At 44.5% G+C, this 100,255-nt stretch carries 79 protein-coding genes; 26 read left to right on the forward strand and 53 right to left on the reverse strand.

Annotated features, from left to right (window positions below):
- Positions 1-151: 151 nt before the first annotated feature.
- The 3 genes from QUB70_RS00520 to QUB70_RS00530 form a co-directional block, all read right to left on the reverse strand.
- Positions 152-1,156, reverse strand: a complete 1,005-nt coding sequence (locus QUB70_RS00520; RefSeq protein ID WP_332977778.1) for an ABC transporter permease subunit — start codon at positions 1,154-1,156, stop codon at positions 152-154.
- The gene (locus QUB70_RS00525) at positions 1,153-2,775 is read right to left on the reverse strand and encodes a sugar ABC transporter ATP-binding protein (protein ID WP_332977779.1); all 1,623 of its coding nucleotides are present in this window, start codon (positions 2,773-2,775) and stop codon (positions 1,153-1,155) included. The genes QUB70_RS00520 and QUB70_RS00525 overlap by 4 nt, the downstream gene beginning before the upstream one ends.
- Before the next feature lie 182 nt (positions 2,776-2,957).
- Positions 2,958-4,004, reverse strand: a complete 1,047-nt coding sequence (locus QUB70_RS00530) for an ABC transporter substrate-binding protein (protein WP_332977780.1) — start codon at positions 4,002-4,004, stop codon at positions 2,958-2,960.
- Between the two features lie 617 nt (positions 4,005-4,621).
- Between QUB70_RS00530 and QUB70_RS00535 the strand changes: the two genes are divergently transcribed.
- Positions 4,622-5,797 (forward strand): glycosyltransferase family 4 protein, encoded by a 1,176-nt coding sequence (locus QUB70_RS00535; protein ID WP_332977781.1) that lies wholly within the window; start codon positions 4,622-4,624, stop codon positions 5,795-5,797.
- Between the two features lie 241 nt (positions 5,798-6,038).
- Positions 6,039-6,419 carry a hypothetical protein gene (locus tag QUB70_RS00540; protein WP_332977782.1) on the forward strand — a complete coding sequence of 127 codons (381 nt, stop codon included), beginning with the start codon at positions 6,039-6,041 and terminating at the stop codon, positions 6,417-6,419.
- Positions 6,420-6,520: 101 nt separating this feature from the next.
- Here QUB70_RS00540 and QUB70_RS00545 read toward each other — a convergent pair whose 3' ends face one another.
- Entirely contained in the window at positions 6,521-6,769 is a 249-nt protein-coding gene (locus tag QUB70_RS00545) for a chlororespiratory reduction protein 7 (protein ID WP_332977783.1), read from the reverse strand.
- A 249-nt stretch (positions 6,770-7,018) separates the two neighbouring features.
- Here QUB70_RS00545 and sir point away from each other — a divergent pair, with 249 nt between their 5' ends.
- Positions 7,019-9,007 carry a sulfite reductase, ferredoxin dependent gene (gene sir, locus QUB70_RS00550; RefSeq protein ID WP_332977784.1) on the forward strand — a complete coding sequence of 663 codons (1,989 nt, stop codon included), beginning with the start codon at positions 7,019-7,021 and terminating at the stop codon, positions 9,005-9,007.
- Positions 9,008-9,247: 240 nt separating this feature from the next.
- Positions 9,248-10,015 carry a 16S rRNA (uracil(1498)-N(3))-methyltransferase gene (locus QUB70_RS00555; protein WP_332977785.1) on the forward strand — a complete coding sequence of 256 codons (768 nt, stop codon included), beginning with the start codon at positions 9,248-9,250 and terminating at the stop codon, positions 10,013-10,015.
- A 327-nt stretch (positions 10,016-10,342) separates the two neighbouring features.
- Here QUB70_RS00555 and smpB read toward each other — a convergent pair whose 3' ends face one another.
- Entirely contained in the window at positions 10,343-10,810 is a 468-nt protein-coding gene (gene smpB, locus QUB70_RS00560) for an SsrA-binding protein SmpB (protein WP_332977787.1), read from the reverse strand.
- Between the two features lie 123 nt (positions 10,811-10,933).
- On the opposite strand from smpB, the gene xrtO reads away from it, so the two are divergent.
- On the forward strand, positions 10,934-12,508 hold the full coding sequence (gene xrtO, locus QUB70_RS00565) for an exosortase O (protein ID WP_332977788.1): 1,575 nt from the start codon (positions 10,934-10,936) through the stop codon (positions 12,506-12,508).
- On the forward strand, positions 12,498-15,356 hold the full coding sequence (locus QUB70_RS00570) for a TIGR02921 family PEP-CTERM protein (protein WP_332977789.1): 2,859 nt from the start codon (positions 12,498-12,500) through the stop codon (positions 15,354-15,356). Before xrtO ends, QUB70_RS00570 begins: the two co-directional genes overlap by 11 nt.
- A gap of 258 nt (positions 15,357-15,614) precedes the next feature.
- Here QUB70_RS00570 and QUB70_RS00575 read toward each other — a convergent pair whose 3' ends face one another.
- The 6 genes from QUB70_RS00575 to QUB70_RS00600 form a co-directional block, all read right to left on the reverse strand.
- The gene (locus tag QUB70_RS00575; RefSeq protein WP_332977790.1) at positions 15,615-15,917 is read right to left on the reverse strand and encodes a Rieske (2Fe-2S) protein; all 303 of its coding nucleotides are present in this window, start codon (positions 15,915-15,917) and stop codon (positions 15,615-15,617) included.
- Positions 15,918-16,042: 125 nt separating this feature from the next.
- Positions 16,043-16,690, reverse strand: a complete 648-nt coding sequence (locus tag QUB70_RS00580; protein ID WP_332977791.1) for a Uma2 family endonuclease — start codon at positions 16,688-16,690, stop codon at positions 16,043-16,045.
- A gap of 80 nt (positions 16,691-16,770) precedes the next feature.
- Positions 16,771-17,439, reverse strand: coding sequence for an HAS-barrel domain-containing protein (locus tag QUB70_RS00585; protein ID WP_332977792.1), 669 nt, complete (start codon positions 17,437-17,439; stop codon positions 16,771-16,773).
- Between the two features lie 324 nt (positions 17,440-17,763).
- A complete protein-coding gene (locus QUB70_RS00590) occupies positions 17,764-17,955 on the reverse strand; it encodes an NAD(P)H dehydrogenase subunit NdhS (RefSeq protein ID WP_332977793.1) in 192 nt (63 codons plus the stop codon).
- 13 nt (positions 17,956-17,968) lie between these two features.
- Positions 17,969-18,115, reverse strand: a complete 147-nt coding sequence (locus QUB70_RS00595; protein WP_332977794.1) for a hypothetical protein — start codon at positions 18,113-18,115, stop codon at positions 17,969-17,971.
- 74 nt (positions 18,116-18,189) lie between these two features.
- Positions 18,190-19,260, reverse strand: a complete 1,071-nt coding sequence (locus tag QUB70_RS00600) for an Mrp/NBP35 family ATP-binding protein (protein WP_332977795.1) — start codon at positions 19,258-19,260, stop codon at positions 18,190-18,192.
- A gap of 191 nt (positions 19,261-19,451) precedes the next feature.
- On the opposite strand from QUB70_RS00600, the gene hemF reads away from it, so the two are divergent.
- Positions 19,452-20,495 carry an oxygen-dependent coproporphyrinogen oxidase gene (hemF, locus tag QUB70_RS00605; protein ID WP_332977796.1) on the forward strand — a complete coding sequence of 348 codons (1,044 nt, stop codon included), beginning with the start codon at positions 19,452-19,454 and terminating at the stop codon, positions 20,493-20,495.
- A 60-nt stretch (positions 20,496-20,555) separates the two neighbouring features.
- Positions 20,556-20,918 (forward strand): STAS domain-containing protein, encoded by a 363-nt coding sequence (locus tag QUB70_RS00610; protein ID WP_006631392.1) that lies wholly within the window; start codon positions 20,556-20,558, stop codon positions 20,916-20,918.
- A gap of 227 nt (positions 20,919-21,145) precedes the next feature.
- Here the strand turns inward: QUB70_RS00610 and QUB70_RS00615 are convergent, their stop codons facing one another.
- Positions 21,146-21,796 carry a chromophore lyase CpcT/CpeT gene (locus tag QUB70_RS00615; RefSeq protein WP_332977797.1) on the reverse strand — a complete coding sequence of 217 codons (651 nt, stop codon included), beginning with the start codon at positions 21,794-21,796 and terminating at the stop codon, positions 21,146-21,148.
- A 164-nt stretch (positions 21,797-21,960) separates the two neighbouring features.
- On the opposite strand from QUB70_RS00615, the gene psb29 reads away from it, so the two are divergent.
- Positions 21,961-22,851, forward strand: a complete 891-nt coding sequence (gene psb29 / locus QUB70_RS00620; RefSeq protein ID WP_442927662.1) for a photosystem II biogenesis protein Psp29 — start codon at positions 21,961-21,963, stop codon at positions 22,849-22,851.
- A gap of 4 nt (positions 22,852-22,855) precedes the next feature.
- Positions 22,856-23,023, forward strand: coding sequence for a hypothetical protein (locus tag QUB70_RS00625; protein ID WP_332977798.1), 168 nt, complete (start codon positions 22,856-22,858; stop codon positions 23,021-23,023).
- 152 nt (positions 23,024-23,175) lie between these two features.
- On the opposite strand, the gene QUB70_RS00630 is transcribed toward QUB70_RS00625, so the two are convergent.
- The 3 genes from QUB70_RS00630 to QUB70_RS00640 form a co-directional block, all read right to left on the reverse strand.
- Positions 23,176-23,712, reverse strand: a complete 537-nt coding sequence (locus QUB70_RS00630) for a late competence development ComFB family protein (protein ID WP_332977855.1) — start codon at positions 23,710-23,712, stop codon at positions 23,176-23,178.
- A gap of 207 nt (positions 23,713-23,919) precedes the next feature.
- A complete protein-coding gene (locus QUB70_RS00635; protein WP_332977799.1) occupies positions 23,920-24,855 on the reverse strand; it encodes a M23 family metallopeptidase in 936 nt (311 codons plus the stop codon).
- A gap of 206 nt (positions 24,856-25,061) precedes the next feature.
- Entirely contained in the window at positions 25,062-26,156 is a 1,095-nt protein-coding gene (locus tag QUB70_RS00640; protein WP_332977800.1) for an acyltransferase family protein, read from the reverse strand.
- Positions 26,157-26,274: 118 nt separating this feature from the next.
- On the opposite strand from QUB70_RS00640, the gene QUB70_RS00645 reads away from it, so the two are divergent.
- A complete protein-coding gene (locus QUB70_RS00645; protein WP_332977856.1) occupies positions 26,275-28,590 on the forward strand; it encodes a cation:proton antiporter in 2,316 nt (771 codons plus the stop codon).
- Here the strand turns inward: QUB70_RS00645 and QUB70_RS00650 are convergent, their stop codons facing one another.
- Both QUB70_RS00650 and QUB70_RS00655 read right to left on the reverse strand, forming a co-directional pair.
- Positions 28,591-28,884: a hypothetical protein gene (locus tag QUB70_RS00650; protein ID WP_332977801.1), complete on the reverse strand. Its 294-nt coding sequence runs from the start codon at positions 28,882-28,884 to the stop codon at positions 28,591-28,593. It lies immediately after the preceding gene.
- Positions 28,859-29,071: an Hfq-related RNA-binding protein gene (locus QUB70_RS00655; RefSeq protein ID WP_332977802.1), complete on the reverse strand. Its 213-nt coding sequence runs from the start codon at positions 29,069-29,071 to the stop codon at positions 28,859-28,861. Before QUB70_RS00655 ends, QUB70_RS00650 begins: the two co-directional genes overlap by 26 nt.
- A 172-nt stretch (positions 29,072-29,243) precedes the next feature.
- Here QUB70_RS00655 and dapF point away from each other — a divergent pair, with 172 nt between their 5' ends.
- Positions 29,244-30,119, forward strand: a complete 876-nt coding sequence (dapF, locus tag QUB70_RS00660; RefSeq protein WP_332977803.1) for a diaminopimelate epimerase — start codon at positions 29,244-29,246, stop codon at positions 30,117-30,119.
- Between the two features lie 405 nt (positions 30,120-30,524).
- A complete protein-coding gene (locus QUB70_RS00665) occupies positions 30,525-31,670 on the forward strand; it encodes a hypothetical protein (protein WP_332977804.1) in 1,146 nt (381 codons plus the stop codon).
- A gap of 148 nt (positions 31,671-31,818) precedes the next feature.
- On the opposite strand, the gene QUB70_RS00670 is transcribed toward QUB70_RS00665, so the two are convergent.
- The 6 genes from QUB70_RS00670 to QUB70_RS00695 form a co-directional block, all read right to left on the reverse strand.
- Positions 31,819-33,141 carry a hypothetical protein gene (locus QUB70_RS00670; protein ID WP_332977805.1) on the reverse strand — a complete coding sequence of 441 codons (1,323 nt, stop codon included), beginning with the start codon at positions 33,139-33,141 and terminating at the stop codon, positions 31,819-31,821.
- 15 nt (positions 33,142-33,156) lie between these two features.
- Positions 33,157-33,672 carry a hypothetical protein gene (locus tag QUB70_RS00675; RefSeq protein WP_332977806.1) on the reverse strand — a complete coding sequence of 172 codons (516 nt, stop codon included), beginning with the start codon at positions 33,670-33,672 and terminating at the stop codon, positions 33,157-33,159.
- Complete coding sequence (locus tag QUB70_RS00680; protein WP_332977807.1) at positions 33,662-36,295, reverse strand: dynamin family protein; 2,634 nt, start codon at positions 36,293-36,295, stop codon at positions 33,662-33,664. Before QUB70_RS00680 ends, QUB70_RS00675 begins: the two co-directional genes overlap by 11 nt.
- Positions 36,296-36,693: 398 nt before the next feature.
- Positions 36,694-37,878 (reverse strand): aspartate aminotransferase, encoded by a 1,185-nt coding sequence (locus tag QUB70_RS00685; protein WP_332977808.1) that lies wholly within the window; start codon positions 37,876-37,878, stop codon positions 36,694-36,696.
- Between the two features lie 99 nt (positions 37,879-37,977).
- Positions 37,978-39,123: an iron-containing alcohol dehydrogenase family protein gene (locus tag QUB70_RS00690; RefSeq protein WP_332977809.1), complete on the reverse strand. Its 1,146-nt coding sequence runs from the start codon at positions 39,121-39,123 to the stop codon at positions 37,978-37,980.
- Positions 39,124-39,384: 261 nt separating this feature from the next.
- Positions 39,385-39,720 carry an element excision factor XisI family protein gene (locus QUB70_RS00695; RefSeq protein WP_332977810.1) on the reverse strand — a complete coding sequence of 112 codons (336 nt, stop codon included), beginning with the start codon at positions 39,718-39,720 and terminating at the stop codon, positions 39,385-39,387.
- A gap of 285 nt (positions 39,721-40,005) precedes the next feature.
- Here QUB70_RS00695 and QUB70_RS00700 point away from each other — a divergent pair, with 285 nt between their 5' ends.
- From QUB70_RS00700 to yidD, 3 genes are all read left to right on the forward strand, one after another.
- The gene (locus QUB70_RS00700) at positions 40,006-40,497 is read left to right on the forward strand and encodes a hypothetical protein (RefSeq protein WP_332977811.1); all 492 of its coding nucleotides are present in this window, start codon (positions 40,006-40,008) and stop codon (positions 40,495-40,497) included.
- A gap of 274 nt (positions 40,498-40,771) precedes the next feature.
- Positions 40,772-43,450: a tetratricopeptide repeat protein gene (locus QUB70_RS00705; RefSeq protein ID WP_332977812.1), complete on the forward strand. Its 2,679-nt coding sequence runs from the start codon at positions 40,772-40,774 to the stop codon at positions 43,448-43,450.
- Positions 43,435-43,896: a membrane protein insertion efficiency factor YidD gene (gene yidD / locus QUB70_RS32575; RefSeq protein ID WP_442927663.1), complete on the forward strand. Its 462-nt coding sequence runs from the start codon at positions 43,435-43,437 to the stop codon at positions 43,894-43,896. Before QUB70_RS00705 ends, yidD begins: the two co-directional genes overlap by 16 nt.
- On the opposite strand, the gene QUB70_RS00710 is transcribed toward yidD, so the two are convergent.
- The 5 genes from QUB70_RS00710 to QUB70_RS00730 form a co-directional block, all read right to left on the reverse strand.
- Entirely contained in the window at positions 43,838-44,041 is a 204-nt protein-coding gene (locus QUB70_RS00710; RefSeq protein WP_332977813.1) for a hypothetical protein, read from the reverse strand. The genes yidD and QUB70_RS00710 overlap by 59 nt on opposite strands.
- 6 nt (positions 44,042-44,047) lie before the next feature.
- Complete coding sequence (locus tag QUB70_RS00715; RefSeq protein WP_332977814.1) at positions 44,048-45,733, reverse strand: DNA repair helicase XPB; 1,686 nt, start codon at positions 45,731-45,733, stop codon at positions 44,048-44,050.
- A 211-nt stretch (positions 45,734-45,944) separates the two neighbouring features.
- Positions 45,945-47,810, reverse strand: a complete 1,866-nt coding sequence (locus QUB70_RS00720) for a hypothetical protein (protein WP_332977815.1) — start codon at positions 47,808-47,810, stop codon at positions 45,945-45,947.
- Positions 47,811-48,332: 522 nt separating this feature from the next.
- A complete protein-coding gene (locus tag QUB70_RS00725; RefSeq protein ID WP_332977816.1) occupies positions 48,333-48,782 on the reverse strand; it encodes a hypothetical protein in 450 nt (149 codons plus the stop codon).
- 41 nt (positions 48,783-48,823) lie between these two features.
- Positions 48,824-49,138, reverse strand: a complete 315-nt coding sequence (locus tag QUB70_RS00730) for a hypothetical protein (protein ID WP_332977817.1) — start codon at positions 49,136-49,138, stop codon at positions 48,824-48,826.
- A 50-nt stretch (positions 49,139-49,188) separates the two neighbouring features.
- Here QUB70_RS00730 and QUB70_RS00735 point away from each other — a divergent pair, with 50 nt between their 5' ends.
- From QUB70_RS00735 to QUB70_RS00750, 4 genes are all read left to right on the forward strand, one after another.
- Positions 49,189-50,613, forward strand: coding sequence for an aspartate ammonia-lyase (locus tag QUB70_RS00735; RefSeq protein WP_332977818.1), 1,425 nt, complete (start codon positions 49,189-49,191; stop codon positions 50,611-50,613).
- Between the two features lie 50 nt (positions 50,614-50,663).
- Positions 50,664-50,987 carry a hypothetical protein gene (locus QUB70_RS00740; RefSeq protein ID WP_332977819.1) on the forward strand — a complete coding sequence of 108 codons (324 nt, stop codon included), beginning with the start codon at positions 50,664-50,666 and terminating at the stop codon, positions 50,985-50,987.
- Positions 50,988-51,131: 144 nt separating this feature from the next.
- Complete coding sequence (locus tag QUB70_RS00745) at positions 51,132-52,091, forward strand: DUF362 domain-containing protein (RefSeq protein ID WP_332977820.1); 960 nt, start codon at positions 51,132-51,134, stop codon at positions 52,089-52,091.
- A gap of 712 nt (positions 52,092-52,803) precedes the next feature.
- Entirely contained in the window at positions 52,804-54,042 is a 1,239-nt protein-coding gene (locus tag QUB70_RS00750) for a glycosyltransferase (protein WP_332977821.1), read from the forward strand.
- An 859-nt stretch (positions 54,043-54,901) separates the two neighbouring features.
- Here QUB70_RS00750 and QUB70_RS00755 read toward each other — a convergent pair.
- The 12 genes from QUB70_RS00755 to QUB70_RS00810 all read right to left on the reverse strand — a co-directional run bounded on the left by QUB70_RS00755 (position 54,902) and on the right by QUB70_RS00810 (position 68,360).
- A complete protein-coding gene (locus tag QUB70_RS00755) occupies positions 54,902-55,747 on the reverse strand; it encodes a WecB/TagA/CpsF family glycosyltransferase (RefSeq protein ID WP_332977822.1) in 846 nt (281 codons plus the stop codon).
- 76 nt (positions 55,748-55,823) lie between these two features.
- Positions 55,824-56,897 carry an NAD-dependent epimerase/dehydratase family protein gene (locus QUB70_RS00760; RefSeq protein WP_332977824.1) on the reverse strand — a complete coding sequence of 358 codons (1,074 nt, stop codon included), beginning with the start codon at positions 56,895-56,897 and terminating at the stop codon, positions 55,824-55,826.
- Positions 56,898-56,956: 59 nt separating this feature from the next.
- Positions 56,957-58,186, reverse strand: coding sequence for a glycosyltransferase family 4 protein (locus tag QUB70_RS00765; RefSeq protein WP_332977825.1), 1,230 nt, complete (start codon positions 58,184-58,186; stop codon positions 56,957-56,959).
- A gap of 120 nt (positions 58,187-58,306) precedes the next feature.
- The gene (locus tag QUB70_RS00770; protein ID WP_332977826.1) at positions 58,307-59,473 is read right to left on the reverse strand and encodes a glycosyltransferase family 4 protein; all 1,167 of its coding nucleotides are present in this window, start codon (positions 59,471-59,473) and stop codon (positions 58,307-58,309) included.
- A gap of 1 nt (position 59,474) precedes the next feature.
- Positions 59,475-60,473 carry a glycosyltransferase family 2 protein gene (locus tag QUB70_RS00775; RefSeq protein ID WP_332977827.1) on the reverse strand — a complete coding sequence of 333 codons (999 nt, stop codon included), beginning with the start codon at positions 60,471-60,473 and terminating at the stop codon, positions 59,475-59,477.
- A gap of 198 nt (positions 60,474-60,671) precedes the next feature.
- Entirely contained in the window at positions 60,672-61,922 is a 1,251-nt protein-coding gene (locus tag QUB70_RS00780; protein ID WP_332977828.1) for a glycosyltransferase family 4 protein, read from the reverse strand.
- Positions 61,923-61,947: 25 nt separating this feature from the next.
- Positions 61,948-62,874: a glycosyltransferase family 2 protein gene (locus QUB70_RS00785; protein WP_332977829.1), complete on the reverse strand. Its 927-nt coding sequence runs from the start codon at positions 62,872-62,874 to the stop codon at positions 61,948-61,950.
- 18 nt (positions 62,875-62,892) lie between these two features.
- Positions 62,893-63,954 carry a hypothetical protein gene (locus QUB70_RS00790; protein WP_332977830.1) on the reverse strand — a complete coding sequence of 354 codons (1,062 nt, stop codon included), beginning with the start codon at positions 63,952-63,954 and terminating at the stop codon, positions 62,893-62,895.
- A 60-nt stretch (positions 63,955-64,014) separates the two neighbouring features.
- Positions 64,015-65,238 (reverse strand): hypothetical protein, encoded by a 1,224-nt coding sequence (locus QUB70_RS00795; protein WP_332977831.1) that lies wholly within the window; start codon positions 65,236-65,238, stop codon positions 64,015-64,017.
- Positions 65,235-66,569 (reverse strand): flippase, encoded by a 1,335-nt coding sequence (locus QUB70_RS00800; protein WP_332977832.1) that lies wholly within the window; start codon positions 66,567-66,569, stop codon positions 65,235-65,237. The genes QUB70_RS00795 and QUB70_RS00800 overlap by 4 nt, the downstream gene beginning before the upstream one ends.
- 119 nt (positions 66,570-66,688) lie before the next feature.
- Entirely contained in the window at positions 66,689-68,107 is a 1,419-nt protein-coding gene (locus QUB70_RS00805; protein WP_332977833.1) for an O-antigen ligase family protein, read from the reverse strand.
- A 16-nt stretch (positions 68,108-68,123) separates the two neighbouring features.
- Complete coding sequence (locus QUB70_RS00810; RefSeq protein WP_332977834.1) at positions 68,124-68,360, reverse strand: hypothetical protein; 237 nt, start codon at positions 68,358-68,360, stop codon at positions 68,124-68,126.
- Between the two features lie 61 nt (positions 68,361-68,421).
- Here QUB70_RS00810 and QUB70_RS00815 point away from each other — a divergent pair, with 61 nt between their 5' ends.
- The 3 genes from QUB70_RS00815 to QUB70_RS00825 all read left to right on the forward strand — a co-directional run bounded on the left by QUB70_RS00815 (position 68,422) and on the right by QUB70_RS00825 (position 73,072).
- On the forward strand, positions 68,422-69,900 hold the full coding sequence (locus QUB70_RS00815; protein ID WP_332977835.1) for a polysaccharide biosynthesis/export family protein: 1,479 nt from the start codon (positions 68,422-68,424) through the stop codon (positions 69,898-69,900).
- 136 nt (positions 69,901-70,036) lie between these two features.
- Positions 70,037-72,367 (forward strand): GumC family protein, encoded by a 2,331-nt coding sequence (locus QUB70_RS00820; protein ID WP_332977836.1) that lies wholly within the window; start codon positions 70,037-70,039, stop codon positions 72,365-72,367.
- A gap of 339 nt (positions 72,368-72,706) precedes the next feature.
- Complete coding sequence (locus QUB70_RS00825) at positions 72,707-73,072, forward strand: response regulator transcription factor (RefSeq protein WP_039886668.1); 366 nt, start codon at positions 72,707-72,709, stop codon at positions 73,070-73,072.
- A 66-nt stretch (positions 73,073-73,138) separates the two neighbouring features.
- On the opposite strand, the gene QUB70_RS00830 is transcribed toward QUB70_RS00825, so the two are convergent.
- The 8 genes from QUB70_RS00830 to QUB70_RS00865 all read right to left on the reverse strand — a co-directional run bounded on the left by QUB70_RS00830 (position 73,139) and on the right by QUB70_RS00865 (position 89,008).
- Positions 73,139-73,636: a hypothetical protein gene (locus QUB70_RS00830; RefSeq protein WP_332977837.1), complete on the reverse strand. Its 498-nt coding sequence runs from the start codon at positions 73,634-73,636 to the stop codon at positions 73,139-73,141.
- A 718-nt stretch (positions 73,637-74,354) separates the two neighbouring features.
- Positions 74,355-76,097, reverse strand: coding sequence for a putative bifunctional diguanylate cyclase/phosphodiesterase (locus tag QUB70_RS00835; RefSeq protein ID WP_332977838.1), 1,743 nt, complete (start codon positions 76,095-76,097; stop codon positions 74,355-74,357).
- A gap of 263 nt (positions 76,098-76,360) precedes the next feature.
- Positions 76,361-77,635: a hybrid sensor histidine kinase/response regulator gene (locus QUB70_RS00840; RefSeq protein WP_332977839.1), complete on the reverse strand. Its 1,275-nt coding sequence runs from the start codon at positions 77,633-77,635 to the stop codon at positions 76,361-76,363.
- Positions 77,636-78,274: 639 nt separating this feature from the next.
- Entirely contained in the window at positions 78,275-83,725 is a 5,451-nt protein-coding gene (locus QUB70_RS00845; protein WP_332977840.1) for a trifunctional serine/threonine-protein kinase/ATP-binding protein/sensor histidine kinase, read from the reverse strand.
- Positions 83,726-83,962: 237 nt separating this feature from the next.
- Positions 83,963-85,120, reverse strand: coding sequence for a 3-oxoacyl-ACP synthase III family protein (locus QUB70_RS00850; protein ID WP_332977841.1), 1,158 nt, complete (start codon positions 85,118-85,120; stop codon positions 83,963-83,965).
- Between the two features lie 101 nt (positions 85,121-85,221).
- Positions 85,222-86,784 carry a class I adenylate-forming enzyme family protein gene (locus tag QUB70_RS00855; protein ID WP_332977842.1) on the reverse strand — a complete coding sequence of 521 codons (1,563 nt, stop codon included), beginning with the start codon at positions 86,782-86,784 and terminating at the stop codon, positions 85,222-85,224.
- A 7-nt stretch (positions 86,785-86,791) separates the two neighbouring features.
- Positions 86,792-87,124, reverse strand: a complete 333-nt coding sequence (locus tag QUB70_RS00860; RefSeq protein WP_332977843.1) for a hypothetical protein — start codon at positions 87,122-87,124, stop codon at positions 86,792-86,794.
- 246 nt (positions 87,125-87,370) lie between these two features.
- Positions 87,371-89,008, reverse strand: a complete 1,638-nt coding sequence (locus tag QUB70_RS00865; protein WP_332977844.1) for an HAL/PAL/TAL family ammonia-lyase — start codon at positions 89,006-89,008, stop codon at positions 87,371-87,373.
- Between the two features lie 494 nt (positions 89,009-89,502).
- Here QUB70_RS00865 and QUB70_RS00870 point away from each other — a divergent pair, with 494 nt between their 5' ends.
- The gene (locus QUB70_RS00870; protein ID WP_332977845.1) at positions 89,503-89,877 is read left to right on the forward strand and encodes a helix-turn-helix transcriptional regulator; all 375 of its coding nucleotides are present in this window, start codon (positions 89,503-89,505) and stop codon (positions 89,875-89,877) included.
- Between the two features lie 441 nt (positions 89,878-90,318).
- On the opposite strand, the gene QUB70_RS00875 is transcribed toward QUB70_RS00870, so the two are convergent.
- Positions 90,319-90,720, reverse strand: a complete 402-nt coding sequence (locus QUB70_RS00875) for an ExbD/TolR family protein (protein WP_332977846.1) — start codon at positions 90,718-90,720, stop codon at positions 90,319-90,321.
- Positions 90,704-91,363, reverse strand: coding sequence for a MotA/TolQ/ExbB proton channel family protein (locus QUB70_RS00880; RefSeq protein ID WP_332977847.1), 660 nt, complete (start codon positions 91,361-91,363; stop codon positions 90,704-90,706). Before QUB70_RS00880 ends, QUB70_RS00875 begins: the two co-directional genes overlap by 17 nt.
- Positions 91,364-92,110: 747 nt before the next feature.
- On the opposite strand from QUB70_RS00880, the gene QUB70_RS00885 reads away from it, so the two are divergent.
- Positions 92,111-93,709, forward strand: a complete 1,599-nt coding sequence (locus QUB70_RS00885) for a TonB family protein (RefSeq protein WP_332977848.1) — start codon at positions 92,111-92,113, stop codon at positions 93,707-93,709.
- Between the two features lie 87 nt (positions 93,710-93,796).
- Positions 93,797-94,882 (forward strand): MORN repeat-containing protein, encoded by a 1,086-nt coding sequence (locus QUB70_RS00890; protein ID WP_332977849.1) that lies wholly within the window; start codon positions 93,797-93,799, stop codon positions 94,880-94,882.
- 167 nt (positions 94,883-95,049) lie between these two features.
- Here QUB70_RS00890 and QUB70_RS00895 read toward each other — a convergent pair whose 3' ends face one another.
- From QUB70_RS00895 to QUB70_RS00905, 3 genes are all read right to left on the reverse strand, one after another.
- Positions 95,050-96,255, reverse strand: coding sequence for a 4-hydroxy-3-methylbut-2-enyl diphosphate reductase (locus tag QUB70_RS00895; protein WP_332977850.1), 1,206 nt, complete (start codon positions 96,253-96,255; stop codon positions 95,050-95,052).
- Between the two features lie 592 nt (positions 96,256-96,847).
- Positions 96,848-98,221 (reverse strand): ammonium transporter, encoded by a 1,374-nt coding sequence (locus tag QUB70_RS00900; RefSeq protein WP_332977851.1) that lies wholly within the window; start codon positions 98,219-98,221, stop codon positions 96,848-96,850.
- Between the two features lie 641 nt (positions 98,222-98,862).
- Entirely contained in the window at positions 98,863-99,795 is a 933-nt protein-coding gene (locus QUB70_RS00905; protein ID WP_442927666.1) for an SGNH/GDSL hydrolase family protein, read from the reverse strand.
- Between the last annotated feature and the right edge of the window lie 460 nt (positions 99,796-100,255).

Raw genomic sequence — 100,255 nt, forward strand, 5'->3', positions numbered from 1 at the left:
CGTTTCTAAACAAGCATCTTGCCCCTTCCACAATAAAATTCACTCTTTGTGGAACGGGCATCTTGCCCGTTCCTAAACAAGTAATTGAGAAAGGTGCAATATCTCAGTTACATCCGTTAAATCCGTTACAAAATCCGTTGCCGAACTTCCCCTACGCTGCGCTTGAACCGGTGCGAACTTTGTCGATCGTCACAGCAATAATTATCACCAAACCTTTGACAACCAACTGCCAGAAAAAAGACACATTCATCAGAGTTAGCCCATTATTGAGCAGGGCAATAATTAAAGCCCCCAGCAAAGTACCCCAAATAGTGCCAATTCCACCTGTGAAACTCGTTCCTCCCAAAATTACAGCAGCGATCGCATCTAATTCGTAGCCTTGCCCCAACATCCCCGTCGCACTGTAGAGGCGCGACGCGCTCATAATGCCGCCTAAACCAGAAAGCAACCCGCTAACACCGTAAACAAACAACAGCACCCGACTCACCTTAATACCTGTCAATCGTGCTGCCCGAATGTTGCCACCCACAGCATAAATATGCCTCCCCAGAACAGTCCGCCGCAAGACAAACCAACTTGCTAAAACTGCCAGAAAAGCGATAATAACTAACCAGGGAATTGGGCCGACATAGCTGTTACCTATCCAAGCAAAATTCAGATTTCTATTGATAACTGTAGTGCCGTTAGCTACTAAATAAGCAACTCCCCGCAAAGCAGTGTAAGAACCGAGGGTTACGATAAACGGAGGCAAACCTAAATAGGCAACTAGCGAACCGTTAATCAATCCCAAACAGATTCCCGCTATTAACGCAGCCGGTACGGCAAACCAACCCAGACCTGGGACTAAAGAAACCAGCACCCCGACAACTGCCGTCACGCCCAAAATTGACCCGACTGAAAGGTCAATGCCGCCCGTCAAAATCACAAAAGTCATGCCGGTAGCAAGGACAATATTGATCGATGCTTGCCGAATGACATTGATCAAATTTCCTAATGAAAGAAAGTTGGGCGTTACCAAGGAAAAAATTATACAGATGGCAAGCAAAATCGGCAGGATACCGGCCACTTGGATAAAATTTCTCCAAGCTTGAGCTTTACTTGCTTTTTGGCGATCGCTTGATTGATTTCTGGTGCTTTTTACTTCTGTTTGACTCATGATTTTTTTACCTCTGTTGCCCCTGTGGCATAAGCCATAATGTTCTCTTGCGTAATTGCTTCCCCAGTCGATCCGCCTACTTCACCGACGAGGCTTCCCGATCGCATCACTAAGACGCGATCGCTCATTCCCACAATTTCCGGCAACTCGCTGGAAATCATCAAAATAGCTACACCCTGTGCTGCCAAATCGCTAATAATTCGATAAATTTCGCTTTTTGCGCCAATATCCACACCCCGCGTCGGTTCATCAAGCAAAAGTACCTTTGGCTTAATGGCTAACCAACGTGCTAGTAATAACTTCTGCTGATTTCCCCCAGACAAATCCATTGCCCTGATGCTGGGACTGGCAAGACGAATGCCTAAGTCTTTAATAGCATCAGTCACAACTCTGGCCAGGTTTTTGGAATTGATTATGCCAGCTTTTGTCTCTCGATCCAAAATATTTAGCGTGATATTTTCCCCCGAACTCATGTCTAGAAATAAACCTAGATTTTTGCGGTCTTCGGGTACATAGGCAATTCCTGCTTCAATTGCATCATCTGGGCTCAAGATGTTTAATGAAGGCCGCTCTTTGATATCTTCGGGTACATAGGCAATTCCTGATTCAATTGCATTGGTGGGTTCAGAAATATTGAGATGACGACCTTCCAGTTTTATTTCACCGCTTGTCTTTCGATCTGCACCAAAAATCAGGCGGGCAAGTTCTGTTCTGCCCGCGCCAACTAAACCCGCTAAACCCACAATCTCGCCCGCATGAAGTTGAAAAGTGGCAGGCTTTACTTTGCGACCGTCGCTTAAGTTTTTTACCTCAAGAACAACTGCACCGCGTGTTGTTTGATGCTTGTGTTCGTACAAATCCTGTAAAGAACGACCCACCATCATTTCTACCAGGCGATCGGCAGAAATTTCGTGCTTTTCCAGAGAGCCAATATATCCGCCATCTCGGATGACGCTCACGCGATCGGCCAGGGCATAAATTTCTGCCATTCTGTGGCTGATATAAATAATAGCAATGCCCTCATTCCGCAAGCGGCGAACCACTTCAAAAAGCTTATCTGTTTCGCGGTCTGAAAGCGTGGCCGTCGGCTCGTCCATCACTAAAATTCGGCTATTGTGTTTGAGCGCCCTAGCTATTTCCACTTGCTGCTGTTCGGCAATGGAAAGTGTGGAAACCAGGTCTCCAGCATCAAAACTTGCGTCGAGGTTTGTTAATACCTCAGCGGCCCTACGCCGCATTCCATCTTGGTCAAGGAGAGTACCTCCTTTGGTAAGCTCGCTACCCATAAAAATGTTTTCAGCAACTGTTAGATTGGGGGCGAGATTCAGCTCTTGATAAATAATGGCTATTCCCAAATCTCTAGCTTGAGCGGGGTCTGTCATCTTAACAGCTTGACCGTCAATTCTGATTTCGCCTGCATCGGCTATGTAGGCTCCCGCCAGAATTTTCATCAGCGTACTTTTGCCCGCACCGTTTTCCCCCATCAGGGCGTGGACTTCGCCCGGGTAAACTGTGATATTTACATCGTGCAAGGCTGTAAAACCGTTAAAGGTTTTTTTAATACCTTGCATTTCGAGGACGGGCTTGGTTTGGATTGAATTTTTAGTGCTATTTACCATCGTAAATACCGTAAGGAAATCTGCTTGACTATTAAACTTAGATCCCCCCTAGCCCCCCTTCTTAAGGGGGGGGAGAAGATTCTTCTCAAAGTCCCCCTTCTTAAGGGGGATTTAGGGGGATCTAGACTCGGGGAAAAACGGGATTCCTCAAGGGTTTTAGTTTTAACTTGACACGAAGAAGGTCACTCACTTGTCCAGCCTTTATGTCGATCGACATTTTCGCGAGTAATCAGCGCAACTGGAATCAAAATGTTTGGATTGGCTGGCTTCTTTCCTTTCAGAATGTTGTTCCCGACTTCAACAGCCTTGGCTGCCATGCGAAATGGATCTTGAGCTGCCGTAGCCACAAATAGACTGTTGTTCTGCTTGAGCGCATCTAAAGCTTCTGGTGCACCATCAACTCCAACAATAAAGAATTCGCTTCTTTGTGCCTGTTTGGCGGCTAATTCTGCACCAATGGCACAGGGGTCATTAATTGCAAAAACAGCATCTATTTTTTGGAAGGAAGTAAGCAAATCGCTCATCACTCTCAGCCCGCCATCGCGGCTGCCTTCTGCGTTCTGATCTTTGGACAGAACTTTGAGATCGGGATATTTGGAGAAGACTTTCTGGCACCCCTGAACTCGCTCGACCACTGAAGCGACGGGAGGCCCGTTGATAATCACCACGGTGCCTTTTCCTTGCAAGCGATCGGCTATATATTGACAGCTTACTTCGCCAGCTTGCACGTTATTTGAAGTAACTGTGGCATCAACGCCTCCATCGGCAGCGGTATCAACTGCAATTATCGGAATTCCGGCTTGCTTGGCTTTTTCGACAGCGGGGGCAATGCCTTTTGTGTCCGCAGCATTGAGTACAATCATGCTGACCTTAGAGGCAATAAAGTTTTCAATTTGATTGAATTGCTGATTTAAATCGTCGCCGCTGGAAACGAGAGTTGTCCTCACGTTTGCACCGCCGATTTTCTTGGCTTCGGCCTCGGCGCCCTTGCCAACTTGTACGAAGAATGGATTGCCGAGGTCGCGGACTGCTACCGCAACTGATGAAAGTTGGGAGTTGCTTTGTTGCGTGCTGTTTTGAGCGTTCTGGGAAGCTGCCGTGCAACTTGCCAGAGTGCTGCTGAGTAGACTGAAAAGACTGAGTGCGATCGTTACTCGTTTCACCTCAAACTCCAATGAATGGTCGTTTGGAGAGAGTCGCTTGCAAATATGACGTTGCCAACCTAACATTAGCTTTTGTCAGGTTTCAGCTCGAATACCTAATGTTTTAGGTAACAGGATTTTCCCCGTACAGGATTGTACGATACCTTGTTTCTTTTGCGCTCGTAAAATTTTCTCGATCGGCTCGCTAGACTGCTTGTGCGAACAGAAGAAATACGAATATAAATCTCTGTCCTAGCTGCCAATAAAATCAACGATGCTTGAATGTATTAAATGCTTGAAGAGCATTCTTTTTTTCAATCTTCAAGAAAACTTTTAAGAGACAATTTTTGACAAAATATTTCACAACTTGCTTTTAAAACCCGAGCGAGTCATATTTAATTTAGCTCTCTATCTTGGTTTATCCTAACAGTTAAACAGAGGCTTAATATCTATCTTTGGATAGACAATACTTCTACCAAAAACTAAATATCCGATCCTCTATATCGGCACTGATAATAATAACCCGCATTCTGGTCTGATTCCGCTAACTCAATAATTCTTAAAGTTTGCTCGGTGTAGGAGATTGTAAAAATTCATTAAGTTTAGAGTCCATCAGGGTCGATTATAGTAAACTGTAATTGCCCTTTTTTCGCAAAGTCATATTACAGCAATAATTGTCTGCGCCCTCAAGGCGTAAATCTGAGATGCGATCGACGACAAATTACCTATTCTGCTTCTTAGAAATATTTTCCAGCGAAGGCGGGATTCAATCCTACGTTCGAGACATCCTGAAAGCTTACGTGTCATTAACCGCAGCGGCAAACTCTCCGCCGCAAGCTCAAGTTTTGCTGTTGCGAGATTCTCCAGACTGCAAGAATCCTTACCAGTCAAAAAATATTAAATTTTATTACCTCAAAACCGATCGTCCTTGGTTGGGTCGTCTTAAGTTTGCTACAATATTGCTAAGTTGCTTGGTGCAAAAACGACCGCAGCGAGTTTTTTGCGGTCACATCAACCTCGCACCGCTGATTCAAACTTTGTGCAGGCCGCTGGGAATTCCCTATACAATTTTAACTTACGGCAAGGAAGTGTGGGAACCGCTGGCTCCGAAATATCAAACAGCAATGAGACAAGCGGACAGCATTTGGACAATTAGCAGGTACACGCGCGATTCCCTACGGGATAGCTTCGCCGCGCGTACTTGCCAAATTAACAACTTAAATCCAGAAAAATTCCCCATAGTGCCTTGTACGGTAGATGGGAATATATTTACAATCGGCCCAAAATCGCAACATTTATTAAAACAATATAATCTCATTAATGCTAAAATATTGATAACAGTGGCAAGATTGCGATCGACCGATATTTACAAAGGCGTCGATGTCACAATTCAAGCTTTGCCGCAAATCGCAAAAACGTTTCCCAATGTGAAATACTTAGTTATTGGCAGAGGAGACGATCGATCGAGGTTAGCCCAACTCGCGGCAGATTTGGGAGTTGCTGAAAGAGTAATATTTGCCGGTTTTGTAGCGACTGAAAATTTAGCAGCACATTATCGGCTTGCGGATGCTTGCGTGATGCCTTCCCAGGAAGGATTTGGCATAGTTTATTTAGAAGCGCTGGCTTGCGGAGTACCAGTGCTCGCAGGAGATGCGGACGGATCGGCAGATCCGCTGCAAGATGGTAAACTGGGATGGCGAGTTCCTCACCGAGATTCGGCAGCAGTAGCGGTTGCTTGTATCGAAATGCTGAAGGGAAAGGATAAAAGGTGCGATCGCGACTTCTTGAGGGAACAAACCCTCGCCAGATTTAGTTTTGAATCCCTTTGTCAATCCTTAGAAGAAATTTTTCAAGCCTCTGACACGCCCAAAAACGGTTAAAAGCCCTCGACGCCAGAAGTGGATGTCCTAAAATTTTAGACTAAGGTTCCTGCTCCCCGATTAATCTGTGGAGTAAATCTAAAATCTAAAATCTAAAATCTAAAATTGACTGACTCAGATTAACTTATAACGTAGAGAGCGGTTTCTGCGTGTACAATGGGAAGGTTAACTCGAACAACTGCGTGAATTTCTGAGTAGGATACAGCTATGCCTGCCTGCAAAGACAACCAAGGAGAACACCGTGAACCAACGCACCCCCAAAATCTCTTTAAAGCTACCCGCTGTTAGCAATTGGCTGGTACTGCTACTCATCGCGTGCGTGTTGGTGTCAATTGGTTTGGGTTGGGTGGTAAAATCAATTTTAATTCTAGTAGGTTTTTTGCTGCTGACACCTGTGGTCGCATTTTTCGGACTTCAGTGGTGGCTGAAACGCAATTTAGTTGAGGACAAGTGTCCAGTTTGTCAATACGAATTTACAGCTTTAAATCAAACTCAGTGTCAGTGTGCCAACTGCGGCGAACCTCTGAAAATAGAACAAGGTCATTTTTACCGCTTGACTCCGCCCGGTACGATCGATGTTACCGCAGTTGAAGTATCATCGGTTCAACAGTTGGAAGATTAATCGATTTTGGATTTTGGATTTTGGATTTTGGATTGAAGAATTGTTGACGGTTGACGGTTGACTGTTAACTGTTGTCAATTCCCAATTTCCAATTCCCCAAATTACTTTTCTAGACGCACTGCGTACCACTGCAAAAACTGTCCAGGGCCGACATCTAATTCGCAATAAGTATCAATTAAATACTTAGCTTGAGCTTCCACAGAAGAGAATTTTTGCACATCCCGCGGCAAATCTTCTTGTCCAGAAGCTAAGACTGCTTTCAGCTTTTCTAATAGTTCTGCCGCCGTTACGAACTGCTCCGGCTGGTTTGTTTCTAACACTACAAAGGTATCTTCGTCATACAGTGACATAGTTTCAGATGTTGAGATTAAGTATTTGTAAAGTTTCGTGCAGTTAGCCGATCGAACTATAAAGTCTTATTTAGAGCTGCAAGGCCCCTGAGCGATCGTGTTACAATTAAACACCATCAGAATTCCTATCGGATTACCGTTATTAACTTAGTTGTTAACCAAGCCGATCCAGCACTTCTGAGGAAATTTGTCAACTCAAGAAATATTCGACCGATCCCGATCTAATTATAACGGACACTATACATTCCCATGATTACATCTTCCACTTCAACCCCTGTTGCGCGCAAGCCCTCTAAATCAGAAGGTCTCAAAGAACGGAGCAACTATTTGCGAGAACCCGTTGCGACTGAACTCTTACAAGAAACTACCCACCTCACCGAAGAGGGAATTCAGATTCTCAAATTTCACGGGTCGTACCAGCAAGACAACCGCGACAATCGAGTTAAAGGACAAGAAAAAGACTATCAGTTCATGCTCCGCACCCGCAATCCCGGCGGGTTCGTTCCGCCGCAGCTATACTTGGCCTTAGACAAGCTATCCGAAGAATACGGCAACCACACGCTGCGCGTCACGACGCGCCAAGGCTTCCAAATTCACGGCGTGTTGAAAAAAAATCTTAAAACAGTGTTTTCCTCAATTATTAAAAATATGGGGTCAACCTTGGGAGCTTGCGGCGACTTGAACCGCAACGTCATGGCACCGCCAGCACCGTACAAAAATCGCCCAGAATACCAGTATGCGCTCAAATACGCCAACAATGTCGCCGATTTGCTGACACCGCAAACCGGTGCTTATTACGAAATTTGGCTCGACGGCGAAAAGGCAGTTTCGGCTGAGGAAGACCCTGCTGTCAAGGCCGCCAGACAGCGAAACGGCAACGGCACAATCTTTAGCGACGACAAGGAAGAACCGATTTACGGCAGCCATTATATGCCGCGGAAGTTCAAATGTTCCGTGACAGTGCCGGGAGACAATTCGGTTGATTTGTACTCTCAAGATTTGAGCTTGGTAGTATTTACCAATGAAGCTGGGGAGTTGCAAGGTTTTGACGTGTTTGCCGGCGGCGGTTTGGGCCGCACTCACAATAAAGAAGAGACTTTTGCGCGGGTGGCTGATGAGATTTGCTATGTGGACAAGGATGATGTTTACGATTTGGTCAAGGCAATTGTAGCAACTCAAAGAGATTTTGGCGATCGCACAGACAGGCGGCACGCCCGCTTAAAGTACCTGATTAACGACAAAGGCGTACAGTGGTTTAAAGACAAAGTGGCCGAGTATTTTGGCAAGCCGCTAGCAGCGTTTAAACCCTTGCCAGAATGGAAGTATTTCGATTTCTTGGGGTGGCACGAACAAGGAGACGGCAAACTGTTCGTCGGCATTTCTGTAGACAACGGCCGGATTAAAGATGAAGGTTCGTTCCAGCTAAAAACAGCTTTGCGGGAAATCGTGCAGAAATACAACTTGCCGATGCTGGTGACACCGCACCAAAACGTGTTGATTTACGAAATTTCGCCAGAAATCAAACAGGACATTCAGGGTATTCTCTCGCGCTGCGGCATTCAGGGTGAAACTGCGATCGATCCCTTAGTGCGGTATGCTATGGCTTGTCCGGCAATGCCGACTTGCGGGCTGGCGATTACCGAGTCAGAGCGCGTGATTCCCAGCATCTTAGAGCGAATTCGGGCGCTTTTGACCAAAGTTGGCTTAAAAGACGAACATTTTGTGGTGCGGATGACGGGTTGCCCCAATGGATGCGCCCGCCCTTATATGGCAGAATTGGGGTTTGTCGGGAGTTCGCCGGAATCTTACCAGATTTGGCTGGGGGGTTCTCCCAATCAAACGAGGCTGGCAAAACCAATTGAAGAAAAGCTGCACGTCAATGATTTTGAAGCTTTTCTGGAGCCGGTTTTTGTTTATTTTAAGCAAAAACGGCAACAGAGTGAGAGTTTTGGCAATTTTTGCGATCGCGTCGGGTTAGAATCTATCCGTCAATTTGTAACCAACTACCAATCTACTTCCTCGATGACAACTGAGATTAATGAATTAGAAGTTACGTCTAGTAACGATGACGGAAACGAGACAGTCGCTGCTGGTGGCAAAGTCCGCCGCCGAATTAGCGTCCGCGATGAAATTTACAATGAGCTCAAAGAAGAAGCAGCCCGTCAGGGCAAGCCAATCACGCAGCTAGCTACAGAGGCGATTTCCACTTATTTGAAGAAGATTAAGGAGGAAGCATAAGCCGAGTTTCAATTTTTAATTTTTGCTCGCATCTAATAGACTTCACGCAAAAATAACATAAGGGCAGAGCATTTGCAGAAAAAAACTGGATTTTTAACATAAATCTGGTTGTAAATGCTTTGCCTTTCAACTTACAAACAAAAAACCTATCTCTTCTCTTCCTCTCTTCCTCAGCGTTCTCTGCGTTCTCTGCGGTTAAATAAAAAAAAATCTAATATAAAACGAGCAATCTAAAATTCAATGCCTCAATTACAAAGATTAGCAGTAAATCCGGCTCAAATTTACGATCGCAAAATCGACCTAACCCCCGAACAACAGCATTATTTACATCGAGTGTTGCGGTTGAATAATAGCGATCGATTTATTGCGATGGACGGCCGAGGACATTGGTGGTTAGCAGTTCTAGAAACCCAGGAAACCGGGTTAATTGCGTCGATAACCGAAGAAATTGCGGTTAACAGGGAGCTTGGTGTCGAGGTGACTTTGATGGCGGCCTTGCCCAAGGGAAACGGGTTTGACGAGGTTGTGAGACAGGCGGCGGAGTTGGGTGTGGCAAGTATTGTGCCGGTGACGAGCGATCGCACTTTGCTGAAACCGAGCCCTCAAAAGGTCGATCGGTGGAGAAGGATTGCTGCGGAGGCGGCGGAACAGTCGGAACGCCAATTTGTGCCGACTATTTTAGAGCCTGTTTCGTTTGATGTTGCTATCAAAGATTGCGGTCAAAAATATCGATTTATTTGTGTTGCTCGCGGGGATAATCGGCATTTGTGGGATTGTTTGGTCAGTTTAGAACCTCTTCAGTCCCCCTTAATAAGGGGCGAGGAAGATGGGGAAGAATTAGCGATTGTGATTGCTGTTGGGCCGGAGGGTGGATGGACGGAGGGTGAGGTGAAAAGGGCGATCGAATTGGGTTTTGAAGCTGTTTCTTTAGGTAGTAGAATTTTAAGAGCAGTGACAGCACCGATTGTGGCTTTGTCGTTGGTGGCCGCGGCATGGGAGAAGTGCTAAGCTGTGTTGCATCTAGATTGCCTATGGTATTAGAGAGGGAGAGGGGGAGAAGGGGAGAGGGGGAGAGGATTTGACGATTTTCGATCGGGACTCGAAATATACAATTTAAATGCACAACAGCTTATCGAACAATTTTATGATGAGTAATTAACCCGAATCGATCTAAAATAATCAATGACTAATGACTAATAGACATCTCCATAAATTCAATCTAAACCTTGGAGTAGCAAGGGTTTAACTTTATTTTTCAGAGATGGCTGAGGACTAATGACTGATGACTAATGACTGATGACTGATGACTGATGACTGATGACTGATGACTGATGACTAAAATTGCTTCATCGCTCTTTCTATATCCCGCTTATCTTCGCGTTTTTTCAAATCTTCGCGCTTGTCATACAGTTTTTTGCCTTTCCCCAAACCGATATCAAGTTTAACCCAGCCGCCTTTCAAATACATTTTTAATGGCACCAAAGTCAAACCTTTTTCTTCAACTTTGCCGATTAATTTGCGAATTTCCTGCTTGTGCATCAGCAATTTACGGGTGCGGCGGGGCTCGTGATTAAAATAGTTACTAGCACTTCTCCAGGGCGAAATATGAACGTTGATCAGCCAAAGTTCGCCGTTCCGAACTAAGCCATATCCGTCCCGCAAATTGGCTTTTCCTTCCCGAATTGATTTGACTTCAGTTCCCTTCAACTCGATTCCCACTTGGTATGTCTCTATAATTTCATAGAGATGGCGCGCTTGTCGGTTATCGCTAACAATTTTGTATCCTGGGCTTTTTTCGCTCATTTTTACCTCCGCTAAAATCATTATAAGGCTAGCTTCTCTGTAAAGAAAATAGAAGCTTGACAAAACTTAAATTACAGGTCTAGGCATTACCAATTTTGCTGAGCTAAGATGTCACCAACGTGAATGTCAAGCGGTATCATGCAGCGCACCAATATTCCTGATTCTGGAATTACTGATTCTGTTACTCCCCATCCTGCGGTAAATTTGGTTTGGCTGGCTCCTTTTTTTCTGACGCTTGCTTGGTTTTGGGCCAATATCTCGGCAGTTAAGTGGCTGTTATCCTCGTTTGTTGAGATACCGACACTGTACAAGATAGTAATTGGTTTTCTGATTGTAGCATTAGTAGTGCGATCGACTCTTAACTCCGTTAGCGCAGCCCTCGAAGAGGATCGCCCGCCCGCATTTTCGCCAAATTTCGTTTTGAGGCGATCTCCGCTGCTGTTGATGTTGGGCGCGGGTATTTGCTCGATCGCCGTTCAGTGGATAATTGATATCAAACAAGTTACCGTACTGCTATTTATCCTCGGAACTTACGGGCTGTGGGGCTTGTTTGCAAATCCGAATTTTTGGCAAAAAAACTTGCCAGTTGCTGGCTTGCTGGCTTGTATTTTACCCTTCAACACTCAGCTTAATAGCGGATTGGGTTTGCCGGCGCGAGTGCTGACTGCTCAGGTAGTAGAACAATTGCTCTGTGCTTTCCAAATCCGGGCTATTTCTTCTTACGATATCATCGTTTTGGAAAACGGCATCGCTCACGTTGACGTGCCTTGCAGCGGCATTAAAACTCTCTTAGTGGGAACGCTATTTTTGCTAGCTGCTACCTGGCTGGAAGGGCGTCAATTAGGTTTAAAATGGCTAGCTGTATGCGCTGCTAATTTCTTAATGTTGGTGTCTGCTAATGCTGCGCGGGTTGCAGCGTTAATCGTAATTTCAGAAGTTTTTAAGCAGCAAACAGTCGCACAAATTATTCACGTTCCCCTGGGAATTGTGGGTTTAGTCAGTGCTTGTTTGGCGGCGTGGTTGATGTTGCAACGAGTACCGAAATTTAAGTCAGAAAAAGCCAGCAATATTTCCGCAAAACCCAGCTCAGAAATTCTCAAAAATCAGCCTCTGGCAAAACCCGGACTAATTGCAGCAGTAACAATTTTGGCAGTAATTTCTCAACTGTCTCATGTAGAAACGGAAAAAATGGCGATCGCCCCCCTGAAATTTCCCGAACAAATCCTATCCGAATCAATTCCCCTAAATGCCAGCGAACAACGATTCTTTGGCAATTACCCAGCCACGAAAACCGAAAAAAAGAGATTTGTTTCAGGCAACTTGCGCGGTTCCATGCTCACAGTGGCCAGCACATCTTGGCAGACTTATCACGCACCGGAGCTGTGTTTTGTAGCCAGCGGCATTCCCGTCAATCGCATAGAAAGAAAACAGCTAACTCCTGCTGTAACAGCGCGCTGGCTGTCTCTCAAAGACAATCAACTATCTGCTGCATACTGGCTGCAATCTCCGCAGCAAACTACCGATAACTTTTTATCGCGCATCCGCAGCGATATCACCCAAAAAAATCATAATTGGGTGCTAGTTTCCATTCTCTTTGACAGTTCCGTAAATCCTGAAAACAATGAGGTGCAAGACTTTGCTTCCAATGTACACGATGCCGTCCAACAAAGCTTAAAAGGAGCAAAATATGAAAATTAAGCAGGGGTTTAATGCTATTTTTTACGCCATTTTTTGGCTGTGGAACTTGACGTTTTTATCGATTGTTTATTTAGGGATTTTGCCTGTCTTAGCAGGGCCATTAATTATGGCAACAATTGACGGCTTTATTCCGCTTGAATTTTCGTTAACCTTAACAGCTTTAATCGCAGTTCCAACAGCTTGTACGCTAATAGGAGCAATGCGTTTTAAAAAGCAGCCGCTACAGCTAATGCGCTTGTTTTACGGCGTAGAAGCGCCATTGTTTTTGCTGTGCTTGCTCCGGCTGTTCGTGCTGCGAGAACTGACTCCAGCTAGCTCCCAAATTATCGGTACAATAGTCTTGTGCATTGCAGCATTTTTAGTAGAAATACTGTACGGATATTTAGGAAAAATAGAAAACAATCAAAATATTTTAGACTCTCAAGCTGCCAACAATACAAAGCCGCGTTGGACGCAATTAATAGGAGAAAAAACGAAAGCGTGGTTGCAGTTAGGATGCCACAGTTTAATGTTGCTGGTTGGAGTTTGGGCGGCAACAATGCTGATGTTTTATGCTCTACCCCTGGCAATTATTACAGTTACTGTATTCTTTGGTTTTACATGGGTTGCACCAATTTTAGATATGTTAAAATACGGTTTTTTTAGTGGAACTATGTGGCTGCTTTTGTCATTAGTTCTGTTTTGTGCAAGCTGTAGTCTATTTGTGGCAATGCCTTCGCTTTACGGCTTTCTCTACATCCAATCAGGACGCAAAATATTGCAAAGTTTCAGTTCCCAATACGGGAAAAATCAGGCAATAATGGGAAGCTTGGGAGTAATAGCAGCTTGGCTGGCGATTTTCTCCGCTTTGCAGCAGCAGCCGCAAGTTCAAGCACTGAAAATGTTGGCGACTCCCGCAGCAAATGACACTGTTCGCCAAACTTTGTTAGCCAAATCTGATATTATGCGATCGGGCTTAGTTAACGCTTATTTATCTCCTTACCGCTACCTCAGCACTGTGGGAGAAAACAACCACATTTATGAGATGTACAAAAATACTTTGAGTTTGCCAGATTCAGCGGCTCGGAGCATACAGAATAGCTACAATTATTTAATGTCGCCGTTTTTGTATCAAGGTTCTAGTTCCGATGTTAAAAAAGCCGAAAAACTCTACGGCGAATTCTTCGATACCGAAATTCAAAAAGGTGACGCAGCAGCAGTAAAGCACGCGGTGCAGTCAACATCTAACCGGGAAGAAGCTAAAGCTGGTTTGCTAAATGTCAATCAGGAAAAAGTATGGCTGGAATCGCAAGAAGTTACAGTCACAGAAAACGGCGACTGGGCTGACGTTCAACTCTACGAAGTTTACCAAAATCAAACACCGAATTTGCAAGAAGTATTCTACTACTTTTCCCTGCCGGAAAGCGCCGCAGTTACAGGAATTTGGCTGGGCGATAGTGGCGATTTGAACAAGCGTTTTGTCTTTACTGTATCGCCTCGCGGTGCCGCGCAGCAAGTTTACAACCAGCAGGTGGTAGAAAGGGTAGATCCGGCTTTGCTAGAACAAATTGGCCCGAAACAATACCGCTTGCGGGCTTTTCCAATTCCGGTTAAACGAGAATTCACGCAAACTGACGGGCCCAAAGAAATGCACCTGTGGCTTGCTTACAAAGTTATGCGCCAGCCGCAGGGTTGGGCGATGCCTGTTTTGGCCGAAAAACGCAACATTTTTTGGAATCAAAATACTCGCCGAGTTATAGCGGGCAAAGAGATTAAATACAGCGGTAAAGAGGCCAAAGATACTTGGCTGCCGGCATTTGTAACCGCAGTTTCGCAGCAGCAACCAATACCCCGAATCGCGAATTTACTGGGAGGAAATACGATTTCAGCTAAGCCGCTGGTTGATGCAAATTATTCGCTGCCGCAGGGAAAAAACTTTGCATTGATTCTCGATACTTCCCGCAGTATGGCGGCGGAAACTAAGGCGGTAAAGGAAACTTTTGAATGGTTGAAGGCCAATACTTTAGCAGAAAATGCGGTTGATTTTTATGTGGCTAGTGCTGCGGGAATGCGGCCTAAGTTGGTGGAAGATTTACGCAGTTTTGATGCTGCAAAGTTAACGCTGTACGGTACTATCCAACTTAAGGATATACTGCAACAGTTTGCACAGTTGCGCGGTGATAAGACTTACGATACTGTATTTTTGGTGAGCGATCGCCATACTTACGAATTATCCGACGATCGCAAAAACGCAATTTCCATGTCCTCACCGCTGTGGATAGTGCATTTGGGAGGTTTGCCCCCGGGCTACGACGACGCAACTTTAAAGGTGATTCAAGATAGCGGCGGCGGAGTTGCTACTGAGATGAAAGAGGCGATGCAGCGAGTGGCGACGACAGCAGCATCGGGGAAATCTGTAGTTAATGTTGTTGACGGCTATGTTTGGAGTTATGCCAAAACTCCGAAGGCGGCAGCGGTTCCGAGAATAACAAACGATCGAAATGAAGGTTTTAAACCTATAGCTGCGCGGCAGTTGATAACCGCACTTAGCAAGCAGAAAAGTTCCAATCAATTGATTCAATTGGATGCTATGCACTCGCTGGCTAAAACCTTTAAAGTGGTAACGCCGTATTCTTCGATGATTGTGTTGGTTAATGACGCGCAAAGGGAACAGCTAAAAGCAGCGGAAGCTAAGAGCGATCGATTCGATCGCGAGGTAGAATCGGGTAAGGAGGAGTTAACTAAACCGAACAATCCTCTGAATGTTTCAGGGGTTCCCGAACCGGAAGAATGGCTGCTTTTGGGGGTTGGCGCGATCGGGCTTTTGGCGATTTTCCTCCGCCAGCGACGCGCGAAAATGGTAGGTTGAAAGTTAAAAGTGCGATCGCGCAAAGACTCAGAAACCGGGTTTCTTAACCAAATCTCGGTGAGGATGCCCAAATTCTCGCAGAAACCCGGTTTCTTGCCATCGCGCCAAGACTGAGGAAACGAGTAAATCATGACTAGACCTCTTGCAAAAATCCTTTTAATCAAATTCTGGAACGGGCTCTCCGGCCCATTCCACAAGAAAAAAAATTTTGTGGGATGGGCCGGAGAGCCCGTCCTAGTTATTTTTGCAAGAGGTCTACTAATCAAGATCGACAAAAACGATCTCGCCCTCAATCTTTACCGGATAAGATTCTAGGGAATCGCTGGGTGCATTCAAACATTTACCAGTATCTAACTCGAACTGAAATTTGTGAAACGGACAGGTAATGATTCCATTACTTACTTTTCCCATATCGATCGGATATTCTAAATGAGTGCAAGCATTGCGGTAACAAGTGACATTCGCACCTTGGCGATTCAAAATCAGCGAAGTTTCCTCAACTTTTACCTTCAATACACCCCATTCGGGAACTTGATTTAGCCTTGTTGTCTCTACCCACATAAAATATTTTTTCTCCGCAATTAATTTTATCGAGACTTACGCAAAACCTTTATATTTAGCACTTTACGGCTATTCAAACTACTTTTTGCGTAAGTCCAGATTATTTTATTAAGAAACTACCGCAACTAATTCGCGATCGCCCGTCGGATGCGATCGCGAAAACCTCTCAAAGTAGGGCTTCTCCCCAGAGTAACGCTTTGAGCGACAAACTCAGCTATCAGTTCAACAACCGGCAATCCTGGGAAGATGCGGCTGCTGGGAAAATTAACATATTTCCCATCTTCCAGCAGGTTAATTCGCAGTTGGTTATTTTCATACCGCCACAATTCAGGAACTTGCAAAGCTTCATAAGCATCCAGTTGCGTTTTAGAGGTGACATCAATTTCAATTGCCAAATCGGGAGGCGGATCTACTGTCAAATCTACCCGCCGTTTTCCTCGCATCGCCTGATGGTTTTGGATGTAAAAACATTGGTCAGGTTCCACACCACTTTTTTTAGTTTCTCGCTTGAATGTGGTCGAACCAAAGCACTCGCAATCTATTTCTAATTCTTCTAGCAATATCTTCACCATATCGCCGATTAGTTCTTTATTTACCTCATGTTCTGGTAAAGGCATCCGAATCTCCAACGATCCTTGATTGTAGGCTAAGCGGGCGGCACGGTGTTCGCCCAGTTCTGATAAAATCGCTTCAAATTCTGGCCAACTAACATCGTGTAGCAGCAATCGCTGTCCTAGGGGAATATCGAGCTGTCTGAGTTGAAGTGTCACCATAGTATGATTTTAGAAAGCTCTTTAAATAAAACTTAGCTGTTCGCAAAGTGCGATCGGCCTGCATTTCCATATACCCTATCCTACGGATGAATCTGACTCAAAATCACCCGCAACCTGTCGTAATCATCCTTCAACAAAACACTCAAACTCCTCCCCGCTTCCACCAACCAAGATCGATCGCGCATCCGCAACTGATAAATCTCCCGAATCGCCGCCGCCGTCAGCGCATCCACCGGCGCATTAGTCACTCCCAGCAGCGTCCTCAAAAAATCCAATTGCACGGTAAAATCAAGCACCTCATCCGGTTCGCAGCGATAAACCGCCTGGTGAATTTGCGGCGGGCGCGGCGGCAAATACTGATAAATTTTACCCCTCGATGGGCCGTGGCCGTTCAACCTTTCCGGCGCAACCTCAAACCCCACAATCGCCACTCGAAACTCGGTTTTTAGCATCGCAAAAATCTGCGGTTGTTCTTCCCGCAACTCTTCCAGCGACAAACCCAAAGCGCGAGCTCTGTGCACCGAGTCGATCGGGCTAGTCGTAGCGTAATAAACCACGCCGTAAATTTGATTTTTCGACTCTTCATCCTGGGCCTTCACCCAACTCCCAAAAGGCGGCATCACGGGAAAGCTTAAGTCTTCCGGTTCCAAACATTGAGCCAAAAACTCCGAAGTTGCCGTCTCGATTACCTCAGCAATGCGATCGGGATGGCGCTCTTTTGTAGCAAATTGGGGTAAAGGTAAACGCATATTTTTAGTTATTAGTCATCAGTCATCAGTCATCAGTCATTAGTCATTGGTCATTAGTTATTAGTTATTAGTTATTAGTCATTGGTTTTCAATGTTATTCAGTCTTTAGTCTGGCCTTCGGTACTTTTGGCATTACGAATTACCAATTACGAATTCCCTTTTGATTTACGCACCCGGGTCAGAAACCAGGTTTCTTGGTAGATACTTCGCTAATCAACCAATATTTATCGCAGAAACCGGGTTTCTTTGGCGTAAGTCCCGTCAATGACTAATGACTAATGACCAATGACTAATAACCAATGACTAATGACCAATGACTAATTACTATTTCACGCGACCAGCCGTAGCATCGACAAGTTCCAACTGCGACAGCCGGAACGTAATCAGCTTGTCCCAATTGCCGCCTTCAAACAGTACCGCGACTTTCCCATCGGTAACTCGCTGGACTTGTCCTTGAAAGGCGTAGTAAATCTCACCCTTATCTTTAACTCGAACTGCCGAACCAGGAAAAATCATAATTTTTTGAATGTTATGTTTGCTGTTTATAGTTTACCGTTTCTTGGCGATCCAGAATGGATGCTAAAACAGGCAAGATGCCTGTTCCACAAACACTCACAGGCAAGATGCCTGTTCCACCAACACTCACAGGCAAGATGCCTGTTCCACAAACACTCACAGGTTTCTTGTGGGGAGTAGGGGTTGGGCGTCCCACCCGCCCATGAAAAGCTGATTAACAATCCAAGATGTGACTTAGGCTAAGGCTGCTACGGAAACTTTACCGGCAATGCGACCCGCGATCGCCCGCAACTCCCTAGCTGAAGCAGAACCCGGTTGCCCCACCACGATCGGCACACCCGAATCGCCACCTTCCCGCAACGGAATTTCCAGCGGAATGCGGCCTAACAGCGGCACTCCCAACTCAGCAGCCGTCTTTTCCCCGCCGCCGGAACCGAAAATATCATATTGCTTGTCGGGCATATCCGGCGGCACAAAATAGCTCATGTTTTCCACAATTCCCAACACCGAAACTCCCAACTGCTGGAACATCTTCAACCCCTTGCGGGAGTCCAGCAAAGCCACAGTCTGCGGCGTCGTCACAATCACTACACCGGCCATCGGTACCGCCTGCGCCATTGTCAACTGCGCGTCTCCAGTACCCGGAGGCATATCCACAATCAGATAATCTAAATCGCCCCAATTTACCTGATAGAGGAACTGCCGAATGATCCCGTTCAACATCGGGCCGCGCCAAATCACGGGCTGGTCTTTGTCAATTAAAAACGCCATCGACACTAATTTGACGCCGTAGTTGAAGGCGGGTTCGAGGCTTTCCCCGCTTTTCCCGTCCCTAACCATCACTTTCGCGTCACCCAAACCCAACATATTCGGGTCGTTGGGCCCATAGATATCCGCATCCAGCAAACCCACCTTAGCGCCGGTTTGCGCCAGCGCTACAGCCACATTTACCGCCACCGTGCTTTTGCCGACGCCGCCTTTGCCGCTGGAAATTGCGATGATATTTTTAACTCCTTCAATGCCTTGTCGATCGACCACTCCCTTCTGCTGCGGGGTCTCGGCTGTCACCTCCACAGCCACTTTTTCGACTCCTGGCAACTGTTTGACCGCTTTTTGGCAATCTTCGACAATAAATTCTCGCAGCGGGCAAGCAGGCGTTGTCAGCACTAAAGTAAAACTGACGACACCGCCGTCAATTTTGATGTTACGAATCATGTTCAATTCCACCAAACTTTTTTGCAGTTCGGGGTCTTGCACGGGTCGCAGGATTTCTAAGACTGAACTAACATCGAGTGTTTTGGGCATTGTGTTCTCCACCATAGCTCTGCAATTGGGTTAGCGAATTTTCGATCGCAGGTTTAAGTATATTTTTATTGCTATTTTTTAATGTAACTTCATAGCGATCGTTTGTAGACCTGCGGTGGCATAATTACAGTGCCGACTGGATTTGGGAATCATCACCCATCTAAGACTCAAATCTGACAACAGAAAATTTTATGACAGTTTCTACAACACTTAAAACCGCAACTTCCCCGCTTTTGCCGCCCGCTGACTCTAGAGCTAGAGTCAGCCAATTTATGAAAAGCCTACAAGACGAAATTTGTCAATCCCTCGAACAGCTCGATGGCGGCGGCAAATTTAAAGAGGACTCTTGGGAACGCTCCGAAGGCGGGGGCGGACGTTCTCGCGTTATGCGCGAAGGCAATGTGTTTGAACAAGGGGGAGTCAATTTTTCCCAGGTGTGGGGCGAAAGTTTGCCTGCTTTGATTCTGGCAAAGCACCCAGAAGCTGCCGGTCACGATTTCTATGCCACTGGCACTTCGATGGTGCTGCACCCCCGCAATCCCTACTTGCCTACGGTTCACCTGAATTACCGCTATTTTGAGGCAGGGCCGATTTGGTGGTTTGGGGGCGGTGTCGATTTGACTCCTTATTATCCGTTGGCTGAGGATGCGGCTCATTTTCACAAAACTCTGAAAGCAGCTTGCGATCGCCACCATCCCGGATATTATCCGACATTTAAACTCTGGTGCGACGAATATTTCTACCTCCCGCACCGCCAAGAAACTCGCGGCGTGGGCGGCCTGTTTTTTGACTACCAAAACGCTCAAGCCCCGCTTTACCGCGACCACAATGTCAAAGGCAAGGCCGCTGAGTGCAGCAACAGCATCGGGGTGCCGGAACCTAGGAGTTGGGAGTCGCTGTTCGCCTTCGTACAGGACTGCGGTAGGGCATTTTTGCCGGCTTACACCCCAATTGTTGAAAAGCACCGATCGAAAGAATACGGCGATCGCGAGCGCGATTTCCAACTTTACCGCCGCGGCCGTTACGTTGAATTTAACTTAGTGTACGATCGGGGCACGACCTTTGGCTTGCAGACCAACGGACGCACCGAATCGATTCTAATGTCCCTGCCACCTCTGGTACGCTGGGAATATTGCTTCGAGCCAGAACCCAACTCTCCAGAAGCTGAACTCTACTCAAAGTTCTTAAAACCGCAAGATTGGGCGAATTGGATGCCTCAGCAGTCACCGACCTGAGTTAAACTACTCAGAAAGCAACCACCGCGATAAATAGTAATAAATTTGAGGGAAGGGTCAGTGATTCATATTGATCAAAAAACCCACACGCTTCAAGACGGTACAACAGTTATCGTCTTAGCACCGACAGGACGGTTGGACATCACGACAGCTTGGCAATTCCGCCTCAAGTTGCAAGAGTGTATTTCCAAACTCAGCCGCCATGTCGTAGTGAATCTTGGTCAGGTTAACTTTATCGATAGTTCTGGCCTGACCTCACTTGTAGCAGGTATGCGGGATGCGGATAAAGTTAAGGGAAGTTTTCGCATTTGCAATGTTCATCCAGAAGCCAAACTGGTGTTTGAAGTCACCATGATGGATTCTGTGTTTGAAATATTTGAAACGGAAGAAGAAGCTCTAGAGGGGGTGCCGCGCGCAAGTTAAGAAAACCGGGCGATTGAAATCGCGTCTACACAAACAAAACCTGCCTCCGCAGGTTGAAGAAGACCGGGCGATTGAAATCGCGTCTACACAAACAAAACCTGCCTCCGCAGGTTAAAGACCGGGCGGTGAAAATTACATCATCTTCTTCTTTAGTCCGCGGAGGCGGACTTTGTTTTTGTAGGCGCGGTTTCAACCGCCGTCCGATCTTTGTTTGTTTAGAGGCGGTTTCAACCGCCGTCCGATCTGATCCCAAGCGTATTGGCCAATATTTCAGAAGCAAAATCCTGACGCTTCACAAATCTAAAAGGGCCCATTAAAGCTCCCCAGATAGCTTTGCCAGTCGTGGGGCTTATTCCTTTGTCGTAGCTGAGAAATTCCTCGCCTGCTGCTTCAAATCCCAAGTCTACTTGGTAACTTTGCCCGCCGTAGGTAAATCCACAGCGAGTACCCTCTGGCAAAGATGCCCGAAAGCGATAGCCGTTTGAGCCTAAATTTTGCACCGCAACCGAGAGGGTGCAGCCGGGGAGGAGTTGGATTTGCTCCCTCGTTAGCTTTCCAAGCAAGTCGGGGTTGCGACCGGCTCCTTTGACGGCTGCGATATCCTTGAACATATAATACTGAGCTTCTATAAGTCCCGGTGCTGTCTTCACGTGCCTAAGTTGCACGATGCGGGGGCGGTATGGCTTATCTAATTCCAGAATGTTGGCTTGTTCGGCAAACAGGGCAATGCTGGGCTCGTCCAAGAGAGGAACGGGCAGCGGTCTTTGCCACAAACGAAGGTGGACGTACCAAGCCGGGTCTGCTAGCGCTTGTTCCCGGTTGTCAAATTCGCCCGCCATGTACTGGGCTAACGCTCTTAATTCAGGAGAAATTGTCATGTTCGCGGGATTTTTGAGGATTTGGACTTGACAGTAAAAAGTTATTGTGCTATTGCTTGCCAGAGCAGGGATGGGCAAGTCAGAAGATTAGATTTCTGAGCGATCCCAGAAGAGCTATGATTGTAAAGATACTGGGGTTTTGCCCTCGTTGTGCGACCTATTAATTGTTGCTGCCGATCGCGAGTAAAATCTTCTCGGTAAAATTTTGCCTCGCTTTTGAGCCGGCACCGCTTAACAAAACTGGCAATTTTTGTCAGTCGGCTCGCACATCGACTCCCCCGACTTTACTCACGCCGCTCGGTTCGCCCGCTACGGCAAAATTATTTATCTATAAGACTCAGGTGAACAATAACCGTACTGTTTCAGATACTAAGCGAAGTTTCTATACGATTCACACTCGACCGATCAACTCAATTTACCGTCGAGTGGTGGAAGAGTTGATGGTAGAAATGCACTTGCTTTCGGCGAATGCCGATTTTCAATACGACCCAATTTATGCTTTGGGTGTAGTCACAGCTTTCGATCGATTCATGCTCGGATACGCGCCAGAAGCAGACCGAGTTTCGATTTTTAACGGTTTGTGCAAGTCCCTAGAGGACGATCCCGATCGCTACAAGCAAGATGCTTACCGCTTGGAAAGCTTGGCGGGGCGACTGTCGGGGTCTGAGTTACTCTCGTGGATCGCTCGCTCCACCAGCTTTGAAGATACAGGAGATTTACAAGCGTCTTTAGGGGCGATCGCCAGCAACCCTCAATTTAAGTACAGCCGCTTGTTCGCGATCGGTTTGTTCTCGCTGTTAGAAAAAGCTGACCCTGACTTGGTAAAAGACCCAGGAACGCGAAACGACGCGATCGCCAAAGTCTGTGCGGCATTGCACCTCCCAGAAGACAAAGTTAGTAAAGATTTAGATTTGTACCGCAGCAATTTGGAAAAAATGGCCCAAGCGCGAATAGTGCTTCAAGATGTCATCCAAGCGGAACGGAAAAAACGCGAAAAACGAGAGACAAAAGTTACCGTCGCCCCCTCGGCAGACTCTTCTGACAGCAACAATTAATCGTTTGAAGGAACAAGGAAGTTCCGCAACGGATTCTCTCAACGGATGTAACGGATGTCACGGATGTCAGGAAGAAGGAAGTTCGGCAACGGATGTCACGGATGTCACGGATGTCACGGATGTCACGGATGTCAGGAAGAAGGAAGAGGGATTTATTTATTTTATAAAATAAATAAAAAAACTCTTAAATTTTAATTTTTTTTTCTTGAATTCTGGCTTCGGCCTTGTGCCTTCAGATGAATGTTGGTTGCTCAAAAACTAGAAATCCCGCTTTATGAATTGAGCGGGATCGACCTAACCAAGATAGAGCTGTTGGGCGCGGTACTACGGCTGCGGCTCAAAATTAGTGGCGTTAGCTTGCAGCCAAGTGCTTAGCTGTGAAAGAACTTCGTTTCCCGAAGACTTGCCCAAAGCTGTGGGGTTTGGGGTGTCGGGCCTGTCCAAGTTGCGGGCGATCGCCGAGTTGACTTCTTTGGAAATCAAATCGTGAAGTTGCTCTTTAGCCCTAGCCCTTTGAAAGTGAGCTCCCTCTTCCGTCGTAGCGTAAAGAGGCGGCAGCCGATTTAAAGCATAAGCTGCAATATCTCCCACATCCAGACTCAGGTCGCTACTGGCCTCAATTTCGGCAACCCGAGCGATCGCATCGCTGAGCACCAACTCTTCCATCACGTTGATGAACTGTTTGCGCGGCAGAACAACAACTTCCCCAGTCAACAAAGATCCCATCAGACGATCGAGAGCCATGTACTCTTCGATCGACAATTCCGAAGCCGTATTGCATATCCGTCCCACCTCAGCTTCCATAGACGGTGTTAAATAGCCGTCTTGCAAAGCCTGTTCAACAATTTTTTCAATACTCATATATGCTTCCCACTCAACGGCATCATCAATAAAGTTTTGGGAAGACGCGATTGCTTGCGTCTTGAGGTTCGAGTTTTGAGGAATGAGTTGAGAATTTTTATAAAAATCCTCACTCAATACTGATAACCCATAACACTTATCTACACACCCTAGCCACAAACTTACCCCATAATTGACGGCTTTATTCGTCAAAACCCGTAAAAATTCCTACTCAACTCCCTGAAGGCGCCAAGGTACGGGATCGATGGACTGCCCGTGGACGTAAAGTCCCCAGTGCAGGTGAGGGCCTGTCGAAGCCCCTGTTGACCCCAGAGCACCAATTACTTGACCGGCTTTCACGAAATCCCCTTCCTTGACATCAATCCGGCTGAGGTGCATCAAAATACTTGCTACTCCCTGACCGTGGTCGAGACCAACGACATTCCCGTGGATTTTGAACCCTTGAGATTCGCGTCCCACTAGAGACACTCGACCTGCTGCTGGTGCGACTACAGGGGAACCGTAAGCACCCGCGTAATCGACGCCGCGGTGGTAGTAGTCTTGAGCAAATACCCCATTATAGTATCGGCGCACCCCGTAAATAGTGGTAATTTCGCCGGAGTTGGGGCGCAACAATTTGCCATCCCAAAATTTTTCGGATGTCACCAGTGCTTTAAATGCGTCTACGCGATCGAATTCGGCATCTGTACCTTCGCTGTCTTTGCCGGGAGGTAGCCAGATGGATTGAGTGGGAAAATCTCGATCGCGCACTTGCACGCTCAACTTCTGCACTTGTCCGTCACCTGCGACTTGAACAAGGCGGGCACCGGGTTTCTCTACCGGGGTCGTCGGTAGCAGGGCACGAAAGCGGCCGTTGCCGATGGGAAACGCGGGGTAGTTTTTTTGCTGTACGGACACCGTGGGAGTGTCGCTGCTGTCTACCTGAATTACTACCGACAGCGTATCTCCGAGTTGAGGATTTGCCGGCGTCACAACTACCTGCAAAGCTTGCACCGGCAGGGCAAAACTCAGAAAGCCCGCAACAATTCCCCCGCTGAAAGTAGCGATTAGGTGGTTTGCTTTCAACTGTCGCCACCGCAAAATTACATCCGCCACTATTTCCGTACTTTCCCCGCAGTTGCCTCGATTCACAGTCATTATCATAGTTAGGTTTCCTTAACCTTTGTCAAGCAGATATTTCTGTTCACTATACATCTCCAATATCTAAACTGAGTGCATTTTTGATAACTAAAATCACAGTTTAGGTTCTCTCTGTCCGAAAGTAACAATAACCAGTTAGAAGGAGATTAATTTTACAGCAGACACTATCGGGATTCTTACCTTCTAACGCCGATCGACCTTCTGCTTTTTTAGATTCTAGCTTCGGCTTTGGGAAGACTCATTTTTTCAACAATATTTTTCCGCAGATAAACCGTCAGCGGTTTTTCCACTAAAGAGTAGAATAAGCAGCCTACAACTACAGTTATCAATGCTACCAAAGCGGGGGCAAAAAATCCATCGAAATATTTTCCTAAATTTGCCTTTTGCACCACTTTTGTAATTGCTGATACGATCGGGCTGTGGATTAAAAATATTGAGTAAGAGGCATCTCCCAAGTACGTCAAAATTTTAGGAACTTTTGGAGAGTCGTTAAGGTCGATCGATGCCGAACCTACGATTAACAAAGCCGCCAAGACTCCAAAAGTGCTGATTCTCTCTATTTCTATGTTGTTCGCCGCTGCAAATATTAATAAAGCTAGATATCCTAAATTTGCTACTCCAAACAAAATCCAGCGATTTTTGCTGATTTGATTGCCAAATTTAATCACAGTATAGCCAGCCAAGCAGCCTAAGACAAATTCTAGATTCATATTGCCAAATACTATATTTAGCAAAAAACCGTCGCGACCAAAATCTACTACTTTTAAATAATGGAGCACCGTCACAAATAGCCAAGTCGAAAGTATGGGCACAGAATACTTTGGTTTGAACCAGATTGCTATGCTGAAGAGCAGATAAAAAAACAGTTCGTAAATCAAAGTCCAGCCGACATCTAAGATTGGTTTATCATTCTGAGGTAGCAGAAGCAGAGATAAAAATATGTGCTGAATACTTAAATCTTTATTATTGGCAAAACCGGGAACTACTAGAAAAAAGGCTAAAACTGTGAGAGTAATTATCCAATAAATTGGGTAAATTCTGACGGTGCGCTTGACTAAAAATGATTTTAACTGGTCTTTTTTACCGATCGCCGATCGGTGAACGTACACCATGATAAAACCGCTCAATACAAAAAAGTAATCAACACCGCTCCACCCAGCCTGAAATATATTAAAAAAAGTAACTTGATTTAATCTTTCCGCGCTCATCTGGTTGATGTGAAACATTACCACCAATACAGCCCCAATCCCTCGATAAACTTGCAAGAGGTTAAGCTTTTTGTGAGGAGTTGAACTCTTTGTCATGAGAATATACCTTGTTCAAGAGTGGCAGTTGCGCTTGTTTCTCAACTATAGTCAACGCGCCAAACATAGTCAACACATTAGAGACTATAATATAACTTTATACTTTTTTCATAAAGTTGTGCAAGAAGACTTCCGACTGATCGTTGACTTAGTTCTAGTTCTCGCTGCTGCCGCAGCAGGAGGACTCTTTGCATCGCTTTTGCGACAACCGGTAATTCTGGGGTATCTCCTGGGAGGGATCGTAGTTGGGCCGGCTGGTTTGGGGCTGATTAAAGAATTAATTCAGGTAGACACCCTGGCTGAATTCGGGGTTGCCTTTCTGTTATTTGCCTTGGGAGTGGAATTTTCTTTCGCCGAACTCCAGAAAGTTAAAGCCATTAGTTTGGGCGGGGGGGGCTTGCAAATTGTGCTGACGATCGCATTTACTACTGCAATTTCCTTGGCTGTAGGCTGGGTAGAATCGCCCGCTCAAGGCGTGTTTTTAGGAGCTATTCTGTCGCTTTCTTCGACAGCAGTCGTACTGAAATGCTTGATGGAGCGCAATGAAGGCGGTACTTCCCACGGTCAAGTCATGCTGGGAATATTAGTAGTTCAAGATTTGGCCTTGGGGCTAATGCTAGCAGTTTTGCCGGCCCTCAATCAGCCCGCAGAAGCGATCGGCCTGACGGTAGCGTGGGCCCTGCTGCGGATCGGGTTATTTGCTGCCGGTGCTGTAGTCGCGGGCATTTGGCTGGTACCGCAGTTGCTGCGCTACCTGGCGAAAACAGAAAGCCGGGAACTGTTTTTGCTGGGAGTTGTGGTTTTGGCTTTAGGGATTGCGCTGCTGACAGAATATTTGGGTTTTTCGATCGAGATGGGCGCATTTGTCGCCGGTTTAATGATTTCGGAGGTGGAATATGCCGACCAAACTCTAACTTATGTCGAGCCTTTGCGAGATATTTTTGCATCCTTATTTTTTGTCACCATCGGAATGTTAATTGACCCGGTGTTTCTGTGGAACCATCTAGAATTAATTCTGGAACTGGTATTTCTAGTATTTGTCGGCAAATTCTTGATAATAACGCCGATCGTCCGACTATTTGGCTATCCGCTAAAAACAGCATTAATCGCAGGTTTGGGCTTAGCTCAAATAGGAGAATTCTCCTTTGTACTCGCTAGTTCCGGCCAAGCTATGGGACTCGTTTCGCGGAACGTTTACCTGTTAATTTTAGGAACGACAGCAGTCACCCTCGTGCTGACTCCGTTTGTATTGAGAAGCGTGCCGCAGTTATTCAAGTGGGCAGAAAATTTCGGGCCTTTGCAGCGGTATTTTGACGAAACATCTCAACCTGTGGCAATAGCTGAAACTTTGCCGGAACAAAATCATGTTGTGGTTTGTGGCTACGGGCGAGTCGGCAGAATTTTAGTCAAAATGCTGCAAAGCCGCAACTGTTCAATTGTGGTGATCGACGAGTCAGAAAGTAGAATTCAAGAGTGCAGAGTCCAAGGAATTCCTTACATTTACGGGAATGCTGCCAGTTGGCACGTATTGGAAGCCGCCGGAGTGGAACGGGCAAAAGCAATGGCGATCGCCCTTCCCGATCCCATGAGCACTCGCTTGTGTCTGAAGCGGGCTTTAGAATTAGTCCCGGATTTGGATGTTGTGGTGCGGGCAAACCAAGATAAAGACATCGAACTGCTTTACCAACTGGGGGCCTGGGAAGTCGTGCAGCCGGAGTTTGAGGCCAGTTTAGAACTGTCTGCCCACTTGCTGGCTGGCATCGGGATCTCGGCAATGGCGATCGGGCGGGAAGTGCAGCAAATTCGCAGCAGCCGCTATCTGGAATTGCGGCCGCCGCGCGAACCTTTGGCGGTTTCGCGGGATTTGAAAGTGGCGGTTCGAGATATGAACAGCGAGTGGTACAGCTTGCCGTCAGGTTCTCCCATCGCCAGCATGACTTTGGAAGAAACTAACTTGCGACAGTTGACAGGGGTCAGCGTGGTGGCGATCGTCCGCGCAAATGGCGAGGAAATTGATTATCCCAACGGCAAGACAGCTTTGCAGTGGGGCGATCGACTTTTTGTAGTGGGAGAACCGGAAGAACTCATCAGTTTTGAGTTGCTGGCGAAGGGGGAAGTTGCAGTCCCGCAGGGCGACAGTTCTTGCCAGTGGCTGAGGCTGCCAGCAAACAGCCCTTGGGCGGGCAAAAAACTATCAGAGGTAGATTTGCTGGCCCAGTACGGGGTGCAGGTGCGGGCGATCCGCCGGGAAGGGAAATTTACTCGCTGGCCGGACGGAACTACCAATTTGCAAGAGGGCGATCGTTTGCTGCTGTGCGGGGGCTTCTACGAGCTCGGCTTGATGCAGCGGACGGCCTCACCAGTGGTGCCGCAACCTGCTTTAAAGCTGCCTTTTGTCGCCGCCCAAGTCACCGAAAAGCTGTTTAGCGATTAGTCATTTTGAAGGAAGAAGGAAGAAGGAAGGAGGAAGGAGGAAGACGTTCGAGGGAAGGAGGAAGACGTTCGAGGGAAGAAGGAAGACGTTCGAGGGAAGAAGTTCGAGGGAAGATTTTTCCGATTTCTCCCCCAATCTCCCCCTCCCCCACTCTCCCAATCTCCCCCTCTCCCCCTCTCCCCCTCTCCCCCTCTCCCCATCTCCCCCTCTCCCCATCTCCCCCTCTCCCCTTCTTCCCCTCTCCCCCTCTCCCCTTCTCCCTAACTCCTCACTTGTTGGGTTTGAGATAAGCAATTGCCGATCGCGAGATCAGAATTTGTGTTTCTGAGGGATCGAGGAGGCAAATGCAGCTATGATCCTGCCAAAAAATTCTGCCTGCTAGCAAGTCACCCGTAACGAGTTTGATCTCTACCTGTTGTTTGTCTTTGATGTAGCTTTGTATTAAGCGAACGCTGGGCAATCCGGTCTCAAATTCAGACATACTGGGAAATGGGTAATTTGGTCATTAGTCATTAATCATTAGTCATTAGTCATTGGTCATTAGTCATTGGTCAGTAGTCAGTAGTCATTAGTCATTTTTTGCTGTCAACTGTCAACTGTCAACTGTCAACTATCAACTGTCAACTGTCAACTGTCAAAAGAGGTTTGTTTTTATGCCGATCGAGTTTGCGAAGTATCACGGACTGGGAAATGATTTTATTCTGATTGACAACCGCCACTCGTCAGAACCGGCGATTACACCAGAACAAGCTGTGGAGTTGTGCGATCGACATTTCGGGATTGGCGCAGACGGCGCGATTTTTGCTCTTCCGGGCCAAAACGGCACTGACTATACGATGCGGATTTTTAACTCCGACGGTTCGGAACCGGAAATGTGCGGCAACGGGATTCGCTGTTTGGCTAAGTTTATCGCCGATTTGGAATCGAAAGAAATTGACCCCCCCCAAGCTTCGGGGGGGAGTGAATCTAAGACTGAGTACCGGATTCACACCGGTGCGGGCGTTATTATCACCGAATTGCGATCGGACGGTCAGGTTAAGGTGGATATGGGAGTTCCCCGGCTGCTGGCTGCGGAAATTCCGACAACTTTGGCTGCACCGGATGCCAAAGTTATTGATGTGCCGATCGAAGTTGCTGGTAAATCTTGGTCTGTTACCTGCGTCAGCATGGGCAATCCTCACTGCATTACTTTTGTAGACGATGTTTCGGCTGTTGCTTTAGAAACTGTCGGGCCCGGGTTTGAGCACCACCAAGCCTTCCCGCAGCGTACCAATACAGAATTCATTCAAGTGATACGTTCGGACTACGTAAAAATGCGGGTGTGGGAAAGAGGCGCAGGTGTTACTCTAGCTTGTGGGACTGGTGCTTGTGCGGCTGTGGTAGCTGGGGTGTTGGTAGGGAAGTGCGATCGAGCAACTGCGGTTGAACTCCCCGGCGGCGTTTTGGAAATCGAATGGGCAGAAGTTTCTGGGCGGATTTACATGACCGGGCCGGCACAGCGAGTATTTACTGGTTGTATTAGTGATTAGTCATCAGTCATTGGTCATCAGTCATTGGTCATTGGTCATCAGTCATTGGTCATTAGTCATTGGTCATTGGTCATTGGTCATTGGTCATTGGTCATTGGTCATTGGTCATTGGTCATTGGTCATTGGTCATTGGTCATCAGTCATTGGTCATCAGTCATCTATTGCTGGTTTAATGCAGTTTTTTGTAGAATTGACAAAAAATAGAAATTGGATAATTCAAAATTTTTCTTGAATTCTGACTAAGGTCTTCCCCGTTGAGAACTCATTGGCTGCGGACTAAAATCTAATGACTAATGACTAAAATCTAATGACTAATGACTAAAATCTAATGACTAATGACTGATGACTAAGGACTAATGACTAAAATCTAAAATCTAAAATCTAAAATTTACTAGGTGGATGTGCATGGCTGGAGGTATTTATCTGATTCAGGACGACGACAGGCTGGTAGAAATGATGGAACAGCCCTACGACTCGGAAGACCAGTTACAAGATTTGCTAGTAACTTATCCTAATTTGATCGCTGGAGACCAAATCGATCGGGCGACGGCGCGGAGGTGGCTGTTAATTTCGCGGGAAGCAGCAGTGCCCACCGATGAGGAAACAGCCGTCCAGTGGTCGCTGGATCATTTGTTTCTCGACCAAAATGCAGTTCCTACTTTGGTGGATGTCCGGCGAACTCCTAATGCCGAACTGCGGCAAAAAGTTTTGGGTCAGTCGATCGACTATGCTGCTAATGCGTTGGTTTACTGGCCGGTCGATTCAATTATTGCTCTGTTTGAAGCTAATTGTCGCGATCGGGGTCGCGATCCCGAACAGATTTTTGAAGAGTTTCTCGGTGCGGATGCTAATGAAGACAGATTTTGGCAAAAGGTTAAAACTAATTTGCAAGCGGGTAAAGTTCGCTTAGTGTTTGTAGCTGACGAGATTTCCGCTGAAATGCGCCGAGTTGTCGAATTTCTCAACGAACAAATGGACCCGGTTGAAGTTTTGGCCCTGGAAATTAAGCAATATGTAAGTGAAGACGGTTTGAAAACCTTGGTTCCCAGAGTGATCGGTCAGACAGCCGAAGCACAGCAGAAAAAATCCAGCGCAACGCGCGAAAGAAGGCGCTGGGATGAATCTTCATTTTTTGCGGAAATCAAAGCTAGGCGGGGCACTGAGGAGGCGCAAATGGCAAGAGCAATTTACCTTTGGGCGAAAAGCCAAGAACCCGAAGTTCAAATCCACTGGGGAACGGGGGACGCCTACGGCGGATTCGCCGCTCAATTGCCTCAAAAGGGAAGAAAACCCTATCAGTTATTCACTGTAGATATTGCTGGCCGAATGGAGATTTCTGCTGACAATTATGGTTCCCAGCCGCCGTTTAATGCGGAACAGAATTGGCTGGAATTGAGAAATAAGTTTAGTTCGATCGGTCTGTCGCTGCCTATAGAACCGGGTGAGAGAAGGTCGCCGAGTCTGGCTTTGTTTACTTTGCAAGATGAATCTGCCCTCAAGCAAGTTATGGAAACTTTTGATTGGGCGATCGAGCAAATTAAAACCTTATAGTTACACTCACAGATGAGAGAAACGGAGGACACGGCAGTGCCGTTTCCCTACCCCGATTAATTGTAGGGAAACGGCACTGCCGTGTCCTGTCCTGATTGTGGCTAATATTAATTCCGATGCTACCGGATTTGATATGACGCACCCTACTCTATGTGCTGGGTAGTATGTATATGCCCGGTTCAGTGTCTGGCCCAGGCAGAATTTCACGGCTGCTTTTAACACCTTTACTCTCACACAGATTTGCAAACGATTCTAAACCCTCTAATCTGGCTGAAAGTTCACTCAATCCATCCAAATATTCAGCTACAGCAATTTGGCGATGTGTCCATGTTTGATCAAATTTAGCAGAACTATAGGACATTTCAAACTCTACATCAACGTTAATTTTTTTGCTTCTGATTTGGTCAGGAGATAAAGTGCGATCGCTTGGTGATATTTCCGTAATTCGTTCTACTCGTTCTGAGGCAATATGGTTTTTAAACCGAGAATTAGTAAAGCGATAAGCAGTAGATAGATAAGTGTTTTCATCATTGATTAGTGCCTTACCCCATCTTTCCGCGACTTGTTTAAATTGGGGGATTTCTAACGCCAGTAATTCTTTAGCTTCTTGATGTTTCCCTATTTCTAAGAGAAGATTGGCTTCTGTTGCTGTGGCTACGGCCCAACCTTGAATAGAAACATCAGCATTGAGCATAATTTCAGCATCTAATTCTGGGGTAGCTTGCATTGCTTGATTACTTAGAAATAGTCGCACTCTCGAAGCTGTTTTAAGGGCTGAGCTCGGTGATTCATCAGGAAAACGAGAACGATTATCAAGTTCAGCTTTTAAAGCAGCTATTTCTTGAATTAGCATGGCTTGATGAAGATTGGAAATAGCTTTCGCGAGGCTTTTTTGCTTTTGGTGGCTGTCTTCTACCAATAAATACAGATATGCCAATTGTTCAGAGATAATATCTAAGCGATTATCAATCCGATTTAAGCCAGCTTCAACACGGTTAAAGCCTTCTTCCATTGACTGTTGAATGTGACCTAAAGTTTTTTGTACTTGGTTCAGTTTAGATCCCATATAGGCAAAGCCAGCAATACTGATACCAAGGTTTAAAACACTTGCGCCGGCAGCAATTTGACTTAGCCCCATCACTGAGGATAAGGTTTTTTCAAAGCCGATTAATTTACGTTCGATACCGATTAATTTACGATCAATACCGATTAATTTATGATCAACACCTATTAATTTATGATAGTTAAGCGCATGACCAATAACATCAATTCCTGCCACAATGGGATCAAATGGAACAGTCATCAGTTTGCTAGTCAGTCCGGGAGTTTCGGCTAAATGGCGGACAATTTGACCAGCCTTTACAGTTCCCGCAGCCCATCTAATAACGCTTCCATAGCGTTTCATGGAACCATCAAGTAAACCCTTGATAATTTCTGGATTTTTAACTAAAAGAGTGGCATCAATCAGCATTTTACTTTATCCTGTTTAGCGATTATAAACTTCAAGCTTTTCATAGGCTTCTATTTGCAATCTATCTGACACTTTAATATCAACTGCTAAATCAGCTAACTTACGAAAAGCATCATATCTATCGAGTTGATTGACATTAGGCTTAAATCCTTTGTCAGATTGCTTGAGTTTAATCTCAACCAAGTAAATGTTATATTCTGATTCCGCTCCTTGGGCGACTGAATACTTATTGATATCATGTCTTTTCTGAGAAAGTTCAGTTTCAGATCCTAGCCATAAATATCTCGTAATTTGGTAAAGTTGTTCTCCCTCACTAACATCAATCTGCTTTTTGTCTTTTAGCGATTCAATAAAATCTGCGTGCGAGGCGGAAATCACTAAAACTAAAGAAGGTGGTGGTGGTAATACTGGTGGGGGATAAATTGCTCTTAATACTGCTCTTACTACTAATACTGCTCCTCCTACTACTGCTCCTGCTAATACTGGTACTCCTAATACTATTAATAAACTCTCCATATCGCTAGATTCCATTTTTTAACTCCTGAATGTCATTAGGTTTAAAACTTGCTTCACTGACGAAAAATCGTAACTTTTCACAATCTGCTGTTGCATGATTTTTTTTAGCTTCAAAGTCACGCCAAAACTGTTTTTCTTGCTCAAAATTGCCCTCAATAATACTTGATTGTTGCTGCAAATCACGTTCAGCTAGATTGGTAATCTCATCAACGGATTCTTTAAAGATATCGCTAACATAATCTAACCGTTGGAGAATCCACTCAAGCAAAATATCCCACAAACTCCCTTTCCCTTTCTCAATTCCACTTGACCATTGTTTTGCCATTAAGCCTGGAGACGGAAGAAAAAGTTCGATGTATTCACCGTCTGTTTTTTTAGAACGGTTTTGCTTAATATTATTTTCTGGAAACTGAAAAATTTTTTCTGGTAAAGTTGGCAAGTTTGGAGCTAACTTTTTGCCTAAATTACTGATGGCTACTTTTTCAAGATTAATCGAAGAAAAATTGCCCTCGGTCAGAAAAACTTTTAGTTTCTTAACTTGTTCATCAACTAATGAGTCTAAAGCTTGTTCAAACTGTTGTGCGTTTGATTGTAGAACAAACTCTGCCCTTGCAGATATAGCTTCTCTCATCCTGTGATATAGCAAGCGAACATAGCGTTCATCATATTCAAGTTCTTTTTTCCCCTTATCATCATCAGCCCGTATACGCTTAACTAAGTATTCTGACTCACCAGAAAATTTACTGAGTCTGCGACTAACACGATCATAGTATTTAGAAATATCCTCAGCTAATGAAGGTAATGTGACTTCCCCTAGTTTATCTCTTAGCTCAAAAGCTCCTTGATTATTTTTAAAAGTATCGCGAATTAGAGATGTGGTTAAATCCCCTACTACCTCTTTTTTAACCGCATCATCTTCAAGTTCTTTTTTCCCCTTATCATCATCAGCTCGTATACGCTTAACTAAGTATTCTGACTCACCAGAAAATTTACTGAGTCTGCGACTAACATGATCATAGTATTTAGAAATATCCTCAGCTAATGAAGGTAATGTGACTTCCCCTAGTTTATCTCTTAGCTCAAAAGCTCCTTGATTATTTTTAAAAGCATCGCGAACTGGAACAATTAGAGATGTGGTTAAATCCCCTACTATATCTTTTTTAACCGCATCAAAAATCCGCTGAAATCCATTACGTCCTTTTTTTACAGCCTCTTGTACGAGTTTATCATTAATTTTAGGATCATCGCTTTTCAAGCCTGCTTTCAGTCCCTCAATTTCTACCTTAAATTCTTTCCCAACTTCTTTGATATTATGAAAATAATGACGGCTTTTATCTATTTTATTTCTTTCTTGCTCAAGCTGTTTCTCTTGGGAAATTTTTATAGGGTGAATCCGAATTTCCAGAGATTCTGCTAAAGCATTGTAAGGATCGAATACTTCCCACAATGCAGGAAGTATTACCAGTTGAGCAAATGATTCTTGAACCCGCACACGGAAACGATCCCAAAGTTCTCTACCTCCACTCCATTCTAAAGAATAGTGGAGAATTTGTAGCATGGTTTCATCATCAATAGTCTTATTGTCATCTACCCGATCTTCAATATCGCGAAACCAATTCTTTAAATCGCGGTTCTCTTTAGTATTTAATTTAATAACTCCTGCACAGTCTTGAAACATAGCTTTAAGGAGTTTTAACCGTATCTCCTGACTGATCACTGACGGTTCGTTAAAAGCTCCTGAACCCCAAGCACACTGAGCATAATATAAAAGACGAGCATTAAAAGGCAGAACATCAGGAAGTTCTGGAAGTGATAAGACCTCTTTAATTTCTTCTGTTAACTTATCAATCCGCTCTGATAGGGGTAAATCATCGATTCCTCGGTTATCGACCCGATTTAAGATAAAAATCATCGAATCTGTGCGACCTTGTAGATATTCGACAACTGTCTTTAATTCTTCTAATAAGCGTTTTCTGTGCTCATCATCTACCTGCATATAGTCCAAAGCCACTAAACTAAAAGCTTTATCAAGTTGCTTTTGGATAGTTGCTAAGTTAGCGCGGTCTTGAACTGATTTCAATCCCGGTAAATCAATCAATTCAACTCCGATTCCGTTGGTTAAACCCAGTAAAGAAGCATCACAAGCAGGTAAAAGAGGAACATAAGCTGTTATTTGTGGCGCAACATACTCACGCTTTGTCCGCGCCGCGTGATAGGAGTGCATCACAGTGCAAATCCGCTGGTATACATCCTCATCGCTTAATCCCGTCAATTCACCAGTATCCCAAGCAGCATCTTCGGTTTCTGCAATCATTAATCTCTGTTCTTGAGAATGTTTGATGGTTAATACACCCCCACTCATTTCTCCGGCTTCAATAGGCGCAATTTTCCGACCAATCAGCGCGTTAACAATCGTTGACTTTCCAGAGGAAGTTGTGCCCAGAGTAGCAATCCGAAAACTAGGATTTTCTAGGCGTTGGACGGCTTCTTGATAAACAGTTAAAAAATCCTGTAGGCAAGATTGAATCCCCGAATCAGCAAAAACATCAGGGGAGGAGTTGACTAAGCTAGAGACTGAGTTGCCTAATTCTTGTAAAAGGTTGCGGGTGTTGTTTAAATTAGATTCAATTACAGGCATGGCAAAAATGCTTCCTTAATGATCTTTGTTAAGTATAACTAAGGAGGCACGGCGTCGGACATCGTACATCCACGGATGTTTTAAACCTTGCAACAAAATAAAGAGTCACTCTTAAATCAACTTGTAGAGTGCGTCGGAGATTGATTATTTCGATTTTAAGAGGTTTATTCTGCTCTGGGGCATCCTACACACTAGGCTGTCCCGCACCTTGCGTTATATTTTTCGGGCGGGCGGGACACCCCACAATAATTTCATCAAACTTGACTGTACAATTTGTATGCGCCTGAGCTTGTTAATCTCATTATTATGTTTAGGGGATAATGGGTGTCACCCTCCACATAATAATGAGTTGATGCAGAGTGAGCGGCCGATCATCGCCAATAACCAATAACCAATGACTATTGATAGCGAATGTTTGCTTGTTTCAAACGCCGCAGGGCTTCTCCCAGCCGATCGCAATCTGCAATCAAACTAATTCTCACATATCCTTCGCCGCCGGGCCCAAAAGCATTGCCAGGAGTCACCACAACACCAGTTTGCTGCAAAACATTCAGGGCAAAATCAGTCGAACTCATGCCGGGAGTGCAGGGAACCCAAAGATACATTGCAGCCAGAGGTTTAGGAATATTCCACCCTAATTCTGCCAATCCTTCCACCATGAAATCCCGGCGAGTCCTGTAACGATTCTGCACTTCGTGCAAGTAACTGTCCGGCAATTGCAGTGCGGTTTCTGCTGCTGTTTGCAAAGCGGAAAATATACCGTAATCTAGGTTAGTTTTTAATGTCCGCAAACCTTGAATAATTTTGCTATTTCCTACTACAAAACCGACGCGCCAGCCGGCCATATTGTAGGTTTTTGACATCGTGTGAAATTCGACGCCGATTTCTTTACCGCCGGGAATTTCTAATAAACTTGTCGGTTGATAGCCGTCAAAGGCTAATTCGGCATAACACAAATCGTGAACCAGCAAGATTTGATGTTTGTGCGCGAAAGCCACAATATCTTTGTAAAATTCGCGGGGTGCAGTTGCTCCAGTCGGATTGCTGGGATAATTAAAGTAGAGTATTTTGGCTTGTTCGGCTACGCTGTCGGGAATGTCGGCTAAGTCAATTACCCAGTCATTTTCTGGTTTGAGGATGATGTTGTGAACTTTTGCACCGGCGATAATCGGGCCGCGAAATAATACGGGATAAGCGGGACTGGGTACTAATATTAAGTCGCCGGGATTGATATAGGCGATCGCAAAATGTGCTAAACCTTCTTTAGAACCCAACAAAGGCAATGCTTCGCTTTCTGGATCGAGTTCAACGTTGTAGCGGCGGCTGTACCATTTAGTAATAGTAAGGCGGAAACTGGCAGTTCCTTCAAAGGGTGGATAGCCGTGATTTGCAGGATTTTGGATGGCTGCGACGGCGGCTTCTACTACTGGTTGAGGAGTGGCACCATCGGGGTTTCCCATTCCTAAGTCTATTAAATCGAGTCCTTGTTCGCGGGCGCGGGCTTTGAGTTCGTCGAGACGGGCAAATACGTAGGGCGGTAGTTTTTGCAACCTGTCAGCAGGGGTAATCCAATCCAAGGTCATTTGTTTTTTGTCAGTTGTCAGTTTTCCTGGTTTGTAGTAAGGACTTCAGTCCTTGCTAGCACAGCCTTTTCAGGACTTTAGTCCTTACTACAAACTGTTTTAATTCTTAATCTTTAATTCTCCCACAGGTGCGGTGGTAGAAACCATCGCTGCCATTAATTGTTGGGGAACAACTTTAAAAGGCAGTCGGTGGATGTCGGAATTGGGATTGCAGGCGATATCGGCGGCGCGCTGCAATTCTGTGATGGTAATGTCTCCGAGTCCGAGGTTGTCTAAAGTTTGGGGTAATCCAATCTCGGCGTAGAATTTTAGCAGTTGCTGTCTGGCGCTAGCTGCGAGTTGATTGTTTTGCAGCATTTCTTCTAGTCGCAGTTGTACTAAAATGCCGTAGGCTACTTTTTCGCCGTGCAATGTGCCGTGACTTGCTAATAGATGAGTTAGGCCGTTGTGGACGGCGTGGGCGGCGACGGTGCGACATTGGGCGCCGCCAATTCCGCCGATTACTCCTGCTAGCAATACGGCGGCATCTGTGACTTCTTGCCAGGTTTCGCTACCGGGTTCTTTGAGGGCGGCGGCTGATTTTTGGAATAATATATCGCGCAGTATTCTAGCTTGTTGGACGGCGGAAATTATCAGGGTTTGTTCGGAGTGTCCGCTGCTGACTGATGCTTCGTACCATTTGGCGATCGCATCTCCAATTCCTGCTACTAATGTCCGCTGCGGTGCGGTTTGAATTAAGCCGTAGTCGAGTATTAATAAGTCGGGACATCTGGCTAATGTGACATCGTATTGGAATGCACCTTGTTCTGAATAAATGTTAGAAAGGGCTGTCCAAGCGGCACAGGTGGCTGCTGATGTGGGTATTGTGACGATCGGCATTTTGCACTGATGGGCGACGAGTTTGGCTGCGTCTAAGGCTTTGCCGCCGCCGACACCGATGATGAAATCGGCTTCATGGGTTTCGACGGCTGCGCGGAGGGTTTCGAGGCTGGTTTCGCTGCAATCCTTGCCGTATGCTGTTTCGGCGGATTGTAACTGCTGCTGTTCGAGGATTGGTTGCAGGTAGGGTTGGGCGGCGGCGAGGGAGTTGCTGCCGCCGACGATTAGCGGCCGCTTTCCGAAACGGGCGATCGCATCTCCGGCTTGTGCGATCGCCGATCGACCCCGCAATACACAGGCGGGAGCAATTGTCAAGGAATAAATTGCAGTTGGGGTGGCGGTTTTAGTGCTTTGGGTTTGAGTCATCGAACCACTGGATAAGTGACGCTTTGCAGGATTGCTGGATTTTCTAGGATAACTCTAACCCATGTTGGGCGATCGGGTAAGTTTTGTAAAGTTTTTATTAAGTATTGTGCGGGGTTGGGGCATGGGAGAGGGGAGTTGAGGGCGATCGCGAGTATTCACCCAATTTTAGACTTCCAATTCGATCGTTTTAATGATGTATGTTGCAGAGTGCTGAAAGGACAGATGCTTTGTTTCAGCATAACAATTGTCGATCGAGGGGTTTTACACTGTTTGATGCGTTCTTTGTCGATCGCTATTGTCAGGAAAAGAGCTAGTCACAATATGCTCTGCTTTTATACCGGCCTCAATCAGTAATTGGCTTAAACCTTCCTCGAAATTATCCTCTTCAATTACAACTTGACGATCGACTAAACGAGCATGAAACAGAATCGTGTCCATCCAGCGCTGTTTATCCCAGCCTGTCGCCAGAACCAGAAAGTGACCCGAATCGACATCACAGACGGAGTAAAGCTCGATCGCCTGTAAACGGGGTTGCGCGCGAGTTGCTTCTTGCAGGGTTTTTTTAAGAATGTCTGCATAAGTTAGTGAGTTATCCATTGGAGAATCGCCTTTTTGTGACCCAGTGGTTGACTAGATGGAAAATTCGGTATACTGTAGCAATCCCCTCTGAGTCTCAAAAGATAACGACCCCTTGTCTTGCTAGACTCCTTGTCTAGTAAGGACTTCAGTTTTTCCAAATCTAGAAAATTAATGAGGATTGCTATAATCAATACTTTGGACAGTTTTTTGGGTAGCGGCTAAAACCCGCATTCAACCGTTGGTGATTCAAAACTGTCCGGAGTATTGATAATAACTAACATAGTACTGTTTAGGAGTTTCAAAATGACAGATACAGTGACGACAATTGCGGCCGGAGCAATTCTAAAGCTTGCTTTTGATGAATTTATTAAGTCAAGTGCAGGTGAGGCTGCAAAAAGGTTAACTGGCGAAGCATTAGTTAAAGCGAATGCTTTGCGTAAAGAAATTTCTAATTACTTTTTTGACAAGAAGAACAGAAAAGCAACAGAAGCAATTGCCTTAATCGAAGAAACAGGTTCAGAAAATGCTTTTGGTAGACTGGAAGTTTATTTAGAGAATGCGATAGATGATGACTCTCTATTTGCTGCTCAATTGAGACTATTGGTGCAAGAAGTTGAGGTGTTGCGAACAGTAAAACAGGTAATGGTAGACGGACTAAAGACGGAAGATAGTCTAGAAGCTAAAGGTTTTATTCAGGAAACAACGATCAGTAGTGGAGTCGTAGAGCAGACAATGCTAAAAAATACAGAAGCCAAGAAAAAGGTACAGCTTACAGATTTTAAACAAAAGACTTAAATTATCAGTTACCTAGAGTCATACAGTAGACCTCTTGCAAAAATAATTAGGACGGGCAACATGCCCATCCCACAAGAGTTATTTTTTCTTCTGGGATGGGCATCTTGCCCGTCCCATCAATTGATGAAAAGGATTTTTGCAAGAGGTCTAATAGTTTTTTGCAAGATCAATTCCGTTCAGATAGCTACCTCTAAATCATCCAACGATCAGACTCTTATTTTTAAATAAATGAAGATAAGGGTTAGCAGTCTTAGTAAAATGGACAAAATGTAGTATGTCAATTAATGAACAAGATTCAGAAGAATTTCAAAAAACTATTCAGTTGTATGAGCGTCAGTTAGCAGATACAAGAGATGTTAAAAACAGAAATCTTGAAAACCAGGCACTGCGCTTAATTGGTACTACTTATCTTAGGGTTGGAAATTTTTATATATCTGCTTTGTACTTTGAACAACAATTATCAATTACCAAAGAACTAGGCGATCGTAATGGAGAGGGTGAAGCACTTGGAAATTTAGGACTATCTTTAAAGGGACAACGACAATATCAAGGTGCAATTAATTGCTTTGAAGAATTTCTAATACTTAGCAACGAAATAGATAGCCCGATTTGGAAATCGTGGGGTTTTAAGGAATTAGCTAATATTTATGAATTACTTTATCAATATGAATCGGCGGCTGAATATTATGAATTGCAATTGCCAATAATAAGAGATTTGGAAGATCGTGTACAAGAAGCTGACTCATTAAGAAATCTAGCAAATACTTATATAAATCTTGGTCGATTTCAGTCAGCAATTGAATTAGATGAAAAAGCTTTGACTATATATAAGGAATATGGAAATCGTATTGGAGAGGCTAATGTTCTTCTTGGTCTTGGCAGTTCATATCAGTCTTTAAGTGAATTTAAAAGATCGCTTCTCCTACGAGATAAAGCTTTAAATATTTATGAGGAGAGCGGTAACCTTGTTGGAAAAGCATATGCCTTTCAAGCTATTGGCTCAAGCTACGATCAATTGTGTAATCACTTGAAAGCGCTTGAGAATTATGAACAAGCTCTAGTTCTATTTCAGCAACTTGGAAATCGAACTGGAGAAGCTAGTCTTCTGTGCAATATGGGTAATACATATGGAAAGTTAAAGCAGTATGAAAAAGCCACTCAACTGCTTGAGCGATCATTTTTGATAACCAAAGAACAGGCAGATATTTCAGGAGAAGCATCTTGTTTAGGCTATCTTGGCTTCATTGCTCTATCACTCAACAAATATGAAAGAGCTTTAGAACTAAGTATTCATTGCCGAAAACTCTATGATGAAATAGGCAATATTTTTTGTGGTGCTTTTTATGGTTATTTTATTCAAGGAAAAGCCTTGTCAAATCTTGGCAATGAAAGAGTAGATGAAGCAATTGAAAATTTAAAAATAGCTCATCAACTATTATGGTCAACAGGCGATCGAAATTACATAAAGCAAGTTTCAGAAGAATTACATAAAAATGGAATTCGAGTAATACAAACTCTTATTGATGAGAGCAATATTGGAAATGTTTACATTAAAGGTTTTGAACAGAAAATAACTCGAAAAATTGTCAATAATTATGATCTTAAGCCTGGTGAGTTTTTTTCCACAATTATTGAAGAAGATTCAATTGTGGCAATTCAATCGATTTTGAGAAACGTTAATGCCGAAAATATCACTCTTGAAAATGTCACTCAGCTTATAGAAAAGATAACAGTTAATAATTATTTTGACAATGAGTTAGCAGAAATTTGTGTTTTGAGCCTTGCTACTTTATTTGAGTCTCAAGCTACTTTACAAGATAAAAAATTGCGAATCCTCCAAACACTTAAAGTATGTGCTGAAAGCCAGCATTTAACTATTAGTATAGTAGCTAAACAATGGCATGATAGACTTAATAATATGCGCGATCCTGAATGGGAAGATTTCTTATCACCTAACAGTAAACATGGACGGAAAACAAGAGAGAAAATAGGCTGGATTATGTTTGGTGCTGCTGTTGGGATTCCGGTTGGAAGTGCAGCTACAGTAGTATTTATGGAGTTTATTCGCGATCCAGATGAGCCAAGGACTGGTGAGAACAAAGCTCCCAATGCACCAAACTCTGATCCTTCTAACGAGGATGACTTAAAACCCAAACCTGGTGGAAGGAGAGATCCTAATGCACCAAATTCTGAGCCTTCTAACCAGGATAATTTACGGCGAAATCGAAGGGCATATCCCTTTGATAATGATTTGAGGAAGAAAAGATCCTTACCTCCCGATCCTAATACTCTGACTAGCCCAACACAGTCTCAACCATCGGAAAATCAATCTTCACGCCAGTCAGGAGGTTCAAATCTTTCCAATCTCAGACGAGACATGACTTCTGATTTAGATTCTTTGTCTCGGTCTAGAACTTCATCTCCCTCTGGTGGCAGTGGTGGCGGTGGCGGCGGTGGTTTTTCTTTATCTGACAGCCACTCATCTGGTGTTGTTCAAGATGGAAATAATATATCTGAAAGTAATTTTAGTACTATAGCAACAGAATTAGCTGGTTCTGGAGGAGGTAGTTCTGGCAGCAGCAGTTCTGGCGATTTTGTGATTGGTAGTTCTAGTGGCAATTCTGATAATATTGCAACAGGTGGCTCTAACGGAGGTTTTAGTGATTGTGGGGAGTGTGATGTTGGAGACTGTAGTGGTTGTGATGTTGGAGACTGTAGTGGTTGCGATTGTTTTATAGCTACCGCAGTTTATGGTAACTACAATGCACCACAAGTAGTTGTTCTAAGGCGTTTTCGAGATGAAAAACTCATACCACATCTTTGGGGAGGTTTATTGATCAATTTATACTACTATCTATCTCCACCCATTGCTCAGTGGCTCAAAAATTCACCAAGATTTGCAAAGCCAGTTCGTTATTTTCTTGATGTACTTATAACATGGCTAAATCGCTAGTTTCTAAACGGAATATACTCATAACAACAAGACGCAGAGGATTGCTATCCAATTTTCTGAGACTGATTGCACCGTTAGTTTTTTTTGCAGAGAAAGCTGGCTTGCGATTTATTCTAGATCTAATTGTTGTTTTTTTTGTCCGAATTTATCAGAAGTACCTCTCGCCTCGCAAAGGATTTTCCTGTGCTTACAGTAGACTGTATGGAGATGAGTCTTGTTCAGAATATTTTCGGCAAATAGTTAAATCTCAAGGTATTAACAAAGCAATTCCTCTCTTTCAAGAGCGATTACGGAAGTGCCAAATGGCGCATATGAAGTTGAAAACAATATGTTTGTGTAAAGGGAAAAGATCTAAAGCTAAAACTAAGATAAAAAATTTCCTTTTATTTAGAAATGGTAGCCTAACAAAGCTGTTGCAGTGGACATTTCGTAGATATTGGTGGTGATGTAAAGGTTTATGTGCTGTCGCTGAACAGCAGCCTTCCCTAACAGGTGAAACCCGATCGCCCGCAACTTCTTGGAATTGCTCGCCCCTTTCCCATATCCCAGAAAAATACAGCCATTCAACTTAGAAAAAACACGAATACGCAACGCTGACTAACCATCGCCTTGAATCTCAATAGTATAACTGTAGCCCTGTTCAGTCAGAAACAGTTGGCGGTGTCGGGCAAAATCCTCCTCGCAAGTTTGTAGCGAGACTAATGTATAAAAACTCGCAGTATGTCCGTCAGATTTCGGGCGGAGAATTCGTCCGAGGCGCTGCGCTTCTTCTTGGCGAGAACCATACTTTCCCGATACCTGAATCAACACATCGGCATCGGGTAAATCAACGGCAAAATTGCCCACGCGAGATAGAATTAATCCAGGAATCTCTTTGTGACGGAATGCTTCGTACAACCGATCGCGCTCAGCCTGTTTTGTCTTCCCCGTAATCAGCGGTAATTGGGTAACTAGGGCGATCGCATCTAACTGTTCGAGATACTCACCAATAATTAAAATACGGTGTCCCGCCTCCTTTTGCAACAAACTTTGCACCACATCCAACTTACCCGGATTTTCCGCAGCAATCCGAAACTGACTGCGGCGGGGCGCTAGGGCATATTCCATTTTTTCTGCCTCATTTTGGGCGACGCGGATTTCCGTACAATTGGCAGTGGCAATAAATCCCTGTCCTTCCAATTCGCGCCAAGGTACGTCATAGCGTTTCGGGCCAATCAACGTGAACACATCCCCTTCTTTCCCGTCTTCGCGAATCAATGTCGCAGTTAAACCTAACCTGCGTCGTGCTTGTAATTCAGCGGTAATCCGAAATATCGGCGCAGGTAATAGATGGACTTCATCATAAATAATCAGTCCCCAGGATTGGGCATTAAATAACTCGAAATGCGGGAATTCATCATCTTTAGTCGATCGATAACTTAGCATTTGGTAAGTCGATAGGGTGACAGCAGCCGTCTGCTTGCTGACACTGCTGTACTCGGCGATCGCATCCTCAGTTAAACTTGTTTTGTCTAATATTTCCCTCCGCCACTGGTGCACCGAAGTCAAACTGCTGGTGAGAATCAATGTTTTTTGCTTTACCAAACTCATCGCAATCATCCCCACAATCGTCTTACCAGCCCCGCAGGGTAGGACGATCGTACCGCTGCCACCTCTTACCTCTCCCCCTTGATAGAATGCCTCTACAGCTTCTTTTTGATAGGTACGCAAAGTAAAGGGTAAGTCGCCCAAAGTACGATCGCGCAACGCAATTGCCAACTCCGCACCCTCGACATATCCAGCTAAATCTTCCGCCGGATAACCCACTGCTAGCAAAGCTTGTTTGAGTACACCGCGATTCCCCGCATCGACTTGAAAACAAAGATCCGAAATCCGCTTACCTAACAGCGGTTTTACGCGATCGTCCCGCACTAACAACTCCGTCAGCGGGCGATCGGCAATCCGCAGTTGTAAATCGGGATTTTCCGCATCAATCCTTTCAATTACCGTCAATCCGTAGCGCGTACCAAGCAGTTCGATTTCCTGCGCTACCGACTCAGGAATGTCATATTTAGCATACTTTCGCAAAGCTGCGATCATCAATTCAACTAACATTCCCGCCGCCCGCGCATTCCACACGCTGAGGGGCGTGATGCGATAGGTGTGGATGTGTTCGGGACTTTTGATTAATTCGGCAAAGGGGGCGATCGCTTCTCGCGCCTGTTGTGCTGTAGGGGCGTGAACTTCTAATAAGATCGATCGATCGCTTTGCACGATCAAAGCATTTTCGGGAACATAATTCATGGCTTGTTTCGATTGATAGATGAACCGCAGATCAACGCAGATGGTTTTAACTGAGATATTGCACCATTTTCAATTAGCCTTTTGTGAACAGGCAAGATGCCTGTTCCACAAAGAGTTGATTTCTTGTGGAACAGGCATCTTGCCTGTTCCTGACAATGGTGCAAGATGTGAGTTTTAAGAGGTTTTTTGACTTTGGCAATTTTGTCTAATACTATCTATCCCGCTGGGGTAAGACGTAGCCGATCTGTCGCAGGGCGTTGCGAAATTTAGCTTCCTGGAATAATGGAACTGCTAAACTCCGATCGCCCGCTAGCTGACAGAATTTTTTGGTGCGGGAATCATTGGCAATCAACACAGCTAAATGGGCGTTTTTACATTCGATTAACTTGACAGTTCCTGCATCTTGCAAACTATTCGACCGTTCTGTAACATCCGTCAGAAATTGCTGTACGGTTTCCGGTAGCGGTTCCATACTTCTTGTCTCTAAAACTTCTTTAAATTCTGCTAGCGGGTATCCAGCTTCAATGGCGGTAAATAGCTTTTGTCGATCGAGTTGCCAGACGACATCAGAAACTTTTTTAGTATACAGATCGAGGACGATCGCATCTGATGCCGCGATGCCTTCTCCTGCTACAACAATATCTAAATTGGGCAGTACGCGCAGTGTTTGACGGAACTCAATTGCTGGCGGGGTGTAATTGTGAGTCAATCCCAAACAGAAAGCCCCCAAAGCTGTCAGGCGAAAAGAGATTAAGCCGTCGTAGCGGCTGAGAAATCTCAAATCGTCCGTTCCCCAAAGATCGTCAAAATCGCTGGGTACGAGGGACGGATCGGCATAGGCAACATCAATTATTCCCAGAGTAGCAACATACTCAAACAACAGGCAGCGCATATATCTTTCTTGCAGGATATGCCAATCGTGACTGCCCGAATATCCTAAGTTACCATACCCAAATTCAGAAATGTAGAGATTTTCGGGATCGCGCGTTACTTCAAACCGATTGCCCGTTGCCAACATATACTTGCTAAATTCGCTAAACAGAATCCATTTACCGACAGGACATTCTGCTAGCCTTGAGGCGATCGTCTCTCTCCGCCCCGCCACCGGTGTCATGCCGCGCGCCCCCTTGCCCGTTTGTCCTTTAATCGCATCAATGCGGCGAAATTCATCAAAAGAGTTTGTTTTTAACCAGCGCTTCCATGCTGTCTGCAATCCTTTGCTAGGTGATTCTTGCAAAGCTTTCTGTCCCGCTTTGGTCAAAACTAGCTTTTTGCCCGATTGTTCGGCGAATTTGCTCGCTTGGGCGATCGCGGCCCAAGCAAAGGATTTGATGTTACCAACCTCGTAGAATATATCGCCCTTTTCCAAGGTAGCTTGGCGCTGTTCGTCGTTATAAAAATCACCCCCTTGCAATACGGCGGCGATCGCTTTCAGAGTTGCGGCACCAGGTAATGCGGTTTTCTCACTAACCGCAACTTTGCCCGACTGAATTAGACGCAAAACTGCTTCCAAATCCTTTGGGGCTGCCCGTTCCATTTCAAAAATTGTCAAAGGAAGTTCGTACTCGGATACCTCTATTTTAGATGTACGAAAGTTCTGTTTTTCTACACGAACCATAAAATTATCTGGCAGTACATCGCCAACCAGATTTAAGGAAGTTGCTTGGGGTTTTGGCACAAACTTCAGCAATTTTTCTTCAAGATCGTAGGGTATCGCAGCGCCGTAGAAGAACAAGCATAGTAGGGATGGTTCTCGGTTGTATCCATAGCGATCGCTCTTTCCCCAGTTTGGTTGTTGTCCGTATTTCGCCACAAATACATCGGCATCATAGCCACCACCTGGCCCATGTATAACTTCCGCTACGGCCGCTTTTTGCAGGTCGTCTAATTGCGCCCAAACTTGCTTGAGTTTTTGTCCCTGCATTTGCTGTTTAATCCCAGCAACCAGGTCAGCTTTGCGGGTTAATTTGCGATCGCCCGACAACAGTGCATTCAGCTTTTTTAAATCTTCAACAATTATTCCTTCGAGTGCCTCTTGGAGGGTAGTAACATTATCTAGGCTTTGGTAACGCGGCATATTTTTTGGCAATGCGCCTGCTGCAAAATTGTTTGTGCTATCAACTATAACAACTTTCCCCGATTTGTAATTTGAATTTTTGTTACAAAATTCAGCAGTATGGTTTAATATTTATTGTTAAACACACGCTAATTTTATCTGATAAATTACCAGAAAGAATTGGTTTAAAGCCGGAACACTGCTGGGGATAAATTAAAAGAAGACTATTCATTAGACCTCTTGCAAAAGTCCTTTTAATCAAATTTTGGAACGGGCTCTCCGGCCCATTCCACAAGAAAAAAACTTTTTGTGGGATGGGCATCTTGCCCGTCCCAGCTATTTTTGCAAGAGGTCTATTACTCCAATCCTCTTCCTTCCAGGTAGAGGTCGCTATCAACTGTCAACTGTCAACTGTCAACTGTCAACTGAAATAATTAGGCAATCTAAAAAAGTCGGGATTGCACAACTACTCTAGAACGTAGAGTGCGTCGCTACCAACAATCTCCAAGCAGCTTGAATATCTCGTGGCGACGCACCATACAATTAGTCGATCGAAACTGACAGAGTGTAACTGGCGCCTCCTCGTTCCGTACCGATGACTATCTGATATTCTCCCGTCTGGGGCAATTTTCCAGACCAGCTTTTTTCTCCTTCAACTACGGCGTTTGTATTGGGATCGACAACCTTAAAAACAGCATTTCCCTCAACTGATTGGATCTCAACATTCATGGTTTGACCTTCTTTGGCGTTAATCAGATAAATCATGACTTCGCCGCGCGCTACTCCTCCTTTTACTTCCGCTGAACTAGCACCGCGCTTAAACTGAATCTTCTGCTGGCGCTGACTCATTAAAATCGCCGGTGTTTCCGGGATGGGTGCGGTGGGAACAATGCTGGATACAGCCTTTACTGAAGCCGGAAAAATCGCATAGGCACTTAAGCAGATTATCAAAATATTTAGCGGGTGTTTGAAAGTTTTTGCTGGTTTGTTCATGGGAGTTTAACGCTATGAGTGAAATGGATTTACTTATATGATTATAGCTGAGTCGCCTTGTCTGCGTGCGATCGCCCTTGCCGATCGACTAATTTTAGCTTTTGCAAACTGTCAATCGATTTGATATCTGAGATTTTAGATTGAAGCCCCAGATGTGGGATAATTTTGTACGATCGGGACTTACGCATTACTGTAAAGTGGCCGGCAGGCGCCCAAAAGTACGATCGCCCGTCAGCCGTGTTACCAAAAAAAATTGCCAGTCCAAGACGCACAAACACCTTCAGAAACCCGGTTTCTTGACAAAAAACTACGCTTTCAAACAGATTCCCCGACAAGAAACCCGGTTTCTGACCCACTGTGCGTAAGTTCTGTTTGCACAATTCCTAATTATCACAAACCAGACGATATGACTCAAAACCCAACCGCAACCTACCGCACCGAAAGCGACTCGATGGGAGACAAACAAATCCCATCTACAGTCTACTACGGCATTCAAACCCTGCGCGCTATCGAAAATTTTCCGATTAGCGGGATTAAGCCTTTATCAACTTACGTTGATGCTTGTGTTTTAATTAAGAAAGCAACGGCGATCGCCAATGGCGAACTCGGCTGCATTCCCCAAGACATCAGTCAAGCAATTATCGAAGCAGCCGACGAAATCCTAGCTGGCAAATTGCGCGATCAATTTGTGGTTGATGTCTACCAAGCAGGCGCTGGAACTTCTCACCACATGAATGTTAATGAAGTTCTTTCCAATCGCGCTTTGGAAATTATGGGCGAGGAAAAAGGCAACTACAAGCGCGTCAGTCCTAACGATCATGTAAACTACGGTCAATCGACAAATGATGTGATTCCGACTGCGATTCGGATCGGCGGACTTTTGGCATTAGAAAAAACTCTTTTTCCGGCTTTGTCGGAGGCCGTAGTCGCCCTTGACAACAAAGCCGAAGAATTCCAAGATATCGTCAAATCCGGTCGCACTCATATGCAAGATGCTGTGCCGGTTCGACTGGGCGAAACCTTCCGCTCTTGGGCGCAAATTCTTAGAGAACATACCTTGAGAATTCAAACTGCATCGGGGGATTTGACATTTTTGGGATTGGGCGGTAGTGCGGTGGGAACTGGCTTAAATACTCATCCTGAATACTGTCAAAAAGTTGCTCAAATTCTCTCGAAATTGATCGAAAAACCTCTGAAGCCAGCACCGAATTTAATGGCTGCTATGCAGAGTATGGCACCGTTTGTAAATGTGTCCGGTTCACTGCGAAATCTCGCTCAAGATTGCGTTAAAATCTCCCACGACTTGCGTTTGATGGACTCAGGGCCGAAAACGGGTTTGAAAGAAATTCAACTGCCTCCCGTGCAACCCGGTTCGTCCATTATGCCGGGAAAATACAACCCTGTGATGGCAGAAATGACATCGATGGTTTGTTTTCAAGTGATGGGTTACGATAGCGCGATCGCCCTTGCAGCCCAAGCGGGACAATTAGAATTGAACGTGATGATGCCCCTAATCGCCTACAATCTCATTCACAGCATCGAAATTTTAGGCAATACGATTAGCGCCCTGAGTACCAAATGTCTCGCAAAAATTGAAGCAAAGGGCGATCGGTGTCTCGCCTACGCAGAAGGTAGTCTCGCCCTCGTTACCGCCCTCAACACTCACATTGGCTATCTCAACGCCGCCGCCGTCGCTAAAGAATCTCTAGAAACTGGCAAATCTTTGCGGCAAATTGTGCTAGAAAGGGGTTTAATGAGTGCAGAAGACTTGGCAAAAGTTCTAGATTTAGAGAAAATGAGTGCGATGCCAATATCATCTGCTAACCCTTAGCCACAAGATGGCAGTATTCTTTCAGAGTCTCAAGTTTAGGAGCAAAATTTATGCGCGCCGGTTCATTTGCCCAATTAACTCAAGATAAAGAGAACACAACTCAAGTCACATTTCATTATGTGGAAGGTCACACAGAAACCTTTACTATTCCGATGCCTGCACAAGAATTTCAAGAGGAAGTGCTGCATTTATTAAATCTACCTTGGTTGACTTTTCATTTAGTCGATCAAACGGTTTTTATCTGCACTGCTAGGTTGGTAAAAGTGGAAGTAAAACCGGCCATCCCTCAACTGCAAGGTCAAGGAGTATTCTCTAACTCGCTGCGAGTTAGTACCATGCAGCGGGCTGCTGCTGGTAGATTGCCGATGTCTTAAAAGTAAGGTTCGCAGTAAGAAATTGGGCATTGGGAATCGGGCATTGGGCATTGGAAATATATAATTATTGCCAATTTCTAATAACTATTCCCCATTCCCCATTACCCATTCCCAGTTCCCCATTCCCCATTCCCCATTCCCACTATGTCTGCTGTTAGTTTAATTAGGGCCAATTCATACGATCGCCAAATCTTGCAAGCATCTTTAGAAAGTTTGCTCGCACCTCTGGGCGGAATCTCGGCTTTTGTCAAATCGGGCGATCGGGTTTTACTCAAACCCAATCTCCTGACAGGTTCTCGCCCTACAAAAGAATGCGTCACCCGCCCAGAATTGGTTTACTGTGTGGCTAAAATGGTCATAGAAGCGGGAGGAAAACCGTTTTTAGGCGACAGTCCGGCTTTTGGTAGCGCAATGGGTGTAGCCAAAGCCAACGGTTATTTGCCGCTGTTGGAAGAACTGAATTTGCCAGTAGTTGAGTTTCAAGGAAAACGCTACGAAACTGTCAGCGAAGATTTCAATCATCTGCGAATTTGCAAAGAAGCAATGGAAGCGGATGTCGTGATTAATTTGCCAAAACTAAAATCTCACGTTCAATTAACGGTGACAATGGGCGTGAAAAATTTGTTCGGCTGCGTCCCCGGCAAAATGAAGGCTTGGTGGCACATGGAAGCCGGCAAAGATAGCGCCAGATTCGGTGAAATGCTGGTAGAAACTGCCCGGGCAATTAACCCAAATTTGACGATTTTGGATGGAATTATCGGTCACGAAGGTAACGGGCCAAGCGGCGGCGAACCTAAGTTTTTGGGAATTTTGGGCGCGTCTGATGATGTCTTTGCTTTGGACAGGACTTTAGTTGAAATTATTAATGTAGATCCGGCGGCGGTTCCGACTGTAGCTGCGGCGATGAGATTGGGACTTTGCTCGAATTTAGAGGCGATTGATTTTCCGCTTTTGCAGCCGGAAACTCTCAAGGTTTTGGATTGGAAGCTACCGGAAAGTATGATGCCGATCGACTTTGGTATGCCGCGGGTGGTTAAGTCGGCCTTTAAGCACCTTTATATCCGGTTTATCAAAGAAAAGTTCAGCATCAAGGCTTCGCATTAGCGAAGAGAGAAGGGATAAAATTTCTTTTTTTTATTCCTTCTGCTTCGCCTTAAATTGTAAAGAAATATTATTATTATTATAATTATGTTACAACATATCTATTTATGTAAACTTTTAATAAATTTTTTATAACTCTATGGTTTCAGTAGGTATGCTGTATTAAACCGCATAATGTAACACTATGTAAACAGATTTAAGTCAGCCAGTAGAGATCATTTGGAGACTTTGCCCTCGTTTACCTATGGGCGCTTTTTCGCGCCGATTTACTTCAAGCATTGGTCTCGCCGTATTCGCAACTCGCGCTCATTCTTGCTACATAGGAGCAGTTAGAGGTTTTTACATAAATATAAACACTTATAACAGCCCTTTCTTTAACCAAATTTACCCTAAAGTTGCGCTTTTCTTTATAATTGACCGCTAAATTATAAAGATTGAGTAAAGCTCGGAAAAGGTGATTGACACTTATACGTAGATCGCAGATGATTGCGACATATCAAACAGACCTCACCTTAAATAATAAAGGTCTAATTCAGTTGCTGGCTCCATCTTAAGTATTAGATATCTTCGAAACAGAGTCTGAAATTCTTCTCGTATCAGGCGAAATTTAAATTCGGTAGATGTCGGTTATATCGAGCAACAGCCCTTGCCAAGTAAACCAAAGATTCACTACCGCATCAACAGTAAAAAATTAAAATAAGGAAGTAATTAACCTATGCTTACTAAGAACAATCTGACAATCTTACAGCCACTCAAAGCTAAGCTTTTGCCAAACGGTGAAGTTTTACTCACCCGCAAATTGATTGAAGCAGTTGGTGAGTTAGCTAAGTATTGGTTTGGTTCCATTACGGTGATGATGGAAGAAACCAAAGAAGACAACGACCAGATAGATTCAAAAATATTCAAAGTTGATGAATTGCCATTCCAACTGGAAATAATTTCTTTTGCTAAAATCACCCCAGCTTTACTACATCAGCATCAGAGTTCGCTGGTATTGGCTGTCCCCGAATACAGACAGAACCATATCAGTAAAGTGTGTAAAATAGCGGGAGTACCGTGTATTTACGTGTCCGAATACAGTCTGAAAACTCGGAAACAGATAGTGAATGTGAGTACGAGTAATCCCTTGCTCCGCTTGCGAAAAATTATTTGGACTTACACTCAGGAATATAAGCAGCGCAAGGCGATCGCAATGGCAGATGGATTGCAGTCCAACGGCACCCCTACCTACCAAGAATACAAGCATATCAATCGCAAGCCACTGTTTTTCTTTGACACGCGGATTAGCGAGGAGATGTTAGCAACAGAAGCTGAGATTGAAGGGCGCACTAAAAACCGCTCTCAAGATATGCCTCTGCGGCTAGTATTTTCAGGTCGCCTAATTAAGATGAAAGGAGCAGATCATTTACTTGAGGTCGCTAGAGAACTCAAACAACTGAAGGTGAAATTTGAAATGTTCATCAGTGGTATTGGTGAATTAGAAGAGATGATGCACCAGCAAATAGCTGCCAATCAACTTAATGATTGCGTGAAGATGCTCGGAGTGCCGGACTTTAAAACAGAGTTTTTCCCCTTTGTGAAAAACAATATTGATTTGTTTGTTTGCTGTCACCGGCAGGGCGATCCTTCTTGTACTTACATAGAAACTATGGCTGGTGGCGTGCCCATTGTTGGGTATGCTAACGAAGCATTCCAGGGAATTGCAGAAATGTCGGAGACAGGATGGGTTGTGCCAATGAATCAGCCTAAGCAGATGGCGAAGAAAATTGCAGAACTCAGCCACAACCGGGAAGAAATTAAATTGATGTCGTTGAAGTCGCTGAAGTTTGCTCAACAGCACACATTTGAGAAGACTTTTCAAGCGCGCATAAAACATATGCAGGCTATTGCCTACTCAACGAGGCCTAATCAAGTCACCCAAAGTCCAGTATGTGATGCTCCGGAGATGGTTTAGGCGTACCGTCAACTGCCTTAAGAATCCTTCGGTCTATGATTGAGACTGGTTTCATTAAAGTAGCCACGGAAATTGGAGGTTTTGTAAAGGCAATGGTTGATGTGAGCGATCGCCCTTAGATTTAGATATTTTTTTCGTAATTGCTCAACTAGGGGAAAAAAGGGAGCCATCAATAGAGAGAGCTTGTTGAATAGATTGATAAGCAGTTAAACCTTGACGCTTCCCAGTATTGACAACTGAACGAACGGCAGCTTTCCAAATCTCTGCCCCATTCCGAACGAAAGCCATTAGTCACACGGCAAAATATTACACTCACCCGAATCGCCTGCTCACTACTACATTCGTGACAAGTTAAGACTTTGCTACATTTGTCAATCAGCAATAATACTCAAAATAGTGCTGTTTGAAGAGTGGAAAATTCGCGATTTGGGGTCAGCGGGCATCAATATGGCGCTCCGCACGCTCGCACGAGCGCCCAAGTTTCCGTTTTTCACCCCATATTTGAAGAAAATTTGAGCATAATTGCTGATTGACAAATGCTTCCCTAGTTTAACTTGTCAGCAATGATTTTTGAGGGCTTAATGTTGGGCTTGAATCCTTTAGAGGGTGGAGTGCTGGAATTTTTGCTAGTTTTTTTGGGAGATGGGCCTAGTTTTGGTTGGTCTGTGCTTGCTAACGCTGCGGTTAGTTTTTGGATTTTCTCCCATAGCTCTACTATCAAGACTTCTTTTGCCTCGTTCGATAGCTGTTTTAGGTCTGGGAGTTTTTCCATTCCTTCATCTAATGTCTATCTTGTCTTCTTGTCAAGGGGGTTGAGCAATTACGTGAAAACTGACAATTCACAAAAGTTCGGGAAATTTCAACCATACAATACTTCTTCCACAGGTGGCGTCGCGTCTTTGGGGTCGAACTCTTTGATTTTCAAAGCTTGCAGCAAAAACAGCCAGATATAAAGCGGATTCAAAAAAACATACCGCTGCCAGAGCCGTTTGGGTTCTTTAATCAACCGAAACAGCCATTCCAAACCTATCTTAGATAAAAACTCAGGAGATTTAGCCAAATTACCCGCATGAAAATCGTAAGCAGCACCTACAGCAATCAGCGGCATTGATAAGTCGTCCCGGTATTCGTAAGCCCAGACTTCTTGTCGCGGACACCCCAAACCGACAAAAGTAATTGCTGCACCGCTATCGCGAATTTGCTGCGCAATTTCTTGTTTCTCTTCGGCCGAAACCTTCCTAAATTTAGAAGGCTGAGTTCCAGCAATAATTAACTTGGGAAAACGCTGGCAGAGATTGCGAGATAAAGCCTCCAGTACAGAAGCTTGAGAGCCGTACAAATAGATAGATAATCCTTCTTCTGCCGCACGTTCGCAGATTTGTAACATCGCATTCGGCCCGCAAACTCGATCGGGCAATTCCGTATTGTAAAGCAAATTTAACGCCCACCTGACCGGCTGTCCGTCTGGCAATACTAAATCAATGTGATTGATCCGATAGCGGTGAGTGCTGTCAAGAACCCCAGTCATTACCCCGTGAACCGCTAGAGCCGAAACAGACATTGGTTCTCCGGCGCTGGCTGCCGCAATAATTTTGTTGACAGCAGCTTCATAATTAACGGCATTTACTAATATGCCGAGTACACTTTTTTTCCCTTTATCAATCATGGAACACCTCTTTAAGCCAACGCTCGCCGTTACATTCATAAATCTCCTTTAGAATTTGTTTAACGTTGTATTCAATCGTTTACCACAATTCTCAGCACATTTTCGGTCAATCATTCTACTCCTCTTTCAGCCAACGCTCGCGGTTACATTCATAAATTTCCTGTAGGATTTGTTTAACGTTATATTTCATTTTCCAGTCAGGATAGTGACTGGCGAATTTTGAATTGTCGCTAATCCACCAAATGTGATCGCCCATGCGATTCCCTTCAGCATAAGTCCAATTGAATTTGCGTTCGGCAATTTCCTCCGACATCTGAATGGCTTCTACCATCGAACAGTTGCTGTACCTGCCTCCTCCTGTATTATAAACTTCGCCGCTTCTGGGAGCTTTATAAAATTCATAAAATGCTGCAATTAAATCAGCACTGTGAATGTTATCGCGGACTTGCTTTCCTTTGTAGCCAAACACGGTGTAAGCAGTCCCCATTGCGGCACACTTCATTAAATAAGCTAAAAACCCATGCAATTGAGTACCAGAGTGATTGGGTCCCGTGAGACATCCGCCGCGAAAACAGGCAGTCTTCATATTAAAATAGCGCCCGTATTCCTGCACTAAAACGTCTGCCGCTACTTTAGAAGCACCAAATAAACTGTGTAGCGTCTGGTCAATTGACATATCCTCTCGGATACCCCCTGCGTAGGTATGGTTAGGATCGATTTCCCAACGATGTTCCAATTCTACCAGGGGCAAACGGTTAGGCGTATCGCCGTAAACTTTGTTAGTTGAAGTAAAAATAAACGGAGCTTCTATTGCATATTGCCTGGTAGATTCTAAAAGATTGAGAGTCCCGTTGGCATTAACAGTAAAATCTGTGAGAGGCTCCCGCGCTGCCCAATCGTGAGAGGGCTGAGCTGCGGTATGAATTACTAACTTAATATCGGAACCATACTGCTTAAAAACCTTGGCAATTGCTTCACCATCCCGGATATCTACTTCGACATGGTGATATTTGTCTTTTAAGGAATGTTCGAGCCGCTCCCTATTCCAAGTGGTAGATGCTTCGTCGCCAAAAAATACGCGGCGCATATCATTGTCAATTCCTACCACGTCTAATCCCTGTTTAGCAAAGAACTTACACGCCTCCGAGCCAATTAAACCCGCCGATCCAGTAATGATTGCAACGCTCACGTTTCACCGCCTGAAAAAATAGAGTTTTCTTTGTTTTGCGAGATCGAATAAATCAGAATTTATCCTGATTTCCCCTCGAATACATCTTGGCACAATTCGGCAAAGAATTTACCTTTTATATTCCAATCATAGATTTCCCTGACGCGCTTTTGACCGGCTCGACCCAAGCGATCTCGCAATTCACGATCGTGCGCTAAACATACTATAGCCTCTGCTAGACCTTTCACAGCGCGATCGGGGTCAGTAGCAGCCACTTTAATGCCAGTTTCAGCAGTCACTTGAGTCGCAGGGCCGCCCAAATCCAAACAAATCGTCGGACGGCCAACTCCCATCATTTCCGTGCAGACAAAACCGCCAGAGTCGTGCAAACTGGGATGGAGGAGAACGTGAGACTCCGCCATTTTAGAAAGAGTTTCAGTGCGCGGTAAAGCTCCCCAAAAATGTACTTTATTTGCCAGTCCCAATTCTGTTACCAAAGCTTCTAAACGCTGTCTTTCCGGGCCGTCTCCGACAATCCAATATTCCGATTGTTCTACCTTCGCCTCCGCAAATGCACGGAGTCCCAAGTGCACCCCTTTCCAGTGTAATAGACGACCGACGCTGATAAATCTAATTGGTCGATCCGGCGGGGTTGGAAATTTTTCTAGTTCCTGAATTTCCTGCTGCGACAAACCGACTTGCGAGAAAATTTTCACGTTTTTTGCTTTGAGAAATCGCAGTCTGGCTGCTGTTTCTTCGGTAGTGGCTAGGGCCACCGCACTGCGGCGCGCCGTCAGCCCCACAAACGGATCGCGTTCTCCTGCGCTTTGAGCCAATGCTCGCAGCGTTTCGTAAATTTTGCCCCGGCGGCTAAAATCTTGCCAAAAAGGCTTTGGTGCTGCTTCTGCACCCCCCACAGGCCCCCAAATAAAAGGATGCGGCAACAGCGCCAGGAAACTTGGAGACCAATGTTTGACATAAGTTACGTGGTGTACTATGTCAAAACCGATTTCGCGATCGAGCTTTCGAGCGATAAAATAAGCCCAGATTTGCCACAAATAGTAGTGAAGTTGCAGCAATCCCTGTTTTCCCTTCCAATCTTCGCTCCACCCGAACGGATCGAAATAAACAAAGTGCAGATTGGGCACTGGATTGCGTTCTAGTTCTGCTTCAATGTACGATCGACAAAACGTGCGAGTAAACACCCAACTTTCGTGATGTTTAGCAGCTTGGATAACAGTATTCCATCCTACTCCCTCTTCGGAACCCAGATTTGGTTCGCAAGCAAAGGCAGATAATAAAACTTTCATTGTTAATTGGTAATTGGTAATCGGGCATCGGGCATCGGGCTTTGGAGGTAAAATCTGGAAAATTATTGGTAACAAATAACGAATAACCAGTAACTAATAACAACTGTCAACCGTCAACTGTCAACTGTCAACTGACTTCATCAAAAAAGATGTAACTTCGATATAAGCTTTTGCTGCTGTTTCAGGACTTTTTTGAGAAATTAGCTGTCGCGAACTCTCTCCCATCGATTCTATCAAATCAGGACTATCTATAAAAATCCGCATTTTTTCGGACAACTCCTTAGCATTGGCAGGATCGAAAATATAACCGTTTTCCCCTTCCGCGATTAACTCGCAGGAAGCTGCACCGTTAGAACACAATACCGGTTTCCCAAACACCATCGCTTCCGGTACAACCATTCCCCACACATCCTCAAAAGTAGGAAACACAAAAATATCAGCTTGCTGAAAATAACCTCCCAAACTTCCGTAATCAACCCATCCCACCCAGTTTACTTGCTCTGAGAAATCTTGCTCTTTAATAAAAGCTTCCAACTCATCTCGCTGGTCGCCCTTGCCAACAATTAATAAAGTATAATCAGAATATCCCTGCTTTTTGAGCATGGCACAAGCTTCTAACAGTGTCTTAATTCCTTTTCTAGCTGTGATCCTTCCCACATATAAAAAAATTGGCCGTTTGATATCTAAATTTAGCGGCTTTGTTGTTGCCAAAGGTTTCAGCAGCGTTTCGGCATCTGGAACTAAATAAGTTCTAGTAAAAACTTTATCTTCCGGTGCATTGAGAACTTCCACCAAATATCTTTTCCCTGCTTGGCTGTTAGAAACAAAAGCATCGGCAAACTTAGCTAGAATGCGTCTTGCGTATGTCCGAAAACTCGAATCTCGAAAATCTGTGTTCGGGGAACTGCCATCATAAATAATTGCAACTCGCCATTGACAAAGCGGTTTGAGCAGGATAACCAAGACAGTCCACAAAGAAAAAGCTTGAGGAAAAACTACTTGAGGTCTAAATTTAAGCAAGTGACCGATTATACTAGGCGACACTGCGATAAAACCGCGATCGTACCCTGTTTCTATTTTTTGGGTCTCGACAAATTTCGTCTCCCCTACCAACTGAATTGCTGATGCTCCCGGTAGCGTCGGATCGAACCCTGACCAAACGCGACCAGTATAAAACACGGTATTCTTAAATACTTTTGTAAATTCTCTCAATACTGGCTGCCAATATGCACCCAATTCTACTTCTGGAACCAGCCAAGCGACGCGCAAATCACCTCGATCTACCATCCTATTCACCTTCGGTTTTGTTTTTAGTTAATCCCAGCTTGCTCAAAACAGAAAACCAAACCAACCTTCTATAAGGTAGCAACCAATACATTGGCCAGAATAAACCACCGTGACGCTGAGCAAATACTTTCCACTCTTCCCAGGGTTGAAGGGTAGCATCTTTAAAAGCTAAACCCTTGGGTTGGTTCATTTTTTGCAAGCCTTCACTCATATTGGCGGCCGCTATTTTTGTTGACTGCGGATTGGGCGAACAGGTTCCTTGATAGCCCGGAGCTATCCAAACTGTACAGCCTTTTTGTCGGGCCCGCAGCCCGTATTCCCAATCTGATAAATAATGAATAAAGGCTGGATCGAGATTACCAACAAGTTCAACGACGCTGCGGGGAATTAACACGCAGTTACCATTCATGCTGTCACAAGGCTGAGCTGCTTTTGTAGGTTCGAGGAAGCGAAATTTAAAGGGAAGTAATGGTGTAATTTTGACTATGCCGCCGTAAGTAAAATCACTGGTTTCAGGATCGCGAGTAGAGCCGGCGACGATCGCCTTTTTTTCTCCTTTTTTAATTAGCTCGCTACTGGTTGTCAGCAGGACGTTTAAAGCTTCTGGATCGAGCACGGTGTCGTCGTTGAGCCAGAGATAGTAGTCTGGATCGTCTTTCATGGCTTCGCTGAAAGCAACACGCATTCCTCCATTCCAAAATAAGTTACCATCTCCGGCAAAAATCTTGACTTGAGGATATGTTTGCTGTACTGCTTCGGCTGTGCCATCGGTGCTGCCGTCATCTACCAGATAAGCATTGAGTGCAATTTCACTTGTTAATATTTGCTTAAACAGCGACTCTAGAGTGGCCAAAGTCTTTAACTTGCGGTTATGGCAAGTCATCAGGACTGCTATACTTATCTGCTCCATCTCTATCAAATATTTGGCTGTTCGTGAAAAATTGGTATAAAATTGTCCTCTGGCGATCGACAATGCCGATCGATTTCGAGTCCTATACAATTATTAACTCAATTTGTCCCAACTATCAATATATTTACTCAATCATTTATTTTTTGATTTTCCAGCTTTGTCCCGAGTCTAATTTCTTAAGAAGTTATTGTAGCAATCAACACGTCGCACTCTCCGAAAATATACCAATAAATACCCAAAAACTGGCATTCTCTATACCTTACAAGTGATACGTTTAGTTAGTTTGACCTAGTTAGCAGCTTGGCTAACTTCTTCATAAAGTTTTTTGTACTCGCGAGCTTGCACTTCTAATGTAAACTTTGCTTCAACTTTCAAGCGAGCGTTGCGACAAAGCTTTTGGTGTCGCTCTGAATCTTCTAGCACCCAAGCAATCCCTCGCGCTAAATCCTCACTATCATAAGGTTGAGCTAAATAGCCATTTTGCTCGCGATCGACAATATCTTTTAATCCCGTCACATCAAAAGCCACCACAGGCGTACCGCAAGCGAGCGCTTCCGATGCCGTCTGACCAAAAGCTTCGTACCGCGACGGTACAACCATCACATCAGCCGCGGCATAAACTTTTGCTAAATTTTCATCTTCCAACCTGCCTAAATAATGAATTTTAAAACCAACATCGATCGGACTTTCAGGCTCAGAAGAACCAAAAACCAAAAGTTCAATTTTATCTTGCCATCCCGACTTACTGAGGCTTTGCAAAGCCGGAACTAGCAACGGAAAACCCTTCCAGCGATCGCCCGTTCCCTCCATCGCCCCAAACAACACCAACTGTTTATTTTGAGGCAAATTCAAACTATCTCTCACCTGCGGGCGGTTCAGCGGTTTGTAGAGTTCAGCATCAAGACCATTAGCAATTACTTTAACTGGATATTTTTCAAACAAAGAACTAGATTTCGCACATTCAGCCAACCAATGACTCGGAGTTACCAAAGTCAGATCCAAATTTTGCCAAGATGACGCTTTTCGCTGCCAAATCCAACGAGAAATATCAGTATCTTTAGTGCTGTGAAGTTGCGGACAAGCACCGCAAGAATTCATGTAGCGATCGCAATTTTCACTGTAGTGACATCCACCCGTAAACGCCCACATATCGTGCAGCGTCCAAACCACCGGTTTATTAAACTTGGCGAGGGTTTCAATCTGCATATAACCTTCACAAACCCAGTGCAAATTAATCACATCTGGGTTTATTTTGGCAACTTCCGATGCCAAGGAATCCGGCACCCATTGCGGCGAAAAAATTACCTTACCTAGTTTTGGATAAAGTTTTAACGGCAATCTATTTAATTTAGGTCTGAGACTCTTAAACTTTTCTCCGAATTTTGTCGGCATCAACCGCACAGTTTCATCATTACTAGACTTATAACCAGCCAAAATCTGGGAATTTACCGCGATACTTTGCAAACCCTCGTGCAGGCGATAAGTCGCCCTCGCAGCACCACCTTTAACATCGTAATTACTTACCAGCAAAACTTTCATCAAAACATCCTTAACTCATGCTTACTTACTTTTTCAAAAATTGTTGAATTTTTCGCTGTACTTTCTTGACAAATTTCGGATCGTAATCATATAAACTATCCTGAGTGAAGTTATCGGCTTGCGCGTCCCGAATCACAAACGGAGGATGTTTCAGAGGAAAGGCGATCGGTTCAACAGGCATATTATTATAAGGACTGCTGAGGTCATCCGTGTGAGTTCCCCCCGTTCCGTGTCCGATATTTGCAGCTAAATTGACATTAGACAAAATATTCAAACCATTTTGAATAAAACTAGCAAACGTCCACTGAAAATCCCAAGTATCAATAGCTTTTTCGTAACACAACTGACAAGTTTTCGTCCAGATTTTGGCAGCATGAGCATCTCCCAATACATCCATCAAAAAATTGCCATCCCGAACTTGGGGCCACAACTTCATATCTAAATCGTAATGCTGCCAAGCTCGCCTCCAACTCGCCCAACTCCAGCAGTGAGTGTAGCGAGAAAAGTAGTAACTGAAATCAGTTCGCTGCTTTCCAAATTGAACATTTTGTCCAGATATTGACATAATTCGTTCGTCGTATCGGTAGCGTTCTAGCAACTCTTCTGCAAAGTAGAAAAATGTACGGTCAGGCAAACAATCATCCTCAATAATAATCGCCTCTTCCACCGTATCAAACACCCAATCTAGGCCGCTAGAAACTCGCTGGCGACAGCCCAAATTAGTCTCGGCATAATTCTGCAAAACTTCGCATTCCCAATCCACCTGCTCAATAATAGCGCGAGCAGCAGCGCATTGCCGGTCTTCTCCCGGTCTGTCCGGCCGCGGCCCGTCAGCAACTACTAACAATTTAGACGGCTTGACTTTGCGGATTTCTGCGAATACTCTCTGAGTTTCTTCAGGACGTTTGAAAATAATAAACGCGACGGGGGTTTTTAATTGTCGATCGAACATTTACACAACTCCAGTATGCTAATTGCTGACAACACTTGTGACTTTCGACAATCTCCTTTTTAGACCAGAAACCCTATTGTCAAACATATCCAAAACAGTTTTAGAAATATTGCGTTTTGGTATTCCTACATAACCCGCAGCATATTTAGTAAACTGCTCTCCTACAGGCAAGTTCCAAAAATCAGATTGGGGATTAGCAACTTGTGCAAAAAGTCGCTTAATCCCGTATCCTTTTTCGGCTGGTAAATGCCACACATCCATTTTTAAATCAGCCTCAGTTGCCGTATAAATTATCGGCGATGTCCACACTCGGTTAAAGTAAGCATTGCCGCTGCTGCGAGCATATCCCAGCTTATTGTAAATGTAGGTGAGCATCTGCTCTTCTGTATTAAATTTTGTCTTACCTTCGGCAAATCTTTGCAAGCAAGTCTGCCAGATTGAGTCTACTTCGTCGGACAATATTTTAATGTGCTTGCCACTTCCTACGATAAATTCTGCACCAAAATACTTGGGAGGCTCATCTACTTTATAGCCTAATTCTTCATAAATTTTCTGCATTTCTCGCCTGCTTAAACCGCTGATTTTTTTATCTTCAGGCTCGTACAAATCGTAGGTTGCTAAACCTTGTTTTTCAATATCGGCAATTATGCGATCGGCTGAGTTTACCCATACGCAGTCAGAGTCTAAAGCGATACAGCGATCGTTTAACTCAGAATTATTTTTTAAGTATTTAATAATATCAAACTTAAAAAATGTACTTCTGAAGGCGTGGTAGTATTCAAGCGGTGGCTGATAGGTAAATGGGATCTGGACAACTTTAACTCCCATTTTGTCGAAAAACTCAACGGTATTAAAGCTTTCAATATTTGGAACGCGATCGGCATTCGTAAATAAGATATGCTCAGCTTCCGGGTTATTTTTAACGCTAGAAGCAAAATATACCACCGCACACCGCCAGTAAACTGATTGAAATTTTTCCGATGAGGATTTAGCATCAGATCCCTGGGGATATTTACTTTCCTGGCCTTCTTCATCACAGCACATTCCAGTAACTATGTAAACAGAGCCGCTGTTGTTCATGGCGTATATCTCCTGTTGTTTTTATTAAAATTTGAGGTTAATTAAAAGCGTGAAGCGGAGCTATCTTCCCGCAGGAGTTCCCAAAGGATAAGGTAGGGAATCGCCCATCATGTGAAAATAGAAATCCAATCGCTTGAGAATCATTTCTGACGCAATATGTGCTAAGTTACTCAAGCTAGTCTGAAGTGGCAAATATCGATAGCGAAACGAAGACAGTCTGGGGTCTGATTCTTGATATAAAATATCTTGAGCAAAGTTTCCCCACCTTTCCTCGATCATATCGATCGTCATACCAGCGTGACCCGACGGTAATAGCATATTGGAACCGTGAATGCCAATTGCCAACCGACTTTCTGAGTAAACCCGACACATTTCTCGCTCAGTTGTTTCATCAAACTTATCCACCCTAAAATCTTCAATCCACTCAGGAAAATTAGTGCTTCTCCCTAAACCTGCCACTGCAAATTTAGCTGAAGGAAGCAGTTTTTTCATTTTTGCAAAAAACCTCCGCACGTTCCAATTTTGAACAGTTAAAGGAATTTGCAGCAGCTTTAGCTTTCTGCAAACTTGAAACAGCAATTTATTGCACCACAGACGATCTTCCCGCCAAACAAAAGTAATTTTATATTCTGATTTGTTAAAGTCATGTTTGGCAACTCCGGTAAATTTACTAATATCAAATCGACTGGGGTGAGAATAGGCTTCACTTACATAAACTTCATCAAAGCGTTCTAACTGTTTGCTGACAAACTCGTCAAAACTTGGATAGTAACACTGACCGTTTTTCAGTGATATAGGGACTGTCCAGACTTCGGCAACTCCTTGGGGAACCATCCACCTCATAAATTTTTGGACTATGACAATCAAACCCAAATCTGGGTGAGATTCTAAATGCCTCTGTGCGTTCAGCAACTTTAAAAGGCTGTGTCCGTAAAGATAATCAATGCAGTTTAATACGATTACGCGATCGTAAGATTTGAAAATTTCTTGAGAAATTTCTAGCTGTTCGGCTTGAGGATTTTGCAGAGAGTTGAGCAAAGGTTTTGCTAAAAATTCTTCCGCATATTTGTCATCACCAAAAGTTTTTCCTTGAGCTAAGTTAATGCTGTAAGCAGTTTTAGCAGCGTGGCCAATTCTCAACTCGTCAATGATTTCGCCGCCTGCGGGAGATTCAGACACAACACAGACGCGGGCACCTTGCCACAATACTTTTACAGGTTTGAGTATTTTGCCAGAATAGGGACAATTCGATCGATGTTGGAGCTTGGGTTTAATTTCAATCATTTGATCAATCCTATCAGCCTGGAAGCCGCCTTGTATAAATTTAGCGAATTTAGGATGAAATTACCAAAAGGTCTCAGTTCTTTAATCAAAAAATTGACTAAAATAATTACATATACATAAGTGATCAAAGTAGCCGCTGTTGCTCCAAAAGCTCCATATTTAGGAATCAGTAGAGAATTCAATACTATATTAAAGATTGAGCCAATAACTGTCAAGTAAAGACCGTATCGCAGTTGACCTTCTAAGGCAAAATAGGCATTTCTAGCTATACCGAAGTTACTGCCAAATTGAGCCCAGACGTAGATGGACAGCACCCTGGCTGAAGCTGCATATTGCTCGCCGTAAAGAGTCTGGACTATGAAAGGAGCCAGCAGAGAGATTGGCACGGCTACCCCCAGCCACAACAATAACATAGCATCCGAGTAAATCTGAAACTTGTTTAGGTATTCAGCATAATTTTTTTCTCTTAACTGTGCGAGTTTCGGAAAAATAGAAGAAGCGATAATCACCGGCAAGAAATCACATATTTCCGATAGTTTGACTGCAACTGCATAATATCCCAACTCAGTTTTATCTATAGAACCGAGCATAATCTGATCGATTTTGGAATAAATAAAAACCGCCAAGCTCGACAGCACCAGCGGCCAACTTTCCTGAAGCAATTGTTTGCCTCGCTGCCAACTGACTCGCCACAGCTTGAAATCATTTCCCTTGCTTTGATAGACAATGGCGATCGCCACTCCCGCCAATGCCACCTCTCCCAACCTCAGCCAAGCAAAAGCAATCAGCGGTGCTTTGATTTGAATCAATCCGATTCTGAGTCCTGCAACCAGTAATGATACGCAATTCTTAGCAACAACCGTATACTTAGATTGAACTTGCGACTGAAACCAAAAATTTATTGTTTCAAAGGACTGAAAAATAGTTCCGGCGGCAATGATCCCCACCAGCCAACGAGTTAAACTGTCATTGGGATTTTGTATCGAAATTACTGTCACCGTTAGCAGTAAAGTGATGATTCCGCCTGCTAATTGTATAGCAAAAGCAGTCCCCAGAGTCTCTTCTTTGCAGTCTGGATTGCGAGCAACATCGCGCACTACCAGAGTACCCAATCCCATCGTGGCCACCGAGGCAAACAGGGAAACAAAGGCGATCGCGTAATTGAGCAAGCCAAATTGTGCCGGGCCCAGATATCGAGCTACCCACACTCCCACAAACAGACCCAGAGCCATCTGCAAAATTTGGTCGGTCAACAGCCAAGCCAGATTGCCAAGTACCTGGCGGAGGCCGGGGCCGAGCTTTTGACTGACCGCATTTAGCTTATCTAACATCAGAAAGTTTTTAGTCCTTATCGAGAATCAGTATATTTGCTTAGGACAGGAAAATTAACCTCAAGCTAGGCTAAATAATATCATATATCATATTTCTATTCATTGGTAACTTTCTCAACTTAATCTGGATTTAATCTGGATGCAGATCGCGGCGGCAAATCCCGTCCGTAACTGCGGCGGTTGCTGGATGGAGATTTGCTACTATCGATACTGAGTCTAACTGTTATTAATGCGTAGGCAAGCCACACATCCCCAATATCACCTATCGAACCTTCTGTTAGGTTATTCAAAATAATAAATATTAAGTAAATAATCGGTATTCCCGCTTGAGATAGCGGGCTGCGGCTCAGTTGACGGACGGCAAAAATTAGATTAGTCAACAGAGAAACTAAGATTAGTATCAGTCCGGGATAACCGAAATAGAGCAATACTGATATAGCCCCATTATGAGCAGTTTTCGGTTGAAATCCATTCGGAGTATATACAAAATAAGCTGGGGTTTGCGCGCCAAGTAAATCTTGTTGAAAAAAACCATTAAATCCATAGCCAAACCAAGGACGCTGATTTGCAGCCTCGATTAATTGCGGCCAGAATTCCGTGCGCCCCGTCAAGGTCAAATCTTTTCCCAAACCCCCGACTACAATAGATTCTAAGTTGTCTATTATATAAACGCTACCTATGATACCAAAGACCGTAAAGCCGACAATACAAGTAAATGCCCATTGAAACTTTAACTTGCTCAAAAAACTCAAGGATGATACTATAACTATGAGCATCAAACTATTAACTAGAGAACCCCCAGAACTACTAGCCCTCACCAAATAAAATGAAAAGAACAGGAATAGTAGAGCTATCCAGCGTTCTTTCTGAGTTTTAGCACCTTGGGAATAGTGCAGATACCAAAGTGCTGTACTCACAACCATGATGCTGCCCAGAGAATTTTTGTGACTGGTAATTCCTGCAAATTCCCGTCCCACATTCGGATGCCGCAAGAAACTAACTATACCGATCGAGGTATAGCCCCATCGCACCAAGCCTGATAGTTCTTCCCACTCATATCGCGCACCTACATAAAAACAAATAACAGTAAAACCTGTAAATGCCATCCCTGCTTTCAGCGTAATATCAGGAACTAGCGACCACAGTGTCGATGTTATTGGTAGCAAACAATAGAGCGCAAAACAAGGATTTTTAAGCAATAAAAATGACAATGCTTCTACAAGATCGTTCTTAATAAAACTAATAACTCTTCCGCATAAAATAAACATTATCCAGGGATAAAAAACAAAAGGAAGCTGATTTACACTACTGCCATCAGTGGCAGTAAGATTGATAAAATGCAGGTAATTAAAAGGAGGTACATTAACGTGAGGAGAGATGAAGACGTACAAAACAGCAAACCATTTTTCAAACGTTACACCAAATTTTTTTTTAGTGGCAACTTGAAATATGAACAGAGTGAGAATTAATCCGCTCAAACCCAATATAATTAGCAACAAATTAGTGCTGAGAATTAGGTCTTTAATGAGTCTCGCCATAAATATATAGCCTCTCTTAGAAAAATATCAATTTAGCAGCGGGTAATTCCACCAAAATAACAATAAACCCAGGCAATTGTCGCGATCGAGCTTCTATGTAAGCTGCTGCATATCTAAATTGTCTGTTGGTTGGGTAGGAGGAGAGGGGTTCGGGAATACCGAGGGTTTCTTTAATTCTGGCGAATACATAAGTGCCTGCATGGGAGGGGAAGAAAATTTGATGATTTTTTTTCCCTGTATCTGCGATCGACATGGCATTTCAATGGTAAGCGATTAAACTGGTGAATGATCGAAGCCAATAAAATAGGTAGCCTGTGGTTAACGCTGATTTTCCCAAACAAATAACCGCGCCCGTCTTGAGTTTGACCTTGTGGACGATCGCCTGCGCGAGTATTTCCCTCGGGTTCCCGCTTTCTGCAACGGCGCAAGTGCGATTGCTGCCCGGCGCTGTTACAGCACCATCTGGGGGCGGACGATCGCCCGAAAGCTACAAACTCGGCGGTGGCGATCGAATCCAAGTAGAAATACTCGAAGTACCCGAACTCACCCGCGGCTACGAAGTCCTCTCCGACGGTTCTGTCAACCTCCCCCTGATCGGCTTGGTGTCCCTCCGCGGCCGCACCTTAGTAGAAGCAACCAACATCATCCGCAACGCCTACCGCCGCGTCCTCAAAGACCCCGTAGTCACAGTCAGCCTCGTAGCGGCCCGCCCCCTCAACGTGGGCGTCATCGGAGAAGTTACCAGGCCCGGAAACTTCATCATCACCCTGACTCCCGGGCCGGGAGTCGCGCCCAGCGTGCAGTACCCCACCGTCACCCAAGCGATCCGACTCGCAGAAGGCGTCACGGGTGTCGCCGACATCCGTAACATCCGCGTCCGCCGTCCCCAACCAGACGGCCCCGACCAAGTGCTCAACGTCAACCTGTGGAGATTCTTGCAAGAAGGAGACATCTCTCAAGATATCATTTTGCAAGACAGGGACACAATTGTGATCCCCACCGTCACCAACTTCAACCAAGCAGAAGCCCGTCAATTTGCGATCGCCAACTTTTCGCCGCCGCCAGAAAAACCTCGATCGATCTCCATCGTCGGTCAAGTCACCCGCCCAGGGCCTTACGTCGTCATAGGCGGTAACACCACAAGCGACCTCAGTCGAGAAGGCTTTCCCACCGTCATCCGCGCCATTCAGTTAGCCGGGGGCATCACCTCGGATGCCGACATCCGGCAAATCCAAGTCCGCCGCGTCACCAGAAGAGGCGAACAAATTATCCCAGTCAACCTGTGGCAGTTCCTGGAGTCCGGCGACGGCGCCCAAGATACCATCCTCCAGGAGGGAGACACGATCGTCGTTCCCAAAGCCGCGATCGTCAACCCCGCAGAAGCTGGCGTGCTGGCTAACACTAACTTTGCTCCCGCCGGCATTAACGTTTTTGTAGTAGGAGAACTCAGAACATCCCTCGATCCGTTGAGGCTCCCAGCTAATGCCACCCTGAATCAAGCTTTAATTTCCAGAGGATTTTTTGGCTACGAGAATACCAGAGCTAGAAAAAATAAAATTGAGCTAGTCCGCCTGAATAACGACGGTACAGCTACTAAACGGACGATCGAAGTCGATTTAACTCAAGGAATTAACGAAGAACTCAATCCTCAACTCCGCAACAACGACATGATTATCGTATCCCCCAGCGGTCTCGCCAACTTAGTAGACCGAATGAACGCTGTAGTCGGACCTGTCGGACCAGCTACCGGAGTGTTAAATTTTATAAACGTTCTCCGAGGTTTATTCAGGTAAGAACGCTGCTGGTGATGTGGATAATTCGTGGCAAAGGCTAGAATAAACTAAACAATAGAATGTAGAGCGTGGCGGCGCGGCAGCTTCAAATATATCAACATCAAAAATATCAACCTCAAAAATACCCAGGCTGAATATGGATAGCAGACAAGATTACCAACCCTTCACACCCAAATCAAATGGCAAACTGCCGGACTTCTCGGCTCCGAACTACAGAGATAAGTTCGTCGAGGAGACAGAGGAAGAAAAGCTAGACTTGTCCTGGCTCTTCGGCGTCCTGCGCCGCCGCCTCATGGTCATGGCAGCAGCCACCATTGCTTTGAGCGCCCTCGCCGGAACAGCGATCGTCGTTAATTCTAAAAAGATGACAGTTGATTATGAAGGCTCCTTTTCCCTGTTAGTAGAACCAGCTACCGCTGAAGGTTTGCTATCCAAACAATTAGACAATACCGTCGCGGCAGACTTAGCAAAAATTAATATAGAAGGAATTAGCTTAGTAGACTACGAAACCCAAATTAGGATTTTGCGTAGTCCCAAAATGATGCAGCCAGTGCTTAAGGACTTGCGAACTTGGAATCCCACAATGACCTACACCGAACTGATGTCAAAACTGTCTATCAACCGCATCAGCTACGCAAAAGATGGCAAACAACAAGGCACAAAAATTTTAGAAGTTCGCTACAAAGATTCAGACCCCAATAAAATTTACGGCGTCTTGGATAAAGTTTCTAAAGCTTATCTAGAGTACAGCTTGCAACAACGGCTGACGGGCATTAATCAAGGCATTAAATTTATAGACATGGAGATGCCCAAGCTCCGAGAAAGAGTCGAAGTCCTGCAACTACAAGTCCAAAGACTGCGGCAGCAAAGCAATTTGTTTGACCCCCAGCTAGAGGGAAAATCTCTGTCAGAACAGGTTCAAAGCATTCGGGGACAGCAAGTAGGACTCCAAGTACAGTTAAGGGGGATGCGTACTCTCTACCAAAGCTATGAAAAATTAGTCAATGAAAATAACCCCGTTGGCGTGTTGATGACTCAAGGACAAGCTTACGCCGGACTCTTAGGTCAAATCCAGAGAATAGACTCAGACCTCTCCCTAAAGTTAGCTCAGTACAGAGATGACAGTTTGCCCGTTTTAGCACTGCGAAAAAGTCGGGAAGAACTGATTTTAACAGCCAGTCAACAAGCCAAAGAAGTGGTGATGGCAAATTTAAACAGTCAAATCCAAGAAGTCGAGTCGCGCGATCGCGAAATGACTGCATTGCAAAAGGAACTCAACCAAAAAATTAGAAATTTTTCAGTGACAACGCGACAATACGACAATTTAGTGAGGGAACAGCAAGTAGTTACTAAGAGCTTGTCGGACTTCTTGGCAAAACGAGAAGCCTTGCGGATAGATGCGGCTCAGCAGCAAATACCCTGGGTGCTGATCAATCCTCCAGAAATTCCGCTAGATAAATTCGGCAAGTACATAACAGCTACCGTCAAACAAACCAAAAAACAGTTAGCGCTGGCAGTAATTTTAAGCGGTCTGCTGGGCATAGCAATCGGCTTGCTCGTAGAGGCGCTAAACACTGTTTTCCACACTCCAGAAGCAGTGAGAATAGCCACAAAATTGCCGGTGATCGGGGTGATTCCGTTTAGCAAAAAAGTCAAGCGCCGACCGCCAGCCAGACCCAGGAAACTAACACCGGCTCGATCGTCCAAAGTGGAAGTTCTCGAACCGGGCGAAGCCCAAGGTACTGCTCCAATGCTGGGGAAAAGTATTTTTAGCGACTTGGACTATCAATTTTTAGAAGCATTTCGATCGCTCTACACGAACATTCACTTGCTCAGCGCAGGTACGGCGATTCGATCGCTCTTAGTCGGCTCGCCAGTAGCCGGAGACGGCAAATCAACAGTAGCTTTGCACCTGGCCGCCACAGCAGCAGCAGTCGGACAGCGAGTATTGTTAGTAGATGCAGATTTGCGCTGCCCGCAACTGCACGCTAAGTTAGGACTGCCGAACGTCCGCGGCCTGGGCGATGCCATCTCCACAGACCTCAGCCTCAACGACGCGATTCAGCGAGCGCCGAACCAAGACAATTTGTTCGTACTCACCGCCGGCCAAATTCCCCCCGATCCGATCAAGCTTCTTTCTTCCAAAAAAATGCAGTATCTGATGGAGCAATTTCAAGCATTTTTTGACTTAGTGATTTATGACACCCCGCCGCTAGCAGGCTTGGCAGACGCCCACTTGATCGCAGCTCACACAGACGCTACGATTATGGTCGTGCAAATTGCCAAAACAGACCGAGCGCAAGTTCGCAGAGTTTTAGAAGAATTAAAAATTTCTGGAGCTTCCGTCTTGGGAATCGTTGCTAACGGCTGCAAAAACTCCGATCGCAGCTACCGGCAGCGCCCGGTTGGTCTAGAGACGCTCTACGACCAAAAAATATCTGCTTTAGGTACGAAAAATCCTCATTAGACATCATAATTAGACAAATTTTGATGCAGGCAGCGAGCGGCGCGCCGCCGCCCTCGACCGGAAACGCACAACGCAAGCTGCACCCTCATTTTTTGAGAAAAGTACCATTTGAGAAAGAAAATGATAGACTAACGGACAGAGGCTCAACAGTCAACCGAAATTACGCGGATCTTTATTTATTTCGCAGTAATTCCTCAGAAAATGATTGAGAAATCAGCAAAAGTGGGTAAACTACATATAGCAGAACGCAATCTCAATCAGGAAAAGACACCTTTGAAGGTGAACAATGTAAACGTTAATGTGAACGTTTCAACCCAGAAACTTGGTAGGGATTATTCTATGAGTACAGTTATGGTTGTTGATGATAGCGTCACTCTGCGGGAGATGATCGCCGACTTGCTCAAAGGTAGGGGACTCAACGTCACGGTAGCGAGTGATGGCGTAGAAGCTCTAGAGCAAATCAAGGCCAACCGCCCGGATTTAGTCGTTCTGGATATCGTGATGCCCCGGATGAACGGCTACGAAGTCTGTCGCAGGCTCAAAAGCGACCCCAAAACTCAGAATTTGCCGGTGGTAATGTGTTCGAGCAAAAGCGAAGAATTCGATCGCTACTGGGGAATGAAACAAGGAGCAGACGCTTACATCGCTAAGCCATTTCACCCTCAAGAATTGGTCGGCACTATTAAGCAACTGCTGCGCGGTTGAGGTCGAGGAATAGGGACAGGAAAAAACTTGTCTTGAGTGCTTCTTATTTCTGCTCCCGCAGCCTCTCTAAACTACTCGATTGACAATAGTCCAAACATCCCCGTCCGATCGCACGTAGGGAACAGAAATACTCTTAAAACCAGTAATAAAAGGCTTGTAATAAACCTGCCAGTAGCTGGGGCTAATTTGGTCGGCAATGGCTTTAAGTTCCTTCACTTCGGCCGCCAATTCCCCAGCCAGTTCGTTAATCCGTTCCGCGTGTCCGCGAGCGAGAACTCTTCCTTCTTCAACTTGCTCCTCCATCGGACTGCTTCTTTGCAAGTTTACCGACTGCTGCTGTTTTTGATTCAGTTGAGCAGACAGAGCCGCGATCGCATCATCTATCCCCTTGACTTCTGCCGACACTTGTGCTTTTTCCCTCGCGTGACGGCGGTAAGCATCCGCGATCGCTTGAGGCGAATCGCCGACAGGGGCAACAGCACCAATGCTAAGCTGCTGGCGTTCCCGGCGCAAGGCCTCAATCTCAGAGCAAATTGCCTCTATGTCTGTCTCAAGTTTGTCCACTTAATTACCGCGTGGTTTTGGGATATCTTAGCATATTAGCATAAACCAATTAGGTAATCGGCATTGAAATTGCAGATTTTGGGCGCTGTCGGAGCAACGCCCCAGCAGAAAACATTCAATTGTTTTAACAATACAAATTTTTATATTTTTGAGTTGAGCGATTCCTATAGATATTAAGTGCCGGTCAATCAGCGGGCGTTGCTTAATTAGGGTATGAAAACAATAAGTTGAAAATCCCGAAGCTTTGTGGATAATGGTTTCTAGGACTTGCATATTTAGCCTTTCATACCGTAAGTCAGCAACGCCAATTTTTTTTTCTTGTGGAATGGGCCCCAGAGCCAGTTCCAGAATTTGATTAAAAGGATTTTTGCAAGAGGTCTATTCTATTTTGTTTCTAAAGCAAAGACCTGTGCTTTTTTAGCTTAACCTAAAAGAGTGCCTTTTTTTCTGTTTGTTTTGGGTTCAGAATCCACTCACTTTTTTTGCTTCTGTGCAGTGCTGCGTTAGCGAAGCTTGCCTAAGCATCGCGTCCCTATCTGAAAACTGTCCGGAGTATTGCTATTAGACCTCTTGCAAAAATCCTTTCATCAATTGATGGAACGGGCTCTGGGGCCCGTTCCACAAGAGTTATTTTTTCTTGTGGGATGGGCCGGAGAGCCCGTCCTAATTATTTTTGCAAGAGGTCTATTATATAAGTCTGCCTTGAAATATCCGCCGTTTAAGCATCGCCCAAGAGCGTTGCAGCACTCAACAGAGCAACAGCCCCTTCCTCCTCCAAAGGTCGCGAGAAAAAGTACCCTTGATAGGAATTGCATCCCAAAGAACGGAGTATAATTAGTTGCTCTTGCGTCTCCACCCCTTCCGCGATCGCCTCTAATTCCAAAGAACTCGCCAGATTTAAAATCGCCTCCAGCAAAGCCAAACTTTTCCCTCCTTCCTCCAAACAACAAACAAAAGAGCGGTCAATTTTTAGAGTATCAATCGGCAGCAATTGTAAGTAAGATAAATTTGAATAACCCGTGCCAAAATCATCCAAAGAAACCTTAATCTGCCGAGCTTTCAATAGCTCTAGCACCCCAGCCGCCACCTCAGTATTCTCCATTAAAACACTCTCGGTAATCTCTAACTTCAAAAATTCGCCCTTCAAATTATGCACTTGCAGCAGTGAGTCTAACAGCGGCAACAAATTAGGAGCAAATAGCTGAATTCCCGATAAATTAACACTCATATTCAAAGACAAATAGTCAGGAAATTGCAACTGCCATTTACTTAAACAAGCCACTGCTTCCGACAGTACCCACTCCCCAAGTGCCACAATCAAACCCGTTCTTTCCGCCACCGGAATAAACTCGCTCGGAGAAACCAACCCGCGAGTCGGATGCCGCCATCTTACCAACGCTTCAAACCCCACTATTTGACCCGTTGCCAAAGATACAATCGGCTGATAATTAAGGTGAAACTGTTGCAAATTAATTGCATTTTGCAAATCAGTTTCTAACTGGAGTTGCTCTAAAGCTCTCCACTGCATATCAGCATCAAATACAACAGGGCTACCGGCACCCCGAACAAAAGCCTCATGCCTAGCCGCGTCAGCCGCCCGCAGCAAATCTTCCGGCTCTTCTGTACCAATTGCACCTAAAGCAATGCCAATACTAACACTAGAAAAAACCGCAGTTCCATTCAAGTTAGACGACATTTCTAAAGATTGGCGAATGCGTTCTGCTGCATCTAAAGCTAACTGAGAATCAGCAATATTTGCCAGCCAAATCGCAAACGCATCTTCTCCCACTCTTGCTATAAGATGCGCATTCAGGTTGCAAGCCTCTAACCGCCGCGCTACTTCTACTAGCAACTGCTCTCCTCTAGAATGACCTAAGCTATATTTAACAATTTGATAGCGGTTAAGAGTCAGAAATAAAATAGCTTCTAAATGACCCAATTCTATTATATAATTCATGCCGCTACCCATCTCCTTTAAGAGCAAATTACGGTTAGGCAAACCCGTCAGCTCGTCGTAAAAGGCTTGGTAGCGGATTTGTGCATTCGCTGTAGCAAGTTGCTGCTCTTTTTCCCTAGCAAGTCGCACAAACTCTAAAGTTTTATTAATTGTAACTTTTAAATCATTAAAATCAATCGGCTTCGTTAAAAAATCAAAAGCACCTCGATTCATAGCTGTCCTAATATTTGGCATATCCCCGTAAGCTGAAACCACTACAGCTTTTAGCGTCGGGTCAATAGCTGGCAGGTTCTCTAGCAAAGTTAAACCGTCCATTTCGGGCATACTAATATCAGTTAGCACCAAGTCAAAAGAACCATCAGCTTGCAGTTTATCTAAAGCTTGGACTCCATTAATTGCAAAATCAAACTCAAATTCTTGAGTGCTGATTTGATGCCGAAATAGCTGAAGGATTACATATTCTAAAAGTGGTTCGTCATCAATTACTAAGATTTTAGCTGTCATGGAATTGGTCTTGTTAGCAAGTAACCAGGAGTTTAATTCTCTTGTAGGGGCAATCCCCTGTGATTGCCCCCCTGTAATTGCACCCTAAGTAAGTTTGGGGCAGGCATGGAGGCACTGCTCCTACAGAAAATTCATCATTTTCAGAACTTACGCTCATAAACCGGGTTGCTATGAAAAATTGAAGATTCTCACTAGATATCTACGAAGAAACCAGGTTTCTGGTCTCGACGTGCGTAAGTCTTAATTTTATCAGTTCCCAACCATTAAGTGGGAATTTCAATAATAAATTCAGTTCCCTCACCAGGTGTAGAGTTACAACTGAGCCATCCCCCGTGTTTTTCTTCAATAATAGACCGCGAAATAGACAAACCCAATCCCGTCCCTTTACCCACTGATTTTGTAGTAAATAAGTGGTTAAATACCCGCTGTTTCACTTCTTCTGTCATTCCTGTCCCGTTGTCAGCAATAGAAATTATAACATGAGAAGTGGAATTATCCTCGATATTTTTTTCACTCTCATCGGTAAGGAAAGTGTGAATCCTAATTTTATTAGGATTCGCCTTAATTTCATCGCGACTCCGCCCTGAATCCCACTCTTCCAATGCGTCTATGGCATTAGCAAGGATGTTTAAAAATACCTGATTTAACTGTCCGGGATAACACTCTATGGGGGGGAATTCTCCGTAGTCTTTTAACACTTGAATTTCGGGTTTACCCTCATTCGCTTTGAGCCGATGTCTCAAAATTAATAAGCTACTATCAATTCCTTCATGGATATTGAAAGGAACTTTAGATGTACTATCGGCCCGCGAAAAAGTTCTCAGAGAAATGCTGATTCCCCGAATGCGCTCAGTTCCTTCTTTCATAGAATTGAGCAATTGTGGCAAGTCTTCTAAGAGAAAAGGGAGGTCAAGAGCTTCAATTTGAGTTTGTAGTTCTGGATTATTTAGGGAAGAGTGTTGTTGATAAATATTGAGAGCCGTAATCAATTCTTGAAAGTAGCTTTCGGCGTGTTCAATATTTCCTATAATGAAGCTGATGGGATTGTAAATTTCGTGGGCAACTCCGGCCACTAACTGGCCGACGGAAGCCATTTTTTCGTTTTGAATGAGTTGAGTTTGCACCTCTTGAAGTTCTGTTAAATTTTGTCTGACTTGTTTGACAGTTTCTAAGGCTCTTTGGATGGTGATTTCCATGTCCTGAAAATCAATTGGTTTTGTCAAAAAGTCAAAAGCTCCCCGGTTCATGGCAGTTCTAATGTTTTGCATATCTCCATAGGCGGAGATGACGACTGCCTTTAATGTATTGTCGATTTCTGAGAGTTTTTCTAGTAAAGTTAACCCGTCCATTTCGGGCATATTAATATCTGTTAGCACTAAATCAAATGGTGGAGATTCAGCAATTTTTTCTAAGGCTTCTCTACCATTGTGAGCAAAGACAAATTCAATTTCTTTGACCCGAATTTTTTGCCGGAATTTTTGTTGAATGACGTATTCTAAAAGTTGTTCGTCATCAACGACAAGAATTTTGGCGGTCATGGGATTTATCCTGTATCCTATGGTAGAAATAACTAGGGTTATTAGTTTACTATAGCGCCTTGTTTAAATTTTGTAAACGATTAAAAGAATTAATGAGAATAGACCTCTTGCAAAAATCCTTTTAATCAAATTCTGGAACGGGCTCTCCGGCCCATTCCACAAGAAAAAAAATTTTGTGGGATGGGCCGGAGAGCCCGTCCTAGTTAGGGCTTACTGAAAAAGTCCACAAATCGAATCTAGGTGCTAAACAGCTTGAAGAATGGGAGATTCGGAGATGGGTTCCCAAATTTACTCCACAATTTTCCACCGAAATCCAAGGATTTTGAGCCGACAAACGTCATAACCTTGCACTTTTTTGTGTTTAAAAATATTGAAACCCTTGGCAGTCATAGCTTCTAGTTCTATTCAGCAAGCCCTAGTTATTTTTGCAAGAGGTCTAATGTAGTCAGTCATGAAGAAGACTTATGCAATCAGCTTTTTAGTCATCCGTATTTTACGTTTAATTAAGTGGATCTACTTAAGAGGCACTGTTAAATTTTAACCCGTGCAGGTGGGTTTGGTTTGACAAGAAGCGGTTTCAACCTTCGAGTAAAGTTACTGATGTAGTGTTTTTACGCCTCTATCGTGCGCCAAAGCTATTTAACTTTTGGGCAAGGTAATGATAAATTCAGTGTAATCTCCGCTTTCGGTTTGCACTTCCAAATTGCCTCGATGTTGTCCAACAATGATATCGTGAGTGATGGATAAACCCAAACCTGTTCCCTGTCCGGGAGGCTTGGTAGTGAAGAAAGGGAGGAATATTTTTTGTTGGTTGTCTTGAGGAATGCCGATGCCGTTGTCATGAATGCGAATTTCTATTGCAGTGCCTAGATTTTTAGTGGTAATAGAAACTGTGGGATTGAAATCTGCGGTCACTTTAAATTGTTTAATATGGGAGGCATAGCAAGCATTATCGATAATGTTAATTAAGGCGCGGCTGAGATCGGAAAAGGCGACATCTAGTTCTCCAATTGATTGGTCATAGTCGGTTTCAATGGTAAGGTTGAAGGTTTTATCTTTGGCACGGATGCTGTGGTAAGCTAATTGTAGGGCTTGAGCGACGAGGGCGTTGATGTCGGTTTTTTGGCGGGTACTGCCCTCGCTGCGAGCGTGCATGAGCATACTTTGAATAATGCTGTTAGCGCGTTGCCCTTGTTCGTTAATTTCGGATACGTTGCGCTTAAGATAAGTGAGGTTTTCGTTAATTAATTCCAGAGATTCTGAGTCTAAGTTTTGGGATTGGCGATCTATTTCTTCTGCGATTTCCGATGTTAAGTCTTCTGAGAGAGTAGCAAGAGAAGTGACGAAGTTGAGGGGGTTGCGGATTTCGTGGGCAACACCTGCGGTGAGGGCTCCGAGGGAGGCGAGTTTTTCTGAGGCTACTATTTGTTTTTGAGCTATTTTTAATTCGGCGGTTCGTTCTTCAACTTTCTGTTCTAGGTTTTCCGAATGTGCTGCAAGTTGTTGGTTGGCTTGTTCTAAATTTTGGTTTAGTTGATTGACTTCTGCGTAGAGTTTGGCATTGGTAATGGCGATCGCAGCTTGTCCCGATAGCATTTGTAAGACTGTGAGTCTGTCAGCGGTAAAAGCGACGGTGGTCAAGTTATTTTCGAGATAGATAATCCCTGTAAGTTGACCTTGATTGAGCAGGGGCGTACACAAGATTGATTTGGGCTGATTTTGTTGGATGTAAGGGTCTTTTTTGAAGATTCCTTCGTGGCTGGCATCGTTTAAAACGACTGTTTCTTTAGTACGGGCAACGTAGTTGATAATCGCGATTGGAACTGCATTTCCTAGTAGAGGAACGGAAGTATTTTCTTGTTCTGGTTGTTGAGGATTGGTCAATACGGTGAGGTCGTTACCTTCCACGATACCGTTGGCTGAAATCACCCACTGATTCTCACTTTGGTTAGATGAAAAAGTTGGTTTGGTGAGCAATGAGCCGCGAGTAGCGCCAGCATTTTCTATGACAATAGTCATTAATTTATTTAGCAGTTCGCTGAGAACAATTTCCCCAGATAACGCCTGTGCTGCTTTCATAATTGTACCGAGGTCAAGTGATGTTGAATGACCGGAAGTAGAGGTTGTTGTCCAGTTTGAGGTGGTTGTGCTAGTGGAGTCGAGGCTGATAGTTTCAGGCTGCTGGGTGCGGGAGATGAGATGGGGATATGTTTCTTCTAAGTCTCTGACTTTGGCGATCGCTCCCCAGCGAATGTAGCAGTAATAGGCTTCGGTCATGTAGGTTTTGGCGACTTTTTCTCTACCGAGGGCTAGATAAAATTCGGCGGCGCGTTCGTTAGCGAGGGCTTCTTCTTGGATGAATCCTTGTTCTTTGGCTCCGTTGATGGCTCGTTCGTAGTAGGTTATTGCTGTCTCGTTTTGTCCTAATACTCGCGCTTTTTCTGCTTCTACGAGTTCGTATTTATGTTGGAAGTTCATCGGGGCGTGGTGCGCCCACTTTTTCATTTGTTTTTGATGGGATGCTACTTTTTTCAGGTATTGTTTTTGTTCGGTTTTGGTGGTGGTGGGATAGTGAGCGAGGAGGGAGAGAGAATAGTAGAAGTTGTATGTACTTGGCAGCATAGCACCACTCAAGTTTTGCTTATATTTCTCTAGCAATATAGCTGTTTCAAGACTTTTCTCAAAATTTTTAAATAAATAAAATAGAATAGATTTAGCTAAGTAGAGATAAGCAACTGCTGTATTATTATTAGCTTCTTTGAAAATAGATAGCTTTTGAGATTCATCAAAGCTTTCTCCTGTTAGTATAGTAGTATTAGTAGATTCATTTCTTATATTTAAGACAAATTGATTCCAGATAGCCAAAAGATCGGCCGTAAATTCTTGCTTGTAATTTCCAAGTGCTTTTAAATATCGCTGGTGAACATTAGCAACATATTCTAGGTGTTCACCGCTCCAGAAAAGATTAGTAGAATGGTACAGCGCTGCATAACCTGCATATTCTAAATCTCCGGTTTCCACCCCACTTTTGAAAGCCTCACTTAGAGGAGTTATTGTATTTTTTATTGGCTCTTTACAGTCTCGAATAAAATGGTTAAATGAATGGTATATCTTAGCTTTTATTTCTGTAGCGTTAAACTGCTCCAATAAAGTTAAAGCAAGTTGTCCAAATTGATATCCAGAATCAGTATCTTCTAGCACTCCACAAAGCAACATACCATACATACAATAACCCTGAGCAGATAAAGCTGTATTCCCATATTTGACAGAAAGATAAACAATTTTAAAAACAACAAGTGGAAAAAGAGCGGGACTAGCAGCAAAAGCTGCCGGAAGAATATTCATCAAAATCCTTATAGCTGCCAGATGATCGGGGCTCGTCATCTCTGGTAAATTTGCTAAATCTCGAATGTGTTTTCTACCTACTATAAATTTAGTCCGAAATAATCCAAGCATTATACTGATATTGTTGGGATTTTGAGGAAAAAATATTCCCAATTTTCTTAGCACTTGAAATGCTATTTCTAAGGCTTTTTGAGGCTGATTTTGGGATAAATAAAAGGGAATCTTCAACTCGTAAACTTTGATTTCTTCAAGTAAGCTTTTTGTTTGTAAAAGAACAACTTCAGATAGTTTTTGTGCCTTTTCAAAATTAATATTTAGGTATTCTGCTTCCAATGTTTCTAAGTAGATGTCTCGCGTCAATTCATAGTGACTTTGCCAGCTATACTCTGGCATAAGTTTTAATCCCACATTTAAATATCCGACAGCCACCTCATAGGCTGTCGCTGCTTTTGCTTTGCGTCCAGCGATTAAATTAAAGTTAGCAAGTTGATTTTTTTGTGACTGCTGCGTGATAAATTCCACGCCAATATTTAACTGATTGACAATATCAAATATATTTTCTTCCAAGGCGTTTTCTGCGTATTGCTCCAACAAGAGCTTACCAACTTTCAAGTGCGTTGCTTTTTTCTGATTTTCAGGAATCATTGAATAGGCTGCTTGTTGCACCCTGTCATGTAAAAATTTGTAGCTAACTCTTGATTCATCAAAAAGTGGCGTTACCTGCTCTTTTGACTGAAAAGCTAGAGGAATTTTGTAGTCATTACTGAGGGGCAAAATCAGACCAGCCTGAAGTGCTGACCACAAATCATCGGCTGTCTCTAGCGGAGATTTTTCATTAACAATCGCGCAGATATCTAAGTTAAATCGGTTGCCGATACAAGCGGCTAATTGTAATATTTGCTGTGTTGCTTCTGGCAGTTTTTGAATATTTCTCGCTACGAGTTCAACAACGTTATAATCGGCAATTCCCAGGGATTGAATCTGCTTGATGTCCCATTGCCAGCAACTTTTGATAAAATCAAAGTTCAACAGTTCTTCAGAGTGTAAAGTCTTGAAAAGTTGTGTTAAGAAGAAGGGATTACCCTGAGTTTTATTGAAGAGTAAGTCTGCTAATTTTATTGAATTGTTGTCTCCCTGAAGAGTATCAGCTACTAATTGACGGACGTTGCTAATATCTAAAGCCTGGAGGACGATGTTATTTACAACCACGCCTGTTTTTTCAATCTCTTCAATGGTTTGAATTGTGGGATGAGTTGGGCTGACTTCGTTATCTCGATAAGCTCCAATTAGTAACAGATATTCGCTATCGGTGTCTGTTATCAAGAGTTGGAGCAATTTCAGGGAGGCTGAATCTGCCCACTGTAAATCATCTAGGAACAGAACAAGCGGATGTTCTAGTTTAGTGAATACATGAATAAATTGTTTATAAACTCGGTTGAAGCGATTTTGAGATTCTGTTGGCCCTAGCTGGGGAACTTCTGGCTGTTCGCCCATAATCATTTCTACTTCAGGAATTACGTCGATAATTACTCGTCCATTTTGTCCCAAAGCTTCTACAAGTTGTTCTTTCCATATTTCTATATTTTTCGAGTTTTCTGTTAACAGTTGTCGGATTAATTCTTGGAAAGCTTGAATTAAAGCTGCATAGGGAATGTTCTTTTTAAATTGGTCGAATTTACCGGCGATAAAATAACCGCGCTGGCGTACTATTGGTTTATGAACTTCTTGTACAACGCAGGTTTTTCCAATCCCTGAATAACCGCTGACGAGCATCATTTCTGTTGAGCCAACGGCAACTCGTTCAAAGGCTGCCATTAGGGTTGCAACTTCTGTTTCTCGTCCATATAGTTTTTGAGGAATGAGAAATTGACCGAATCGATCCAATTTACCCGCTGTGAAATCTTTAATTTGTCCAGATTCTTGTAGTTGTTTAAGACATTCTTCTAAGTCGGCTAAAAGTCCACGAGCGCTTTGATATCTATCTTCGGCAGTTTTGGCTAATAATTTCGTTACGATGTCAACAACTGCTTTGGGAATTTCTGGATTTAGCTGATTGAGTGACGTGGGTTGTTTGGCGATGTGGCAATGTACCAATTCCATTGGGTCATTAGAATTAAAAGGTAGCTGACCCGTAAGCATTTCGTAGAAGGTAATGCCAAGAGAGTAAAAGTCTGTGCGGTAGTCTATTGACCGATTCATTCTCCCAGTTTGTTCGGGAGACATATACGCGAGAGAGCCTTCGATGTGGTTGGGGTTACTGATGGTAGGATTTTCTTTTTCTAGGCGGGTGGCGATGCTAAAGTCGATGAGTTTTATTTCTCTGGTTTCTGGTTTTATGAGGATATTGTGGGGTTTAATGTCTTTGTGAATAATTTGATTTGTATGCAGTTCTCCGAGAATTTGGGCGAGTTGACTGGCGATTTGAAGAAAGTTTATTAAGGAAGTTTTTTGGGAAGTAATATATTGTTTGAGGGTTTGGCCGCCAAAATCTTCGAGAATCAGGGCAAGTCCGTGTTCGTAAGGTTTTAATTCGATGGGCTTGATAATGCCTGGGATGTTTAAAGAGTGGAGGATTTGATATTCGTGTCTGATTCGGGCGATTTCTTCTAGGGTCGGATACTCGGCTTTGAGAGTTTTGATGATGACAGGAGTGTGTTCTAGTTCGTAGCGACCTTGATAAATAACGGTTTTTGTACCTTCGTGGATGGTGGAGATCAGTTGGTATCCGGGTAGAGGGGTTCTCATTGTATTTCTTTAAGAGGGGTACAGTAGTGAAAAAGCATGATGTTGATGAACCCTGAGTTGATATATCACATTATCAGTTTTTGATATTTTACCTTTGTATCAAAGCTTACTTTCGATATAAAATAAAAACTTAAGATTTAATTAATTAAATCTTAAGTATTGACAAAAATCTAGTTATCGGATAAAAAATAGAAGCTTTTCCTGAAGGCAACTAGACTACCCCAGTTCCCTACTGCCTTACCGTGCGCCTACAAGTGTGGGAATTAAATTTTCTGAGTAGGTAGGAGCAGACCCCAGAGCCACATCGCCCCAGCGTATAATACTAGCGACAGAGCTGCCAGAAAAGCCATGAGAATAAATCATCACTAAATCGTCTTTTCTGATTTTTTTCAAGGTGGCTGCATGATATAAAGCAGCCATAGCTGACACTACGGAAATGTTGCCATACTTCGGAAAAATGTCGATGATTTTATCTTTAGGTATATTCAGTTCTAAAGCGCAAAAATCGACATAACCTGCTGCTGGTGGGTAAAAAATGAAGTAGTCTATATCCCGCACTTTCATTCCAGATTCAAACAAAACTTTTCGGCAGCATTCCTGGAAGTATTTAATGAATAAAGAAGTTGCGTGTTTCACCAAATCTTTATTCACTGTAATTAACACCCTTGGATTCCCCATCTGATCTACCGTAAATCTGGGATAAATTACTCCGCAGGTATCATGAGTGTTTGTTGAATAGGAATGGAGTAAACCTTGTCCTTCTTCTAGTTTCTCAACAATGAAAGCGGCGGAGCCATCTCCAAGCGTGAATGAGAAAGAATTGGTATATTCTATATGCTTGGAATAATTGCAGGATAAGGAGACTAACACTCTGTTAAATCTTTTATCTCTGATTAACGCAACAGCATTTTCCAAGGCTAGAAGCGCTCCTCCACAGGTAGCGTTTAAATTCCAAGCGACACCTCGAAAGCCTAACTTTTGTGCTATGTGAGTAGCATTACCAATCACTAATTCTTCTGGAAACATCGCGCAAGAAATCAGCAATTCAACATTGTTTATTTCTATTTTATTGGCTTGCAATACCTTTTCGATAGCTCCACATTCAAGAGAAATAGAAGTTTCATTTTCACCCAAAACTCTTCTTTCTAATGCTCCCCTGAATATATCTTCTCGATAAGGTTTTACTGCCTGTACCCAATTAGCGTTTTCTTGGGAATCATTATCAAACAGCCGCACTTTTTGATTTTTTTGCTCAAGCTCAGTTAGAAACTCTGGATAATTCTTTTTCCAGTAATCGTTAGTTCGTACACATTCTGGAAAATTGACCGCAATCGCACTGATTCCTACACCTTGATTCATCTTGACAAAACTCATTTGAACAGAAATAAAGAACATGGAAATTTGGACATTTGCTAGCTCTAGGCTAACTCCTAAAGCTAGCAAATTTAATGCTAATTAACTAAGAAAGAATTATCTCTTTCTTAACGATAAGCATTTTAACTATGTGCCTCGCGCAAAACCCGCCTTAAAACCTTACCAGTCGCATTCTTCGGCAACGAATTAACAAAGCGAACAAGGTGAGGAACCTTATAAGCCGCTATCTGTTTCGAGCAGAAAGCAATCACATCCTCCGGCGCGATAACTTGCCCATTATTAAGAACAATATGCGCCAAAATGCTCTCACCTTTAACCTTATCAGGAACGCCACAGATAGCCACTTCCGCAACTGCTGGATGTTGAGATATTACCCGCTCCAATTCACTCGGATAAACCTTAAATCCAGAAACATTGATCATGTCCTTCAAGCGGTCAACAATGTAGAAATAGCCCTCTTCATCCATCCGACCCAAATCTCCAGTATGAAACCAACCATTTGACATAACTTGGGCCGTTTCAGCAGGGCGGTTCCAATAGCTAGACATCACATTAGGGCCGCGAATAATAATCTCACCAACATCCCCAACATCGACTTCTGAACCCTCACTATCCACTACCTTCATTTCCACATTATCAATTGGCATCCCAATCGAACCAGGCTTATATTTCAAGTAATGGTTGTAACAAGAAAAAGGCGAAGTTTCCGTCAAACCGTACCCTTCATGGATTACCAAACCATACTGTTCTTGCCACTGCTCTACAACTTCCAAAGGCATTCTGGCAGCAGCGCTAAAATAATAGCGTACTGAGTTAAAGTTGCATTCATCCGGCGACATTTCTAACAGCTTGGCAAAGGCAGCCGGCACTCCAAAAAACATTGTAATCCCCTCCCTAGCCGTTACCTCCAACACTTCTGCTGGATAAAATCGGCGTTGTAACACAATCGTGGCACAGGCATTTAATCCCGCATTCAGAATGAAATTTTGACCGAAACAGTGAAACAAAGGTAAATACAAAAGTAACCTATCTTCAGCCCTCATACCGCAGCAGTGCTTGACAGAGTGCATATTTGAAGTCACATTGCCATGAGAAAGCGCAGCTCCTTTAGGAAAACCCGTCGTCCCCGATGTATAGATAATTGCAGCGGGTTCTGTGGGTTCCATTTCAACAGCTTTAGCTTCTGCTGAAGCTAAAGCTATCAGTTGTAACAAACTGATTTCTTTACAGCTTAAACTCAGCTTCCTTCCTGAAACATGAGAAGAATGGCTTACAGCCACACTCGGCGGCTTAACAACTCCATCTTCAGCAATTAAAATGTATTGAAGGTAAGCTAAATCATCATCAGGTACTTGCACTCGCAATGATTCTGTCGCAATTACTATCTTAGCAGCACAATCATTGAGAATAAACCGAACTTCATCAGTTTTAAGCATCGCATTGATCGAAACTGCGACAGCACCAATCTTTAAGATGCCCAGATAAGAGATGACAAATTCGGGAATATTAGGCAGGAAGAGAGCGACGCAATCTCCCCGTTTAATCCCTAATCCTTGCAACCCATTAGCAGCACAATTTGCCAATTGATTTAGCTGCTTGTAACTAAAAGATTTACCTTCAAAAATCAAAGCCGTTTTCTGAGGAAAAAATCTACACCCTCTCTCGATATGCTCTGCAATGTTCATCCCTGTTTTATCCTCGGTAAAATTGCTGCCAAACAATAGGTTTCGCGTGCATGATTTGGATGCACTGGTGTACTGTCGCTAAAGCAAATAGAAAACCACTACCTAAAGCTTTTGAGCGATCTTTTTTGTCTGAGGAAACATCCACGACGCAACTAGGATGAATTGCCTGACAAATTTGTTGCCAATTATTCGGTTCAAGTTGATAGATTTTGACGCACTGGCGAACAGTATCCGTCAAAAAGTGTTGCTGATTTGACAATCTCTCTGCTTTTTTACTGGGGTAAATATCTAGGTAAAAAGCAGTTTCAGAGATGTTAGCTGAAATATTGTGAGTAACCATTTTATGCCTTTCTAGCAATGTTCAACAATCCTTTACAGCCGCAAAATTACCAATGCTTGTGTAACGGACAAGCAACTCTTAACAAGTTAAAAAATTAACTCATTTCTTTTGCCGTAAATTTGATGTAGGGGCGAAGCATTCGGCCGATAAATTATCGCTAAAAACCAGTATTTTGTACCCGAATGCTTCGCCCTCCCTAGCAGGAGAATTGCCTACAAAAGAATCAAACAGCCGTGCTTCAAATTCCTAGTTCAAACTTGATAAAATCTGGTTCACAGCTTGCACAATCTTTCCTTCCTGTGCAATGTCAGCAGCAATCATGGCAATGTGTATATCCAAAGATTGCTCGTTGTCGTTCCAGATGTAAGACTTGTCAACATTCGGCGGCTGTCCCACAACTGCGCGCACAGCCTCATATAGAGGCAAAGTTTTATTCGACAAACACTCCCGTGCATCATAGTGACCGGCGACTTGATGGGTTCGCAAATCTACAGATTGGACAGCAAACATTAAAGCTACTGCCATATATTGCTGGAACAATTCAATCGAGCGACGAGCTAAATTAGCTGAAGCGAATCCTTGGCTATTGATATTCTGATTAAATTGTTCAGCGTGAGTAGGAAAGCGATCAGCAATTGAGTTTCCGTAAAAAGTCAACAGCGGCATAATGGAATTTCCCGCTATTTGCAGACCTTTTAATCCCATGTTGACCTTACGGTTTGTATTCCCAACCAAAGAAGGCGACAAACCATTATTAAATTCAGGTGCAGCTAACAGCGCAATTTGCACATCCAAATGCTTAGCCAGCAGACCTAAAAGATACCGCAAACGATCCATGCCCACACCAACATACTGTCCCAGAAAATTGCCGCCGTGATAGCTGGCTTGATTCTCAGTATCAATTAAGGGATTGTCAGTAACAGAGTTAATTTCAACTTCTATCTGCTGGGCAATTTCTGCTATTCCATCCACAATCGGCCCCAGGTACTGAGGCAAACAACGCAGCGAATAACGGTCTTGTATTGGATGATCGCCACGAGAATCATGCTCCCCATTTAACTCATCTCGATTCAAGCAGGAACCTTCTAGGAGTTCGACCATTTGGGAAGCGGCCCACACTTGACCAAAATGAGGCTTAAGCTTGTGAATGAAGGGATGAAAAGATTGATTTGTCGCCCCTAACCCTTGGATCATTAAAGCATGAGTACCCATTGCTAAAGCAAGCATTACTTGGGAATCCCGAACGCAATTAGCAGCAATACCCGTCATTACAGACGTACCATTAACCATTGCCAACCCTTCTTTGGGGCGCAAATCAATTCTTGGTAAATCTAATAATTCCAGCGCTTGAATTGCTGACATTTCTCTGCCATTAAAATCCACAGTGAAACTGTCATCTAAACCGATTAATGCCCCTGTGATTTGCGCTAGGGGAACTAAATCGCCGGAAGCGCCGATGGAGCCCAATTCACAAACGTGAGGCGTGACTCCTGCGTTGAGAAATGCAATCATCCGTTTAATTAACTCCAGCCGAATGCCTGAAGCGCCCTGGAGGTGGGAGTTAATTCGCAAAAGCATGGCGGCGCGAACGCAAGCTGTGGGTAGCTTCGGCCCGGCACCAGCTTTGAGAAACCAAATCAAATTGTTTTGTAAACTCGCGGCTTCTTCAGGTTCAATCTCTGTATTGGCCATCCCGCCAAAGCCAGTTGTAACTCCGTAAATCGCCTTTCCCGACTCGACAGCATTTGCAATGTAGTCGCAAGATGCTTGCACTCGTTCCGCAATATCGCTTTCATCATTCAACCGGACTCTGGTTCCACAACGGGCAACCCTGGCAACTTCTTCTACACTCAGCCGTCGGTTCCCCACAGTTACGTTACTCAAATTAGGCTCAGGCCATTTGGGTAATTTTAGAGAAATCGGCTGTGTTAAGTTTCTTGACACTTCTTAGATCCTAAATTTATAGATAGATGCCACTAAAATGTGACTTTAGTCACAGCACACTCGAAACCAGGATGTTATTTTGAATTCAATGACGGAGAAATATGACTCGACACCATACTCTGCCATTGCTACTCAAATCTTTCACTTCGTTTCGTAAAACAAGCCGCAGCCATTAGACATCACCGATGATGAGTCTACAAGCCTTATTGCGTTAAGGCTCGAAGCTTAAATTCGGTTGGTGTCTATTGTTCTCCGAGCAAAATAAAACTGCGCCGACGCTACATTATGCGGGCAGAGTTATAATTGATTGAGTTATTAAAGCTGGTAGGCTGTTACAGGGGCTATTGACCGATAACTAAATGACAATACCACGGCTAAAGGCTAATCATAGATTTTTGTAACAAAACTTTACAATGATTTCCGAAATTTTTAGGATGACTATTGAACGGTACGGGATATCTGGAAAACAGTTATCCAAGTTTTCAGGCGTTAGCGAGAATCATATTTCTGAGTTTCGGCGGGGCAAGACTGGCATTTCTACGGAGGTGCTGTGGAAATTAATCGAGGCAATGGACGAGATCAAGCCGGGAGCCCGCGCTTACTTCTGTAATCGGCTGACGGGGGGACAGGGATTTGGTAACAGCAGCCAGATGTCAGTGCCAAAGCAACTAGAGTCTTTGTTAAATATGCAGATATTGGTTGATGAGCTCTCTGACGACAGTTTGGCCTTGCTGCTGATGGTGGTGGCGGCGCGGATTAAGAATGGTGTTTCCTCTTCTCATGCGAAGGGTTTTGAGCTAATTGGTTGATAATTTTACTGCTAGGAAAGTGCAGGCAAGAATTCAACAGCTCTTTCCTCATTTCTGAAACTATTGCTGAACACGGATTAAGAGAAATTACGCTGATTTAACTGATTTTTTTATCGGCTCTAAAAATCAGTATTAGACCTCTTGCAAAAATAGCTGGGACGGGCAAGATGCCCATCCCACAAAAAGTTTTTTTCTTGTGGAATGGGCCGGAGAGCCCGTTCCAAAATTTGATTAAAAGGACTTTTGCAAGAGGTCTATTGTAGGGTGCGTCAGCCCTTTCTCGTTTCCCTTGTAAGCGTAAGTGTTCTACCCGTGGCACCCTACAGGCCTCGTTAGTTGTTTAAATACATAACAGCTTACAGGCTTTTTTAGTACATCTGCACGGGGTAATTTCAGTTTAAAGCTATGAGGGAATTAGAAATTAGGAATTATATTTGCTCTCTATTTTGTGGTAGCAATCCCTAACTTAGCTCCCTTAATTTGCCGTAATCGATCCATAACTTCCACAACATTCCCGTGATTGACATTTTTATCCGCATTCAACACAATTAATGAGGTCTGATTTGACCCCATCACCTGTCGCACCGTACTCTCAATCTGTTCTAAATTGACTGACTTTTTATCAACCATTAATTTTCCTGATTCATCAATGGTGACGGTAATTTTAGCAGGCGAGTCTTGAACCTGAGAGGTTGTTGCTTTCGGTAAATTTACGGGCAGACCCTCGGATTTGGATAAAGACATAGAGGAAACAATTAGAAATGTCAATATGGCGAAGACCACATCAATCATTGGCACGATGTTAATCTGGGGAATATTATCAGGTTCATCGGGTAGGCGCATAGTTAGATTCTCTTAGTAGTTGTTCGTAGCGGTGACGGTACAGTAACTCTAGCTGGCCTCCGGCTTCCTGAATATAAGCTATCTGCTGTAAGTAAAACCCGCGAAACATATTGGCAAATAGGAGCGTAAAAATTGCCACCACTAACCCCAGTGCCGTAGAGATGAGGGCTTCGCTAATCCCACCGGTAACGCCTGCGGCATTGCTGCCCCCGGCCTCCCCCAGTTTGAGGGAGCCAAAGGTGGCAATTAACCCCAAAACTGTTCCGAGCAACCCAAATAGTGGGGAAAGGCTGATAATGGTGTCAAATATTGTATTGAATCGCTTCAGGATAGGGATTTCTGCCTGAGAACCACTCTCTAGGGCCAAACGAAATTCTTCGATGTTGGGCGAGTCTAGTTCTAAAGCTTCTAAAAAAATCCGGGCTAGGGGCAAATCGCCGTTTACTTGTAACTTTTTGATTGCGGAATCGGGGTTTTGACTGTATGTCTGTAGAACTTCCCGCACCACTCGCCGCTGTCGCCGATTTACCTTAAACCAAAACGCCAGACGCTCTATGATCAGTGCGACTGCTATGATTGACGAGGCAAACAGGGGCCAAGCAACAATGCCTGCTGCGTTAAAAATGTAAATGAGACTATCCATTGGTTTTTACTCTCGCTACCTCTGTTGAACGATCGCAAGCTGTCTAATGCTGCAATTAGCCCGATCGAAGGCTGGTAGAGTTTCTGCGTCAAGTCGGTACAAGTGATTCAGACGGAGAATTATTTCACTCAAGCGCGATCGCACAAAGGCACTACGTTTATGTGACTCTCTTCGTCTGTACCCAAAATGCTCCTACTGCGAGTTCGACCGATTTTTCTGCCACTGCTTCTTTGCTAAGTATTTGCGTTAGGACTTGACAATAATCTTCAATACCTTAAAAGATTCTCAACTAGGTTTTCACAAAATTTAGTCTTTGTCAAGCCATCACCCACAACTTCTTTAATAAGAAATCATGATTGATTGTTAGTAATTAATCACAGATATTTATAATTGCATTCTCTAAAAAGCTTGAGAATGCTGAAATTTCTTGGTAGATTCGGGTGTGGAGTATTGCAGTTAAGGAATTTTGGAAGCTTGCCCTGTCAGAATCCGAACATTGACAGCGCCCCTGGGAGCAACGCAGGCCCACCCAAAGGAAATGCTCAGTGGTGGCGTCTACGGGCTCTCTCAAGATTAAATAAATGAAAAATAATTGCAAGAGTCTTGAACAGGGTGACAGTCTTCTTATAGGATGAGTAGGTTCATTATTGATAGCAAGCTCAACCAGCAGTTGGTAGCTTGTTTCGGGTTATGTGGGGGAGCCAGCGAGGATGTTGCCAACCCATTCATCAAGGAGATTCATAAGGCATGAGCTTTTCAAATGTTTCGGCGACGCAAAGAGAACAACAAGAAGAATCTCTCAAAAAAGTTCTGGCGCTCAGTCTGTTAGCCTCAACCTTACTGCACGGTGTCGCGCTGCCGTTGAGCCTCAAGTTGGTAAAACCTGCTGAATTTGCAGATGATGCCATTGAAATTGTCATGGTTGATGAGCCTAAAGTAGAGGAAACCAAGCCAGAGCCGGATATTCAAGAAAAGGTATCTCCCCCGCCTGAGACGTTCAAACCAGAACCGCTACCAGAGCCAACTCCCCCAGAGGAGTCACCGATAGCCGCAACGCCACCGCCGATTCCAGAGGAGCCACCGATAGCGGTAACGCCACCGCCGATTCCAGAGGAGTCACCGGTTGCGGTAACGCCACCGCCGATTCCAGAGGAGCCACCGGTTGCGGTAACGCCACCGCCGATTCCAGAGGAGTCACCGGTTGCGGTAACGCCACCACCAGAGATTAATAATAAAGAGCAGCCCTTAACGGAAACTTCGCCACCAACTCCTGTGGAGCCTTCCCCGATCGCACCTACACAAGATTTCAATTCCCCAGAAACTCCTAAAACCCCGATCGCCAACGAACCCCAAAACCCCTCGCCCGAGCCAACAATCGATCGCCCCAGCACAACGGCTCCCCAGCAATCGCCTCGGAGCGAACCACCCGTTACCGCCTCCCGCCCCAGGGGCGCTGGGATTTCCGCAGACTTTACAAAAGATGCTGGAAACCCCAAGTCCTCCGACAGCCCTGAAAAAAATAACCCGCTCTCGCCATCTGCTTCGGCGGGTAGCGGGGAGCCTTCCTCAGAAACATCAAATTTTTCTTCCGGGCCCATGCAGCGATCGCCCGGAGCTGGCTCGCCAGTCACAGCTACTAGGCCAGGAGGCGGCGGCAATTCTAGAAATGCGATCGGAGGTGCAGGAAACCTCGCCTCATCTGGAAGCCCTGGAGGCGGAAACCCTGGAGGAAGTGCGTCGAACTCACCATCCGGCGGCGCCAGCGAAAATGGCGACATACCTTCCTCAGAGCCATTTGGGTCTGGTTCGGGGCGATTGGGGGGCTCGTCTGCTGCTGGCTCACCAGTCACAGCTACTAGGCCAGGAGGCGGTGGCAATTCTAGAAATGGGAACGGAGGTGTAGGAAACCTCGCCTCCTCTGGAAGCCCTGGAGGCGGAAGCCCTGGAGGAGGTGAATCTAACTCATCATCCGGTGGAGGTGGAAATGGTGGCGGGCTTTCGTCAGAGCCATTTGGCAGCGGTTCGGGAGCGATGCCAAAACCGACAAATCCAGCAAGAGGGGGGAGTCCTTCGCGGGCTTCCGGCCAACCTCCAGGCACTTGCATTAGCTGCGATAAACCTGACTATCCGAGCGCAGCCAGAAAAGAAGGGCGGGAAGGTCGAGTGCAAGTCAAGTTTGACGTTGACCCCAACGGTAAGGCATTCAACATAGCGATCTTGATTTCTAGCAACTACGACGACTTCGATCGCGCAGCGATTAAAACAGTAGAAAAATGGAAATTCGCCTCATCTGAGAGTGGCATTCAAGGAAAAACAGCATCCATTACCTTCGAGCTCAATGATTAGGGAATTGCTGGAAACATCCGTAATTTGCCTGGGAATTCAGTACCGGGAACGCAAGTGCAAACTTAAAACTTTAATTTTTTGTGAATTATGAATTTGGGAATACCGTCAGCAAAATTAAGTAAACTTCAGCGACTTGGACTCGCTCTATTTCTTGGTTCCAACTTGGGAATGGCTCTGTTGTTTGCCAACCCTCACAGCGCAATGGCAGCAGTAATTACTTTACCTGATGGCGGACGTTGCGAGGGAGAATTGAGTGAGGGAAAACTCAGCGGCCCCGGCATCTGTCAATATGCCAACGGCGATCGCTACGAAGGCCAATTTCTCAACGGTCAACCTCACGGTCAAGGCATCTATACCTTTAAAGAAGAAGGTCGATACCAAGGAGAATTTGCATCGGGTGAATTCAACGGTCAAGGTGTCCGCGAATTTCCTAACGGCAACCGCTACGAAGGGAGTTTTAAAAATGGCGAGTTCGACGGTACAGGCACTTTTACCTCAACTAACGGCATTCGTTACGAAGGCTCTTTTACCAATAGTTCTCCCAGCGGTCGAGGGGCTTTTACGTTCAGTGATGGCACTCGCTGCGAAGGAGATATTAAAGAAGGAAAAGTTAACGGCAAAGGTGTCTGTCAATATGCTAATAAAAACCGCTACGAAGGAGATTTGCTGAATAACTTGCCTGACGGACAAGGAACCTATACCTTTGCTGAAGGAGGTCGTTATGAAGGGCAATTTAGTGAAGGGCAATTTAACGGCAAAGGGGTTCGCGAATATCCGAACGGCAACCGCTATGAAGGAGAGTTTGTGAAGGGCAACCCTCAAGGTCAGGGATTGCTTACTTTTAAAGAAGGGGGACATTATCAAGGGCCGTTCGACAGTGGAGACTTTAGTGGTGAAGGTGTCCGCGAGTTCGCCAATGGAAATAGCTATAAAGGCACTTTTGTCAAGGGTAAGATGAGCGGGAAAGGAGTGTACGTTTTTGCCAATGGCGATCGCTGCGAAGGCGAATTTAGCGATGGTCAGTTCAGCGGCAAAGGTAGCTGCATTTACGCCAATGGCGATCGCTATCAAGGTGAATTCCTCAACGGCCAGAAACACGGTCAAGGTTTGTACGTCTATGCAGACGGAACGAAGGTAGAGGGAAATTGGCAACAGGGACAGCTTCAAAAATAGGCGTTGCTGATTTAGGGTATGAAAGGCTAAATATGCAAGTCATAGAAACAAGTATCCACAAAACTTCGGGATTTTCAAGTTATTTTTTTCATACCCTGATTAAGCAACGCCCGATCGCACTGCACCCAGAAAATTATGATTTTGAGTGCAGTGGGGAAACAAGATAATTAGATAACAGAAGGGGCTTTCATCGCCAAAATGCGATCGATCGCATCCTCAACAACCTTATCAGGCGTCGAAGCACCCGAAGTCACGCCCACCACAATTTTACCATCAGGCAACCAACCTTCAGCCACGACCAAATCTCCCCCCAAAGGCTTGTGTTCGATCCGATTTCCAGGTAAAATGCGCTCCGCACAATCAATGTGATAAGAAGGAATAGTTTTGTCGATCGCAATCTCCTGCAAGTGCGTAGTATTAGAAGAATTAAAACCCCCAATCACCAGCATCAAATCCAACTTTTCCTCAACCAAACTCAACATAGCATCTTGCCGTTCCTGAGTCGCATCGCAGATAGTATTAAAACTCAGAAAATGCTCGTTCAAATTCTCCGGCCCGAACTTCCGCATCATCGTCTTTTCAAATAACTTGCCAATGTTCTCTGTCTCAGTTTTGAGCATAGTAGTTTGGTTAGCAATCCCTACACTTTCCAAATCCACATCTGGGTCAAAACCAGCAGAATAAGCCTTGCTAAACCTAGCAAGAAACTCAGCCCGATCGCCCCCGTGCAAGATATAATTGCTGACATATTCAGCTTCGTGCAAATTCAGCACAATCAAATACTTATCAGCAAAAGAACTCGTCGCCACAGTTTCTTCATGCTTGTACTGACCGTGAATAATCGAAGTATAATCCCTCTTCTTGTGCTTCTCAACAGTATTCCAAACCTTAGAAACCCAAGGACAAGTAGTATCAACAATTTTGCAGCCCTTATCGTTAAGCAACTGCATTTCTTGCACGCTCGCCCCAAAAGCCGGTAAAATTACCACATCGCCGCTATCGACAACCGAAAAATCTTTAAGTCCCTTTTCAACAGAAATAAAACCAACTTCCATATCCCGCAAATGCTGATTTACAGAAGGATTGTGAATAATCTCATTAGTAATCCAAATCCGTTCGGACGGGAAATGCTGGCGAGTCTCGTAAGCAATAGCCACAGCGCGTTCCACCCCCCAGCAAAAGCCAAAAGCCTGAGCCAGCCGGATCGTGACTGCGCCGCGTTCCAGCCTGTAATTATTGTCGCGAATTTGCTGGATCAGACTGCTTTGATAAGCCGTCTCCATCACAGTCGCTACTTCCGCTTCATGTCCGAAACCCTTGCGGTGGTAGTTTTCAGATTGTTGGAGCGATCGTTTAAAAGCTTTAGTATCCATGCGGTATCGAGTTGAAATCTAGGTTAATTACCTTTGATTTTAGAACCATTGGAGAATTCTCATCTCAAATTTGGAAACCCCGCCTGCAACAATTGCAAAACGGGGCAACCCAACTATATATTGACTCTGACGGCAAATCACAGATTCCAACCGATACTTTTTTGCTAACATTTGCTAACAAATACATAAGTTGAGAGCCGATCTCAACCAAGGCGTATCAACCGATGCCCGTAGAAATTTCTACAAGCACTTATATTCTAGCGTTCAGCTTGGTTATCGCTTACAGCTATTAGCCAATCAGATTATTTGCTTTGATAATGTAGAGGCAACTTATTTATATAGCGGTTGCGTACTACCAAGGTTTTTCACCTAAATCTGAGTGGCTAAATTCATTCTATATGATATATAGACAAGAAGGTAAATGTAAGTTATTGTTAGCAAATGTTAAAAAAAGTCTTACTGTTAATCAACCTTCTTCGGCACAAAATCCCGCAAAGAAACCCGGTTTCTTAGAAAAATCTGGGTTGGGAACCGATAAATCTACCAAGAAACCGGGTTACACAAACCTGAGTGCGTCATTCCTACGATACTTTCACATTTGCTTCGGCGCGAAAGGAGAACTCGATTCAACCGAACTGAAACCGCCGGCAAAATCCTCACCGTAAGCCTCTTCCCCGTGCTCGCCGATATCCAAACCTTGGTCTTCAGCAGATGACGGCACTCGCAGTTCCATAAACTGCCCCAGAATTTTCAGGATGACAAAAGTGCCGACAGCAGCAAACACGTAAGTAGCTAGAACGCCTATAAACTGGGTCACGATTAGCCCCGGATTCCCGGCAAACAGCCCGTCATTTCCGGCAGCGTTAACCGCTTTAGTCGCAAATACGCCAGTCAGAATTGCGCCCACAGTTCCACCTAGGCCGTGAACTGGGAACGTATCCAAAGAGTCGTCAAATCCCAGCTTAGCGCGGAAACTAACGGCAAAAAAGCAGCAAACCGAAGTGATCGATCCGATCAAAAGCGCTCCCACTGGAAGCACGAATCCAGCCGCAGGTGTGATTCCCACCAATCCCGCTAGGAAACCGCTAGCAATGCCGACTGCTGTCGGTTTGCCTCTGAGCACCCATTCTACAATTGTCCAAGTTAAGCCGCCGGCGGCAGCAGAAATCATCGTGGTGACAAAAGCCACTGTTGCTAAAGAACCAGAACCCAAAGCACTACCACCGTTGAAGCCAAACCAGCCAAACCACAGCAGCCCAATTCCCAACAACACGTAGGGTACGTTGTGGGGGGTGTGGGGCTTGTTCAAGTGGTCTGTGCGGGGCCCGATCATCCAAGCTGCGACTACCGCAGATACGCCGGAACTGATGTGCACGACTGTGCCGCCGGCAAAGTCTAAGGCTCCGATCGCCTGTAGCCAGCCTCTACCCCAAACCCAGTGGGCTAAAGGAGAGTATATGAAGGTAGACCACAGCAGCACGAACCAGAAATAGGTTTTAAATGTTACTCGTTCGACGATCGCCCCGGAAATCAGTGCTGGAGTGATGATGGCGAACATCATCTGGTACACCATGAAGACTTGGTGGGGTATTGTCGGTGCGTAGCCGATCGGATCTGGTTTGTCTGCCGTGACGTTGTTCAAGAACATCCAGTCGAAGCCGCCGATAAAGGTTTCGATCCCTTTACCAAAGCCTTCGGACGCTGGAGTGGAAACGTCAAAGGCCAAGCTGTAACCCCACAGAGTCCAGGTGACGCCGATCAGTCCCATCATGACTAAGCTCATCATCATGGTGTTGAGGACGTTGCGCGATCGCACCAGTCCTCCGTAGAAAAACGCCAGCCCCGGTGTCATAAGCAATACCAGTGCTGAGGAAACCAACATCCAGGCCGTATCGCCGGTGTCGATCGGATTCGGTGCAGCAGCAGCAGCAGCAGGGGCAGTGTCTTGAGCTAAGGCATTGTCCATCAGCGGCCCGCTTAACAGCCACAGTGCGGTGATGCCGATCGTTAAACTTTTTTCGATCGCGTTATTTGTACCGATTCTAGATGCGAGGATTTTAGATTCAATAGTTATTTGCTTTTAAGTCCCTGTTTTAGCGGAACAAATCTTCAATAGACCTCTTGCAAAAATCCTTTTCATCTATTGATGGGACGGGCAAGATGCCCATCCCACAAGAGTTATTTTTTCTTGTGGGACGGGCAAGATGCCCGTCCTAATTATTTTTGCAAGAGGTCTAATAGGTAATTCGCCCATCATCAACCCCCCGACTTCGCATAGCCGGACTCATCTAATACCAATTTTAAAAAAGAATGCAACAGTATTCTTGTTCCCCCCCTTAGCAAGGGGGGGCTAGGGGGGGTCGAAGAGTGTTGCACGATTTTAGAGAAATGGTATAAATTCGTCAACTATCAATCTAATGCTCTATGCCTTTTGGATTGCACCATTTGTACAAATAGTTATTCTGTATTAGCGTATACAAAATACCAACACTCGTATTTTATTAATCTATCCGGGCCTACTTGACATAACCCGTGACAGCAGAGTAAGCGGGGAGAGAAAGAGGGGAAGAGTGTCCGAGGGGGAGAGTTATGACTTCAACCTTCTAACTAATGACTCATTAGTGATGACTCATTGTTCAACTGCATCTGACCGAACATTTGCAGGGCCGATCGCCAAACCAGATAACCTCGATCGTTCAGGTGCAAGCCGTCTGTGCTGAGTTCAGTTAGTAAATTGCCGTCAGCATCGGCAAACAGGGGGTGCAAATCCAGATACAAAACATTTTCAGAACTAGCAATTTCTTTCAGCCGCCGATTTATTGCCCGAATCCGACTGTTAGGAATCGCCAAAAGCCGATCGCGATTTTCCCAAGTAGCTTGTTCCCCGCTGTGCGGCAAAATCGACTGCACCACCACTTGCGCCTTCGGGTGAGCCCACCGCAAATCGCGGATAATCTGGCGCTGGTTGTCCACAATCCCTTCGTCGCTGGCCCCCCGCAACAAATCGTTAATCCCGATCATCACAAACACCGTATCCGGCACAGTTCGATCGAACAACTGCAACCGCTTCAGCAAACCCACGGAAGTCTCCCCCGAAATCCCTTGATTCAGCCAAATTCGATCGGGCGGTAACAGCTTCGTCGGAAACCACATACTCAGAGAATCCCCAGCCAAAACATTCAGTTTTGGGGGTCGATTCGCCGCCGCCGCCTCAGCTTCCCGGCCCAACTGCGTCACCCACTGCTGGTAAGTCCATTTGTGTCGCTGTCCCGGAACGGACACGTCTAGCACTGCCTTTGTAGAGTTTGTCGCCGCCGGACGAATTTGTTCTTCAGGGCTTTCTACCGTCAGCGCAGCACTAGCTGGGGAGCTTTCTGTCAAGTTGTGTCCCCGCAGCAGTTGAGCGACTGCGAGTATCAGTACCCCGTTCGTCAACAGAGATAGCAAAGCCCAAACCGGAACAGTTTTCGATCGGCCCCCTTCCATCCCTAAGAGGGATTTATGAGTTCTACTTCTGCTAACTCCTCCAAACTTCTCCATAAACTCAAGCGATTTGCAGGCACCACACTGAATAATTGGCACTCATTGCTACATCAAATTTTGCCGGTCGATTAAAGCCTCAATTCTTGTAAGAATCAAGCACTGTGATGTTTTGGGCAAGGGGGGCGATGCAGAACTTTGCTTTTTCGGACTACTCTACCATAAAAAATCTTCCTACCAAACTTTCTTGCACAGAAATCGGATTTGTCAAAACAGCAATTCACAAAAATTTCTCTAATGCTGCCCTGGACGCAGAAACCCGGTTTTGTAAAGTAATTGCGTGATTTTAGCAATAGACTAAGAAGGATAAACCGGGTTTTTGAGGGTCGCTAGTGCCTCCGGGACTGCATCCGTGGGCGGCTATTTTAGATTGTGGTTTTTCTAATTGACACTCTCAGCGCTGAAGCGACTGAGATTCTTAAGAAATTTCGTTCTTAATATCCCTATTGCTAGGGTTCCT

The sequence above is a fragment of the Microcoleus sp. A003_D6 genome (assembly GCF_036702825.1).
Classification (GTDB): Bacteria; Cyanobacteriota; Cyanobacteriia; order Cyanobacteriales; family Microcoleaceae; genus Microcoleus.

Excerpts from the sequence above, each read along its gene's own strand:
- QUB70_RS00520 (WP_332977778.1), bottom strand. The coding sequence starts at position 1,156 with ATGAGTCAAACAGAAGTAAAAAGCACCAGAAATCAATCAAGCGATCGC.
- QUB70_RS00525 (WP_332977779.1), bottom strand. The coding sequence starts at position 2,775 with ATGGTAAATAGCACTAAAAATTCAATCCAAACCAAGCCCGTCCTCGAA.
- QUB70_RS00530 (WP_332977780.1), bottom strand. The coding sequence starts at position 4,004 with ATGTTAGGTTGGCAACGTCATATTTGCAAGCGACTCTCTCCAAACGAC.
- QUB70_RS00535 (WP_332977781.1), top strand. The coding sequence starts at position 4,622 with ATGCGATCGACGACAAATTACCTATTCTGCTTCTTAGAAATATTTTCC.
- QUB70_RS00545 (WP_332977783.1), bottom strand. The coding sequence starts at position 6,769 with ATGTCACTGTATGACGAAGATACCTTTGTAGTGTTAGAAACAAACCAG.
- sir (WP_332977784.1), top strand. The coding sequence starts at position 7,019 with ATGATTACATCTTCCACTTCAACCCCTGTTGCGCGCAAGCCCTCTAAA.
- QUB70_RS00555 (WP_332977785.1), top strand. The coding sequence starts at position 9,248 with ATGCCTCAATTACAAAGATTAGCAGTAAATCCGGCTCAAATTTACGAT.
- smpB (WP_332977787.1), bottom strand. The coding sequence starts at position 10,810 with ATGAGCGAAAAAAGCCCAGGATACAAAATTGTTAGCGATAACCGACAA.
- xrtO (WP_332977788.1), top strand. The coding sequence starts at position 10,934 with ATGTCAAGCGGTATCATGCAGCGCACCAATATTCCTGATTCTGGAATT.
- QUB70_RS00570 (WP_332977789.1), top strand. The coding sequence starts at position 12,498 with ATGAAAATTAAGCAGGGGTTTAATGCTATTTTTTACGCCATTTTTTGG.
- QUB70_RS00575 (WP_332977790.1), bottom strand. The coding sequence starts at position 15,917 with ATGTGGGTAGAGACAACAAGGCTAAATCAAGTTCCCGAATGGGGTGTA.
- QUB70_RS00580 (WP_332977791.1), bottom strand. The coding sequence starts at position 16,690 with ATGGTGACACTTCAACTCAGACAGCTCGATATTCCCCTAGGACAGCGA.
- QUB70_RS00585 (WP_332977792.1), bottom strand. The coding sequence starts at position 17,439 with ATGCGTTTACCTTTACCCCAATTTGCTACAAAAGAGCGCCATCCCGAT.
- QUB70_RS00590 (WP_332977793.1), bottom strand. The coding sequence starts at position 17,955 with ATGATTTTTCCTGGTTCGGCAGTTCGAGTTAAAGATAAGGGTGAGATT.
- QUB70_RS00600 (WP_332977795.1), bottom strand. The coding sequence starts at position 19,260 with ATGCCCAAAACACTCGATGTTAGTTCAGTCTTAGAAATCCTGCGACCC.
- hemF (WP_332977796.1), top strand. The coding sequence starts at position 19,452 with ATGACAGTTTCTACAACACTTAAAACCGCAACTTCCCCGCTTTTGCCG.
- QUB70_RS00615 (WP_332977797.1), bottom strand. The coding sequence starts at position 21,796 with ATGACAATTTCTCCTGAATTAAGAGCGTTAGCCCAGTACATGGCGGGC.
- QUB70_RS00630 (WP_332977855.1), bottom strand. The coding sequence starts at position 23,712 with ATGAGTATTGAAAAAATTGTTGAACAGGCTTTGCAAGACGGCTATTTA.
- QUB70_RS00635 (WP_332977799.1), bottom strand. The coding sequence starts at position 24,855 with ATGATAATGACTGTGAATCGAGGCAACTGCGGGGAAAGTACGGAAATA.
- QUB70_RS00640 (WP_332977800.1), bottom strand. The coding sequence starts at position 26,156 with ATGACAAAGAGTTCAACTCCTCACAAAAAGCTTAACCTCTTGCAAGTT.
- QUB70_RS00655 (WP_332977802.1), bottom strand. The coding sequence starts at position 29,071 with ATGTCTGAATTTGAGACCGGATTGCCCAGCGTTCGCTTAATACAAAGC.
- dapF (WP_332977803.1), top strand. The coding sequence starts at position 29,244 with ATGCCGATCGAGTTTGCGAAGTATCACGGACTGGGAAATGATTTTATT.
- QUB70_RS00665 (WP_332977804.1), top strand. The coding sequence starts at position 30,525 with ATGGCTGGAGGTATTTATCTGATTCAGGACGACGACAGGCTGGTAGAA.
- QUB70_RS00670 (WP_332977805.1), bottom strand. The coding sequence starts at position 33,141 with ATGCTGATTGATGCCACTCTTTTAGTTAAAAATCCAGAAATTATCAAG.
- QUB70_RS00675 (WP_332977806.1), bottom strand. The coding sequence starts at position 33,672 with ATGGAATCTAGCGATATGGAGAGTTTATTAATAGTATTAGGAGTACCA.
- QUB70_RS00680 (WP_332977807.1), bottom strand. The coding sequence starts at position 36,295 with ATGCCTGTAATTGAATCTAATTTAAACAACACCCGCAACCTTTTACAA.
- QUB70_RS00685 (WP_332977808.1), bottom strand. The coding sequence starts at position 37,878 with ATGACCTTGGATTGGATTACCCCTGCTGACAGGTTGCAAAAACTACCG.
- QUB70_RS00690 (WP_332977809.1), bottom strand. The coding sequence starts at position 39,123 with ATGACTCAAACCCAAAGCACTAAAACCGCCACCCCAACTGCAATTTAT.
- QUB70_RS00695 (WP_332977810.1), bottom strand. The coding sequence starts at position 39,720 with ATGGATAACTCACTAACTTATGCAGACATTCTTAAAAAAACCCTGCAA.
- QUB70_RS00700 (WP_332977811.1), top strand. The coding sequence starts at position 40,006 with ATGACAGATACAGTGACGACAATTGCGGCCGGAGCAATTCTAAAGCTT.
- QUB70_RS00705 (WP_332977812.1), top strand. The coding sequence starts at position 40,772 with ATGTCAATTAATGAACAAGATTCAGAAGAATTTCAAAAAACTATTCAG.
- yidD (WP_442927663.1), top strand. The coding sequence starts at position 43,435 with ATGGCTAAATCGCTAGTTTCTAAACGGAATATACTCATAACAACAAGA.
- QUB70_RS00715 (WP_332977814.1), bottom strand. The coding sequence starts at position 45,733 with ATGAATTATGTTCCCGAAAATGCTTTGATCGTGCAAAGCGATCGATCG.
- QUB70_RS00720 (WP_332977815.1), bottom strand. The coding sequence starts at position 47,810 with ATGCCGCGTTACCAAAGCCTAGATAATGTTACTACCCTCCAAGAGGCA.
- QUB70_RS00725 (WP_332977816.1), bottom strand. The coding sequence starts at position 48,782 with ATGAACAAACCAGCAAAAACTTTCAAACACCCGCTAAATATTTTGATA.
- QUB70_RS00735 (WP_332977818.1), top strand. The coding sequence starts at position 49,189 with ATGACTCAAAACCCAACCGCAACCTACCGCACCGAAAGCGACTCGATG.
- QUB70_RS00740 (WP_332977819.1), top strand. The coding sequence starts at position 50,664 with ATGCGCGCCGGTTCATTTGCCCAATTAACTCAAGATAAAGAGAACACA.
- QUB70_RS00745 (WP_332977820.1), top strand. The coding sequence starts at position 51,132 with ATGTCTGCTGTTAGTTTAATTAGGGCCAATTCATACGATCGCCAAATC.
- QUB70_RS00750 (WP_332977821.1), top strand. The coding sequence starts at position 52,804 with ATGCTTACTAAGAACAATCTGACAATCTTACAGCCACTCAAAGCTAAG.
- QUB70_RS00755 (WP_332977822.1), bottom strand. The coding sequence starts at position 55,747 with ATGAATGTAACGGCGAGCGTTGGCTTAAAGAGGTGTTCCATGATTGAT.
- QUB70_RS00765 (WP_332977825.1), bottom strand. The coding sequence starts at position 58,186 with ATGAAAGTTTTATTATCTGCCTTTGCTTGCGAACCAAATCTGGGTTCC.
- QUB70_RS00770 (WP_332977826.1), bottom strand. The coding sequence starts at position 59,473 with ATGGTAGATCGAGGTGATTTGCGCGTCGCTTGGCTGGTTCCAGAAGTA.
- QUB70_RS00780 (WP_332977828.1), bottom strand. The coding sequence starts at position 61,922 with ATGAAAGTTTTGCTGGTAAGTAATTACGATGTTAAAGGTGGTGCTGCG.
- QUB70_RS00785 (WP_332977829.1), bottom strand. The coding sequence starts at position 62,874 with ATGTTCGATCGACAATTAAAAACCCCCGTCGCGTTTATTATTTTCAAA.
- QUB70_RS00790 (WP_332977830.1), bottom strand. The coding sequence starts at position 63,954 with ATGAACAACAGCGGCTCTGTTTACATAGTTACTGGAATGTGCTGTGAT.
- QUB70_RS00795 (WP_332977831.1), bottom strand. The coding sequence starts at position 65,238 with ATGATTGAAATTAAACCCAAGCTCCAACATCGATCGAATTGTCCCTAT.
- QUB70_RS00800 (WP_332977832.1), bottom strand. The coding sequence starts at position 66,569 with ATGTTAGATAAGCTAAATGCGGTCAGTCAAAAGCTCGGCCCCGGCCTC.
- QUB70_RS00805 (WP_332977833.1), bottom strand. The coding sequence starts at position 68,107 with ATGGCGAGACTCATTAAAGACCTAATTCTCAGCACTAATTTGTTGCTA.
- QUB70_RS00810 (WP_332977834.1), bottom strand. The coding sequence starts at position 68,360 with ATGTCGATCGCAGATACAGGGAAAAAAAATCATCAAATTTTCTTCCCC.
- QUB70_RS00820 (WP_332977836.1), top strand. The coding sequence starts at position 70,037 with ATGGATAGCAGACAAGATTACCAACCCTTCACACCCAAATCAAATGGC.
- QUB70_RS00825 (WP_039886668.1), top strand. The coding sequence starts at position 72,707 with ATGAGTACAGTTATGGTTGTTGATGATAGCGTCACTCTGCGGGAGATG.
- QUB70_RS00835 (WP_332977838.1), bottom strand. The coding sequence starts at position 76,097 with ATGACAGCTAAAATCTTAGTAATTGATGACGAACCACTTTTAGAATAT.
- QUB70_RS00840 (WP_332977839.1), bottom strand. The coding sequence starts at position 77,635 with ATGACCGCCAAAATTCTTGTCGTTGATGACGAACAACTTTTAGAATAC.
- QUB70_RS00845 (WP_332977840.1), bottom strand. The coding sequence starts at position 83,725 with ATGAGAACCCCTCTACCCGGATACCAACTGATCTCCACCATCCACGAA.
- QUB70_RS00850 (WP_332977841.1), bottom strand. The coding sequence starts at position 85,120 with ATGTTCTTTATTTCTGTTCAAATGAGTTTTGTCAAGATGAATCAAGGT.
- QUB70_RS00855 (WP_332977842.1), bottom strand. The coding sequence starts at position 86,784 with ATGAACATTGCAGAGCATATCGAGAGAGGGTGTAGATTTTTTCCTCAG.
- QUB70_RS00860 (WP_332977843.1), bottom strand. The coding sequence starts at position 87,124 with ATGGTTACTCACAATATTTCAGCTAACATCTCTGAAACTGCTTTTTAC.
- QUB70_RS00870 (WP_332977845.1), top strand. The coding sequence starts at position 89,503 with ATGACTATTGAACGGTACGGGATATCTGGAAAACAGTTATCCAAGTTT.
- QUB70_RS00875 (WP_332977846.1), bottom strand. The coding sequence starts at position 90,720 with ATGCGCCTACCCGATGAACCTGATAATATTCCCCAGATTAACATCGTG.
- QUB70_RS00880 (WP_332977847.1), bottom strand. The coding sequence starts at position 91,363 with ATGGATAGTCTCATTTACATTTTTAACGCAGCAGGCATTGTTGCTTGG.
- QUB70_RS00885 (WP_332977848.1), top strand. The coding sequence starts at position 92,111 with ATGAGCTTTTCAAATGTTTCGGCGACGCAAAGAGAACAACAAGAAGAA.
- QUB70_RS00890 (WP_332977849.1), top strand. The coding sequence starts at position 93,797 with ATGAATTTGGGAATACCGTCAGCAAAATTAAGTAAACTTCAGCGACTT.
- QUB70_RS00895 (WP_332977850.1), bottom strand. The coding sequence starts at position 96,255 with ATGGATACTAAAGCTTTTAAACGATCGCTCCAACAATCTGAAAACTAC.
- QUB70_RS00900 (WP_332977851.1), bottom strand. The coding sequence starts at position 98,221 with ATGGACAATGCCTTAGCTCAAGACACTGCCCCTGCTGCTGCTGCTGCT.
- QUB70_RS00905 (WP_442927666.1), bottom strand. The coding sequence starts at position 99,795 with ATGGAGAAGTTTGGAGGAGTTAGCAGAAGTAGAACTCATAAATCCCTC.